115 protein-coding genes (2 of these 115 cut by a window edge) are annotated in these 109,784 nt (G+C 67.4%); 44 read left to right on the forward strand and 71 right to left on the reverse strand.

Annotation, left to right across the window (positions count from 1 at the left end; all coding sequences use genetic code 11):
- Positions 1-956, reverse strand: the start of a protein-coding gene (locus tag QP552_RS04780; RefSeq protein WP_286075148.1) for a VapE domain-containing protein. The gene continues 1,381 nt to the left of window position 1, outside the view; 956 of the gene's 2,337 nt are visible here — the first part of the coding sequence; it begins with the start codon at positions 954-956; the stop codon falls past the left edge of the window.
- Between the two features lie 487 nt (positions 957-1,443).
- On the opposite strand from QP552_RS04780, the gene QP552_RS04785 reads away from it, so the two are divergent.
- The 6 genes from QP552_RS04785 (at position 1,444) to QP552_RS04810 (ending at position 7,772) form a co-directional block, all read left to right on the forward strand.
- The gene (locus tag QP552_RS04785; RefSeq protein WP_024956100.1) at positions 1,444-1,668 is read left to right on the forward strand and encodes a hypothetical protein; all 225 of its coding nucleotides are present in this window, start codon (positions 1,444-1,446) and stop codon (positions 1,666-1,668) included.
- 11 nt (positions 1,669-1,679) lie between these two features.
- Positions 1,680-1,934, forward strand: coding sequence for a hypothetical protein (locus QP552_RS04790; RefSeq protein WP_005408345.1), 255 nt, complete (start codon positions 1,680-1,682; stop codon positions 1,932-1,934).
- 211 nt (positions 1,935-2,145) lie between these two features.
- Positions 2,146-2,532, forward strand: a complete 387-nt coding sequence (locus tag QP552_RS04795; protein WP_111111546.1) for a DUF2946 family protein — start codon at positions 2,146-2,148, stop codon at positions 2,530-2,532.
- A gap of 129 nt (positions 2,533-2,661) precedes the next feature.
- Positions 2,662-4,800, forward strand: coding sequence for a TonB-dependent receptor (locus QP552_RS04800; protein ID WP_286075149.1), 2,139 nt, complete (start codon positions 2,662-2,664; stop codon positions 4,798-4,800).
- A gap of 11 nt (positions 4,801-4,811) precedes the next feature.
- The gene (locus QP552_RS04805; RefSeq protein ID WP_286075150.1) at positions 4,812-6,317 is read left to right on the forward strand and encodes a PepSY-associated TM helix domain-containing protein; all 1,506 of its coding nucleotides are present in this window, start codon (positions 4,812-4,814) and stop codon (positions 6,315-6,317) included.
- A 219-nt stretch (positions 6,318-6,536) separates the two neighbouring features.
- The gene (locus QP552_RS04810; RefSeq protein ID WP_258393953.1) at positions 6,537-7,772 is read left to right on the forward strand and encodes a ricin-type beta-trefoil lectin domain protein; all 1,236 of its coding nucleotides are present in this window, start codon (positions 6,537-6,539) and stop codon (positions 7,770-7,772) included.
- Positions 7,773-7,838: 66 nt separating this feature from the next.
- Here the strand turns inward: QP552_RS04810 and QP552_RS04815 are convergent, their stop codons facing one another.
- Positions 7,839-8,972 (reverse strand): MFS transporter, encoded by a 1,134-nt coding sequence (locus QP552_RS04815; protein WP_286075152.1) that lies wholly within the window; start codon positions 8,970-8,972, stop codon positions 7,839-7,841.
- Between the two features lie 11 nt (positions 8,973-8,983).
- The gene (locus QP552_RS04820; protein ID WP_286075153.1) at positions 8,984-9,760 is read right to left on the reverse strand and encodes a DeoR/GlpR family DNA-binding transcription regulator; all 777 of its coding nucleotides are present in this window, start codon (positions 9,758-9,760) and stop codon (positions 8,984-8,986) included.
- Between the two features lie 159 nt (positions 9,761-9,919).
- On the opposite strand from QP552_RS04820, the gene smqnr reads away from it, so the two are divergent.
- Positions 9,920-10,567, forward strand: coding sequence for a SmQnr family pentapeptide repeat protein (smqnr, locus tag QP552_RS04825; protein WP_286075154.1), 648 nt, complete (start codon positions 9,920-9,922; stop codon positions 10,565-10,567).
- 3 nt (positions 10,568-10,570) lie between these two features.
- On the opposite strand, the gene QP552_RS04830 is transcribed toward smqnr, so the two are convergent.
- Positions 10,571-11,245, reverse strand: coding sequence for a methyltransferase domain-containing protein (locus QP552_RS04830; RefSeq protein ID WP_286075155.1), 675 nt, complete (start codon positions 11,243-11,245; stop codon positions 10,571-10,573).
- A gap of 115 nt (positions 11,246-11,360) precedes the next feature.
- On the opposite strand from QP552_RS04830, the gene QP552_RS04835 reads away from it, so the two are divergent.
- Positions 11,361-11,852: a hypothetical protein gene (locus QP552_RS04835; RefSeq protein ID WP_286075156.1), complete on the forward strand. Its 492-nt coding sequence runs from the start codon at positions 11,361-11,363 to the stop codon at positions 11,850-11,852.
- Between the two features lie 3 nt (positions 11,853-11,855).
- Here QP552_RS04835 and QP552_RS04840 read toward each other — a convergent pair whose 3' ends face one another.
- A complete protein-coding gene (locus tag QP552_RS04840) occupies positions 11,856-12,554 on the reverse strand; it encodes a glutathione S-transferase family protein (protein WP_106549848.1) in 699 nt (232 codons plus the stop codon).
- 115 nt (positions 12,555-12,669) lie between these two features.
- Here QP552_RS04840 and QP552_RS04845 point away from each other — a divergent pair, with 115 nt between their 5' ends.
- A complete protein-coding gene (locus QP552_RS04845; RefSeq protein WP_286075157.1) occupies positions 12,670-13,614 on the forward strand; it encodes a LysR substrate-binding domain-containing protein in 945 nt (314 codons plus the stop codon).
- On the opposite strand, the gene QP552_RS04850 is transcribed toward QP552_RS04845, so the two are convergent.
- Complete coding sequence (locus QP552_RS04850) at positions 13,553-14,932, reverse strand: PLP-dependent aminotransferase family protein (RefSeq protein WP_106549850.1); 1,380 nt, start codon at positions 14,930-14,932, stop codon at positions 13,553-13,555. The two genes, QP552_RS04845 and QP552_RS04850, sit on opposite strands and share 62 nt — an antisense overlap.
- A gap of 132 nt (positions 14,933-15,064) precedes the next feature.
- On the opposite strand from QP552_RS04850, the gene QP552_RS04855 reads away from it, so the two are divergent.
- From QP552_RS04855 to QP552_RS04865, 3 genes are all read left to right on the forward strand, one after another.
- A complete protein-coding gene (locus QP552_RS04855) occupies positions 15,065-15,928 on the forward strand; it encodes a DMT family transporter (protein WP_100447882.1) in 864 nt (287 codons plus the stop codon).
- Between the two features lie 156 nt (positions 15,929-16,084).
- On the forward strand, positions 16,085-16,966 hold the full coding sequence (locus tag QP552_RS04860; RefSeq protein WP_286075159.1) for an SDR family oxidoreductase: 882 nt from the start codon (positions 16,085-16,087) through the stop codon (positions 16,964-16,966).
- A 38-nt stretch (positions 16,967-17,004) separates the two neighbouring features.
- Positions 17,005-17,883, forward strand: coding sequence for a LysR substrate-binding domain-containing protein (locus tag QP552_RS04865; RefSeq protein ID WP_286075161.1), 879 nt, complete (start codon positions 17,005-17,007; stop codon positions 17,881-17,883).
- 13 nt (positions 17,884-17,896) lie between these two features.
- Here the strand turns inward: QP552_RS04865 and QP552_RS04870 are convergent, their stop codons facing one another.
- On the reverse strand, positions 17,897-18,796 hold the full coding sequence (locus QP552_RS04870) for a LysR substrate-binding domain-containing protein (RefSeq protein ID WP_286075162.1): 900 nt from the start codon (positions 18,794-18,796) through the stop codon (positions 17,897-17,899).
- Positions 18,797-18,902: 106 nt separating this feature from the next.
- On the opposite strand from QP552_RS04870, the gene QP552_RS04875 reads away from it, so the two are divergent.
- Positions 18,903-20,420, forward strand: a complete 1,518-nt coding sequence (locus tag QP552_RS04875) for an MFS transporter (protein ID WP_286075164.1) — start codon at positions 18,903-18,905, stop codon at positions 20,418-20,420.
- Here QP552_RS04875 and QP552_RS04880 read toward each other — a convergent pair.
- The 3 genes from QP552_RS04880 to QP552_RS04890 form a co-directional block, all read right to left on the reverse strand.
- Positions 20,404-22,497: a TonB-dependent siderophore receptor gene (locus QP552_RS04880; protein ID WP_286075166.1), complete on the reverse strand. Its 2,094-nt coding sequence runs from the start codon at positions 22,495-22,497 to the stop codon at positions 20,404-20,406. The genes QP552_RS04875 and QP552_RS04880 overlap by 17 nt on opposite strands.
- A 98-nt stretch (positions 22,498-22,595) precedes the next feature.
- Positions 22,596-23,972: an ATP-binding protein gene (locus QP552_RS04885; protein WP_286075906.1), complete on the reverse strand. Its 1,377-nt coding sequence runs from the start codon at positions 23,970-23,972 to the stop codon at positions 22,596-22,598.
- Positions 23,959-24,642 (reverse strand): response regulator transcription factor, encoded by a 684-nt coding sequence (locus QP552_RS04890; RefSeq protein WP_286075167.1) that lies wholly within the window; start codon positions 24,640-24,642, stop codon positions 23,959-23,961. The genes QP552_RS04885 and QP552_RS04890 overlap by 14 nt, the downstream gene beginning before the upstream one ends.
- 156 nt (positions 24,643-24,798) lie before the next feature.
- Here QP552_RS04890 and QP552_RS04895 point away from each other — a divergent pair, with 156 nt between their 5' ends.
- Positions 24,799-25,986, forward strand: coding sequence for an efflux RND transporter periplasmic adaptor subunit (locus tag QP552_RS04895; RefSeq protein WP_286075169.1), 1,188 nt, complete (start codon positions 24,799-24,801; stop codon positions 25,984-25,986).
- Positions 25,987-25,990: 4 nt separating this feature from the next.
- The gene (locus QP552_RS04900; RefSeq protein WP_286075170.1) at positions 25,991-29,092 is read left to right on the forward strand and encodes an efflux RND transporter permease subunit; all 3,102 of its coding nucleotides are present in this window, start codon (positions 25,991-25,993) and stop codon (positions 29,090-29,092) included.
- Between the two features lie 267 nt (positions 29,093-29,359).
- Here QP552_RS04900 and QP552_RS04905 read toward each other — a convergent pair whose 3' ends face one another.
- A complete protein-coding gene (locus QP552_RS04905) occupies positions 29,360-29,764 on the reverse strand; it encodes a GFA family protein (protein WP_286075171.1) in 405 nt (134 codons plus the stop codon).
- 172 nt (positions 29,765-29,936) lie between these two features.
- Here QP552_RS04905 and QP552_RS04910 point away from each other — a divergent pair, with 172 nt between their 5' ends.
- Complete coding sequence (locus tag QP552_RS04910; protein ID WP_286075908.1) at positions 29,937-30,911, forward strand: DUF4105 domain-containing protein; 975 nt, start codon at positions 29,937-29,939, stop codon at positions 30,909-30,911.
- Positions 30,911-32,935, forward strand: coding sequence for an alpha/beta hydrolase (locus QP552_RS04915; RefSeq protein ID WP_286075172.1), 2,025 nt, complete (start codon positions 30,911-30,913; stop codon positions 32,933-32,935). Before QP552_RS04910 ends, QP552_RS04915 begins: the two co-directional genes overlap by 1 nt.
- 46 nt (positions 32,936-32,981) lie before the next feature.
- On the opposite strand, the gene QP552_RS04920 is transcribed toward QP552_RS04915, so the two are convergent.
- Positions 32,982-34,403 (reverse strand): MFS transporter, encoded by a 1,422-nt coding sequence (locus QP552_RS04920; RefSeq protein WP_286075173.1) that lies wholly within the window; start codon positions 34,401-34,403, stop codon positions 32,982-32,984.
- Between the two features lie 29 nt (positions 34,404-34,432).
- On the opposite strand from QP552_RS04920, the gene soxR reads away from it, so the two are divergent.
- Positions 34,433-34,867 carry a redox-sensitive transcriptional activator SoxR gene (gene soxR / locus QP552_RS04925; protein ID WP_106549861.1) on the forward strand — a complete coding sequence of 145 codons (435 nt, stop codon included), beginning with the start codon at positions 34,433-34,435 and terminating at the stop codon, positions 34,865-34,867.
- A gap of 84 nt (positions 34,868-34,951) precedes the next feature.
- Here the strand turns inward: soxR and QP552_RS04930 are convergent, their stop codons facing one another.
- Positions 34,952-35,554: a short chain dehydrogenase gene (locus QP552_RS04930; protein ID WP_106549862.1), complete on the reverse strand. Its 603-nt coding sequence runs from the start codon at positions 35,552-35,554 to the stop codon at positions 34,952-34,954.
- Positions 35,555-35,650: 96 nt separating this feature from the next.
- Here QP552_RS04930 and QP552_RS04935 point away from each other — a divergent pair, with 96 nt between their 5' ends.
- Positions 35,651-36,526, forward strand: a complete 876-nt coding sequence (locus tag QP552_RS04935) for a LysR family transcriptional regulator (protein ID WP_286075175.1) — start codon at positions 35,651-35,653, stop codon at positions 36,524-36,526.
- 48 nt (positions 36,527-36,574) lie between these two features.
- On the opposite strand, the gene proC is transcribed toward QP552_RS04935, so the two are convergent.
- Together proC and QP552_RS04945 are read right to left on the reverse strand one after the other, a co-directional pair.
- Positions 36,575-37,396 (reverse strand): pyrroline-5-carboxylate reductase, encoded by an 822-nt coding sequence (proC, locus tag QP552_RS04940; protein WP_111111566.1) that lies wholly within the window; start codon positions 37,394-37,396, stop codon positions 36,575-36,577.
- Positions 37,397-37,414: 18 nt separating this feature from the next.
- Complete coding sequence (locus QP552_RS04945; protein WP_111111567.1) at positions 37,415-38,092, reverse strand: YggS family pyridoxal phosphate-dependent enzyme; 678 nt, start codon at positions 38,090-38,092, stop codon at positions 37,415-37,417.
- 87 nt (positions 38,093-38,179) lie between these two features.
- On the opposite strand from QP552_RS04945, the gene QP552_RS04950 reads away from it, so the two are divergent.
- The 3 genes from QP552_RS04950 (at position 38,180) to QP552_RS04960 (ending at position 41,829) form a co-directional block, all read left to right on the forward strand.
- Positions 38,180-39,217 (forward strand): type IV pilus twitching motility protein PilT, encoded by a 1,038-nt coding sequence (locus tag QP552_RS04950; protein ID WP_004147099.1) that lies wholly within the window; start codon positions 38,180-38,182, stop codon positions 39,215-39,217.
- A 144-nt stretch (positions 39,218-39,361) separates the two neighbouring features.
- Positions 39,362-40,456 (forward strand): PilT/PilU family type 4a pilus ATPase, encoded by a 1,095-nt coding sequence (locus QP552_RS04955; RefSeq protein ID WP_043033789.1) that lies wholly within the window; start codon positions 39,362-39,364, stop codon positions 40,454-40,456.
- A gap of 389 nt (positions 40,457-40,845) precedes the next feature.
- Positions 40,846-41,829, forward strand: coding sequence for an aldo/keto reductase (locus tag QP552_RS04960; RefSeq protein ID WP_111111568.1), 984 nt, complete (start codon positions 40,846-40,848; stop codon positions 41,827-41,829).
- 71 nt (positions 41,830-41,900) lie between these two features.
- On the opposite strand, the gene QP552_RS04965 is transcribed toward QP552_RS04960, so the two are convergent.
- A complete protein-coding gene (locus tag QP552_RS04965) occupies positions 41,901-42,800 on the reverse strand; it encodes a LysR family transcriptional regulator (protein ID WP_111111569.1) in 900 nt (299 codons plus the stop codon).
- 302 nt (positions 42,801-43,102) lie between these two features.
- On the opposite strand from QP552_RS04965, the gene QP552_RS04970 reads away from it, so the two are divergent.
- Together QP552_RS04970 and QP552_RS04975 are read left to right on the forward strand one after the other, a co-directional pair.
- Positions 43,103-43,315: a DUF4287 domain-containing protein gene (locus QP552_RS04970; RefSeq protein ID WP_286075178.1), complete on the forward strand. Its 213-nt coding sequence runs from the start codon at positions 43,103-43,105 to the stop codon at positions 43,313-43,315.
- Positions 43,316-43,426: 111 nt separating this feature from the next.
- On the forward strand, positions 43,427-44,134 hold the full coding sequence (locus QP552_RS04975; RefSeq protein ID WP_099553961.1) for a YitT family protein: 708 nt from the start codon (positions 43,427-43,429) through the stop codon (positions 44,132-44,134).
- Positions 44,135-44,210: 76 nt separating this feature from the next.
- Here QP552_RS04975 and QP552_RS04980 read toward each other — a convergent pair whose 3' ends face one another.
- Positions 44,211-44,756 (reverse strand): DNA-3-methyladenine glycosylase I, encoded by a 546-nt coding sequence (locus QP552_RS04980; RefSeq protein ID WP_286075180.1) that lies wholly within the window; start codon positions 44,754-44,756, stop codon positions 44,211-44,213.
- A gap of 88 nt (positions 44,757-44,844) precedes the next feature.
- Between QP552_RS04980 and QP552_RS04985 the strand changes: the two genes are divergently transcribed.
- The 3 genes from QP552_RS04985 to QP552_RS04995 are packed head-to-tail and all read left to right on the forward strand — an operon-like array spanning position 44,845 to position 46,865.
- Positions 44,845-45,411, forward strand: coding sequence for a YqgE/AlgH family protein (locus QP552_RS04985; RefSeq protein WP_005408377.1), 567 nt, complete (start codon positions 44,845-44,847; stop codon positions 45,409-45,411).
- A 19-nt stretch (positions 45,412-45,430) separates the two neighbouring features.
- A complete protein-coding gene (ruvX, locus tag QP552_RS04990) occupies positions 45,431-45,898 on the forward strand; it encodes a Holliday junction resolvase RuvX (protein WP_180851461.1) in 468 nt (155 codons plus the stop codon).
- Positions 45,899-45,914: 16 nt separating this feature from the next.
- The gene (locus QP552_RS04995) at positions 45,915-46,865 is read left to right on the forward strand and encodes an aspartate carbamoyltransferase catalytic subunit (RefSeq protein WP_014036233.1); all 951 of its coding nucleotides are present in this window, start codon (positions 45,915-45,917) and stop codon (positions 46,863-46,865) included.
- A 69-nt stretch (positions 46,866-46,934) separates the two neighbouring features.
- Here QP552_RS04995 and QP552_RS05000 read toward each other — a convergent pair whose 3' ends face one another.
- From QP552_RS05000 to QP552_RS05080, 17 genes are all read right to left on the reverse strand, one after another.
- On the reverse strand, positions 46,935-47,426 hold the full coding sequence (locus QP552_RS05000; RefSeq protein ID WP_111111574.1) for a transposase: 492 nt from the start codon (positions 47,424-47,426) through the stop codon (positions 46,935-46,937).
- A 137-nt stretch (positions 47,427-47,563) separates the two neighbouring features.
- A complete protein-coding gene (locus QP552_RS05005; RefSeq protein WP_111111575.1) occupies positions 47,564-48,379 on the reverse strand; it encodes a prolyl oligopeptidase family serine peptidase in 816 nt (271 codons plus the stop codon).
- Positions 48,380-48,449: 70 nt separating this feature from the next.
- Positions 48,450-48,716: a hypothetical protein gene (locus QP552_RS05010; protein WP_106551301.1), complete on the reverse strand. Its 267-nt coding sequence runs from the start codon at positions 48,714-48,716 to the stop codon at positions 48,450-48,452.
- A 61-nt stretch (positions 48,717-48,777) separates the two neighbouring features.
- The gene (gene mgtE / locus QP552_RS05015; protein WP_005408383.1) at positions 48,778-50,139 is read right to left on the reverse strand and encodes a magnesium transporter; all 1,362 of its coding nucleotides are present in this window, start codon (positions 50,137-50,139) and stop codon (positions 48,778-48,780) included.
- Between the two features lie 217 nt (positions 50,140-50,356).
- Entirely contained in the window at positions 50,357-52,126 is a 1,770-nt protein-coding gene (gene ptsP, locus QP552_RS05020; RefSeq protein ID WP_286075181.1) for a phosphoenolpyruvate--protein phosphotransferase, read from the reverse strand.
- Positions 52,127-52,128: 2 nt separating this feature from the next.
- A complete protein-coding gene (locus QP552_RS05025) occupies positions 52,129-52,398 on the reverse strand; it encodes an HPr family phosphocarrier protein (protein WP_111111577.1) in 270 nt (89 codons plus the stop codon).
- Complete coding sequence (locus QP552_RS05030) at positions 52,391-52,783, reverse strand: hypothetical protein (RefSeq protein ID WP_005408386.1); 393 nt, start codon at positions 52,781-52,783, stop codon at positions 52,391-52,393. The genes QP552_RS05025 and QP552_RS05030 overlap by 8 nt, the downstream gene beginning before the upstream one ends.
- Before the next feature lie 410 nt (positions 52,784-53,193).
- Complete coding sequence (gene rapZ / locus QP552_RS05035) at positions 53,194-54,078, reverse strand: RNase adapter RapZ (RefSeq protein WP_286075182.1); 885 nt, start codon at positions 54,076-54,078, stop codon at positions 53,194-53,196.
- 26 nt (positions 54,079-54,104) lie between these two features.
- The gene (gene hprK, locus QP552_RS05040) at positions 54,105-55,055 is read right to left on the reverse strand and encodes an HPr(Ser) kinase/phosphatase (protein WP_099553978.1); all 951 of its coding nucleotides are present in this window, start codon (positions 55,053-55,055) and stop codon (positions 54,105-54,107) included.
- Complete coding sequence (locus tag QP552_RS05045; protein ID WP_106551096.1) at positions 55,052-55,504, reverse strand: PTS sugar transporter subunit IIA; 453 nt, start codon at positions 55,502-55,504, stop codon at positions 55,052-55,054. The genes hprK and QP552_RS05045 overlap by 4 nt, the downstream gene beginning before the upstream one ends.
- Positions 55,505-55,525: 21 nt before the next feature.
- Complete coding sequence (gene raiA / locus QP552_RS05050) at positions 55,526-55,843, reverse strand: ribosome-associated translation inhibitor RaiA (protein WP_005415556.1); 318 nt, start codon at positions 55,841-55,843, stop codon at positions 55,526-55,528.
- Positions 55,844-55,901: 58 nt separating this feature from the next.
- The gene (locus QP552_RS05055; protein ID WP_106551095.1) at positions 55,902-57,323 is read right to left on the reverse strand and encodes an RNA polymerase factor sigma-54; all 1,422 of its coding nucleotides are present in this window, start codon (positions 57,321-57,323) and stop codon (positions 55,902-55,904) included.
- Between the two features lie 40 nt (positions 57,324-57,363).
- Entirely contained in the window at positions 57,364-58,083 is a 720-nt protein-coding gene (gene lptB / locus QP552_RS05060) for an LPS export ABC transporter ATP-binding protein (protein ID WP_005408391.1), read from the reverse strand.
- On the reverse strand, positions 58,083-58,634 hold the full coding sequence (gene lptA, locus QP552_RS05065) for a lipopolysaccharide transport periplasmic protein LptA (protein ID WP_111111580.1): 552 nt from the start codon (positions 58,632-58,634) through the stop codon (positions 58,083-58,085). Before lptA ends, lptB begins: the two co-directional genes overlap by 1 nt.
- 103 nt (positions 58,635-58,737) lie before the next feature.
- A complete protein-coding gene (gene lptC / locus QP552_RS05070; RefSeq protein WP_106551094.1) occupies positions 58,738-59,313 on the reverse strand; it encodes an LPS export ABC transporter periplasmic protein LptC in 576 nt (191 codons plus the stop codon).
- Positions 59,310-59,858: an HAD hydrolase family protein gene (locus QP552_RS05075; RefSeq protein ID WP_286075184.1), complete on the reverse strand. Its 549-nt coding sequence runs from the start codon at positions 59,856-59,858 to the stop codon at positions 59,310-59,312. Before QP552_RS05075 ends, lptC begins: the two co-directional genes overlap by 4 nt.
- Before the next feature lie 66 nt (positions 59,859-59,924).
- Positions 59,925-60,926 (reverse strand): KpsF/GutQ family sugar-phosphate isomerase, encoded by a 1,002-nt coding sequence (locus tag QP552_RS05080; protein WP_106551092.1) that lies wholly within the window; start codon positions 60,924-60,926, stop codon positions 59,925-59,927.
- A gap of 54 nt (positions 60,927-60,980) precedes the next feature.
- Between QP552_RS05080 and QP552_RS05085 the strand changes: the two genes are divergently transcribed.
- The 3 genes from QP552_RS05085 to QP552_RS05095 are packed head-to-tail and all read left to right on the forward strand — an operon-like array spanning position 60,981 to position 62,818.
- Entirely contained in the window at positions 60,981-61,211 is a 231-nt protein-coding gene (locus QP552_RS05085) for a BolA family protein (RefSeq protein ID WP_005408396.1), read from the forward strand.
- Positions 61,212-61,232: 21 nt separating this feature from the next.
- Positions 61,233-62,504, forward strand: coding sequence for a UDP-N-acetylglucosamine 1-carboxyvinyltransferase (murA, locus tag QP552_RS05090; protein WP_111112960.1), 1,272 nt, complete (start codon positions 61,233-61,235; stop codon positions 62,502-62,504).
- Entirely contained in the window at positions 62,501-62,818 is a 318-nt protein-coding gene (locus QP552_RS05095; protein WP_049427475.1) for a hypothetical protein, read from the forward strand. The genes murA and QP552_RS05095 overlap by 4 nt, the downstream gene beginning before the upstream one ends.
- A gap of 107 nt (positions 62,819-62,925) precedes the next feature.
- Here QP552_RS05095 and QP552_RS05100 read toward each other — a convergent pair whose 3' ends face one another.
- The 7 genes from QP552_RS05100 to purM all read right to left on the reverse strand — a co-directional run bounded on the left by QP552_RS05100 (position 62,926) and on the right by purM (position 67,853).
- Complete coding sequence (locus tag QP552_RS05100) at positions 62,926-63,609, reverse strand: DUF3108 domain-containing protein (RefSeq protein ID WP_106551090.1); 684 nt, start codon at positions 63,607-63,609, stop codon at positions 62,926-62,928.
- Between the two features lie 2 nt (positions 63,610-63,611).
- Entirely contained in the window at positions 63,612-64,439 is an 828-nt protein-coding gene (locus tag QP552_RS05105; protein WP_106551089.1) for a DUF3108 domain-containing protein, read from the reverse strand.
- Positions 64,440-64,506: 67 nt separating this feature from the next.
- Complete coding sequence (gene purN / locus QP552_RS05110) at positions 64,507-65,166, reverse strand: phosphoribosylglycinamide formyltransferase (protein ID WP_106551088.1); 660 nt, start codon at positions 65,164-65,166, stop codon at positions 64,507-64,509.
- Positions 65,163-65,825 (reverse strand): DUF2238 domain-containing protein, encoded by a 663-nt coding sequence (locus QP552_RS05115; protein ID WP_286075187.1) that lies wholly within the window; start codon positions 65,823-65,825, stop codon positions 65,163-65,165. Before QP552_RS05115 ends, purN begins: the two co-directional genes overlap by 4 nt.
- 40 nt (positions 65,826-65,865) lie before the next feature.
- Positions 65,866-66,288 (reverse strand): hypothetical protein, encoded by a 423-nt coding sequence (locus tag QP552_RS05120; RefSeq protein WP_111112957.1) that lies wholly within the window; start codon positions 66,286-66,288, stop codon positions 65,866-65,868.
- Positions 66,285-66,773: a hypothetical protein gene (locus tag QP552_RS05125; protein ID WP_106551085.1), complete on the reverse strand. Its 489-nt coding sequence runs from the start codon at positions 66,771-66,773 to the stop codon at positions 66,285-66,287. Before QP552_RS05125 ends, QP552_RS05120 begins: the two co-directional genes overlap by 4 nt.
- A 21-nt stretch (positions 66,774-66,794) precedes the next feature.
- Positions 66,795-67,853 (reverse strand): phosphoribosylformylglycinamidine cyclo-ligase, encoded by a 1,059-nt coding sequence (gene purM, locus QP552_RS05130; protein WP_049427462.1) that lies wholly within the window; start codon positions 67,851-67,853, stop codon positions 66,795-66,797.
- A 99-nt stretch (positions 67,854-67,952) separates the two neighbouring features.
- Here purM and QP552_RS05135 point away from each other — a divergent pair, with 99 nt between their 5' ends.
- The 3 genes from QP552_RS05135 to hda are packed head-to-tail and all read left to right on the forward strand — an operon-like array spanning position 67,953 to position 70,965.
- Entirely contained in the window at positions 67,953-69,092 is a 1,140-nt protein-coding gene (locus tag QP552_RS05135) for a DUF2066 domain-containing protein (protein ID WP_286075189.1), read from the forward strand.
- Complete coding sequence (locus tag QP552_RS05140) at positions 69,089-70,258, forward strand: AI-2E family transporter (RefSeq protein WP_286075190.1); 1,170 nt, start codon at positions 69,089-69,091, stop codon at positions 70,256-70,258. Before QP552_RS05135 ends, QP552_RS05140 begins: the two co-directional genes overlap by 4 nt.
- Complete coding sequence (gene hda, locus QP552_RS05145) at positions 70,258-70,965, forward strand: DnaA regulatory inactivator Hda (RefSeq protein WP_099553089.1); 708 nt, start codon at positions 70,258-70,260, stop codon at positions 70,963-70,965. The genes QP552_RS05140 and hda overlap by 1 nt, the downstream gene beginning before the upstream one ends.
- A 456-nt stretch (positions 70,966-71,421) precedes the next feature.
- Here the strand turns inward: hda and murU are convergent, their stop codons facing one another.
- The 4 genes from murU to QP552_RS05165 form a co-directional block, all read right to left on the reverse strand.
- On the reverse strand, positions 71,422-72,132 hold the full coding sequence (murU, locus tag QP552_RS05150) for an N-acetylmuramate alpha-1-phosphate uridylyltransferase MurU (protein ID WP_106549240.1): 711 nt from the start codon (positions 72,130-72,132) through the stop codon (positions 71,422-71,424).
- Entirely contained in the window at positions 72,129-73,154 is a 1,026-nt protein-coding gene (locus tag QP552_RS05155) for a phosphotransferase (RefSeq protein ID WP_111112794.1), read from the reverse strand. Before QP552_RS05155 ends, murU begins: the two co-directional genes overlap by 4 nt.
- Before the next feature lie 64 nt (positions 73,155-73,218).
- Complete coding sequence (locus tag QP552_RS05160) at positions 73,219-73,488, reverse strand: GlsB/YeaQ/YmgE family stress response membrane protein (protein ID WP_005415577.1); 270 nt, start codon at positions 73,486-73,488, stop codon at positions 73,219-73,221.
- A 69-nt stretch (positions 73,489-73,557) separates the two neighbouring features.
- Complete coding sequence (locus QP552_RS05165; RefSeq protein ID WP_099553086.1) at positions 73,558-75,051, reverse strand: M20 family metallopeptidase; 1,494 nt, start codon at positions 75,049-75,051, stop codon at positions 73,558-73,560.
- 239 nt (positions 75,052-75,290) lie between these two features.
- On the opposite strand from QP552_RS05165, the gene QP552_RS05170 reads away from it, so the two are divergent.
- From QP552_RS05170 to QP552_RS05185, 4 genes are all read left to right on the forward strand, one after another.
- On the forward strand, positions 75,291-75,578 hold the full coding sequence (locus tag QP552_RS05170) for a helix-hairpin-helix domain-containing protein (protein ID WP_258012983.1): 288 nt from the start codon (positions 75,291-75,293) through the stop codon (positions 75,576-75,578).
- A 352-nt stretch (positions 75,579-75,930) separates the two neighbouring features.
- Positions 75,931-77,013, forward strand: coding sequence for a L,D-transpeptidase (locus tag QP552_RS05175; protein WP_111112793.1), 1,083 nt, complete (start codon positions 75,931-75,933; stop codon positions 77,011-77,013).
- Between the two features lie 16 nt (positions 77,014-77,029).
- Positions 77,030-77,755, forward strand: coding sequence for a murein L,D-transpeptidase catalytic domain family protein (locus QP552_RS05180; RefSeq protein WP_004147404.1), 726 nt, complete (start codon positions 77,030-77,032; stop codon positions 77,753-77,755).
- 34 nt (positions 77,756-77,789) lie between these two features.
- The gene (locus tag QP552_RS05185) at positions 77,790-78,395 is read left to right on the forward strand and encodes a HutD family protein (RefSeq protein ID WP_286075191.1); all 606 of its coding nucleotides are present in this window, start codon (positions 77,790-77,792) and stop codon (positions 78,393-78,395) included.
- 115 nt (positions 78,396-78,510) lie between these two features.
- Here QP552_RS05185 and QP552_RS05190 read toward each other — a convergent pair whose 3' ends face one another.
- From QP552_RS05190 to QP552_RS05210, 5 genes are all read right to left on the reverse strand, one after another.
- Positions 78,511-80,115: a sulfite reductase subunit alpha gene (locus QP552_RS05190; RefSeq protein WP_286075193.1), complete on the reverse strand. Its 1,605-nt coding sequence runs from the start codon at positions 80,113-80,115 to the stop codon at positions 78,511-78,513.
- Positions 80,112-81,083: an FAD:protein FMN transferase gene (locus QP552_RS05195; protein ID WP_286075195.1), complete on the reverse strand. Its 972-nt coding sequence runs from the start codon at positions 81,081-81,083 to the stop codon at positions 80,112-80,114. Before QP552_RS05195 ends, QP552_RS05190 begins: the two co-directional genes overlap by 4 nt.
- A gap of 52 nt (positions 81,084-81,135) precedes the next feature.
- The gene (locus QP552_RS05200; protein WP_286075197.1) at positions 81,136-81,939 is read right to left on the reverse strand and encodes a DUF4198 domain-containing protein; all 804 of its coding nucleotides are present in this window, start codon (positions 81,937-81,939) and stop codon (positions 81,136-81,138) included.
- A 121-nt stretch (positions 81,940-82,060) separates the two neighbouring features.
- Entirely contained in the window at positions 82,061-82,579 is a 519-nt protein-coding gene (locus QP552_RS05205) for a DUF2271 domain-containing protein (protein ID WP_099590125.1), read from the reverse strand.
- A 26-nt stretch (positions 82,580-82,605) separates the two neighbouring features.
- A complete protein-coding gene (locus QP552_RS05210) occupies positions 82,606-83,244 on the reverse strand; it encodes a PepSY-associated TM helix domain-containing protein (protein ID WP_286075199.1) in 639 nt (212 codons plus the stop codon).
- Between the two features lie 182 nt (positions 83,245-83,426).
- Here QP552_RS05210 and QP552_RS05215 point away from each other — a divergent pair, with 182 nt between their 5' ends.
- A complete protein-coding gene (locus tag QP552_RS05215) occupies positions 83,427-83,576 on the forward strand; it encodes a hypothetical protein (RefSeq protein WP_286075201.1) in 150 nt (49 codons plus the stop codon).
- Here the strand turns inward: QP552_RS05215 and QP552_RS05220 are convergent.
- The 14 genes from QP552_RS05220 to QP552_RS05285 form a co-directional block, all read right to left on the reverse strand.
- Positions 83,546-85,966, reverse strand: a complete 2,421-nt coding sequence (locus QP552_RS05220) for a TonB-dependent receptor (protein ID WP_286075203.1) — start codon at positions 85,964-85,966, stop codon at positions 83,546-83,548. The two genes, QP552_RS05215 and QP552_RS05220, sit on opposite strands and share 31 nt — an antisense overlap.
- 145 nt (positions 85,967-86,111) lie before the next feature.
- Positions 86,112-86,513: a hypothetical protein gene (locus QP552_RS05225; RefSeq protein ID WP_111112786.1), complete on the reverse strand. Its 402-nt coding sequence runs from the start codon at positions 86,511-86,513 to the stop codon at positions 86,112-86,114.
- A gap of 165 nt (positions 86,514-86,678) precedes the next feature.
- Complete coding sequence (locus QP552_RS05230) at positions 86,679-87,356, reverse strand: Fe2+-dependent dioxygenase (RefSeq protein WP_286075204.1); 678 nt, start codon at positions 87,354-87,356, stop codon at positions 86,679-86,681.
- Between the two features lie 10 nt (positions 87,357-87,366).
- Entirely contained in the window at positions 87,367-88,086 is a 720-nt protein-coding gene (locus QP552_RS05235) for a tetratricopeptide repeat protein (RefSeq protein ID WP_111112784.1), read from the reverse strand.
- Between the two features lie 68 nt (positions 88,087-88,154).
- A complete protein-coding gene (locus QP552_RS05240) occupies positions 88,155-90,443 on the reverse strand; it encodes a TonB-dependent siderophore receptor (protein WP_286075205.1) in 2,289 nt (762 codons plus the stop codon).
- Between the two features lie 147 nt (positions 90,444-90,590).
- The gene (locus QP552_RS05245) at positions 90,591-90,995 is read right to left on the reverse strand and encodes a hypothetical protein (RefSeq protein ID WP_111112782.1); all 405 of its coding nucleotides are present in this window, start codon (positions 90,993-90,995) and stop codon (positions 90,591-90,593) included.
- A 177-nt stretch (positions 90,996-91,172) separates the two neighbouring features.
- The gene (locus QP552_RS05250) at positions 91,173-91,505 is read right to left on the reverse strand and encodes a non-heme iron oxygenase ferredoxin subunit (RefSeq protein WP_012479365.1); all 333 of its coding nucleotides are present in this window, start codon (positions 91,503-91,505) and stop codon (positions 91,173-91,175) included.
- The gene (locus tag QP552_RS05255; protein ID WP_111112781.1) at positions 91,502-92,041 is read right to left on the reverse strand and encodes a GNAT family N-acetyltransferase; all 540 of its coding nucleotides are present in this window, start codon (positions 92,039-92,041) and stop codon (positions 91,502-91,504) included. The genes QP552_RS05250 and QP552_RS05255 overlap by 4 nt, the downstream gene beginning before the upstream one ends.
- Positions 92,042-92,143: 102 nt before the next feature.
- A complete protein-coding gene (locus QP552_RS05260; RefSeq protein WP_106549258.1) occupies positions 92,144-93,400 on the reverse strand; it encodes a cysteine desulfurase in 1,257 nt (418 codons plus the stop codon).
- Complete coding sequence (sufD, locus tag QP552_RS05265) at positions 93,397-94,659, reverse strand: Fe-S cluster assembly protein SufD (RefSeq protein ID WP_106549259.1); 1,263 nt, start codon at positions 94,657-94,659, stop codon at positions 93,397-93,399. The genes QP552_RS05260 and sufD overlap by 4 nt, the downstream gene beginning before the upstream one ends.
- Positions 94,659-95,423: a Fe-S cluster assembly ATPase SufC gene (gene sufC / locus QP552_RS05270; RefSeq protein ID WP_106549315.1), complete on the reverse strand. Its 765-nt coding sequence runs from the start codon at positions 95,421-95,423 to the stop codon at positions 94,659-94,661. The genes sufD and sufC overlap by 1 nt, the downstream gene beginning before the upstream one ends.
- A 2-nt stretch (positions 95,424-95,425) precedes the next feature.
- The gene (locus tag QP552_RS05275) at positions 95,426-95,830 is read right to left on the reverse strand and encodes a hypothetical protein (RefSeq protein WP_106549260.1); all 405 of its coding nucleotides are present in this window, start codon (positions 95,828-95,830) and stop codon (positions 95,426-95,428) included.
- Positions 95,827-97,302, reverse strand: coding sequence for a Fe-S cluster assembly protein SufB (sufB, locus tag QP552_RS05280; protein ID WP_106549261.1), 1,476 nt, complete (start codon positions 97,300-97,302; stop codon positions 95,827-95,829). Before sufB ends, QP552_RS05275 begins: the two co-directional genes overlap by 4 nt.
- 17 nt (positions 97,303-97,319) lie before the next feature.
- Positions 97,320-97,775, reverse strand: coding sequence for an SUF system Fe-S cluster assembly regulator (locus QP552_RS05285; protein ID WP_005408436.1), 456 nt, complete (start codon positions 97,773-97,775; stop codon positions 97,320-97,322).
- 208 nt (positions 97,776-97,983) lie between these two features.
- On the opposite strand from QP552_RS05285, the gene QP552_RS05290 reads away from it, so the two are divergent.
- The gene (locus QP552_RS05290) at positions 97,984-98,451 is read left to right on the forward strand and encodes an SET domain-containing protein-lysine N-methyltransferase (protein WP_010483549.1); all 468 of its coding nucleotides are present in this window, start codon (positions 97,984-97,986) and stop codon (positions 98,449-98,451) included.
- Positions 98,452-98,531: 80 nt separating this feature from the next.
- Here the strand turns inward: QP552_RS05290 and QP552_RS05295 are convergent, their stop codons facing one another.
- The 4 genes from QP552_RS05295 to QP552_RS05310 form a co-directional block, all read right to left on the reverse strand.
- Positions 98,532-99,128, reverse strand: a complete 597-nt coding sequence (locus tag QP552_RS05295; protein WP_005408439.1) for a DUF1439 domain-containing protein — start codon at positions 99,126-99,128, stop codon at positions 98,532-98,534.
- An 82-nt stretch (positions 99,129-99,210) separates the two neighbouring features.
- Entirely contained in the window at positions 99,211-99,741 is a 531-nt protein-coding gene (locus QP552_RS05300) for a hypothetical protein (protein WP_286075210.1), read from the reverse strand.
- Between the two features lie 51 nt (positions 99,742-99,792).
- Entirely contained in the window at positions 99,793-100,101 is a 309-nt protein-coding gene (locus QP552_RS05305; protein ID WP_286075212.1) for a DUF3861 family protein, read from the reverse strand.
- A 254-nt stretch (positions 100,102-100,355) separates the two neighbouring features.
- A complete protein-coding gene (locus QP552_RS05310) occupies positions 100,356-100,754 on the reverse strand; it encodes an HU family DNA-binding protein (RefSeq protein ID WP_010483539.1) in 399 nt (132 codons plus the stop codon).
- Positions 100,755-101,125: 371 nt separating this feature from the next.
- On the opposite strand from QP552_RS05310, the gene QP552_RS05315 reads away from it, so the two are divergent.
- Positions 101,126-101,557: an OsmC family protein gene (locus QP552_RS05315; protein WP_106549265.1), complete on the forward strand. Its 432-nt coding sequence runs from the start codon at positions 101,126-101,128 to the stop codon at positions 101,555-101,557.
- 80 nt (positions 101,558-101,637) lie between these two features.
- Here the strand turns inward: QP552_RS05315 and QP552_RS05320 are convergent, their stop codons facing one another.
- Positions 101,638-102,516, reverse strand: a complete 879-nt coding sequence (locus QP552_RS05320) for a PhzF family phenazine biosynthesis protein (protein WP_111112778.1) — start codon at positions 102,514-102,516, stop codon at positions 101,638-101,640.
- Positions 102,517-102,607: 91 nt separating this feature from the next.
- Complete coding sequence (locus tag QP552_RS05325) at positions 102,608-103,480, reverse strand: PhzF family phenazine biosynthesis protein (protein ID WP_286075213.1); 873 nt, start codon at positions 103,478-103,480, stop codon at positions 102,608-102,610.
- 75 nt (positions 103,481-103,555) lie between these two features.
- On the opposite strand from QP552_RS05325, the gene QP552_RS05330 reads away from it, so the two are divergent.
- The 4 genes from QP552_RS05330 (at position 103,556) to QP552_RS05345 (ending at position 109,621) form a co-directional block, all read left to right on the forward strand.
- Positions 103,556-106,150 (forward strand): bifunctional aspartate kinase/diaminopimelate decarboxylase, encoded by a 2,595-nt coding sequence (locus tag QP552_RS05330; RefSeq protein ID WP_286075215.1) that lies wholly within the window; start codon positions 103,556-103,558, stop codon positions 106,148-106,150.
- A gap of 76 nt (positions 106,151-106,226) precedes the next feature.
- Entirely contained in the window at positions 106,227-107,579 is a 1,353-nt protein-coding gene (murL, locus tag QP552_RS05335; RefSeq protein ID WP_111112775.1) for a UDP-N-acetyl-alpha-D-muramoyl-L-alanyl-L-glutamate epimerase, read from the forward strand.
- Positions 107,560-108,969: a UDP-N-acetylmuramoyl-L-alanine--D-glutamate ligase gene (gene murD, locus QP552_RS05340; RefSeq protein WP_286075217.1), complete on the forward strand. Its 1,410-nt coding sequence runs from the start codon at positions 107,560-107,562 to the stop codon at positions 108,967-108,969. The genes murL and murD overlap by 20 nt, the downstream gene beginning before the upstream one ends.
- 118 nt (positions 108,970-109,087) lie before the next feature.
- Positions 109,088-109,621: a hypothetical protein gene (locus QP552_RS05345; protein WP_286075218.1), complete on the forward strand. Its 534-nt coding sequence runs from the start codon at positions 109,088-109,090 to the stop codon at positions 109,619-109,621.
- A gap of 99 nt (positions 109,622-109,720) precedes the next feature.
- Here QP552_RS05345 and QP552_RS05350 read toward each other — a convergent pair whose 3' ends face one another.
- On the reverse strand, positions 109,721-109,784 hold the 3' end of the coding sequence (locus tag QP552_RS05350; RefSeq protein ID WP_106549272.1) for an SMI1/KNR4 family protein. It continues 530 nt past the right edge of the window; 64 of the gene's 594 nt are visible here — the last part of the coding sequence; the start codon falls outside the window, past its right edge; the stop codon is at positions 109,721-109,723.

The raw sequence follows: 109,784 nt of genomic DNA on the forward strand, positions 1-109,784 counted from the left end.
AAGTCGGTAGGACGGTCATCGTCGCCATGCAGCGCGGCGAACTCGGGCCAGGCCACGCGGGCATCGATGTCCGCGGCAGCCTGCGCGGCCAGGGTGACGCCCGGGTTGTCCAGCGGCTGCCGCGTCCATTGATCGTTGTCGGCACACAGCACGAACGATGCGTCGGGCATGGCGCCGCGCCAGGCCCGCGCGACCGCGCCAAGGTTGCCTGCATCCCAGGCCACCACCACGCACCAGCCCGTGGCCTGGTGGATGGATGCGGCGGTGGCATAGCCCTCTGCAATGGCGATCGGTTGGCCAGGGGCCGGCTTGCCGATGACATGGAAGCAGCCCTGCTTGCGGCCACCGGAAAGGAAGTCCTTGTCGCGGCCAAGTGCTGGATCCACGCGGGGAAAGATCGCCTGCAACGAGACGATACGGCCCGCGCTGTTCATCACCGGCACCAGCAGGACATTGTCGATATGGCGGAAGACCAGGCCATCGCTGTTGCGCACCGGCCACGGCGCCACGCGCAGGCCATGTGCGTGGATGCCCTTGCGTACCAGATAGGGGTGCTGGACGTCGGCGGGAATGGCACGGTTCCACAGCACGTTGGCGGCCTTGGCGGCGGCGTCCTCGCGCTCGCGCTGATGCCGTTCGCGCTCGCTGCGGGCCGCTTCCTGGCGTTGCCGGATGGCGCGCTGCTCGGCGGCGCTCAACGCGGTCGGCGATTTCGCGCACCAGGCATGGCGGGTGCCGGTCCGCCAGCTGCCGAACTCGCCGGCCGGCACATGGTCTCCAAACAACACGGCCCACCCGTTGCGCGTGCCACGACGGTCGCCTTCCACATGGAAGCGCACCAGGGTGCCATCGGCGTTGAGCGCGTCGCGGCCGCGCGCGTCCGGCACGATGCCGTGCGCGTGCATGGCCTGCAGGAACGCCGGAACGATGTCCTGCGTGGGATGCGGTGTGTGCATTCGACGGGGCCCCTGGGAACGTGGATCGGTCCACGGCGGCCGATGGCGGCCAACGTGCTGTGCAGTGTCTGGCGTGCGCAGGTCACGCAATGGCCGACCGACGCAGTGTGGTCAGGATGTGATGGGAGGTGGTTGCACGGTCATGGTGTCGGAATGGGTCTCCATTTGCAACACCTTCCAGCACCTTGCATCCCTGATCGCGATCGGGCCGTCAAGCACTCGTTGGATCTGCGATGGCGTTCGCAGATCGATGTGATCACACCGATGCGTCGCAGTTGGCGAGAACCGGTTTTCGGATGATGCGATCGCCGTCAGCGACGGCCCTTCGTTTCTCTCCACCGCGCCTTCGGGCGCCCGTGCACAAGGAGCCTGCATGTTTGAAATCCACTGCAACCACGAACGCCGATCCGCCGCGGAATCCGCGTCGTTGACGGTCGTTGCGACGTTCTCAATCGGTGCGACCACCCCTCGATAAAATACAACCCGCATGACGGACACCATCGACGAAGCGCAGGAAATGGAAGCGCGCCACCTGCAACGCGCCCTGGCCCAGCACGCAACGCGGGCCAGCAACGTTGCCCCTCTCACTCCCATGGGGGAATGCCAGAACCCGGACTGCAGCGAAGACTTCGACAACGATCCGGCAAGGCTGTTCTGTGGGCCTGCCTGTGCCGAGCGTTTCGAAGCCATCCATCAACACCGCAACGCATAGGAACAGGGGACATGTCTCTGAACAGCAACGACGCTGGCTTCACCGAACGCATCGCCGGTTTATCGGCCGAGCTCGCCGTGCTGGTGAGCCTGGTGGAGAACCACATCCATCTGCAGCTGGCTGATCTGGCCGACTCGGGTGATGTGGATGCACAGGAGCGATTCGCGGTAGCCGATCCGGAGCGCTGGTTGGAGAACGCCCGCAACAGCCTGCAGGCGGGTGTCATGTTCCTGGAGCGCGCGGTGCAGCAGCCGGCGCGGTTCTAGTCATCCGGTGCGGGGACGGAAGGGGCCGGCCAGGCTGCCTTCCGTCCCCCTCGGGCAGTGGACGATCTCCTGCGCTGGAGGCTGCGTCATAACGTCGCACTGGGGGCAGGGCAACCCTGAACGTGGTCCAAGGTTGGTCGCAGGCCCGTAGAATGGCCGGGTGCGTCGTTCTGTCCTCCACCGCCGGTTCCAGGCCCTGGCATGGCTAGCCATGCTGCTGGTGCTGCTTGCCCCGCTGGTGAGCCGCTGGCTGGCGCATGGTCACGTTGCAGCGGCTGTGCCGATGGCGGCGATGGATCATTCCCAGCATGCGCAGCATGCGATGGAGGGCCATCACGGGCACCACGCGATGGCGATGCAGCAGGGCGAGGTCGCGAAGAAGCCGCCCGCCGATCCACACGCTGAGCATGAGATGGGCGTGGACTGCGACTACTGCCTGATCGCCGCGCGGCTGATCACCCTGCTGGTGGCGGCATTGCTGCTGCTGGCACCGGTGGCATCGATATGCCATGCGTTGCGGGGTGCAGTGCAGGCGTTGCCGCAGCGGGTCAGCGGCACATTGGGAGCGCGCGGGCCACCGGCCTTCATGGCTGCCTGAGCCACACGCGCAGTGCATTGACCGTCCTTCCATGAGGTTGCCGGCTACGGCCGGCGCCCGCACGCGCGTGTCTGTCCCTTTCTGATTGCTGCCCCGCCACTGCGGGGTGGCCTTGCATGCCGTGAACAAATGAAAACGAACCCCAACTCCGCGCGCCTGCGCCGGGCGACGCTGCCTGTGACGTGCGCGTTGCTCCTGCACAGCGCCTCCGTACTTGCCGCCGATGCGGCACCACCGACCACGCTGGATACCGTACGCGTGATCGACACCCGCAGCGGCGAGCTGTCATCCACCGCCAGCGCAGGCTCTGCGTTGGGCCTGAACGTGCTGCAGACACCGGCCAGCCTGACGGTGATTTCGCGCGAGCAGCTGGAACAGCGCGGCGACACCAACCTCAACGATGCGATCAGCCGCGCCGGTGCGATCAGTGCGATGCCGCACCCGGGCAACGGCCTGAGTGCGCTGTCCAGCCGTGGCTTCACCGACGGCGCTTCGGTGATGCGCCTGTACGACGGACTGCGCCAGTACGGCGGCGTGGGCATCACGTTCCCGTTCGATACCTGGTCCATCGAGCGCATCGAAGTGCTGCGCGGTCCGGCCTCGGTCATCCATGGCGATGGTGCCATCGGCGGGGTCATCAACATCGTGCCGAAGAAGCCGACGCGCGGTGCCATCGAGAACGAGATCAGCGTGACCGTGGGCAGCGAGGACACCGCACGCCTGGGCTTCGGCAGTGGCGGCGCGCTGACGCCAGAGCTGGCCTACCGCGTGGACGTGAGCGGCAACTACAGCGGTGGCTGGGTTGATCGCGGGCGCAGCAGTGATGCCACCTTCTCCGGCGCACTGCTGTGGCAGCCGCGTACGGACCTGAAGCTGACCCTGACCCATGCGCAGGGCCACCAGAAGCCGATGCGCTACTTCGGTACGCCGCTGGTGGATGGCCGACAGTTGGACGCACTGCGCCACCGCAACTACAACGTGGAAGACAGCGACATCCGCTATCGCGACCGCTGGACGCAACTCGATGCGCTGTGGACACCGAACGCGAACGTGGAATGGCGCACGCGCGTCTACCAGATCGACAGCCAGCGCGACTGGCGCAATGCCGAGGCCTATGTCTACAACCCACGAACCGGGATGATCGACCGTTCGGGCAATACCCAGATCACCCACAACCAGGACCAGACCGGGCTGACCTCGACGCTGCGCGTGCGGGGCAGTGTGGGTGGCCTGCAGAACAATTTTGCCGTGGGCCTGGACGCCAACCGTGCGCACTTCAAGCACACCAACAATACCTACGCCGGCAGCTCCGGCCCGGTCGATCCGTTCCATCCGGTGCCGGGGCAGTTCGCCAGCGATGCGCCGAACCTGCCGCGCTATCGCAATGGTGCCGAGCAGTACGCGCTGTTCGTGGAAGACCACCTGACGTTGAGCGAGCGTTGGTCGTTGCTGGGTGGGCTGCGCCATGACCGTGCGCGCATCGACCGCACCGATCTGATCAGCGGCCAGAGAGCATTCTCGAAGACCTACAGCAGCACCGGCTGGCGTGCAGGCACCGTATTCGCGCTGCAGCCGACGCTGAGCCTCTACGCGCAGTACTCACAGGCGGCGGACCCGGTCAGCGGCCTGCTGATGATCAGCCCGGCCAACGGTGCCTTCGACCTGGCCAAGGGACGGCAGGTCGAGGTGGGCCTGAAGCAGGCGTTCGACGGTGGCGAGTGGACCCTGGCGGCCTATCGCATCCGCAAGACCGGCTTGCTCAGCCGCGACCCGCTGGTGCCGGATCGCCGGGTACAGGTGGGCGCGCAGACCTCGCGCGGCATCGAGGCATCGTTGAACTGGAGCTTCGCGCCGCGGTGGGCGCTCGATGCCAATGCCACGGTGCTGAAGGCAACGTTCGATGACTTCCTGGAAACCACCGGTTCGCCGCCGGTGCTGGTCTCGCGCGATGGCAATGTGCCGCCGAACGTGGCCGAGCGCCTGGCCAATGTGTGGGTGAGCTGGCAGTTCCTGCCCGACTGGAGCGCGGCCGCAGGCGTGCGTTACGTCGGCAAGCGCTACGCCGACAATGCCAACACCCTGGAGCTGCCCGGCTACAGCACCACCGACCTGGCGCTGACCTGGCAGGCGTCACCGCGCACGCGGTTGTCGGCGCGCCTGTTCAATGTGTTCGACAAGGCGTACTACGCCACGGCGTACTACACCAGTACCCAATGGTTGCTGGGACCGGATCGGCGCGTCGAGTTCACCGTCGACCATCGGTTCTGAGGGCACTGGCCATGTCGTTGCGATCCACTGCCAAGCGCTGGACCTATCTGGTGCACCGCTGGCTGGGCATCGGCGGATGCCTGTTGATGCTGCTGTGGTTCGTCAGCGGCATGGTGATGCTGTTCATCGGCTACCCGAAGTTGACGCCCGGCGAGCGGCTGGCAGCGTTGCCGGTGCTGGGTGACGCTGGGGATTGGCGAGGACTGTCGGCGCTGCCAGCTGCTGTACAGGCCGAACCGGAAGCCGTGGCCCTGACCACGGTGGGCGGTGAAGCGGCGTATGTAGTGCGCGCCGGCAGCAACGTCGGGGCGTGGTCGGTACAGACCGGCCAGGCGCTGCTGCCGGTTTCCACCCAGCGCGCCGAAGCGTCGGCCGCGCAGTTCGCCGGTGGGCAGGCCTTCGTTGGGGCGATGCGCGTGGATGAGGACCGCTGGACCCATTCGCGCGCGCTGGATGCGCATCGGCCGCTGTACCGGGTCGAGGTAGGGGGCGCGCAGCCGGGGGATGTGTATGTGTCCTCGCACACCGGCGAAGTGGTGCTGGACGCGCCGCGCGTGCAGCAGCGCTGGAATTACGTGGGTGCGTGGCTGCACTGGCTGTACTTCCTGCGCATGCAGTCGGTCGATCCGGTGTGGACGTGGTTGGTGATCGTGCTCTCAGCGTTGTGCACGGTGGCGGCAATCAGCGGCATCGTGGTGGGTGTGTGGCGCTGGCGCTTCCGTGGGCACTACCGCACTGGCGCGAAGACGCCGTATGTCGAGCCGTGGATGCGTTGGCACCACCTGATCGGGTTGGTGGCAGCGGCATTCGTGTTCACCTGGATCTTCAGCGGCCTGATGTCGATGAATCCATTGGGCGTCTTCAGCAGCACGCGCGAGGCGATCGACAGCGTGCGCTATCGTGGCGGCTCGGCAGCCGTGGATGGAATGCTGGGTGAACCTGCAGCACTGCTGGCGGCGGCGGGTGCCCGGCACTTCAGGCCGGTGGAGATCCAGTGGCGGCGCATCGGCGGCGAGCTGTTCGCAGTGTTGCTGGATGGACGGGGCGATACCCGCATCGTGTCCAGTGAAGATGGAGAGCTGCAGGTCTTGCGGCAACTGCCTGTGGACTGGCTGCAGCAGAGGGCGCGCGCCATGTCCGATGCGCCGATGCAGGCGTTCGCGGTCCAGCATGCAGCAGATGCGTACTTCTACCCGCGTGCACCGGAAGCCATGAATGGTGCAGCCGTACGCCGCTTCCCGGTGGCGGTGGCGGACTTCGGTGATGCCGAGGCGACGCGTGTCTATCTCGACCTGGCCACCGGCGATCCGCTGCTGACGATGGGACATCGCGAGCGTGTCGGGCGCTGGCTGTTCTACTTCCTGCACAGCTGGGACCTGCCGGCGATGCTGCGCTTTGACAGCACCCGGTTGGCTGTTCTGCTGCTGTTGAGCGTTGCGGGTACGGCGTTGTGCGCGACGGCCGTGGTGATTGGCTACCGCCGGTTGCGGATGAAGTTGCGGCCAAGGCGGCGGTAGCTGCCTGCCACAAGCGCGTAGGCTGTGAGACTATCGGGAGTTCCTGGCCAAGAAGGCCGCGGCGTGCAGTCGATGTTGCTGTCGATGGCCAGGGGGAGTGCAGGGACGCCATGTTTGCAGCGTTTCAAAGGTCGTCCCTGGATAGGATTTCCACACAGCGTAAATGGAGCAAGGATGAACTACGTTTCAATGGGTGTTCTCGCAATTGGAATTGCAGCGGTGTCCGCAGGTGCAAAGGCCGATTCCCTCCCGCGCCTGTACAACTTCCCGACCACCACCACGGCTTACGTATCCAACGCGCTGCCGGCGCCCGGGCAGGTGATCCAGCTTTCCGCACAGGTCGATTCCCAGGCCTTGGGGCTCTACCACATTCCCGGAAATGACCAGATCGGTGGTTTCGTTGAATTCAAGGTCAACGGCCAGCCGGTGGGCAAGGTCCAGGTCAATACCTCCAACACTCCCTTTCTAGGTACGGTTTCTGATCTGAACAAGGGGTGCTGGGCTGCTCTCCGTGATGTCCGGATCTGCACGCACCAATTCGCCTATGGCCGTCAGGCCAAGGTTGCGATCAACTACACCGTGCCCGCCGGTTTCACCACCGCGTCGATCACCGCGGCCTTCAGCGGCGATGGCCAGTTCTCGCAGGGCTCGGTGTCGGCGCCGATCAACCTGCGCAACATTCCGACCTTTGGTGAGATCCGCGGCGCGGGCAACAAGTGCCTCGATGCCGAGGGTGCCAACACCGGTCCGGGTACCGCCATCCAGGTGTGGGATTGCACACCAGGTACCCCGCAGCAGCTGTGGACGGTGAAGCCCAACACTTCGACCATCACCGGCGTGCCCAGCAACCGCGTGCTCGATATCGTGGGTTACGGCACCGGCAATGGAAGCCGCATCCAGCTGTATGACGCGCACGGTGACTGGAACCAGTCGTGGAAGTTCACCAATACCTCCATCGTTGGCGTGGCCAACAAGGTGCTTGACGCGACCGGCGCCTCCAGCGCCAACGGCACCAAGATCCAGCTTTACAGCAACGCGCAGACCGCCAACCAGAAGTGGGAGTTCAACCCCGCCAACGGCTCGATCGTCGGTGTCGGCGGCAAGTGCCTGGATGTGGAAGGCGCCAACACGGCAGATGGCACCCGCGTACAGCTGTGGGATTGCACCGGTGTGCCGCAGCAGCGCTTCGAACTGGGTTCGGATGGGGCGATCCGTGGGCTGGGCGGGAAGTGCCTGGAGGCGGCCGATGGCGCAAGCCATGACGGCAATGCGATCCGCATGTGGTCCTGCAACGGCGGTGCGCACCAGTCGTGGCGCCTGGTCGGCGAGATCCGCAATCCGCAGACCAACATGTGCCTGGATGATCCTGGCCTGGGCAACACCAATGGCTCCAAGGTGCACATGTGGATGTGCCATGGGGGCGACAACCAGCGCTGGCAGTTCTCCTCCTACTGAGGAGAGCCAGGGCTGATGTCATGCTCTGGAACCGCGTGCCTTCGGGCGCGCGGTTCCGTACAGGCGTCACACCCGCAGCCAACGGGTGGACACCGCCACCAGCAGCAAGGCCATGGCCACGCCGATGAACGCAGCGATCAGTCCGAAGTGGTTGGCGGCGAAACCGATCAGTGCCGGACCGGCGAGGATGCCGGCAAAACCCAGCGTGGAGACGGCCGTGATCGCCAGCGCGCCGGACATGCGGTTCTGATGGCCGGCCAGCGAGAACAGCGCCGGTGCGATGTTGGCGCAGCCGAGGCCGACCAGCACGTATCCTGCCAACGACATCTGCCACGGCGTGACCAGAGTCAGCACCAGCACGCCGCTGGCAGCGAGCAGAGCACCCAACACGATCGCGCGCTGGCGTCCCATGCGTGAGACCAGTGCATCGCCGAACAGACGGGCGACGGTCATGGTCAGGGTGAACGTCACATAGCCGATGCCTGCCAGGCTGGCATCGACGCGACGTACATCGGTGAGGAACACCGCGCTCCAGTCCAGCATCGCGCCTTCACCCAGGAAGGCGACGAAGGCCAGTACGCCAATGAACAGCACGATGCCATGCGGCATGGCCAGCACCGGGGTGTCATGGGGCATGCGCTCGCTGTGCCAGTACGACGCTGACAGCAACATCACCAGCAGCATGGCGGCAACGCCGATCAGTACCGATGCCAGCGGTGGCAGCCGCGCGGACATCAGCACGGTCATTGTGGCCGCGCCGAGGAAGCCGCCGATGCTGAAGAAGGCGTGGAAGCCGGACATCATCACGCGACGCGCCTCGCGCTCGACGATCACCGCCTGTACGTTCATCGTGCAGTCCATCGCACCCACGGCGGCACCAAACACGAACAACACCAGGCCCAGCGCCCACGCCGAGCTGGCCAATGCCAGGCCGGGAACGGTCAGGCAGATCAGCAGGCTGCTGGCCACCATCACCCGGCGGCAGCCCAGGCGTGCGGCCAGCACGCCGGACAAGGGCATTGCCAGCAGCGAACCCGCTCCGAGGCAGAGCAGCACCAGGCCCAATGTTGCGTCGTTGATGTCGGTGCGTGCCTTGGCGAACGGCACCAGCGTGGCCCACAGCGCGGTGGCGAAGCCGGGAATGAAGAATGCAGCGCGGGTCGCGTGCTGTTCGGCGCGCGCGCGGTTGGCGAGGGACATTGGAGATGCGCTCAGGGCGGAGTGGGGTGTACCGCGATGCCGGCGGCGTGGAAACGCGCGGCCAGCGCGGGCGGTGCCGATGTGGTGAGCACCAGATCGTCGATCTCGTCCAGGCTGGCGATCTGCCAGTGGCCGCGGGCACCGAGCTTCTCCGTGGTGGCGGCGACGATGATGCGGCTGCTGCAGGCCACCATCGCGCGTTTGAGCGTGGCTTCCTCGGCATCCATCGCCCACACGCCGGTGTCGCCGTCCACCGCGCACGGGCCGGGCAGGTACACGTCGGCACGCAGGCGCTGGACCTGGGCCAATGCCTCGGCGCCGACTGCACCGCCACCGCTGGCCAGGCGGCCGCCGATCAGCTGCACGGAGGTGCCTTCATGCAGGCTGGCGGCGGTGGCGATCTGCGGGGCATTGGTGATCACCGTCAGCCCGAGGGCGGCGGGCAGCTGCTGGGCAATGGCCAGATTGGTCGAGCCTGCATCAAGCAGCACCACCTGGCCGGGCTGCAGCAGTGCGCAGACGCGGGCGGCCAGTTCGGCCTTGTCGCCGCGGTCGCGGCTCAGGCGCTCGCGCAGTGGGCGTTCCTTCGGTGGCGGCAATACGGCGCCGCCGTAGACGCGCTGGCACAGGCCCTGGGCGGCGAGTTCGCGCAGGTCGCGGCGGATCGAATCTTCGGAGACGGCATAGCGGCGCGCCAGTTCGGCGGCCACCACGCGGCCCTGCTGGCGCAGTTCCTCGAGGATCTGCCGGGTGCGCTGGGCGGGGAGGGGGCTGGGATCGGAGCTCATGATGCAAGTCTGCACGTTCATGCATAAACGTGCAACAACGTGCATTTCGTGCGAATGGGCGCGAGGCGGCGACGGGCCTGCCGGCGATCTGAGGCCGCGGGCCTTTGGATCGCCTGCAAAGCCCGGCATCATGACGGGGCCCCTGGCATGGAATTCCCGATGTCCCCCACCGTTCACCGCAAACTGCGCATCGGCGCGGACCAGTACACCGGCCAGAAAGTGGTCGACCAGCAGTTCCACGAATGCGATTTTTCCGGCGCCGACCTGACCGGTACCGAGTTCATCAACTGCAGCTTCTATGACGCCAACACCCGCGCGGGCTGCCGCTTCAATGGCGCCACGCTGAAGGAGGCCAGCTTCCGCAGCTGCGACATCAGCATGTGCCACTTCAGCTTCATCAAGGCGCTGGGCCTGGAGATCAGCGAGTGCCGCGCGCAGGGCGCTGATTTCAGCAACGCCAGCTTCATGAACCAGATCACCACGCGCAGCTGGTTCTGCAGTGCCTTCATCAAGAAGTCGAACCTGCGCTACGCCAATTTTTCGCGGGTGACGCTGGAAAAGTGCGAGCTGTGGGAGAACCGCTGGGACGGTGCGAATGTGAGTGGCGCCAGCTTCGCTGGCTCGGACCTGTCCGGTGGCCAGTTCGAAGGCATCGACTGGAACAGCGCCAACTTCACCGACTGTGACCTGACCCGTTCCGAGCTGGGCGAGCTGGACCTGCGCAGCACCAACCTGCGCGGGGCCACGCTGGATGTGCAGCAGGTGGCGCTGTTGATGCAGCGCATCGGCATCACGGTGGTGCCGTAGGCATCACTCGGCGTAGGCGACCCAGCCCTTGAAGCTGAAGCCTGCGTAGAACAGCTCCACGCCGTCGAAACCTGCCTCCTGCAGCAGGGCGACCTCCTGCTCGGGGGCCAGCAGCGGCAGCCGTTCGGCAATCGCCTCGATCGCGCGTTGTGTGTCGGCGCGGGCAACGCCGGAGGCTTCGGCAAACGCGGCATAGCGTTGCAGCCAGCGCAGCTTGCCGGCCGCGTCCTGCGGCACGCTGTGGTGGGCCACCACCAGTGGCGCTCCCGGATGCAGGCGCCTGTGCAGCTCGCGCAGTGTGTGCAGGCGCTGCGTGGTATCAAGGAAGTGCAGGGTCAACAGGCAGCTGGCACCGTCGAAGCGCACGTCCGGAGCGTCGTCGATGTAGCCTTCCAGCAGCTCCACGCGCGACATCAGCGGGCCCAGTGTCTGCTCGGCCAGGGCGAGCATCGGCGCGGCCGGGTCTACCCCCAGCAGCTGCCAGCCCGGTTGTGCTTCGGCAAAGGCCTTCAGTTCCAGCCCGCCGCCGGCACCCAGCACCAGTACGCGGCCGTGTGCGGGAACCCGTTCGGCCAGCAGCAGGCGGCTCATCTGCTGCAGGGCGACAAAGCCCGGCACCTGGCGCAGTGGACCTTCGGCGTAGCGGGCCACCGCCTGCGGATCGGAGAACGAAGACATGCGCGGATTCCTGTTGCGGGGGACATACCACTGTAGCGCGGCGTGCAAGTGGCATTGCATGCTGGTGCTGCTTTGCCTAAGGTGCGCGCCTGCCTGGAGTTGAAGGTCACTGCAAATGGATCACTGCCCACCACCGATGCCGTCGGCCGAGGCCTTTGAGCTGGCGCTGTCGTTGCTTGGCCAGGACGGCATATCGCTGGAGCAGGCCGAGCAGGCAATGCTCGAGGCGGGCGTGGAGTACGGGCCGATGCGCCGGCTGCTGGTCTGGTTGCCCGAGGCGTTCGGCCTGGCCCTGGTCGGGCACATGGAGGGCGTGGCGCTCCCCAGGACCTTCGCCGCGCGTGATGCTGATGCGCAGGAGCACACGTTTGCATTCGACTGCGAACCTCTATTCGCATCGGCCGTTCGCCGCGCGCTGCAGGTCTACCACGAAGGGCCGCGCGCGCAGTTCAAGGCGGTGGCCCAGCGCAGTTCCACCATGGACGCAGTCAACACTGCATTGTTCGCCGAGGTTGATCTGCGCGGCGCAACGTTGTCCGGTCCGCAGTTGCTGGATATTCCTGCAGAAACCTACCTGCGTGGCACGGATACCACGCAGGTGGGCTAGTCCTTACGCAGCAGCCGCTTCCAGCACATCCTCCAGCCGCACTTCGCCGAGGAAGCCACCGCTGCTGGCGACCGCCCGCTGTGCTTCGATGGCATGCGCGAACTGCACGCCCGCATCGTCCTGCAGGCGTTCGAACAGCTGCTGCAGCTTCGGGAACGCGCGGCGATCGACGACCTGGTGGTAGTCATTCCAGCGGGCGATGCCGGCGAAGTAGGCATCGGCGAAGCTGCGCTGCTCGCCCAGCAGCCACGGACCGTTGCCGATCATCTGCTCAAGCGACTGATGCACGTGGCGTACCTTGTCGGTGCCGTAGCGGCGCAGCGCCTCTCCGTCGGCACCTTCGGCGTGTTCCAGCGCGTGCCAGAGCGGGGCATAGGCACCGAAGAGGCTGGTATTGAGGTAGGCCAGCCGCTGGTTGAGGCGGTCGAAGCCGGGCGTGCCCTGTGCGAAGCCCCAGCCCTGGGCGATGCCGCGCGCGGCCAGGTGGTTGAGGATGGCCAGGCTCTCGCTGATCAGCTCACCGTCGGCGGTGCGCAGGGTGGGCGTTTCTCCCAGCGGATTGAGGCGGCGATAGTCTTCGCCCTGCACCTGGCCGGGCATGTCGATGCGGCACAGCTGGTAAGGCTGGCGCAGCCACTCGAGGGCAACGATGGAGCCGAACGAGCAGCCCGAAGGTACGCCGTAGAAGAGGATCGGGGTCATGGCAGGTTTCCGGTTGAAGCCGCAGAGCGGCGGGTAGGGAAAGGGTGCCTGCATGGACATTGCGGCAGAAGCCAGTCGAATGGCATCCTGAAGTCCACATTTGTGGACGTTGCGCATGCTCAACCTCAACGACCTGGCCCTGTTCGTGACCGCGGTGGAGCAGGGAGGCTTCGCCGCCGGCGGCCGTCATCTGGGCCTGCCGCGCTCCACCCTGAGCAAGCGCGTGGCACTGCTTGAGGATCAGCTGCAGGTTCGCCTGCTGCAGCGCAGTTCGCGCCGTTTTGCCTTGACCGAGATCGGCCAGGAATTCTTTGAACGTGCCCGCGCGGCGCTGTCGGAAGTGGAAGCGGCCGAAACCATCGTCCGTGGCCGCCAGGCCGAGCCCAGCGGCACCGTGCGCATCAGCGCGTCGATTCCGGTGGTGCAGGGCCCGCTTGCCGCCTGCCTGCCTGCGCTGGCACGGCGCTATCCGCGCCTGCGCATCGAAGTGGAGGCCAGCGATCGCTTCATCGACCTGGCACAGGAGGGCATCGACATCGCCGTCCGCAGCCACTTCGGTCCGCTGCCTGATTCCGGCTTGGTGCAACGCTCGCTGGGCAGCGAGCGCATCGTGCTGGTAGCGTCGCCTGCCTATCTGGCCTCGGCGCCGGCATTGGATACCCCCGAGCAACTACGCATGCACGCCGGCCTGCTGACCGCACGCCACGCAACACGCTGGACGCTGCATGATGCTGGCGCCCGCACTGTGCTGGTGGAGCCGCAGGTGGCGATGGTCGGCAACGAATCGCAGCTGCTGATCGCGGCGGCTGAAGCAGGACTTGGGATTACCGTGCTGCCCTGCAGCCTGTGTGCGCCGGCCATCGCTGCTGGTCGCCTGCAGCAGGTGCTGCCGGCGTGGCATGCCGGTGAGGTCACGACCACTGTGCTGCTGCCGCATCGTCGTGGGCAGCTGCCCGGCGTTCGGGTGGTGGTGGACGCGCTGGTGGCGCATTACGCGCTTATTGCAGCGCCCGTGCCAGCACCTGCCAGATCCGTGGGTCCTGGCACTGCGAGACGTTGAAGCGCACATAGTCGGCCGCGCGCTGCGATTGGCTGAAGGCGTTGCCCGGGGCCAGCACGATGCCTTCGCGCAGGCACTGCCGTGCCAGCGCAGCGGCATCGCGGCCATCGGGTAGCTGGCACCAGAGGAACAGGCCGGCTTCCGGTTGCAGCCACGGGGTGATGCCCAGCGTGTGCAGTTTCCGCAGTGTGTTCCGGCGAGCATCGGCCAGGCGCGAGCGTACCGATTGCATGTGGCGGCGATAGCCGCTGTCGGTCAGCGCGATGTGCATCAACTGCATCGCCAGATGGCCGCCGCCGAAGCTGGTGGCCAGCTTCAGGTCGGTCAGCGCTTCAATCCAGTCGTGGCGGGCGGCGATGTAGCCGCAACGCGACGCCGCCGACAGCGTCTTGGAGAAGCTGCCGACGTGGATCACCCGCGAAAGCCCGTCCAGCGCAGCAAGGCGCGGTGCCGGCTGCAGTTCGAAGTCGGCGAAGATGTCGTCCTCGACAATGATCAGTTCGCTGCGTTCGGCCAGCCCCAGCAGGCGGTGCGCGGTGCTGGCCGAGAGCACCGCGCCGGTCGGGTTGTGCAGGCCGGAATTGGTGATGTACAGCCGCGGCGAATGTGCCTGCAACGCCTGCGCGAATGCTTCAAGATCCGGGCCGGTGTGCGTGTAGGGCACACCCACCGCCTGCACCTGGTGCGCCTTAAGCAGGGCGTGGTAATTGAAGTAGCTCGGGTCGTCGACCAGCACGCAGTCGCCGGGCTTGAGCAGGAAACGGCAGATCAGGTCGACCGCGTGCGTACCGGATTCGGTCAGCAGGATCTGCTCCATCGGTGCGTCGATGCCCAGCGCAGCTGCACGTCGCTGCAGCAGATGGCGCAACGGTGGAAGGCCGAGCGGGCCGGCGTAGTCGACCAGGTGGGGAGCATCGCCGCGCGCCAGCCGACGCAGGCCTCGGCGCATGCCGTCGTGGTACAGCCAGTCGCTGGGCATCCAGCCGCAGCCCGGCTTGAGGTGCGCGGGCGGCGTTTCCAGCGATTGCCGCGACACCCAGAGCGGGTCCACCGCGCGGTCCAGGCGTGGTTCCATCTCGGCCAGGGCAAGCGGTGCGGCCGGTCCACTGACATAGAAGCCGGAACCGGCACGCGCGCTGATCAGCCCTTCAGCGGCAAGGCGCTCGTAGGCCTCGACCACGGTGGAGACCGACACGCCCATCGCCGCCGCCTGCGCGCGTACCGAGGGCAGGCGCGAACCGGCGCCATCCACCCGCGTGCCGATGCGGGTGCGGACGGCCTGGATGACCGATTCGATACGGGTAAGCGGGCGCGTCACGATGAAAGTGTGCTGGAAGTGTGGGCAGTACAGTTATTTGAAACTGTACTGGATTGTAGCTGGGGAGCGCGGGCCGCAGGTGCTTCCATGGAGATCCCGCCGGGCACCGCCCGGCACCCCAGGAGTACAGGCGTGGAACGGTCGGCGAGTGGTTGGATCAATGGCTTCATCGGTGTGGTGATCTTTGCGGGCTCGTTGCCGGCCACCCGCCTGGCCGTGCTGCAGCTGGACGCCGGGTTCGTCACCGCCGCACGCGCCACCATCGCCGCCATACTCGGCCTCGGCCTGTTGCTGCTGTTGCGCCAACCCTTTCCGCGACGCAGCGACCTGCCCGGGTTGGCGGTGGTCAGCCTTGGCGTGGTGGTCGGCTTCCCGCTGCTGACCGCGCTTGCCCTGCGCCACGCCTCATCAGCGCACACCATCGTGTTCCTCGGCCTGTTGCCGCTGAGTACTGCGGTGTTCGGCGTACTGCGCGGTGGCGATCGGCCGCGCCCGGCGTTCTGGCTGTTCTCGCTGCTGGGCAGTGCCTGCGTGGTCGGCTATGCCGCGCGCAACGGCATTGAGGCCTCGCTGCAGGCCGACCTGCTGATGCTGGCGGCGATCGTGGTGTGTGGACTGGGCTACGCGGAAGGCGGTCGGCTCGCCCGCCATCTCGGCGGCTGGCAGGTGATCAGCTGGGCGCTGCTGCTGGCACTGCCGGTGATGCTGCCGCTGACGGTGCTGATGCGCCCGCCCTCGTTCGTCGAAGTGGGGGCATCCGCGTGGTGGGCGCTGGGCTACGTGGCGGTGTTCAGCATGCTGCTCGGGTTCCTGTTCTGGTATCGCGGGCTGGCCCAGGGCGGTATCGCCGCGGTTGGCCAGCTGCAGCTGCTGCAACCGTTCTTCGGCCTGGCCCTGGCTGCGCTGCTGCTGCATGAAGCGGTCAGCCTCAGCATGGTGCTGGTGACCGTGGTCGCGGTGATCTGCGTCGCCGGCGCGCGCCGTTTCAGCCGCTGAAAAAAGGGGACGGAGGGGATTAAGTCGCAACTGACCTCGCTGTGCCTGAAACGACTTAATCCCCTCCGTCCCCTTTTTCGACGATAGCGTGCGCGTATCGTGGTGTGCGGCCAATGGTATTGGCCCTGTCGGTGGCGTGTGGCTGAAGCTGTGCGCATGAAGCCGATTTCCCGGATTTCCTTTGAGGGCCAGGTCGGTCTGGTAACCGGTGCTGCTGGTGGACTGGGCCTGGCCTACAGCCGTCTGCTGGCCCAACGTGGTGCGCACGTCGTGATGCATGACGTCGGTGCCGGCACCGATGGCCGAGGCGCCGATCCGCAGCGCATCCTTCGCAGCGTGGAAGTGCTGCAGGGGCAGGGTCTGCCGGTGCAGGCCGCAAGCGGTCCCATCGATCATCGCGCGGGTTGCCACGCGCTGGTGCAGGATCTGTTGCAGCAGCATGGGCGCATCGACTTCCTGATCCACAACGCTGGCTGGGTCGGGTACCAGCTGCTGGAAGCGATCGAGGACGAGGCGCTGGAGCAGATGCTGTGCCTGGCGGCGAAGACGCCGCTGTGGCTGGCGCAGGCGGCGTGGCCGGCGATGCGCGAAGCCGGTGGTGGACGCATCGTCATCACTACGTCGGATCGCGCGCTGTATCCGCAGTACGTACAGCGCGGGTTGTCTGCCTACGCGATGGGAAAGCTGGCGGCGCTCGGTCTGGTCAATGTGCTGGCGCTGGAAGGTGCCGAGCATGGCATCGTGGTCAATGCGGTTTCACCCGTGGCCAAGACGCGCATGTGGGGCGTCGAAGGCGAGCCGGACGAACTGCATCCGGACGCGGTCGCGCATGGTGTGGCCTACCTCGCATCGCAGCGTTGCCTGCAGGGTGGGTGGGTGCTGCGCGCAAGCAATGGCCAGTTCCACGCGTTGCGCGTGCAGGACGCCGAACATGTGGCCTATCCGCGGGATCTGCGTGCGGTCAGTGCAGACAGCATCGAGTCGGTGGCATTGCAGTGGCCGGCCATCGCCCGCGCCAGCGTGGACGTGCGCAGCTGAGGGCGTACCCTAGGCAGGTTTCCACTGCCTGCTCCCAGATGATCGATCTGCGCCTGCTTCGCCAGTTCGTGGCTGTGGCCGAAGAACTGCATTTCCACCGCGCCGCGGCCCGCCTGCACATGTCGCAGCCACCGTTGACGGCCGCAATACGCCGGCTGGAAGACGCGCTTGGAAGTGAACTGATCGTGCGTGGCAATCGCACGCTGGGTCTGACCGTGGCCGGGCAGACGTTGCTGGTGGAGGCGCGTGCAACGCTGCAGCAGGCTGAGCAGGCACTGCTGCGCACGCGTGAGGCGGCGAGCGGACAGTCTGGCCGCCTGCACGTTGGCTATGTGGGCAGCGCGCTGTATGGCCGCCTGCCAGGCCTGATCCGCCGCTTCCGCCAGCAGTACCCGCAGGTGCAGCTGCATCTGCAGGAAGCGACGTCGCACCAGCAGCAGCTGTGGCTGCGCGAGAAGCGCATCGACGTCGGCGTGCTGATTCCTCCCATCCCCTCCACCGAACTGCGGTTGCACGACTTCGATCACGATCGCCTTGCGATTGCGCTGCCACGTGCACATGCATTGGCCCATGCGCCGGAGGTCAGTGTGGCGATGCTGGCTGACGAACCGTTCGTGTCGTGGCCGGCGGGCGAGGGCATCGGCTTCCATGCGCAGGTGCTGGGCCTGTGCACGGCAGCGGGATTCACCCCGCAGGTGGTACAGGAAGCGCAGGGCATGCACGCGGTGTTGTCACTGGTGGCGGTAGACGCCGGCGTGGCGATCGTGCCTGCCAGCATGGCCAGCTTTCGTCCGCAGGAGATCGTCTACCGCGTGCTGGATGGCGATGCAGCGCGTTTCGCCCTCCAGTTCTGCACGCGCCCGGAACAGGCGTTGCCGGTGGTGCGCAATTTCCTGATGGCTGCGACCACTGGCTGATCCTGCGGATTGGTTATGCGTGGCCGTTGCGGAACAGATGCGCAGCGGCATAGTCGATGAACACCCGCAGCCGTGCGCTGGGGTGGCGCCCACCGGGCCATAGCAGCGAGAACTGCCCCTTGTGCGTGGGCAGCGCTGGCAGCACCTGTTGCAGGCGGCCGTCGGCCAGTGCGTCGGCCGCCAGGAAGTCGGGCATCCAGGCCAGGCCCATGCAGCCGATGGCGGCGGCCAGCAGCGCTTCCATGTTGTTGCAGGTCATCGCCGTCGGAAGGCGCGCGCCGGCATCGCCTTCCACCCCCGGCAGCTGCCAGGGGTGCAGCTTCCCGGTAGTCGGGTAGCGGAAGCGCAGAGCCGCATGCATGCGCAGATCGCTCACGTCGCCGGGAATGCCGTGCGCCTGCAGATAGCCAGGTGCCGCGCAGAGCATGAAACGAAAGCCACCCAGGCGCCGTGCGGTCAGGCTGGAATCGGCCAGTTCGCCGCTGCGTATCACCGCGTCCAGGCCTTCGCTGACCACATCGACGATGCGGTCGTTGAAATCCAGTTCCAGCTGTACCTGCGGGTAGCGCTGCTGGAAGCCGGGCAGCACCGGCAGCAGGAACCGGTAGCCGATGGTGGGTAGGCCGATGCGCAGCAGGCCGCTGGGTGCGTGCTGGCGTTGCGCCAGGTCCGCCTGTGCCTCGGAAAGCTCGTCCAGTGCGCGGCGGCAGCGTTGCAGCAGCAGTTCGCCTTCGTCGGTGAGGTGCACGCGGCGGGTGGTGCGATGGAACAGCCGCGTGCCCAGGTCCTGTTCGAGGCGTGCGATGCGCTTGCCGACCGCCGAAGCCGACAGGCCGAGCACACGGGCGGCGCCGACGATGCTGCCGGCCTCGGCGGTTCGGACGAAGGCGAGCAGGGCGGAGATGGAGTCCATGCGGGCATGATTGCGGAACATCTGGCCGCAATCAACGTCCATCCAGCCTGTTTTTCAGCAATAGCGGCCTGCCCATCATCAATGCCCCTGATGGAAGGAGGCCCGCATGGCCCCGGTTTCGATGCTCCCTGAATCTGATCGCACGCAGCAGCGGTGGGCGCTGCTGGCAGTCTGCCTGGCCGCGCTGGCGCTGCCGCTTTCGTTCTCGGCCGGCGCCGTCGCGGTGCCGGTGCTGGCTCGTTCTGCGGGGGCCTCGCCCACCGCGCTGGCCTGGGTGACCAATGCCTTCATGCTGACCTTCGGCAGCCTGCTGCTTGCTGCCGGTGGCCTGGCCGACCGCTATGGCCGTCGGCGGATGTTCCTGCTGGGCACGGTCGGTTTCACCGCCGCTACGACCGCTGTATGCCTGGCCCCGACGCTGCTGTGGCTGGATCTGGCGCGCGGCCTGCAGGGCATTGCCGCCGCCGCAGCACTGGCCTCGGGCACGGCGGCGCTGGCGCAGGGCTGGCAGGGGCCAGCGCGTGGCCGCGTCTTCGCCCTGCTGGGCACGACGTTCGGTGCGGGGCTGGCGCTTGGGCCGTTGCTTGCGGGCCTGCTGCTGCAGGCACTGGGATGGCGCAGTGTGTTCGCAGCTGGTGGTGTACTGACGTTGGCGGCCTTTGCACTGGGCGCGCGTGTGTTGACTGAGAGCCATGGAGAGCGCGGCCGGTTGGATATCGGCGGCATGCTGGGCTTCAGCCTGATGCTGGCGGCGTTGACGCTGGCCCTGCTGTGGTTGGGCGAATTCGGCGTGCACGCCGTGCGCGTGCACCTGGCATTGCTCGCCACGCTGTTGCTCGGCGCAGCGTTCGTCTGCATCGAACGGATGCACCCATTCCCGTTGCTGGACCTTTCGCTGTTCTCGCAACCGGCGTTCCTGGGCGTCCAGCTGCTACCGGTGGCGACCTGCCTCGGCTACGTGGTGCTGCTGGTGGTGCTGCCGCTTCAACTCCTGGGTGTGCATGGGCAGAGCGCCATGTGGGTTGGCCTGCAGATGCTGGCCCTGTCTGCGCCGATGCTGGTGCTGCCGCTGCTGGCCGCGCGCTGGGCGGAACGGATCGGCAGCGCACGGCTGTGCACGCTTGGCCTGCTGGTGTGCGCGTGCGGCCTGTATCTGCTGTCGCGGCATGCCGCCCATCCATCGCCTTCGCAGTGGATGCCATGGCTGGTGCTGATCGGCGCGGGGACGGCGTTGCCGTGGGGGCTGATGGATGGGTTGTCGGTGAGCGTGGTGCCGGTGCAGCGCGCCGGCATGGCTGCAGGCATCTTCGGCACCGTGCGGGTGGCTGGCGAAGGCATTGCACTGGCGGCCGTGACAGCAGTGCTGTCGCTGCTTGTCAGCGGGCATCTACAGGGAACGTCGCCTGCATTGCTGGCGCGTGCCGGCGCCTATCTGGCAACCGGGGCGCATGCCCAGGCAGCGGCACTGCTGCCGTCGATGAGCAGCGGGCAGCTGCAGCACGCCAGTGCCGAGGCGCTGGCGGTGCTGCTGCGTCTGCTGGCACTGCTGACCACCGCATGCGCGGTGCTGTTGCACCTGCTGCTGCGGCGGCCGGCAATGGCCGTGCTCAGAACCGATAGCTGATGGTGCCGGTGACCACGCGCGGGTAGCCGGCGAAGCAGTCGCCAAACGTACGGCACGGGGCGTAGTAGCGCTTGTCGGTGAGGTTGGTGATGTTCAATGCCATCGTCCAGTCGGTCACCTGCACTTCCACCAGTGCATCGGCCAGCGTGTAGCTGGGCGTGACGATGCGTCCGCCATTGCCCAGCGATACGGTGTTGCCGACGTGGCGCACGCCCAGGCCCAGGCGCAGGCGTGCGGCATCGTCCAGCTGGAAGCCCTTGGACACCCAGGCCGAGGCCAGGTCCTGCGGGGTGTCATTGAGGCGCTGGCCCACTTCCAGCGCGAAGTTGCTGCGGCTGACTTCAGCCTCGTTGCGGGCCACCGCGGCGGTGATGGTGAGGTCGTTGGCGAACTGGAACTGGCCTTCCAGCTCGATGCCCTTGGAGCGGATCTGGCCGGTCTGCACCACGTTCAGCACGTTGTCCGGATCGTTGGTCTGGCGGTTGGTTTCGGTGATGCGGTACGCCGCCATCGTCAGCAGCAGATTGCGCGCCGGTTGCCACTTGATGCCGGCCTCGGCCTGGCGGCCGCGCATCGGCTTGAAGGCCTGGCCGAACAGGTCCTGGCCGGCCACCGGCAGGAACGATTCGCTGTAGCTCAGGTAGGGCGACACGCCCGCGCCCAGTTCACCGATCAGGCCGGCGCGGTAGGTCGTCGCGTTGTCGGTCTGGCTGGGCTGGCCTTCGGTCTTCGAGCGCGCATGGTCGCGGCGCGCGCCCAGCACCAGCGATACGCGGTCGGCCCAGCGGATCTGGTCCTGCACGTACACGCCCAGCTGGGTGGAGGTCTGGTCGGGCTGCCGCTCCCAGCCGCGTACCGTGGGTGCTACCGACACCGGGGCGTAGATATCGATGGGCGTGCCGGTGGCATCCAGCCGCTGCAGCTGTTCCTTGTACTGGCTGTAGTCCACGCCGGCCAGCAGCAGATGCTGGAAGGCACCGGTGGCGAAGTCGAACTGCAGCGCGTTGTCGGCGCTGAGGATCTGCAGGTCCGGGCGGGTGCCGTAGGCGGTGCGGTTGACCACGCGGCGCGCAGCGTCGATGAACGGATCGGCCGGATTGCTGTAGCTGTCCACGTACATCTGCTGCAGCGTCGTCCTGCCGTCGATGTAGCGTACGGCCGAGCGCAGGCTGAGCACATCGTTGAAGCGGTGGTCGAACAGTGCGGTCAGGCTGTAGACGCGCGAGTCGATGCGGTTGAAGTCGGGGTCACCGATGAAGGTGGAAGGATCCAGGCGGCGCCCGGGCGGTGCCAGCAGGGTCGCGGCCAGCGGCAGGAACTGCTGGCTGGAGCCGGTCCTGTCGTGCTGGTAACTGGCCAGCAGGGTGAGCGTGCTGCGTTCGCCGCGCCAGCTGACCGAGGGCGCCAGATAGACGCGGTCGTCCTTCAGTACATCGGTCTGCATGTTCGATTCACGCAGCAGCCCGACGAAGCGGCCGGCAAGCGTACCGGCATCGTTCAGCGCGCCGCTGAAGTCCCCCTGCAGCTGCCTGCGGTCGAAACTGCCGAGCTGCACGCCGACCTCGCCAGCGAGGGCGCCGAAGGTCGGGCGCTTGCTCATCGCATTGATGATGCCGCCGGTGGCGCCGGCACCGTACAGCACCGAGGACGGTCCGCGCAGCACTTCCACCCGCTCCAGGCCATAGATTTCCGGGCGGGCGAGGGGGCTGAAACCGTAGCTGCGGCGCAGGCCATCCTGGTACTGCACCGGGTCCAGGCCGCGCACCGAGGTGGCATCGTTGCGGGTATCCAGGCCCCAGGCATCGGCGGTGACGCCGGCGCTGTAGCGCAGCACTTCCTGCAGGTTGTGCGCGCCGCGATCGGTGAACAGCTGCTGGGTGACCACGCTGATCGCCTGTGGCGTCTCGGTCAGGGCGGTATCGGTCTTGGTGGCGGTGCTGGCGCGCTCGGCCACCACGGTCACTTTGTCCAATGTGCGTGCCGCCGGGCCGTCCTGGGCGTGGGCGATGGCGGAGGCCAGCAGGGTGGGCAGGGCGAGCGCGTACAGCATCGGGCGGTGCGGCGACAGGGCGGGCATCGTCAGGAATCCGGGAAGGCGGTGACGGCGGATTATCCGGATGCCCGTCCGCAAATACAAATGATTCCCAAATGCGATTGACTCACCCGGGCCCGGTATCAGGGCAGCCCGTTCGAGGCGCCGCGGATGCTCAGCCAGGCGCCGCCGCCTGGGGCGCTGCCCGCGCGCAGCCGGAAGCCGTGCAGGCCGGCGATGGCGGCCACGATCGACAGTCCCAGCCCGAACCCCGGTCCCTGGCCGGCGCTGCTGCCGCCGCGGAAGAAGCGCTGGTAGATCAGCGTGCGGTCCTGTGGCGGGATGCCGGGTCCATTGTCGATCACATCGATCCTCGGGGCGCCGTGATCGTCGACCGCACGCAGCAGGATGCGGCCGTGTGCAGGGGTGAACTGCAGGGCGTTGGACAGCAGGTTCGCCACCGCTTCGAACAACAGTTCACGGTCGCCGCGCAGCGGGCCGGCCTGTGGATCCACCTGCAGCTCCAGCAACTGCTGCTTCTCTTCGGCCAATGGCAGGTAGAACTGGTGCAGTTCCTGCAGCAGCTCGGCAAGGTCGACCTCGTCGAACGCCGAGCGCCGCTGGTGGCTTTCCAGTTCGGATACCCGCAGCAGCGCGGTGAAACGCGCCATCAGCATGTCCGTTTCAGCCAATGCCTTGTCCAGCGGGTCGGCATGGGGGTCCTGTTCGTCCAGGCCGACGCGCATGCGGTACAGATGTGCCCGCAGGCGGGTGAGCGGGGTGCGCAGATCATGGGCGATGCTGTCGCACACGCCTTTGACCTCGGTCATCAGCTGCTCGATGCGTTCGAGCATGGCATTGACGATGCTCGACAGCCGATCGATCTCGTCGCGACGGTTGGATACCGGCAGGCGCTGACCGAGGTCACCGGCCACGATGCGGTTGGTGGCGGCTTCGATCTGCTGGATCCGCTTCAGCGGGCGCCGGCGCAGCAGATGCCAGCCCACCAGGCCGGGAATGACGGTCAGCGATACGCCCCACAACAGCGCATCGAGGATGATGCTGTTGACGGCAGTGAGCTTGCCGTTCTGGCGGACGAACACCAGCGTCCGCCCATCCCGGGTCGCCATGCCCAGCGCGTTGCCGCCGCTGTCGTGCCTGTCACCGGCCAGCGTCCATCCCTGCACCGGATGCGAGCGGCCATCCAGCGGCAGCCCCTCGGGAATGGCGATCAGCGTGCCGCCCACCGGTGAGCCGCGGCGGTCGAACAACCCGTAGGTGTACACCTGGTGCAGGTCGAAGCGCTGGCTGTCGCGCAATGCCTCATCCAGTGCCTGGCCGTCGAATGCCATGAACAGATGGGCGCGCTGCTGCAGGCCGGATTCGGTCAGGTCATTGAGGTAGTCCGAGATGCGCCAGTACATCACCCCCAGCAGCAGGCTCGACCAGGCGACGAACAGGATGCAGTACAACCCGAGCAGGCGGCTGCTGGACGAGCGCCACTGGTCAGGGTTGCGCATCGAAGACATAGCCGGTTCCACGCACGGTGGTGATGGGTTGCGGGCGGCCGGGCTGCTCGATGCGTCTGCGGACACGGCCAATGTGGACGTCGATCAGGTTGGTGCCGGGGTCGAAGTGATAGCCCCAGACTTCCTGGAACAACATGCTGCGGGTGACCACCTGGCCGGCATTGCGGACCAGGAATTCGAGCAGCTTGAACTCCGTCGGCAGCAGGCTGATCTCCTGCCCGCCACGCCGGGCCGAACGGGTCATCAGATCCAGTTCGAGGTCGCCGGCGCGCAGGACATTGTCGGCAGGGCCGGCCTGGCTCTGGCGACGGATCAATACCTCCACGCGGGCGGCCATCTCATCCGAGGCGAACGGCTTGGTCAGGTAATCATCACCGCCTGCACGCAGGCCACGCACGCGCTCGTCCACGTCCGACAGCGCGCTGATCATCAGTACGGGCGTGACGATACCTTCGCGCCGCAGGGCAGTGACCAGCGCCAGGCCATCGATGCCGGGCAGCATGCGGTCCAGGGTGATCACCGCGTAGTCGCCCCCCCGCGCCAATGCCAGGCCGGCAGTGCCATCAACGGCAACGTCGACCTCGAAGCCATGGCTGCGCAGTTCGGTTGCGATTTCCTCCGCAGTGACAAGGTCGTCCTCGATGATGAGTACGCGCGGCATGGGCCATTGTGCAGGTTGGATGGCTGCCATCCTCGCAACCGCACGCGGTGACTGCAAATGAAAAATGTTTCATGCGCGATTCGCCGGAATCCGCGCACGGGTCTTCTATATTCGGCGCCGAGCGTCTCCCCCCGGCGCACGGAATCCCGGCCACCGATGAACCTCCTGCACACCCTGTCGCCACGCCACGCCCGGCCACTGAGGATGCGCCGGCCGGCGCTGCTTGCATTCGTTCTGCTCAGCCTGCTGTCGGCCTGCGGCAAGGATGCGCCCAAGCCGGCCGGCAGGCTTCACGAGGTGGAAGTGCTGACCCTGCAGGAGAAACCGTTGGCGATGGAACAGGAGCTGCCTGGGCGGACCATCGCATCGCAGGAGTCGGATGTGCGCCCGCAGGTGGATGGCGTGCTGGTGAAACGCCTGTTCGAAGAGGGCGAATCCGTGCATGCCGGGCAGCCCTTGTTCCAGATCGAGCCGGCCCTGTACCAGGCGGCAGTGAACCAGGCGCAAGCCAACCTGAAGACCGCCGAAGCAGCGGCAGTGACCGCACGCCTGCGCGCGCAGCGGATGCAGGCGCTGGGCGGCGAGCAGCTGGCCGCGCGCCAGGACGTGGATGACGCCATCGCCAGCGGGCAGCAGGCCGCAGCCGCGGTACAGGCGGCACAGGCGAGCCTGGATACCGCGCGCACGCGGCTTGGTTTCGCCACGGTGACCGCGCCGATCGCCGGTCGCATCGGCCGCGCGCTGTTCACACCGGGTGCGCTGGTCACCTCGGGCCAGGCCAACCCGCTGGCGCGGATCCAGCAGGTCGACCCGATGAACGTGGACATCACCCAGTCCAGCAACGAGTACCTGGCCCTGCGCCGCGCGATCGCCGATGGAGGCGTACAGGCCACGACCGCTGCGGTGCGGCTGCGGCTGTCCGATGGCAGTGAATATCCGTTGCCCGGCACCCTGGAATTTGCCGATATCGATGTGCAGCAGGAAACCGGCAGCATCACCCTGCGTGCACGTTTTCCCAATCCCGCCGGGCAGCTGCTGCCGGGAATGTATGTGCGGGCGCAGGTGGGGCAGGGCACGCAGCAGCAGGCCCTGCTGGTGCCGCAGTCTGCGGTGGACCGCAGCCCGAAGGGCGAGGCGCAGGTGTGGGTGGTGGATGAGGGGGGCAAGGCGAAGCTGCGCCTGTTCCGTACCGCGCGGGCGATTGGCGACCAGTGGCTGGTGCTGGATGGCATTGCTGCAGGTGAACGGGTGGTCGTGGCCGGCGCACAGGGGCTCTCCGATGGCATGGCGGTGCAGGTGAAGCCCGCGGCGGCAGTCACGCCGGCAGCCGCCGGGAAGGACTGAGCCCATGCTGCCGCGCTTCTTCATCCACCGCCCGGTATTCGCCTGGGTGCTGGCGATCTGCATCATGGCCTTCGGCGCGATCGCCGTCAGCCAGCTGCCGGTCGAACAGTACCCGGACATCGCACCGCCGCAGGTCAACATCACCGCCAACTACACCGGTGCCTCGGCGCAGACGGTGGAAGACAGCGTCACCCAGGTGATCGAGCAGCAGATCAAGGGCATCGATCACCTGCTGTACTTCTCCTCCACCAGTTCGTCATCGGGGCAGGCGCGGATCACGGTCACGTTCGACCAGAGCGCCAATCCGGATATCGCCCAGGTCCAGGTGCAGAACAGCGTCAACCAGGCCATCAACCGGCTGCCGCAGGAAGTGCAGCAGCAGGGCGTGACCGTGGCGAAGTCGCAGGGCGACTCGCTGATGGTGGTATCGCTGTATGACACCAGCCGGCGCATGGAACGGGTGGACGTTTCCGACTTCCTGGTCAGCAACGTGCAGGATCCGATCAGCCGCATTCCGGGTGTGGGCGAGATCAATGTGTTCGGCTCGGCGTACGCGATGCGCGTGTGGCTGGACCCGCACAAGCTGCGCGCCTACGACCTGATGCCGGCCGACGTGCGCACGGCCATCCAGGCCCAGAACACCCAGGTTACCGCCGGTGAGCTGGGGGCGTTGCCATCCAGCGCAACGCAGAGCCTGAATGCCACCGTCACTGCCCAGTCGCGCCTGCAGACGCCCGAACAGTTCCGCGCGATCATCCTGCGCACGCTTCCCAGCGGCGCTGCAGTGCACCTTGGCGACGTGGCACGGGTGGAGATCGGTGCCGAGAACTACCAGACCAGCAGCTATCTCAATGGCTATCCGGCGGCGGGTTTCTCGGTCACGCTGGCCTCCGGGGCCAACGCGCTGGCCACCGCGGACGCGGTCCGCGAGGAGATCGAACGCCTGCGGCCAACGTTCCCGCCCGGGCTGCAGGTCGCCTATCCCCGCGACAGCACACCGTTCGTGCGGGTCTCGATCGAGGGTGTCATCCATACCCTCATCGAAGCCATCGTGCTGGTGGTCGTGGTGATGTTCCTGTTCCTGCAGAACCTGCGTGCCACGTTGATCCCCGCGATCACGGTGCCGGTGGTGCTGCTGGGCACGTTCGGGGTGCTGGCGGTCGCCGGATTCACCATCAACACGCTCACCTTGTTTGCGATGGTGCTGGCGATCGGCCTGCTGGTCGACGACGCGATCGTGGTGGTGGAGAACGTGGAACGCATCATCCACGACGAGCACCTGCCGCCACGCGAGGCCACCGAAAAATCGATGGGCGAGATCACCGGCGCGCTGATCGGCATCACCGTGGTGCTGGGCGCGGTGTTCCTGCCGATGGCCCTGTTCGGTGGTTCCACCGGCATCATCTACCGCCAGTTCTCGATCACCATTGCATCTGCGATGGCGCTGTCGGCGCTGGTCGCGCTGACGCTGACCCCGGCGCTGTGCGCGACCCTGCTCAAGCCATCTTCGGCGCAGAAACCGCAGGGCCGCTTCTTCAGGGCGTTCAACCGCGGTGTCGAGCGCAGCCAGTTGGCCTACCAGGGAAAGCTCGGTGGCGTGGTCGCCCGGCCGCGGCGCTGGATGGCGTTCTACCTGCTGCTGGTGGTCGCCATGATTGCGCTGTACGCGCGCATGCCCACCGGCTTCCTGCCGGTGGAAGACCAGGGCCAGGTGACCTTCCAGTTCTCCACGCCGGAGGGCACGCCGATGGCGCGTACCGAAGCGCTGGGCGAGCAGATCAGCCGCTACTTCATGGAGCACGAGAAGCAGAACCTGGACGTGGTGTTCGTGGTGGTCGGCCGCAACAATGCCGGCACCGGCCAGAACGCCGGACAGGGCTTCCTCGCACTGAAACCCTGGGATGAGCGTACCGGCGACAACACCGCTGCGGCGATCATCACGCGTGCCAATGCCTACTTCCGCGGGTTGCCCGATGCCAGGGTCAATGTGCTGGCGCCGCCGGCGGTGCGTGGACTGGGCCAGTCCAGTGGCTTCGAACTGTGGATGCAGGACACCAGCGCCGCCGGGCGCGTGGCCCTGCAGGCGGCGCAGGAACAGGTGGTGCGTGCGGCCGGCGAAGACGATGGGCTCACCTCGGTGCGCCTGAACGGCCTGGGCGACAAGGCCGAGCTGCGGCTGGACATCGACCATGCGCAGGCCAGTGCGCTGGGGCTGTCCCAGGCTGACATCAATTCCACCCTGTCCGCGGCCTGGGGCGGCAGTTACATCAACGATTTCCTCGATCGTGGCCGGGTCAAGCGTGTGTACATGCAGGGCGACCAGCCCTACCGCAGCGTGCCCGACGACATCGGCCAGTGGTACGTGCGCGGTGGCAACGGCCAGATGGCGTCGTTCGCCAGCTTCGCCAGCAGCCACTGGGCGCGCGGGCCGCAGCTGCAGCAGCGCTTCAACGGTCTGCCGGCGATGCAGATCCAGGGCAGTGCCGCCGAAGGACGCAGCTCGGGCGAGGCGATGCAGCGCATGCAGGCGCTGGTTGCGGACCAGCCGGGATTCGACCTGCAGTGGAGCGGCCTCTCCTACCAGGAGCGGCTGGCCAGCAACCAGACGCTGTGGCTGTACCTGGCCTCGATTGCCTTCATCTTCCTGTGCCTGGCTGCGCTCTATGAAAGCTGGACGGTGCCGGTGGCCGTGGTACTGGTGATTCCACTGGGGGTCATCGGCACGGTGCTGGCGACCACCGCGGCGGGCTTCGTCAACGACATCTACTTCCAGGTCGGCCTGCTCACGACCATCGGCCTGTCGGCGAAGAATGCGATCCTGATCGTGGAGTTCGCCGAGGCCCGCTATCGCGCGGGCAGTTCAGCGGTGGAGGCTGCGCTGCAGGGCGCACGCCTGCGCCTGCGGCCGATCGTGATGACGTCGCTGGCCTTCGTGGCCGGCGTGATTCCGTTGGCGCTGGCGACCGGCGCGGGTGCAGTCAGTCGACGTGAAATCGGCATGAGCGTGATCGGCGGCATGCTGTCCGGCACGCTGCTGGCGGTGGTGCTGGTGCCGCTGTTCTTCGTGCTGGTCCGCAGCCTTGGCCGATCCCGGCCGCAGGACTGAGGGGGCCACCTGTCATCCGACTGCCGCAGCACCATCACCCGTTCTTTGCCGATGCAGGGCTAGCGTTGGTCGTCCCCGTCCCCCACGGAGACCCGCCATGTGGCTGCTCGACCATCTCTGGCCTGGCCGCAGACCCTCACCTCCCCCGGTCGCGGCCGAGCCGCAGGCCGTGCCCCGTCGCCCCTGGCTGAAACGCCCGGTGCGGGCCGGGCGCAGCGGCATGGCGCCCTGGCAGAAGGTCACCGCACCGCCGCGGCGCACACGCCACTAGGCGGTGCGGTCGGCGGGGTGGTTGACCCCGTCGTTGACCGGAATCATGCCCAGTGCGAACGGGTCGATGCCCTCCAGGCAGGCCACGTTGTAGCCGTACTGGTCCGGGTTGGAGCGACGCCGGTGGTGGGTGTAGATGCCGCACACGCCGCAGAAGTAGTGCTCGGCCACATGCGTGTTGAACTGGTACAGCCGCAGGTGGTCCTGCCCGCGCACCACCTGCAGGCCTGCGCGGGTGACGCTGGCGGCGATGGCGCCACGTCGGCAGCACATCGAGCAGTCACAGCGGCGCGGGTCGACGATGCCATCAGGCAGGTCCAGCAGCAGTTCGACCGTACCGCAGTGGCAGGTGGCGCGGTGCCGGGGTTGGACCGGAACGCCGGCCACGGACGTGATACCCATCGTTTCTCCTGTGTGGTGGAAGGCGGCCGCAGGGGCCGCTGCCGACCCTGCGCCGGCCTGCCTGAACGGGCCGTAGATGCCACGCTGATCCGGCTTGTGGCTAACTATGCGGCTTCAAGACCGCGACAGGATGCCAGTGAACGCCGCAGGACGTTGGATGACAGGAAGTGCCATGGCGCTGGCGGCGCTGTGGGTGACCGGGCTGCTGGCGTACCAGTTGCCGGGGCCGGGCTGGTTGGCCACCGGCGTGGCCGTGCTGTGGCTGCTGGTTGCCCTGTGGGCGTCGTGGCGGATCGCGCGTGGCCGTGGGTCACGCAGGTTGGGCCTGATGTTCGGCGCATCGCTGGCGCTGGCCGTGCTGTGGTGGCTGCTGCTGACCCCGCGCCAGGACCGCGTATGGGCCGACGACGTCGCGCAGCGGCTGCACGTGGTGTCCTTCGATGGCCGCCACGTGGTGTTCGACAACGTGCGTGATTTCACCTGGCGCACCGAGACCGACTACGACGCACACTGGGTGCGCCGCGGGTACGACCTCGACCAGCTGCGCTCGGCCGACCTGGTGCTGTCGTACTGGATGGGCCCGGCCATCGCCCACACCCTGATCTCGTTCGGCTTCGAGGATGGCCGCCACGTGGTGTTCTCTCTGGAGATCCGCAAGGAACGCGGTGAATCGTTCTCGGCGCTGGGCGGCTTCTTCCGCAAGTTCGAGATGACCCTGGTGGCGTCGGAGGAGACCGACATCATCCGCACCCGCACCAATGCGCGTGGTGAGGATGTCTACCTGTACCGGCTGCATGGCATGGACCGCACGCAGCTGAAGGAACTGTTCGCGGCCTACATCGAACAGGCGCGCGACCTGGATGCGAAGCCGGGCTTCTACAATACGCTGACCAGCAACTGCACCACGATCGTCTTCGACCTGGCCCGCCACATCGCACCGCGCCTGCCGCTGGATTACCGCCTGCTGCTGTCCGGTTACCTGGCCGAGTACGCGCAGGAGGTCGGCGCGCTCACTCCTCGCGTGCCGTACGCCGAGCTGCACGACAAGGGCCGCATCACCCAGCGCGCGCTGGACCTGGGCGATGGCCCGCACTTCTCCACCGTGATCCGCCAGGGCGTGCCCGGCACCGAGCAGGACCCGCAGTAATGACCCGATTCTTCCCATCCCGCTGGCAGCGCCTGCTGCCGGTGTTGTTCGCTGCCTTCCTGCTGCTGGGCAGCAGCGGTTGCGCGATGGTCACCGTCAAGCAGGTCAAGTCCAGCGATTCGCTGGTCAACAAGCGTGCCGACGTGCTCAACACCGGCAAGCTCAGCCCGGCCGCGCGCGAGACGCTCAGCGCGGCAGGCCTGGATGAGTCGCAGTGCGAGAAGGACTTCCTGGTCTGTCGCAGCACCCTGCTGATGACCGACGATCTCAATGTCGAGCAGCGGTTGTCGGCGCTGTCCGAACTGTGGGTGAAGGCGGCGCTGGCGCTGACCCCGAAGAAGACCGCTGCCGGTGATCCGCCGATGAGCGATGCGGCGCTGGATGCCTGGCTGGAAGCGGCGCGCTATGCCTACGCCTACCTGTTCTACAGCGGCCGGTCTCCGTCTGATCGTGCTTTCGAGGACCGGCAGACGCAGGTACGCGACTACTACAACTACGCGGCCGAGAAGGCGGCAGTGGTGCTGTTCGTGCGCGCGCGTGCCTCTGCATTGGCCGGCGAGGACTATACGAAGCCGATTTCGGTCGGCAGCTGGTCGCTGGCCTCCAACTACCAGCAGCTGAACCTGAAGAGCATTCCCGCGCAGCTGGTGCCGGCTGGCACGGTCAGCTTCGTCGGCCTGCGCAGCACCTATCGCCGCGATGGCTTCGGTGCCGAGCTGGTGATGGTGATGGACCCGCCGAAGCTGGTCGCGCCGGTGATCGCACCCGATGGCCCCAAGGCCGAGGCGCCGCAGGAGGATGAGGACGACGCACGCCGTGGCCGCCGCCATCGCCATGACGACTCGGTGCCTGAGTTCAGCGAGATGTCCTCGATCAACGTCACTGCGCTGCTGCGCTTCGAGGGCAGCAGCCTGGAAGACGTGATGCGCACGCGCCGGGTCGAGCTGGACGCCTATTCGCCGGAAGCCACCGAGCGCATCACCCTGCACGGCGAACAGGTGCCGCTGGCCGGCAACTTCACGGCGGCCTACGGCCTGTGGCTGGCGCAGAGCGGTTTCGCCCGGCAATCTCTGCGCACGCTGTTCGGCATGAGCGAGGGCATCGGCGAACCGCACATCTACCTGATGCAGCCGTGGGACCCGAACCGCCGCATCATCTTCATGCTGCATGGCCTGGCCAGCAGCCCGGAAGCCTGGGTGAACCTGGCCAACGAGATCATGGGCGACCCCGAGCTGCGCCAGCAGTTCCAGGTCTGGCAGGTCTATTACCCGACCAATGCACCGATCGCTCTGAACCGCTACGAGATCGCCAACGCGTTCAACGATACGCTCAAGCACTTCGATCCCAATGGCAGTACGCGTGCATCGAAGGACATGGTCTACATCGGGCACAGCATGGGCGGCGTGCTGGCGCGCCTGCTGGTCAGCGACTCGGGCGACGTGCTGTGGAATGACCTGCTGGCCAACTACGACCTGAAGGGCGAACGCCTGAAGCGGGTGCAGAACAAGCTGGGTCCGCTGCTGCATTTCAAGGCGCAACCGAACGTGGAGCGCGCGATCTTCATCGCCGCGCCACACCAGGGCACCGACATCGCCGGCAACAAGGTCGGTCGCCTGATCGGTCGCCTGGTGCGCCTGCCGCTGACCATCCTCGGCAAGTTCGAGGACGTGTTCCTGGCGCTGGCGCAGGCCGAACAGCAGGTCGATGGCACCGCCAAGCCGAAGATCCCCAACAGCATCGACAACCTCAAGGCCAGCGATCCGTTCGTGAAGGCCGCCGCGCAGTTGCCGATCGAGGCCGGCCTGAAGTACCACTCGATCATCGCCCAGCGCAAGCCGGAACTGCCGGTGGAGAAATCCGATGACGGGCTGGTGCCGTACTGGAGCGCGCACCTGCCGGGCGCGCTGTCGGAGAAGGTGATCATCTCCGGCCACAGCGTGCAGGAGACCCCGCAGGCGGTGCTGGAAGTGCGGCGCATCCTGCATCGGGACATCGATGATGTGGGAGCCGACAGGACACCCTGACCGCTGCCTTCGCCGGGCGTGGCCCGGCGGATTCCGCCCGGTGGCGTTACACCCGTCGCGCGATCACCGTGGCCAACACCGCAAGGCCGAAGGTGATGGCCAGGCACAGCAGGTAGCCGGTGTGCGGGGCGCTTTCCACGAACATTGCGAACAATGCACCGGAGACCGCCAGCGCGGTGGTCACCGACAGGGCCTCGCTCAGCTGCAGTGCCGAGGTGTTGGCACCCTGCTCCTGCGGCGCCGACAACGACAGCGTCAGCACCGACAGGCTTGCGTAGATCATGCCCATGCCGAAGCCGGTCACGGCCCAGCCGAGCAGCGACACCGGCAGTGGCACCACGTTGAACAGCACTGCCAGCGTGGCGGCGATGCCGACCGTCATCATCGTCGTGCCGGCGCGCAGCAGCTGCTGGCGTGACCAGCCACGCTGCTGGTGGCCCTGCAGCCACGAGCCGGCGAACCAGCCCAGCGCACCGAGACTGAGTACGGCACCGGCCCAGCTGGGTGAAAGGCCACGTTCGCGCTGCAGCAGCAGCGGCAGGTAGGCCTCGCAGGCGAAGAAGGCGGCAGCCGCGATGCCACGCAGCGCGATCACGCTGGGCAGGCCACGGCGCAGGATCAGTGTTCCGGACGGAAGCAGTCGATGTACGCAGAACAGCAGCGCCAGCAGCGCCACGCCGATGCAGAGCAGGGCAGGCAAGCCCTGTTGCTGACCGCCGAAGTACAGCAGCAACGCGGCCAGCGAGGCACCACTGGCCCAGCGCACCACCTTGCCGCGTCCATCGTCGGCGGTGCTGGCGGGACTGGACTGCATGCGTGCCAGCGCGGGGCGCAGCAGCAGGGCCGCCGGAACCGCCAGCAATGGCACCGCCAGGAACACCCAGCGCCAGCCCAGGTGCTGCACGATCAGGCCGCTCAACGCCGGGCCGACCATCGATGGCACCACCCAACCGGCCGAGAAGGCGGCGAATACCTTCGGCCGCAGGTGCTCCGGGTAGCTGCGGCCGACCATCACGTACAGCGAGACCGAGATCGCGCCCGCACCCAGGCCCTGCAGCAGGCGTCCTGCCACCAGCATGCCCATGCGCATGGCAAAGCCGGCCAGCAGCAGGCCCAGCACGAAGCAGGCCAACCCGTACCAGAGCGGTCGTGCCGGCCCGTGGCGGTCGGCCCAGCGCCCGGCCAGGGTCATGCCGATCACGCTGGTGGCCAGGGTACCGCCGAAGGCCAGTGCGTACAGGCGCAGGCCGTCCAGTGCCACGGCCACGGTCGGCATGGCGGCCGCCACCGCCAAGGCCTCGAAGGCGTGCAGCGCGACCAGCGCGACCATGCCGATGGTGGTGGCGCGGTAGCGCGCGGACAGGATCGAAGTGTCGGCCGTTGAACTGGCGTTGGCGGGGGAGAGCGTGGGGGTCATACGGGTCAGATGCGGGCCGCGCTTGTCAACAGGCGGCGAAGATAGCAGCATGACACCTCAACTGCAGTTGAGGTCAAGCAATGGTGTCCCAGGAACTGAGCGTTGGCGAAGTCTCCCAGCGCAGTGGCGTGGCGGTTTCGGCGCTGCACTTCTACGAGCGCAAGGGGCTGATCAGCAGCCTGCGCACTTCGGGCAACCAGCGCCGCTACAGCCGCGACGTGCTGCGCCGGCTGGCGGTGATCCGCGTAGCGCAGCGCGTGGGCATGCCATTGGAAGCGGTCGGCCGAGCCTTCGAGAGCCTGCCCGACGGCCGCGCACCGACCAAGGCGGATTGGGCCAAGTTGTCCGCGCGCTGGCGCACCGAGCTGGAGGAGCGCATCCACATGCTGCAGCTGCTGCGCGATGAGCTGACCGGCTGTATCGGCTGCGGCTGCCTGTCGCTGCAGCGCTGCCGCCTGGCCAATCCCGAAGACATCCTGGGCGAACGCGGCGACGGCCCGATGCGCTGGGAGTGACCGGGAAAAAGGGGACGCGCTTCCGGTAGCGCCGGGCCATGCCCGGCGGACGAAAACGACTTAATCCCCTCCGTCCCCTTTTTCTTACCAGACCGTGATCGTCTCGCCGCTCTGGATGCCTTCCACCGCGCGCTGGTAGCCCAGCGCCGCGCGCTGCGCGCTCACGGCTTCGAAGCCCGGGAAGTAGGGGCCGTAGGCCGCCATCGATTCGATCAGCACGTTCGGGCTGACTACATTGATGCGCAGGCCACGGGGCAACAGCTCCAGCGCCGCCGCACGCACGAAGCCTTCCAGTGCGGTGTTCACTGCGGTGGCGTTGACGCCGTCGCGGATCGGCTGCGCGCTGATGATGCCGCTGGTCAGGGTGATCGAACCGCCTGCATTGAGGTGATGCTGCGCGGCCAGCGCCAACCGCACCTGCCCCAGCAGCTTGTCCTGCAGGCCGAGGTTGAACTGTGCCGGCGTCATCGCCTGCAGCGGACCGAAGTGCACCGAGCCGGTGGTGGAAATCACTGCATCGACCGGGCCGGTGCGTGCGAACAGCTCGGCAACGCTGGCGTCGTCGGTCAGGTCCACGCGCAGCTCACCGCTGCGGCGGCCGGCGGCCAGGATCTCGTGCTGCTGACCGAGCTGGCGAGCAACTGCCTGGCCAAGGGTGCCGCTGGCACCGACGAGGAGGATCTTCATGGTCGTTCCTTGCGAGGAGATGGTCGCAGTCTGCGCCCTTACAAAGGGGTTGGGTAAGGGGCGTATGATTCGCTGATTCCTAACTCTGGATTAGTAATGGATACGTTGCGCTGCATGCAGGCCTTCGTCGCCGTGGCCGAGCGCGGGAGCTTTGCAGGGGCTGCCGAACAGCTGCAGGTGTCGGCGGTGATGGTCGGCAAGTACATCCAGCAGCTGGAGGCGCATCTGGGCACGGCCTTGCTGCAGCGGAACACCCGCCGCCAACGCCTGACCGAAGCTGGCGAGGCCTACCTGGCCGGTTGCCGGCAGGTGCTGGAGCAGGTGCAGCAGGCCGAGGCGGATGTGGCCGGCCTGCAGATACAGCCGCGTGGCCTGCTACGGGTCAGCGCGCCAACCACCTGGGGTTCCTGCGTGCTGGCTCCGCAGCTGGCCACGCTGTTGCGCGCGCAGCCGCAGTTGAACATCGAGCTGGACCTGAGCAACCGCCGCGTGGACCTGATCGAGGAGGGTTTCGACGTGGCGATCCGGGTGGGTCCGCTGCCGTCGCAGGAAGTGGTGGCGCGGCCGCTGCCGCCGTACGCGATGAGCCTGTGCGCGGCGCCCGCGTACCTGCGCCGGCGCGGCACGCCGCGCACACCCGCCGATCTGGAAGGGCATGACTGCCTGAGTCATCTGGCCTGGCGAGGTGGTCACGGCTGGCAGTTGGCCAACGGTGAACAGGTGGACTGGGAAGCGCGCCTGACCTGCAATGATGGTTTCGCGTTGCGCGAAGCTGCGGTGGCCGGAGCAGGGTTGGTGCTGCAACCGACCGCGTTGCTGGCGGGCGAGATCGCGGCCGGGCGCCTGAAGCCGCTGCTGCGCGACTACCTGCCCGAACCGCGGCCGATGCACCTGATCTACCTGCCTGATCGACGGCCGCGCCCGCGGTTGCAGTGCTTCGTCGATTTCGTCATGACCACTTTGGGGCGGTAGATGGGGTCAGATCCCTTTGCCTCCGCAAAGGGATCTGACCCCTGGGGATCAATCGTTCGCCGCAGACAATTCCTGTCCACGCACCTGCGCGGCGCGCAGCGCGGTGTCCACCAGCGCCTCGAAACCACCGGCCTGGAAGCTCTCGATCGCGGCCTGGGTGGTTCCGTTCGGTGAGGTCACGCGGCGGCGCAGTTCTGCCGGACTTTCACCGGCCTCATCCAGCATGCGCGAGGCACCCAGCAGAGTCTGCACCACCAGCGTGCGCGCGGCGTCGGGCGGCAGGCCCTGGGCGATACCTGCAGTTTCCATCGCTTCGGCCAGCAGGAACACGTAGGCCGGTCCGCTGCCGGAGACGGCGGTGACCGAATCCATCAGTGCTTCGCTGTCGATCCACACGGTGCGGCCTGCGCTGGCCAACACCTTCTCGGCCTGTGCGTGCTGCTGCGCATCCACCGAAGGCGTTGCGAACAGGCCGGTCACACCGGCGCCGAGCAGGGCAGGGGTGTTGGGCATCGCGCGCACCACCGGCAGGTTGCCGCCCAGCCAGCGTTCCAGTTGCGTGCTGGTGATGCCCGCGGCAATCGATACCACCAGCGGCTGGTTCGCCTGTGCCAGCGCCTGCAGCGACTGACAGACCTCGCGCAGTACCTGCGGCTTCACCGCCAGCAGCCAGGTGCTGCCCTGCGCAGCGGCATCAACCGCGTTGTCATGCACCTGCACGCCGAAGTCGGCGGCCAATGCCTGGCGCAGTTCGGCCACCGGTTCGGCGACGTGGATGTGCGCGGCGGGTGTGCCCTGGCGGATCAGGCCGGCGATCAGGCTGCGCGCCATGTTGCCGCCGCCGATGAAGGTGATGGAATCAGCTGCCATGGAAATCTCCTCGGAAAATCAGGCTGGGCGCGGGCGTGCGCCGAACAGTGCGGTACCGATGCGCACCAGGGTGGCCCCCTCGGCGATGGCTTCAGCGTAGTCGCCGCTCATGCCCATCGACAGGGTGTCCACCTGCGGGTGCTGGGCCGCCAGTGACTGGAAAAGTGTGCGCATGCGCACGAACGCATCGCGGCGACGCTCGGCCTCGGGCCACGGCGCGGGAATCGCCATCAGGCCACGCAGGCGCAGGTGGGGTTCGGCGGCAATCGCGCTGGCCAGTGCCTGCACCTGTTCCGGCGCACAGCCGTGCTTGCTTGATTCGTCGTCGATGTTGACCTGGATCAGAACGTTCAGCGGGCCACGCGCGGCCGGACGATGACGCGCCAGCGCGGTCACCAGCTTGGGCCGGTCCACGCTCTGCACCCAGTCGAAATGGCTGGCCACGGCCTCGGCCTTGTTCGACTGCAGGTGGCCGATCAGGTGCCATTCCAGCGCCAGGTGCTGCAGCGCCTGCATCTTGGCCAGCGCTTCCTGCACGTAGTTCTCGCCGAAGGCGTGCTGGCCCTGCGCGGCCAGCGCGGCCACGGCCTCGGCCGGCTGGGTCTTGGACACCGCCAGCAGGCGTGGGTCGGGCCTGCCAGCGGCCTCGGCGGCGGCATGCAGGTTGCTCAGGATCTGGGGCAGGGGAGTGGCCACGTAACGCGTTCCGTTGAATCAGGAGGCTATACTGCCGCCCGGGGAAAGATCCTTCCAGTCGAAGCCGTTATTGGGGAGTAGCCGCTCATGGATATCGCCGAACTGCTGGCGTTTTCCGTAAAGAACAAAGCGTCCGACCTGCACCTGTCCGCAGGCCTGCCGCCGATGATCCGCGTGGACGGCGACGTTCGCCGGATCAACATTCCAGCCCTGGACCACAAGCAGGTCCATGCGCTGGTGTACGACATCATGTCCGACAAGCAGCGCCGCGATTACGAGGAATTCCTCGAAGTGGACTTCTCCTTCGAGATTCCGTCGCTGGCGCGCTTCCGAGTGAACGCCTTCAACCAGAACCGCGGCGCCGGTGCGGTGTTCCGTACCATTCCGTCCGAGGTGCTCACCCTCGAGGACCTGGCCTGCCCGCCGCTGTTCCGCGAGGTGATCCAGCAGCCGCAGGGCCTGATCCTGGTGACCGGGCCGACCGGCTCGGGCAAGTCGACCACGCTGGCGGCGATGATCGACTACATCAACAAGAACGAATACGGCCACATCCTCACCGTCGAGGATCCGATCGAATTCGTGCACACCTCGCAGAAGTGCCTGATCAACCAGCGCGAAGTGCACCGCGACACGCACGGCTTCAATGAAGCGCTGCGTTCTGCGCTGCGTGAGGACCCGGACATCATCCTGGTCGGCGAACTTCGTGACCTGGAAACCATCCGCCTGGCACTGACCGCCGCGGAAACCGGCCACCTGGTGTTCGGCACCCTGCACACCAGCTCGGCGGCGAAGACCATCGACCGCATCATCGACGTGTTCCCCGCCGGCGAAAAGCCGATGGTGCGCTCGATGCTGTCCGAGTCGCTGCGTGCGGTGATCTCTCAGGCGCTGCTGAAGAAGGTCGGCGGCGGCCGTACCGCAGCGTGGGAAATCATGGTCGGCACCCCGGCCATCCGAAACCTGATCCGCGAGGACAAGGTGGCGCAGATGTATTCGGCCATCCAGACCGGCCAGCAGTACGGCATGATGACCCTGGACCAGCACCTGCAGGACCTGGTCAAGCGCAGCCTGATCACCCGCAACCAGGCCCGCGAGTACGCCAAGGACAAGCGCCTGTTCGAGTAAGGCGGGGCAGCGACGGGCGGCGCGCAATGGCGCGGCCGCTCCGTGTTGTTTCCTCCACCGACCGTTACCTGGTAAACCGCTTTCCGGGAGCCCGCCGTGAACACCACCGCGACCACCATTGATTTCACTTCATTCCTCAAGCTGATGGCGCACCAGCGCGCCTCGGACCTGTTCATCACCGCCGGCATGCCGCCGGCGATGAAGGTCAACGGCAAGATCTCGCCAATCACGCAGACCCCGCTGACGCCCCAGCAGAGCCGCGACCTGGTCCTCAACGTGATGACCCCGGCGCAGCGCGAGGAATTCGAGAAGACCCACGAGTGCAACTTCGCCATCGGCCTGTCCGGTGTCGGCCGCTTCCGTGTCAGCTGCTTCTACCAGCGCAACCAGGTCGGCATGGTGCTGCGTCGCATCGAGACGCGCATTCCGACCGTGGAAGAACTGAGCCTGCCGCCGATCATCAAGACGCTGGCAATGACCAAGCGCGGCATCATCCTGTTTGTCGGCGCCACCGGTACCGGTAAATCGACCTCGCTGGCGGCGATGATCGGCTACCGCAACCAGAACTCGACCGGCCACATCATCACCATCGAAGATCCGATCGAGTTCGTGCACAAGCACGAAGGCTGCATCATCACCCAGCGTGAGGTCGGCATCGATACCGACAGCTGGGAAGCCGCGCTGAAGAACACCCTGCGCCAGGCGCCGGACGTGATCATGATTGGTGAGGTGCGTACGCGCGAAGGCATGGACCACGCCATCGCGTTCGCCGAGACCGGTCACCTGGTGCTGTGCACCCTGCATGCCAACAACGCCAACCAGGCGATGGACCGCATCGTCAACTTCTTCCCGGAAGATCGCCGCAACCAGCTGCTGATGGACCTGTCGCTGAACCTCAAGGGCGTGGTCGCGCAGCAGCTGGTGCCGTCGCCCGATGGCCGTTCGCGCAAGGTCGCCATGGAGATCCTGCTCGGCACGCCGCTGGTGCAGGACTACATCCGCGACGGCGAGATCCACAAGCTGAAGGAAGTGATGAAGGACTCGGTCCAGCTGGGCATGAAGACCTTCGACCAGAGCCTGTTCGAACTGTACCAGGCCGGCGAGATCAGCTATGAAGACGCGCTGCGCTACGCCGATTCGCAGAACGAAGTGCGCCTGCGCATCAAGCTCAGCCAGGGCGGCGACGCACGCACCCTGTCGCAGGGGTTGGATGGCGTGGAGATCTCCGAGATCCGGTGATCCGCCGACCTGTAGAGTCGACTGTCAGTCGACTATCGCGCGCAGCGCGGGATTCTCCTGGCTGTTGGTGGAGCAGTCGACTGTCAGTCGACTATCGCGCGCAGCGCGGGATTTTGCTGGCTGTTGGTGGAGCAGTCGACTGACAGTCGACTCTACACGCGTGGGGCTCGGAGATCCGGTGACCTGCTGATCTGTAGAGTCGACTGTCAGTCGACTATCGCGCGCAGCGCGGGATTTTCGCGGCCGGTGGAAGAGCAGTCGACTGACAGTCGACTCTACAGGGCGCGCGGGCGATTGATGAATTCCAGTCATGACCGACTGCCATCCAGTCGGTTCAATCCATTGCCATTGCAGGCGTATCGTCAGTGCTCCCCCTCTGGAGCATGACGATGCAGACACGTGAACTTGGCCGCAGTGGCCTGAAGGTTTCCGCCCTGGGCCTGGGCTGCATGGGCTTGAGCCACGGCTACGGCCAGCCGGTCGAGCGCAGCCAGGGCATCGCCCTGCTGCACGCCGCCGTCGAACGCGGCGTGACCTTCTTCGACACCGCCGAAGTGTATGGCCCGTACACCAATGAAGACCTGCTCGGCGAGGCGCTGGCGCCGTACCGCGACAAACTGGTGATCGCCACCAAGTTCGGCTTCAAGGACGCGCGCGTTGATACCGGCCTGGACAGCCGCCCGCAGAACATCCGCGCGGTGGCCGAGGCCAGCCTCAAGCGCCTGCGCACCGATCATATCGACCTGTTCTACCAGCACCGTGTCGACCCGAACGTGCCGATCGAGGATGTGGCCGGCACCGTGCGCGACCTGATCGCCGAGGGCAAGGTCGGCCACTTCGGCCTGTCCGAGGCCAGCGCCGCTACCGTACGCCGCGCGCATGCAGTGCAGCCGGTTACCGCCGTGCAGAGCGAGTACTCGCTGTGGTGGCGCGAACCGGAGCGCGAGCTGCTGCCGACGCTGCAGGAACTGGGGATCGGCTTCGTGCCGTTCAGCCCGCTCGGCCGTGGTTTCCTGACCGGCGCGATCAACGCCGACACCACCTTCGACGCCAACGATTTCCGCAACACCGTGCCGCGTTTCGAAGTGGAAGCGCGTCGCGCCAACCAGGCGCTTGTGGACCGCATCAGCACGATTGCCGCTGCACGCGGTGCGACCCCGGCACAGGTGGCACTGGCCTGGCTGCTGGCACAGGCGCCGTGGATCGTGCCGATTCCGGGCACCACCAAAATCCATCGCCTGGAAGAGAACCTGGGCGCGGCCGAGCTGCAGCTGGCGCCGGAGGAACTGCAGCGCATCGCGCAGGCGCTGGATGAGGTGTCGATCGTCGGCGAGCGCTACAACGCACAGCGTGCGGCGCAGGCGAAGGGCTGATCACCGCGCCATCCTGCCTCGGGTGGGTGCAGAGTGTGGTGGGTGCGGACCGTTGGTCCGCACTCCCCAGCTCAGTCCTTCATCGGCCCACGCAGCGCGGCCAGCACCGTGCGCATCGCCACCGTTACATGCCGGCGCGACGGGTAGTACGCGTAATAGCCATCAAAGTGCGGGCACCAGTCGTCCAGCACCGACTGCAGTCGCCCATCCTCCAGCATCGGCTGCACCTGGTCTTCCGGCAGCCACGCCAGCCCGCTGCCCGCCAGCGCGGCGGCGCGGGTCATGCCCATGCTGTTGAAGATCCACTGACCGCTCACCCGCACGCTCAGTTCGTTGCCGTCCTGGCCGAAATCCCACGGCATCAGCCCGCCATGGGTGGGCAGGCGCAGGGTCACGCAGTTGTGCGCGGCCAGGTCGTCCGGGTGCCGAGGCACCACGTGCTGGCGGAAGTAAGTGGGGGCGCCGACCACGCGCATGCGCAGCGGCGGGCTGACCGGCACGGCGACCATGTCGCGGGCCAGCCGCTCCCCCAGGCGGATGCCGATGTCGTAGCGCTCGGCGACGATGTCGGCCAGCCCGTAGTCGGCGGTCAGCTCCACCTTGAGGTCCGGATACTGCTGCAGCAGCGGCGCCAGCCGTGGCCAGGCGATGTATTCGGCGGCATGGCCGGTGGCATTGATGCGGATGGTTCCAGCCGGGCGCTCGCGGTATTCGGCCAGCGCGGCCAGCCCATCCTCGATCTCGGCCAGGCGAGGGGCGAGCGTTTCCAGCAGGTGGGCGCCGGCTTCGGTGGTGGACACGCTGCGCGTGGTGCGGGTCAGCAGGCGCACGCCAAGGCGCTGCTCCAGGCCGCGCATGGCATGGCTGAGCGCAGACTGGGAGACACCCAACTGGGCGGCGGCCTTGGTGAAGCTGCCCGCGCGGGCGACGTGGACGAAGGCCTGCAGGTCGTTGAGGTTTTCACGTGGCATGCGGGAATGATACGGCCGGGCTGCGCCCGGCACCCGCCGAATCAACGTCAACGGCAACGTCAAAAGCTGGCTTCCTGTGGGAGGCGGGGTGGCTCAGGTTGCGGGGGCGTGAGCGCCATGGATGGCGCGACCGAGGCTACATGGACGTACTTGCGCCGTCCCCCGCAACCTGAGCCACCCCGCCTTCGACAGTTTCCCGCGAGCTGTTGGAACGGCTCCGACCCCATTCTGTGTAGACGTGTGGGGATGTCGATTTCAGGGACTGTGGTTCGTCGAATGAATGACTTCAACGTGAGCTGCACATGAGCACTGATACCAAGCCGAAAGGCCCGGCCTCGTACTTCCCCTCCATCGAGAAGACCTACGGCCAACCGGTGGCGCACTGGTTCGGCCTGCTGTCGAAGAAGAAGGGGCTCAAGCACATGGAACTGGTCAGCTTCCTGAAGAGCGAGCACGAGCTGGGCCATGGCCACGCCAATGCGCTGGTGGCGCACCACCTGGCCGGCAAGGGGTGACCGGCGGCAGGCGGAGGGCAGGGTGGGACGCATTCAGCTGAACGATTTCATCTGCAACTGTCATGCGGATCGTGTCTAATAGCGCTCCCCACCTGCTGTTCCCCCACCTGTATGTCCCTTCCCTCCCATGGCCCGGCGCCGTGCGACGACGCTGACGGCCACCTGGTCACCGCCGGTCCGCTGACCCCGCCGCCCGACAGCGCTGGTACCACCGCCGACGAAAAAGCGCTGCGCCACTCGATCGCCGAGGATGTGCAGGGCATGGTGCTGGCCACGATGGTGGCCTCGCTGGGCCTGGCCATCTTCGCCAAGAGCGGGCTGATGATCGGCGGCATGGCCGGCATGGCCTTCCTGCTGCATTACGCGCTGGACTGGAACTTCGGCGTGGTGTTCGTGCTGGTCAACCTGCCGTTCTACTGGGTGGCGCTGCGGCGCATGGGCTGGGAATTCACCCTGAAGACCTTTGCCGCGGTCACCGCCTGTGGCGTGCTGACCGACCTGTTGCCACGCTGGATCGACTTCTCGCACATCCATCCGCTGTATTCGGCGATCGTCGGTGGCGCGTTGTCCGGCCTGGGCATCCTGTTCTTCATCCGCCACCGTGCCAGCCTTGGTGGCATCGGCATCCTGGCGGTGTACCTGCAGCGCACCCGCGGCTGGAGCGCGGGCAAGGTGCAGATGTCCTACGACGCCTGCCTGATGGTGGCCGCGTTCTTCGTGCTGTCGCCGTCGAAGGTGCTGTACTCGGCCATCGGCGCGGTGGTGCTCAGCCTGGTGCTGATGTTCAACCACCGCCCGGGCCGTTACATGGGGGTGTGATCGCGTTCGCCGGGCATGTCCCGGCGCTACCGGAACCACCACGTGGCAGCGCCGGGCCATGCCCGGCGGATTTGCATCAGCGGCCAGCCACCTGCACCCATGGCGGGGCCAGCGTCAGCAGCCGCGCATGCACCGGGCAGTCCGCAGCATGCGCCCCCGGCAGGTAGCCCAGGCTCATCAGGAACTCGCCGGTGATCTCGCCGCCGGTGAAGCGGAACGTCTTCTTGAACAGCTTCACCCAGTCGGCCTTGCTGCGCGGGTGGTGCGCATCCAGCCACGCCGCGAAGCTGCCATGGCTGGCACGCAGCTGCTGGATCACCTGCGCGTTGTGGATCGCCGCCAGCACCTTCAGCCGGTTGCGGATGATGCCGGCGTCCGACAGCAGGCGTTCAATGTCCTGCTCGGCGTAGGCTGCCACGCGGTCCACATCGAAACCGTCATAGGCTGCGCGGAAGCCCTCGCGCTTCTTCAGGATCGTTTCCCAGCTCAGGCCGGCCTGGTTGATTTCCAGCACCAGCCGTTCGAACAGTTCGCGCTCGTCACGCTGCGGGAAGCCGTATTCGTTGGCGTGGTAGTAGTCGTGCACCGGATGGCCCGGAGCGATAAGGCAGTAACCGGACACGTCGAACTCCTGCACGGTGGGACGTCATTATGCGCGCCGTGACCGCCGGGTGGAGGCGCCCGGCGCGCCCAGCCGCTAGAATGGGGCCATGCCTGTAACGCCGACCTCCCTTGCCGATCACCTGCTCGTCGCGCTGCCGTCGCTGCTCGACGCGACCTTTGCCCGCAGCGTCGCGCTGATCTGCCAGCACGACGAGAACGGGGCGATGGGTGTGCTGGTCAACCAGCCGTCCGAGTACACGCTGGGTGAAGTGCTTGCGCAGATGGACATCACCACCGGTGATGGCGACCTGCAGGCGCGCATGGTGCTCAACGGCGGCCCGGTGCATCCCGAGCGCGGCTTCGTCATCCATGACGACGCGCGGGCGTGGGATTCCAGCCTGACCGTGGGCGATGGCCTGTACCTGACCACCTCGCGCGACATCCTCGAAGCGATGGCGCGCGGCGAAGGCCCGGCCAACGCCGTGGTTACCCTCGGCTGTGCCGGCTGGGGCGCAGGGCAGCTGGAAAGCGAGCTGTCCGAGAACAGCTGGCTGACCGTGCCGGCCGACGCCGAGCTGGTGTTCCAGCTGCCACTGGAGCAGCGCTGGCAGGGTGCGGCCTCGCGTATCGGCGTGGACCTGTTCCGGCTGACGGATTACAGCGGCCATGTCTGAGCCGGCCGCGCCCGCACCGATATCTCCTGCCCCGGCGATCCGCCGTGACGGCACCGTTCTGGGTTTCGATGTCGGCTCGCGACGGATCGGCGTGGCCATCGGCAGTGCGTTCGCGGCGCATGCGCGCGCGGTGGCGGTGGTCGATGTGCACGGCAACGGCCCGGACTGGACCGCGATCGAGCGCCTGCTCAAGGAATGGAAGCCCGATGGCCTGGTCGTCGGCGACCCGCTGACCCTGGACGGCCAGGACCAGCCCAACCGCAAGCGCGCGCAGGGCTTCGCCCGCCAGCTGCGGGAACGCTTCAAGCTGCCCGTGGTGATGATCGACGAGCGTTCCAGCTCGGTCGAGGCCGCCCGCCGCTTCGCCGTCGAGCGCGCCGAAGGGCGCAAGCGCCGCCGAGATGCGGCCGCCCTCGATGCCGTGGCCGCGGCGGTGATCATCGACCGCTGGCTGTCGTCGCCGGACGACGCCACCCCCATCCCCTGACTGCCCGACTCCCGCCATGACTGCCCAGCAAATCGATGCCTCCGGACGCCTGCGCCACCTGCTGACCCTGGAGGGCCTGCCGCGCGAAACCCTGTTGCAGCTGCTCGACCGGGCAGGGCAGATCCGCGATGCCGCGGTCGGTCGCGTCGGCAACAAGCGTCATGTACTGGCCGGTTCGGCGGTGTGCACGCTGTTCTTCGAACCGTCCACGCGCACCCGCAGCTCGTTCCAGCTGGCCGCGCAGCGCCTGGGCGCCGACGTGCTGAACTTCGATGCCTCGACCTCGTCCACGCGCAAGGGTGAAACCGCCTGCGACACGCTGCGCAACCTGGAAGCGATGGGCGTGCGTGGCTTCGTGGTGCGCCACCCCGATGACGGTGCCGTGGCCGCACTGGCCGAAGCGGCGGGCGAGGGCACTGCGCTGATCAACGCCGGTGACGGCCGCAGTTCGCACCCGACCCAGGGCCTGCTGGACATGCTGACCCTGCGCCAGGCCAAGGGCCCGGATTTCTCGAAGCTGAAGGTGGTGATCGTCGGCGACGTGAAGCACTCGCGCGTGGCCCGCACCGATCTGCATGCGCTGCGCACGCTGGGCGTGGGCGAAATCCGCGTGTGCGGTCCGCAGTCGCTGCTGCCGGACGACGAGACCTTGAAGGGCTGCGTGGTCGGCGATGATTTCGATGCGATGCTGGAAGGCGTCGACGCGCTGATGATGCTGCGCCTGCAGCGCGAGCGCATGGAAGAAGGCCTGGTGCCGTCGCTGGAGCAGTACCACGCGCAGTACGGCCTGACCAATGAGCGCTTGGCACGCGCCGGCAAGGATGCGGCGGTGCTGCACCCGGGCCCGATCAACCGCGGCGTGGAAGTGACCGACGAGGTGGCCGACGGCCCGCAGTCGTGGGTACTGCGCCAGGTCGCCAACGGCGTCGCCGTGCGCATGGCCGTGCTGGAAACCCTGCTGGGCTGATGCCCCGCTTGGTAGGTGTCAACCTTGGTTGACACCCACTGCTTTGGTAGATGCCAACCTTGGTTGGCACTATCCGATGGTGCTCATGTCATCTGGCCGATCACACGAGGCCCCGAGCTCCCATTCGCACCATGCATGGGGATATTGCCCCAGCCGCGTCGTCAGCCCGGCCCTGATCGGATTTCCCATCAGGTACATCGCATGCCGGTGCAACGATTCGTCAGAGCGGATCGCATGGTCGTGATAGCACGCCTGCCAGAAGCGCCCGATCCGCCCCAGCAAGCGATTTACCTGCTGGGCTGTGCGCGACTTGAAGCGCTTCATGACGGTTTCCAGCGTCCCCGCGCGCAGTTCGACTAGCCAGTGGATGTGGTCGGGCATGACCACGTAGGCAATCGAGCGGGTGAAGCCTTCCTGATCCAGTCGCTGGAATTCGCGCATTGCCAAGGCGGCCGCTGCGGCGTTGGTGAAGAGCGGTGCGCGGTCATGGACGACGGTGGTGAGGATATAGCTGAGGCCGATGCTGGAGCGACGACCGAGCAGGAGACGTATGTTCTGCATGGAGCAAGCATGGACGGGCGTGCTTCCAGTGAACATCGGGGAATGGATTGGTTTCAGGTAGGCCAGTGCCAACCAAGGTTGGCAACTACCAGAGCAGTCAATGCCAACCAAGGTTGGCAGCTACCAGGGGCTGTGGCTCAGCGCTTCTGCTTGAACAGCCAATCCCACATCGCCGGGTCTGCGTAGGTGGCGTCCCAGGCGTTGTGGTTGCCGTCGGGGTACTCGGTATAGCGCACGTCGCGCGCATTGGTGGCCAGGAAGGCGCTGTGCAGCCGGCGGTCGTCGTCCGGCGGCACCACATCGTCCAGTGCGCCGTGGAAGATCCAGATCGGTGTGTGCCGCAGGCGTTGCGCGATCACCGCATACGGATCTGACTCCTGCGCGACCTGCTCGACGAACAGGGTCGGTCGCTTCGCGCGCGGTGCGAACACGGCACCGCATACCGGTACGATCGCGGCAAAACGATGCGGGTCGTCCAGGCCGATGTTCCAGCTGCCATAACCGCCCATCGACATGCCGGTCAGGTACTGCCGTGCCGGGTCGGCGCCGAATTCGTCGACGATCGCGTCCAGTGCGGCCAGCGCCATGCGGTTGTTGCGGCCGCTCCATTCGGAATGGCGCGGTGCCTGCGGAAACACCACCAGGGCCGGGAAGTCCGGGTGCTCGCGCAGATAGGGGCCCAGTCCCGAGTAGGTCTGCTTGACGCCATCGGCGCCGCGCTCGCCCGAGCCGTGCAGGAACAGGATGACCGGAGGCCCGCCCTGCGTGGCTGCGCTGCCCGGGGCGGAGGCGCGGACGCCGGCAGGAATGAAGACCTGGTAGTAGGCGGTTTCGCCATCCACCTTCACCGCGCGGCCCTCGAAATGCCCGCGCGCGCTGTCCGGCACCGAGGCGCAACCGGAAATCATCAGTACGGCCAGCAGCGGTAGCCAGCGCGACATCGAACGGACCATGGGACTTCCCGAGGCGGTAGGGTCAGCTGCATCGTAGTCCGCCGCCGTCAACGCGGCATCATGCGCCGCGTCACTCCGGCCGTGGGAAGCTGGCGATGATCTCCAGCTGCTCCCGTGCTTCGGCATTGCCTTCGGCGGCGGCGGCCTGCACCTGCGCCAAATCCGGGTGCAGCACTACCAGCAACGGGTTCTCGCAGACCGGGCAGTCGTACTCGGTGGCGTCTTCGTCCAGTTCCATTTCCATGGCGCGCGAGCTGCCCTTCCATTCGCAGGCCGGGCAGGTGTGCTGCTGGTCGCGCCAGCCGGGCTGGAAGTAGTTTTCGATTGTTGTTGCCATGGGATGTTCCAGTGGGAATGGGGCAGAGCCCCGCGCAGCGGGGATCCGACCCTTGGGGCGGTCAGTGCAGCAGCACCAGGGTGGCCAGGCCGAGGAAGGTGAAGAAGCCCATCGAGTCGGTCACGGCGGTCAGGAAGATGCCGCTGGCCAGCGCCGGGTCGAAGCCGAAGCGCTTCAGGGTCAGTGGCACCAGCACGCCGGCCAGTGCGGCGAACAGCAGGTTGCAGGTCAGCGCGATGGCAATGACTGCCGACAACCCGGGCGAGTGGAACCAGGCCAGCACGATCAGGCCCAGCACCGAACCCAGCATCACGCCGTTCAGCAGCGCGACCCGGACTTCCTTCCACAGCAGGGTGCGGGCGTTGGATGCGCCCACCTGGCCCAGCGCCAGGCCGCGCACCATCAGTGCCAGCACCTGGGTACCGGCGTTGCCGCCGAGGCCGGCGACGATCGGCATCAGCACCGCCAGCGCCACCAGTTTGTCGATGGTGCCTTCGAAATGGCCGACCACGCTGGAGGCCAGGAAGGCCGTGCACAGGTTCACCGACAGCCACATCAGGCGGCGGCGCATTGCGCGCCAGACCGGGCTGAACAGATCCTCGTCCTCGTCCAGGCCGGCGGCGCCCAGCGCCTGGTGCTCGGCCTGGCCGCGGATGATGTCGACCACGTCATCGATGGTGATGCGGCCGATCAGGATGTTGTTGTCGTCCACCACCGGCGCGGAGATCCAGTCATGGTCGGAGAACTGGCGGGCGACTTCCTGGTCGCTCTCGCCGACGTCGATGGCTGGCTGCTCGTCGTCGATCAGGCGGTTGATCGGGGTGGTGTCCTCGTGGGTCACCAGTGCCGCCAGCGACACGCGGCCGAGGTACTGGTGGCGGCGGCTGACCACGAACAGATGGTCGGTGTGGTCGGGCAGTTCACCGCGCAGGCGCAGGTAACGCAGCACGACGTCGACATTGACGTCGGCGCGCACGGTCACCACGTCCGGGTTCATCAGGCGGCCGGCACTGTCCTCGGGATAGGACAGCACCTGTTCCAGGCGCTCGCGGTTCTCGCGGTCCATCGACTTGAGGACTTCGTCGATGACCGTGTCCGGCAGGTCTTCGACCAGGTCGGCCAGATCGTCGATGTCCAGGTCTTCGACCGCGGCGATGATCTCGTCCGGGTCCATGTCCGCGAGCAGGCTTTCGCGCACGTCGTCGCCGACGTGGACCAGTACCTCGCCGTCATCTTCCGGATCGACCAGGCCCCACACCACCTCGCGCTTGCCCGGCGGCAGCGACTCGAGCAGGTTGCCGATCTCGGCCGGGGCCAGGGTGTTGACCAGGCGACGCACCGGGCCCAGCCGGCCGCTGTCCAGTGCATCGGACAGCATCCGCAGTTGGCGCGCAGTCTTGTCGTGGCGTACAGCTTCAGCCATCGCAGCTCCCGCGGGGATAAGAAAAGCCGCGATCCCGGCAAGGATGCGGCAACAGGGGTGTTCAGCGCGTCATTATCGCAAGGGGATGTTTCAACGCATACCCCGCTGGCCTACGGCCACCGGGGGCCACATGTTCCGCCTGGCATGGCCCGGCGCTACCAAGGGTGGCGCGCGGCGGTAGCGCCGGGCCATGCCCGGCGAGCGCGTAGCGCGGAAATCAGGACGCGTCCGCCACCAACGCCAGCCAGCGCTCGATACCGCGGCGGTCACGCATGCCCAGCAGCTTCGGTGCGCGGGCGCGCAGCGCACCGAGGTCGGCTTCGCGGATTGCGCGGCGTACCTCCAGCAACGTGCCGGGATGCAGGCTGAATTCGGTCAGGCCCAGTGCCAGCAGCAGCGGGGTCATCCGCGCATCGCCGGCCATCTCGCCACAGACCGCTACCGGGATGCGGTGGCGCGCGCCGGTCTCGATCACCATCTGCAGCAGCCGCAGTACCGCCGGGTGCAACGGCGAATACAGCTCGCCCAGTGCTTCATTGTTGCGGTCGGCCGCCAGCAGGTACTGCACCAGGTCATTGGTGCCGATCGACAGGAAATCGACCAGGTCGATGAAGCTTTCCAGGGCCAGCGCAGCCGCAGGAACTTCGATCATCGCGCCCAGTGGCACGTGGTCGGACACCATGTGGCCTTCGCCGCGCAGCTGCTCGGTCAGCTTGAGCATGCGCCGGCGCACTGCCAGCAGTTCCTCACGGGTGCTGACCATGGGCACCAGCACCCGCAGCTTGCCGTAGGCCGAGGCGCGCAGGATCGCGCGCAGCTGGGTGTCGGCCACCTTCGGCCGTGCCAGCGACAGGCGTACGCCGCGCAGGCCGAGCGCTGGGTTTTCTTCGTTGCTCAGGGTCAGGCCGGTGCGATCAGCCTTGTCCGCACCCAGGTCGAGGGTGCGGATGGTCACCGGTCGTCCGCTCATGCCCAGGGCGGCATCGCGGTAGGTCTGGAACTGTTCTTCTTCGTCCGGCAGCTCGTTGCGCTGCAGGAACAGGAATTCGGTGCGGTACAGGCCGAGGCCGTGGGCGCCCAGCGCATGTGCCTGGGTTACGTCCTCCAGCGATTCGGCATTGGCCAGCAGAGCGATGTCGACCTGGTCGCGGGTGCGGCTGGGCTTGCTGCGCAGGCGGCCAAGCTCGCGCTGTTCGCGTGCATGTTCCTTCAGTCGCGCGCGGTAGTCGCGCAGATTGTCGGCCTGCGGATTGGCGGTGATGCTGCCGTCGGCGCCATCGATGATCAGCACGTCGCCATCGGCGATGCGGCTGAGCAGCTGCGGCACGTTGACGATCAAGGGCAGGTGCAGGCTGCGCGCAAGGATCGCGCTGTGCGAGAGCGCGCTGCCGGCAGCGGTGACGATGCCGACCACACCCTGTGCCTGCAGCTGTGCCAGTTCGGAGGGCGCGATGTTGTCGCAGACCAGGATCTCGCCGGCCAGGCCTTTCACCGCCGGCGGGCGTTCGGGCTGCAGGAAGGCATGGATGCGGCCGATCACATGGTCGAGGTCGTCCATGCGGCTCTTCAGGTAGGCATCGTCCATCCCGTCGAAGACCTTGGCCAGGCGGTCGCGCTGCAGGCGCAATGCATAGCCGGCGCTGTACGGTCCGCTGCGAATCAGTTCGTCCAGGCCATACAGCAGCTCGGGATCGTCCAGCAGCAGCGCATGCAGGTCGAGGAACTCACCCACTTCCTGGTTCAGCGCTCCATGCAGGCGCTGGCGCAGTTCGTGCATCTCCGTGCGTGCGGCATCCACCGCGCGATGCAGGCGGGCCAGCTCGGCCTCGACCTGGTTGGCCGCAACGCGCTGCTCGGCCACTTCCAATGCATGCGGGAGTCGCACGCGGGCGCGGCCCATTGCCGTGCCGCGGGCGGCACCATGGCCGGCCAGCAGCAGTACCGGCCGTTGGCCGGAAGGGGGCTGGCCGGCGCGTGCGCGTGGCACGCTCAGCTGTCCTCGTCGAAACGGCGTTCGAACAGGCCGACCACCGCCTCCATCGCAGCAGCTTCGTCCTCGCCGCTGATGCGCACGGTGACCGGGGTGCCCTGGCCGGCGGCCAGCAGCATCACGCCCATGATGCTCTTGGCGTTGATCTCACGGCCCTTGGCGGCCATGGTCACGTTGCAGCGGAACGGCGCCAGGGTCTGCACCAGCTTGGCGGTGGCCCGGGCGTGCAGGCCCAGGCGGTTGCTCACGGTGAGTTCTCGTTCAAGCATCGTCGACTATCGCTCCATTACGGGTACCCGCCGCGGCTGTGGCGGGCAGTTGATCCAGTCCCTGTTCCGGATAATTCATCACCCGCAGCAACATCGGCAGGCTCAGCGCCGACACCCGGCGAACCGGGGTCCCCAGCCGGGCCAGCTGCCCGGCAAGGTTGGCGGGGCTGGCGCCGTACAGGTCGGTCAGGATCAGCACGCCGTCACCCCCATCGACCCGCCGCAGGGCGGCCGAGGCGAGCGGGAGCAGGGCGTCCAGGTCTGCGTCGAACGGTACTTCGAAAGCTTCGGTTTTCAGCGGCAATTGCCGCAGGAGCCGGGTCGCCACGTCAAGCAGGGCGGTCCCGACCCCGGGATGTGTTACGAGGAGAATGCCACAGGTCATTACTGCACGTTAACAGGTCAAGGTGAATCGGCGATAGCAGCAGGAGAGGGGCACTGTGTCCCGTATTCAGTGTTGCTCGCGCGGGAACCCTTTTTCGTTGGAAAAGGGCTCCGACTCCATCCTTTTTTCGATGCTGACAGCGATTCATCCACGCATGGCGTGGATCTACCGTGTCGACCAAGGTCGACACCTACGAACAGCAGCAGAAACCTGTCAGAGGTGGGGCGGTGTGGGAATGCAGGACCGTTGGCGCCATGGATGGCGCCATCGAGCCCCCAGGGACGGGTTCACGGCGTGTCCTGCATACCCACACTGCCCCGCCATCCCACGGAAAACCCGCTCTTGCTGTTGCTTCAGTCGAGCGTGGCTCGACTCTACAGCGGGTGCCGGGCGCAGCCCGGCCGACCCCCTCAATCCTGTTCGCGGTGGTACGTCGCCACGTCTTCCCAGCCCATCTCGCGGGCGTGGCGTGCCATGCGCTCGGCCAGGAACACCGAGCGGTGCTTGCCACCGGTGCAGCCGAACGCCACGGTCACGTAGCTGCGGGTGCCATCCCCCAGCTTCGGCAGCCAGGTATCGAGAAAGTCTGTCAACTGGGCCAGGTAGCGCTGCACATCCGGCTGCGCTTCCAGGTAATCGCGCACGCCGGGTTCGCGACCGCTCAGCGCCCGCAGTTCCGGGTCCCAGTGCGGATTGGGCAGCACGCGGGCGTCGAACACGAAGTCCGCTTCGGCCGGCACACCGCGCTTGTAGGCGAACGATTCGAACAGCAGCGACAGGCCGGTGGCATGGTCCATCGTGAACTCGGTGATGATCCGGCGCCGCAGCTGGTGCACGTTGAGGCTGCTGGTGTCGATCACCGCATCGGCCTCGCGGCGCAGTGGTGCGGTCAACTCGCGTTCGCGGGCGATGGCTTCGGGCAGGGACAGCCCCAGTTGGCTCAACGGATGGCGGCGGCGGGTGTCGGCGTAGCGCTTGAGCAGCGTCTCGTCGCTGGCTTCGAAGAACAGCACCTTCACGTCCACGCCGGCGTCGGCGGCCAGCTGCCGCCAGTCGCCCAGCTGGCTCAGGTCGGCCTGCCCACGCACGTCGATGCCTACGGCCAGCCGGCGCGGTGCACTGCCGCCACGATTGGCCAGCAGGCTGCGTACGAAGTCCGGCAGCAGGTTGATCGGCAGGTTGTCCGAGCAGTAGTAGTCCTGGTCCTCGAAGGTCTTCAGGGCGACGGATTTACCCGAGCCGGACAGGCCGCTGACGATGATCAGGGTCGGGGCGGAGGGGGTGACGGTGCTCATGGAAAGGCTCTTCGAAGGGCAGGGGGTCAAGGCGTTCGCCGTTCCAGCAGGTTGCTGTGGCGGGCGATGAACATCGCCGCCGGGTCGATGCCCTTGGTCCGCAGGATATGCAGGCGGGTGGCCGCCTCGGTCAGCACGGCCAGGTTGCGGCCGGGCATCACCGGCAGGGTGATCAGCGGCACGTCCAGGTCCAGCACATGGCGGGTGCCCGAATCGCCGGTCAGGCGCTCGTAGCCATGCGGGGTGGGTTCGGTCATCGGCTTGGTCAGGTGAACGATCAGCCGAAGGTACTTGTTCTTCTTTACAGCCGTGTCGCCGAACATCTCGCGCACGTTCAACACGCCCAGGCCGCGCACTTCCAGCAGGTCCTGCAGCAGCTCCGGGCAGGTGCCGTCGAGTACATCGGGTGCGATCTGGGTGAATTCGGGGGCATCGTCTGCCACCAGGCGATGGCCACGGCTGAGCAGTTCCAGCGCCAGCTCGCTCTTGCCCGATCCGGCTTCGCCGGTGATCAGCACGCCGATGGAGTAGATCTCCATGAACACGCCATGCAGGATCACCCGCGGCGCCAGCGTCCGTGCCAGGTGGTAGGACAGGTGGTTGAGCAGTTCGTGGCCGCGCTTGGGCGACAGCCACAACGGGGTGCCGGATTCATCGGCGGCGGCACGCAGGTCTTCCGGGCACGCCTGGTTGCGGGTCAGCACCAGTGCCAGCGGGTGCGACTGCATGATTTTTTCGATCGTTTCCCAGCGCTGGCGGGGTTCAAGTGCGTCCAGCCAGGAGAGTTCCTCGGTGCCCAGGATCTGCACCTTGTTGGGGTAGATCGCATTGAGGTAGCCGGCCAGCGAGGGGCGACGGGAGACCGTATTGCCGGCCTCCAGCTCGCGCTTCTCACCCGACTGGCCCGCGGCCCAGCGCAGCCCCAGCCGCTCGCGTTGCTGTTCGAACAGTTCACGGGCGGTGATGCTGGTATTCATGCGGCACTCGCAGGTGGGGTCATGTCCAGCGCCTCGCGCAGGGCCCGCGCGTCGCCTGCCTGGCGCAGTGCCTGGCGGATATCCGCTGCCGAGAACAGTTCGGCCAGCTCGGACAGCAGCATCAGGTGCTGGTGGGTGTAGTGGGCGGGAACGGCCATCGCGAACACCAGGTCCACCGGCTCGTCGCCACCGAAGTCGACCGGGGTGGCCAGGCGCAGCAGGGCGCCACGGGGGCGGTCCAGGGTCGGCGCGCGGCCGTGGGGAATGGCGATACCGTGGCCGATCGCGGTGCTGCCCAGCGCTTCGCGCTGGCACAGGTTCAGATAGATCTGTTCGGCGTTGGCCTGGCGGCAGGCCAGCAACCCGGCGGCGGCCTGCAGGACGCTGTCACGGTCGGTGGCCGTGCAGAGCTGGGTCTGCACGGCCGCCAGGAGGTCAGTCAGGGGCATGTCTGCGGGGAACAGTGGCGATCAGCCACCATTGTCGCCCACCGGCAGCGGTGCGTGCTGCTGTTTTTTCTCCTTGTGCTTGATCACCAGGCGGTCAAGCTTGTCCGCAAGCAGGTCGATCGCGGCGTACATGGTCTGGCCGCCGGCCTCGGCGTGCAGGGTCTGCCCCGGGATGTTGAGGCTGGCGTCGACGTGGTGCTCGGTCTTCTGCAGCTTGAGGGTCACCCGCGCTTCGCAGTGCTGGTCGAAGTGTTTGCCGATCCGGGCCAGCTTCTCCTCTACATAGGACTGCAGGGCCGGGGTGACTTCGACATCTTTGCCAAACGTTTCGATGCGCATCGGGTTTCTCCTGTGTTCGGATGTGCCAATGAACCTCTCCGCCGGGCGCGGCGGCGCGTCAAGCGATTCTGACCCTTTCGTGCGAGGCGGAAATGTTCATGGCTTCACGATACTTCGCCACGGTGCGTCGCGCTACTGGAATTCCCGACGATTTGAGCAGGTCAGCCAGCTTGGCGTCAGAAAGCGGCTTGCGCGGGTTCTCGTCGTCGATCAGGCGGCGGATCATCGCCTGGATGGCGGTGCTGGATGCTTCGCCGCCGCCCTCGGTATCAATGCCCGAAGCGAAGAAGGCGCGCAGCGGCAGGGTGCCGCGCGGGGTACGCACGTGCTTGCGCGCGATCGCGCGCGACACCGTCGATTCGTGCAGGCCGAGCTCGGCGGCGATCTCGCGCAGGGTCAGCGGACGCAGGGCCTGCTCGCCGAATTCCAGGAAACCGGCCTGCTGCAGGATCAGGCTCCGCACCACCCGCAGCAGGGTCTCGCCACGCTGCTGCAGGCCCTTCAGCAGCCAGCGCGCTTCCTGCAGCTGGGCGCGCAGGTAGCCCGCGTCGGCGTCGCCACAGCGGCGGATCAGCTGTTCGTAGCCACGATGGATCACTACCTTCGGTCCGGCGTGCCCGGCCAGCGCCGCACGCCACACGCCGTTCTGCCGCCACACCACCACGTCCGGCACCACGTAGGTGTCCTGCGACAAGGGGGCGATCTGGGTACCTGGACGCGGGTCCAGCGAGCGCAGCAGGGCGACCGCGGTCTCGACCTCGTCCAGCGGCTGCTTCAGTTCATGGGCGAGCCCGGCGACGCCGCTGCGCGGCAACCGCTCCAGTGGTCCTGCGGCAATCTGTCGCGCCAGCAGCAGGCCCGGCGTTTCGTCGGCCAGCACGTCCAGCTGCAGCTGCAGGCATTCGCCAAGCGTGCGTGCAGCCACACCGACCGGATCGAAACGCTGGATGCGATGCAGCACGGCGAGGATCTCGTCCTCGTCGGCGTGGATCGCCGGCAACAGGGTTTCCGCGATGGTGGCCAGCGGCTCGCGCAGATAACCGTCGTCGTCCAGTGCATCGATCAGTGCCGCGCCGATGCTGCGATCGCTGGCAGAAAGATGCGACAGGTGCAGCTGCCACAGCAGGTGGTCGGCGAGCGTCTCGGTTTCGGCCACGCGTTCGGCGGCGCTGCCGGTATCGTCGTCATCATCAAAGCTGCCACCGCTGCCGGTGGCCGTCCAGTCCAGTTCGGCCGGCGCCCAGTCGTCGCCTTCATCGCTGCGTTCTGCAGGCGCTTCGTTGCCGTTGCCATCGCTGCCTTCGTTGGCGGCGCTGCTGTCGTTGCTGTCGGCCCAGTCCAGCAGTGGGTTGCTCTCCACTGCCTGCGCGATCTCCAGCTCCAGCTCGGTGGTCGACATCTGCAGCAGCTTGATCGCCTGCTGCAACTGGGGCGTGAGCACCAGTTGCTGTCCCAACGATGTCTGCAGCCGAGTCTTCATGCCTGTGCCGAAAGGAAGGAAAGGGACCCGGCGACCGCAGTCACAGCTTGAAGGAATCCCCAAGGTAGACCCGACGCACGTCGGCATTGTCCAGGATCGCCTCCGGCGAACCCTGGGCCAGCACGCTGCCCTCGGCGAGGATATACGCGCGGTCGCAGATACCCAAGGTCTCGCGCACATTGTGGTCGGTGATCAACACGCCGATGCCACGCTGCTTGAGATGGGTGACGATGCGCTGGATTTCGCCGACCGAAATCGGGTCGACACCGGCGAACGGTTCGTCGAGCAGGATCAGGCGCGGCTGCGCGGCCAGCGCGCGGGCGATCTCGCAGCGGCGGCGTTCGCCACCGGACAGGCTGGCGCCGAGCTGGTCGGCGACATGGCCCAGCTGCAGTTCGTCGAGCAGGCCGTTCAATTCGCGCTCGCGGCCGGCCGAGTCCAGGTCCTCGCGCAGTTCCAGCACCAGGCGGATGTTGTCGGCCACGGTCAGCTTGCGGAACACCGAGGGTTCCTGCGGCAGGTAGCCCACACCCTGCTTGGCGCGGGTGTACATCGGGTCACCGGTGATGTCCTTGCCGTCGAGCACGATGCTGCCGGCATCGGCGGCGACCAGGCCGACGATCATGTAGAAACAGGTGGTCTTGCCGGCGCCGTTGGGGCCGAGCAGGCCCACCACTTCACCCGCATCGAGGGTCAGCCCGAAGTCCTTGACCACTTCGCGCTGCTTGTACTTCTTGCGCAGGCCCTTGGCGACGAGCATTACTTTTTGCTCCCGGCCGGCTGTGCCGGCGTGGCGGCCCTGGGCTGTGCCGCCGGTGCCGCCGGGGTCTTGTTCTTCGGCGGGATGACGGTGCGCACGCGGCTGCCGTCACCACCGGAGTTCATCTCGCCGGTGCGGGTGTTGTAGACCATGCGCTGGCCGGCATTGGTGCCGCGCGCGCTGGTGACCTTGTAGTTGCCGGTCAGGGTGATGATCTCGGTCTTGATGTCGTAATCGATGCGATCAGCCAGCGCGTCCATCCAGGTGCCGTCATCAAGCTGCTGCTTCATCTTGGCCTGCTTGCCGGTGAACACCACGCGCACGGCCTCGCCGTCCTTGAGGTAGATCTCGGCCTCGGACGAGCGCAGGTCCAGCGTGCCCTGGGTGATGATCACGCCCTGCGACAGCACGGTCTTGCCGTCGCCGGTGAGCATGCCGGACTGGGCGCCGGAATCGATGTGCATGTCTTCGTTGCGGTCGGTGGACTTGGCGAAGGCGGCGCTGGGGACAAGAAGACCGAGCGCGAGTACGGCGGCAAAGGGAATCTTCATCGGGGTCCGTTCTACCGGTGAGGGCCTCCCGGGCGGGCCGGGGGCGGAGGGTGGGGCTGCCGGCCCTGCGCCTGTCCGGAGACGTCGCGGGCTGGCGGCGGAATCAGCGTTTGGGCGTGTAGCGGCCCTTGGACTGGCTGAGGAAATGATACGTGTTGTTCTTGGAATCCACCTCGAAGCCGACGCCGGACTGTTCCATGCCCGGGCGGGTCATGGTCACCAGGGCATCGGTACGGGCGCGGTTGTCCTTCGGGAACACGTCCAGGTGGTCGGTGCGGAAGGTGGTCGGCACCACGCCCGGGCCCGCCGGACTGTCGCCGGCGACATTGCCGCGCAGCTTCATCTCGTCGCCCTTGGCGCTGAGCCAGCCGGTCTCGGCGCGCAGGGTCCAGTGCTTGCCATCCTTGTCCGGCATCTCGAACAGCGGGGTGGCGATGTTGATGGTCTGGTCGCCGCGCTGGCGTTCCAGCAGCGGTGCGCGCAGGGTGGTCGATTCCTTGCCGTGCTCATCCAGGGCAACGATCTGGAAGTCATGCAGGATGTAATCCACGCCGATTTCCTGGCCACCCGTGGCTGGCCCCTTGTCGCGGTTGCGCAGCGCCGCCCAGCTGCTGAGCAGTGCAGCCAGCAGCAGGCCGATGCCGAGCAGGGTGCGCCAGTTCAAGGTGGGCAGGTTCATGCGCCGAACCTCGCCAGCACCGCATCCACGCGGCCCTGAGCGGCCAGCAGGATGTCGCACAGCTCGCGCGCGGCGCCACGGCCACCCTCGGCGCGGGTCTGCCAGTGCACGCGTTCGGCGATCCACGGATGGGCGTTGGCCGGGGCCACCGCCAGGCCGACCGCACCCAGCGGCGCCAGGTCGGGCAGGTCATCGCCCATGAATGCCACCTGTTCCAGGCCGATGCCGTGCTGCGCACACAGCGCCTGCACGCTGGCCAGCTTGTCGCCCACGGCGATCTGGGTATCGATGCCGAGGTCGGCGCCGCGCTTGAGCGCGGACTGGCTGTTGCGCGCGGTGATCAGCACGGGATGGATGCCGTGCTGCTGCAGCAGTTTCAGGCCCAGGCCGTCCTGCACGAAGTACGCCTTGCTCTCGTTGCCGTCCTTGTCGTAGTACAGCCGACCGTCGGTGAGGGTGCCGTCCACGTCGAAGCAGGCCAGGCGGATCCGGGCCGCGGCGGCATGCAGGTGGGCGGGGAAGGCGGGCAGGGGGGACCAGGGCATCAGGGCGGCAGGCTCGTTGTGGGCGGGTGCGGCGTTACAGACTGAATGGGGTCTATGGACTGTCGGTTAAACCACCCGGGCCCGCAACAGGTCATGAATGTTCAGGGCGCCGACCGCTCGGCCCTGGCCATCAACCACGATCAGGCCATTGATTTTCTGGGTTTCCATCTGCCGGGCGGCCTCTACTGCCAGCTGGTCGGCGCCGATGGTGCGCGGGTTGCGGGTCATTACATCGGCGATCTTCGCGGTTCGCACGTCCAGCGCGCTGTCCAGCGCACGGCGCAGGTCGCCGTCGGTGAACAGGCCGATCAGCACGCCGTCGGCGTCGACCACGGCGGTCATGCCCAGCCGCTTGCGGCTCATCTCCATCAGCGCTTCGCTGAGGCTGGCGTCGGCGCCCACGCTGGGCAGGTCGTCGCCGGTGTGCATGACGTCGGTGATGTGCAGCAGCAGGCGGCGGCCAAGGCTGCCGGCCGGGTGTGAACGGGCGAAGTCATCAGCGGTGAAGCCACGTGCGTCGAGCAGGGCCACGGCCAGTGCATCGCCCATCGCCAGCGAGGCGGTGGTGCTGGAGGTGGGCGCCAGCGCCAGCGGGCAGGCCTCGGCCGGCACGCTCACGTCCAGGTGGATGTCGGCGGCGGTGGCCAGGCTGGACTGCGGTCGGCCGGTCATGGAAATCAGTACGTTGCCCTGGCGCTTGAGCACCGGCAGCAGCATCAGCACTTCGTCCGATTCGCCCGAATAGGACAGGGCCAGCACCACGTCGTCCTCGGTGATCATGCCGAGATCGCCATGGCCGGCTTCGCCGGGGTGCACGTAGAACGCCGGCGTGCCGGTAGAGGCCAGGGTGGCGGCGATCTTGCGGGCGACATGCCCGGACTTGCCCATTCCGGTGGCGACCACCCGGCCACGGCTGGCCAGGATCGCCTGGCAGGCCTGCTGGAAGCCTTCGCCGAGGCGGTCGGCCACGGCATCCAGTGCCTGCCGCTCGATCTCGAACACTCGGCGGCCGCTGGCAACCAGGCCGGCAGGGTCGACGGAACGGGGGGGCAACAGGGATTCGGCCATGCGGACGCCACGCAGCGGAAGTAGAATGGACGCACATTTTATTAGGAAAGCCCGTTGGACGCCGACACCATCCGCAATCTGATCGAAACCGGCCTGCCCGGCGCCCGCGCCGACGTGCAGGGCGACGATGGCGTGCATTTCGAAGCGACCGTGGTCTGCGAGGCCTTCGCCGGCAAGATGCCGCTGGCCCGCCACCGCATGGTGTATGCCACCCTGGGCGACCTGATGGGCGGCGCGATCCACGCGCTGGCGCTGAAAACCGTGACCCCGGCCGAAGCCGGCTGAACCGCAGAAGATCCCGAATACATGGCCAAGATCGTTGTGACCGGCGGCGCTGCGCTGCACGGTGAAGTGAGCATCTCCGGCGCCAAGAACGCCGTCCTCCCCATTCTGTGCGCGACCCTGCTGGCCGATGAGCCGGTGGAGATCACCAACGTGCCGCACCTGCACGACGTGGTCACCACGGTGAAGCTGCTGGGCGAGCTGGGCGCCAAGGTCACCATCGACCAGGGCACGCTGTCGCGCGGCAGCGCGATCGTGGTCGACCCGCGCCCGGTGAACCAGCACGTGGCACCGTACGAGCTGGTCAAGACCATGCGCGCCTCGATCCTGGTGCTGGGCCCGCTGCTGGCCCGTTTCGGCGCGGCCGAAGTGTCGCTGCCGGGCGGCTGCGCGATCGGCTCGCGTCCGGTCGACCAGCACATCAAGGGCCTGCAGGCGCTGGGTGCCGAGATCGTGGTCGAGAACGGCTTCATCAAGGCCACCGCCAAGCGCCTGAAGGGTGGGCACTTCACCTTCGACATGGTCAGTGTCACCGGCACCGAGAACGTGCTGATGGGCGCGGTGCTGGCTGAAGGCACCACCATCCTCGACAACTGCGCGATGGAACCGGAAGTGACCGATCTGGCGCACTGCCTGATCGCACTGGGCGCGAAGATCGAAGGCCTGGGCACCGCCCGCCTGGTGATCGAGGGCGTCGAGCGCCTGTCCGGTGGCCGCCATGAAGTGCTGCCCGACCGCATCGAGACCGGCACCTTCCTGGTCGCCGCGGCGATGACCGGTGGCAAGGTCACCGTCAACCGTGCGCGCCCGAACACCATGGACGCGGTGCTGTCCAAGCTGGTCGAGGCCGGTGCGAAGATCGACACCACCGACGACAGCATCACCCTGGACATGCAGGGCAAGCGGCCGAAGGCGGTCAACCTGACCACCGCGCCGTACCCGGCATTCCCGACCGACATGCAGGCGCAGTTCATGGCACTCAACTGCGTGGCCGACGGCGTGGGCGTGATCAACGAAACGATCTTCGAGAACCGTTTCATGCACGTCAACGAACTGCTGCGCCTGGGTGCGGACATCCAGGTCGAAGGCCATACCGCCATCGTGCGTGGCAGCGAGCACCTGAGTGGCGCACCGGTGATGGCGACCGACCTGCGTGCGTCGGCCTCGCTGATCCTGGCCGGCCTGATGGCCAGCGGCGACACCACCATCGACCGCATCTACCACCTTGATCGTGGCTACGAGAACATCGAAGAGAAGCTGTCTTCGCTCGGCGCCACCATCCGGCGCGTGCCATGATCCTGCGCGGCAAGTTCAGCCCGCGCCGCAAGGCGCTGCTGGCCCTGGTGCTGATCGTGCTGGCGTGGCTGGGCTACGCCTGGTACGCCAACATCGCCATCACCCAGGGCATCGAGCAGAAGGACATGGACTGGAACGGCGACGGCACGGTCACGCGTGACGAGATCATCGAGTCGTTCTATGCGGTTGCGGTGAACGACAGCCAGGACGGCAACCGCCATTGCCGTACGTTTGTCTGGCGCAGCACCGGCGAGCAGATCCGCGTGGACTGCCGCACCGAGTTCACGCCTGCCGCGGCCGACGAAAAGAAGTAAGCAGAACGCCCGCGAAAGCGGGCGTTTTTTTACGGTAGCGCCGGGCCGTGCCCGGCGAGCGCGTAGCGCGGAACGAAAATCCGCCGGGCATGGCCCGGCGCTACCGCTCAGTTCATCGCCTTGATGGTCAGGTCCAGCGCATCGCGGCCGCTCTCACGCTGCAGCATCCGCGCCGGCACCGGGAAGTCCGGCACGATCCAGGCGATCAGCTCCTTGTTGCCATCGGCACGCGACACCTTGGTGGCCTCGTAACTCTTGCCGGCCACGGTGATCGACTCCTTGCCGATCACGCGGTAGGTCATGTTCTTGATCCGGCCCTCGTCCACCATGCGGTAGGTCAGCGGCTTGCCGGCCGCCAGGTCACGGGCAATCGCCAGGTTGATCAGCAGTGCATCCATGTCACCGGCCTTCAGCGCGATCGGTCCGGCGCGGTCCGGCTTGATGTCGCCGGTCCAGGTGGCCTGGTTGCTGCTCCAGTTGTAGGTGGCCTGCACGTTGCGCTTCTTCACCAGCAGGGCCGAACGGTCCTGGCTGCTGAGCGGGCGCAGCTGGCCGCGCACTTCCTCGAACACGGTGCTCTGGCTGAGGTCGGCCAGCTGGTTCTTCACCTGCAGGCTGTAGCGCCACTTGTTGGCGCCTTCGCTGGACAGGGTCATGGTGCCGTTGGCCTGCATGCCCATGTAGCTGGCCAGGTAGTCGGCCTTGAACGGCTCCAGCGCCATGGCCGGCAGGCTGGCTACGGTCAGCGCGGCAGCGGCGATCCAGGTGAGGGGGCGGGTCAGGGTGCTCATGCTCAGACTCCTTGGTATTCGATCAGGCGCAGGTCGACGCGGTCTTCGCCGTCTTCGCGTTGCAGGATGCGCACCGGGGTGGGGACACCGTTGGCGATCCAGAGGATGGTTTCGTTGTTGCCGCCATTGGTCCGGTAGACCCGCAGCGCGTTGTAGGACAGGTCGCCGACCTCGACGTTCTCGGTCTGCGGCGCGGCCTGGTAGTCGTGCTGGCGGACCTTGCCCATGTCCACGTAGCGGTAATGCATTGCGGCGCCGGGGCGCGCATCGCGCATGATCGCCAGGTTGATCAGCAGTGCGCTCTGGTCGCCCGGCTGCAGCGGGATCGGCTGCGCGCGTTCCTTCTTTACGTCACCGGTCCACTGCGCGGTACCGGCCTGCCAGTTGTAGGTGCCCACGGCCTTCTTGCCCAGGAACAGGCCCTTGCGCACCGTGCTCTGGCTGAGCGGTGCGTAGACGCCACTGCGCTCTTCGAACACCGTGCTCTGCTCGATGTTGAGGCCGAGCACGCTGGCAAAGCCGCGGCGGCCGACCACCTGCATGTCCACCCGCCACTGGCTGCCGCCGGTGTGGGTGACCTGCATGCTGGCATCACCCGCTTCCTTGCCCTTGTAGAAGGCCTGGTAGGTGGCGGTGAACGGCTGCAGCGGCGGTGGCTCCCAGGCCAGTGCCGGCAACAGCGGCACGCTGGGCTCGTTCGGTGGCAGCGCAGCGGGTGCGGGTGGCGGTACCGGCGAAGCCGCAGGCGGCTGCGCCTGGCCCCAGCCCACGCCGGGAAGCACGGCAAGCGACAACAGCAGTGAAGTGGACAGCAGCGTCGTGGTCTTCATGGAGGACAGGGACCGCAGGAGGGGGCAGGATGCCAGCCCCGCAGTCAGCGGGGCGTGTGCAAGGGCGTTACCGGTTCAGGTTTCCGGCGGAATCTAGGGCCAAGGGGCTAAACAGGGGGTGACCGTCCAGCCAGGGCTGACCCTCCCGTTCAGCCAGGCGGCCCTCGCACAGCAGCTGCAGCGTGGCGATCAGCAGCGGGTGCTCCACCGCCAGCACCCGCTCGGCCAGGCTGTGCGCGTCGTCGCCCGGCAGCACGGGAACCCGTACCTGCGCCAGCACGGCTCCGGCATCCAGCTCCGGCACCACCAGGTGCACGCTGGCACCGTGCTCGGCATCGCCGGCCTGCAGCGCCCGCGCGTGGGTGTCCAGGCCCTTGTGCAGCGGCAGCAGCGACGGATGGATGTTGACCAGGCGGCCAGCGAAGCGCTGCACGAAGGCCGGACCAAGGATGCGCATGTAGCCTGCACAGACGATCCAGTCCGGCTGTACTGCTGCCAGCGCATCGCCCAGTGCCTGCTCGTAGGCGGCGCGGTCACTGAAGGACTTCGGCGTGTGTGCCCAGCGCAGGCCGGAATCGACGCGCTGCAGTGCTTCTGCAGCGGGGCGGTCGGAGAACACGCCGGCTACCTCGGCCGGCAGGCGGCCGCTGCCGATCGCGTCGAGGATGGCCTGCAGGTTGCTGCCGCGGCCCGAGGCGAGCACGGCAATGCGGGTTGGGGCGGTCATTGCAGGGAACTCCGGCGGATCAATGGCCAGGTCAGCAGGCTGCCGATGGTCGCCATCAGCATGTCGGCATGCGCATCCCACATGTCACCCTGCTGGCCGTTGTAGGCTTCGGCGGCATCCGGCGACAGCGCCAGCGCGATGGCCCATTCGAACCATTCGTAGACCAGGCTGGCGCACATCACCGTCATCACTGCCAGGGTGAAGGCCTGGCCCAGCCGCAGCGCTGGCCACGCATGGCGCGCCAGCTGCAGCAGCGCGGGGGTGAAGCAGACGCCGAACAGGAAGTGGATGAGGCGGTCGAAGTGATTGCGCTGCCAGCCGAATGCCGCGTTGGGCGACCAGCCGGTCAGCGCCTGCGCCCAGGCGTCGTAAGGCACGTTGGAATACAGCCAGCGCGCCGCCACGCAGTGCAGGGCGAGGAAGCCGCAGATGGCGATGAAAGCGCCGTTGCCCAGCCAGCCACCGCGACGGTCGACCCACAGCAGGGCGACCAGCCCGACCACGGTCAGCGTGCTGTGCAGGGCCTGCTCGGTGGGCCACAACGGGTGGATCCAGCTGATCGCGAAGACCGCCAGTACGGCGGCGAAGGCCAGCTTCTTCGGTACCGGGAAGCGGTAGCGGGTGGGTGAGGCGGTCGTTGAGAAGGCTGGCGAGGACATGTCGGATCGATCAGGGAAGGGCGGCTGTCTGCCCACGGGCTCAGGCACTGAGATGGTCGCCGCGGTCGAACAGCGCAGCCATCTCCGGCTTGGACAGGAACACCCAGGCATAAGCGGTCAGGGCCATGCCCAGCGGGCCGGCCAGCACGCCCAGCCAGGCCGCGCGCTGGCACCAGGCCAGGCCGGTGCGCTGTGAAAGCTGGCGGGCAGTGCGCAGCTGCACGAAGCCCAGCACGGTGGCCAGCAGGGCGATCGAGGCATGGATCGAGGCCAGCATCCAGGCATCGTCCAGCCCGCGTGAGTGGGCCACCCATCCACTGAGGCCAAGGAACGCCACTGCGGCGACCCAGTGGAAACCGGCCAGTGCATGGAACAGCACGCTCAGTGTCTGCAGATGGCTGACCAGCTGCAGCTGCGCCAGGGTCTGGTGCGGCAGCGGCGGTGGATTGCCGGAGGCGGTCATGCGGCCGTGGCGGGAGCGTCGAAGGCAGCCTTGACCTGCGGACGCAGCAGGGTGATCAGGCTGAACACCCCCAGCACCGTGCCGACCGGCGTGAACAGGCAGGCCAGGCCAGCCGCGATCAGGCACAGCAGATGGCGGCGGCGGCGGGACAGGCAGCGGCCGGCATAGGCCACGAACGAACCCAGCGCGATGCCACCGAACACGACGACGCAGCCGAGAACAGTGAACACCCAGCCCATCAGGCGCTGTTCCTCCGGCGAGGAGGGCTCGCCGCCGGACTTCATCGGCAGGCTGCCGGTCAACGCAGCGATGCCGATCACGATGTGCAGGATGAAGATCAGCGAGAACAGCACGATCAGGCCACCGACCACGTAGTGTGCGATGGCCAGCATGCGCAGGTGGTCGGCATCCTGCGCGCTGAACGGCGGTACCGTCGCCAGCGGCGGCGGCACGGGGGCGGGCGACAAGGGGGGCGTTGCGTCCATGCGGGCTCCTGGTTGCCGGGCTCAGCCGATGTGGACGCGCTCGGCGCCTTCGGCGGTGACCACCTGGCCGATGGTCCAGTGCTCCAGGCCCTGCGCCTTGACCGCCTCGGACACCGCAGCAACCTGGTCCGGCGCGACGATCAGCACGAAGCCGATGCCGCAGTTGAAGGTGCGCCACATCTCGCTGTCGGCCACCGCGCCTTCCTTCTGCAGCCACTGGAACACCGGCGGCAGGGTCCAGGACGACGCCTGGATGTCCAGGCCGAGGCCGTCGGGCACCACGCGGATGATGTTCTCGGTCAGGCCGCCACCGGTGATGTGGGCCATGCCATGGATGGCCTCGCCGTGCGACTTCAGCAGCGACAGGATCGGCTTGACGTACAGGCGGGTCGGCGCCATCAGCGCATCGACCAGCTTCACGCCGCCTTCCAGCTCCAGATCGGCCGGGCGGCCGGCGCGGTCGTAGATGCGGCGGACCAGCGAGTAGCCGTTGGAGTGCGGGCCGGAGGAGGCGATGCCGATGAGCACGTCGCCGGCGGCCACGCTGGCGCCGTCCTTCAGCTCGCTCTTCTCGACCGCGGCGACCGTGAAGCCGGCCAGGTCGTACTCGCCCGGGGCATACATGTCGGGCATTTCAGCGGTTTCGCCGCCGATCAGCGCGCAGCCGGCCTCGGTGCAGCCGTTGGCGATGCCGCCCACGACCGCCGCCGCGGTGTCGATGTCCAGCTTGCCGGTGGCGAAGTAGTCCAGGAAGAACAGCGGCTCGGCACCCTGCACCAGCACGTCGTTCACGCACATGGCGACCAGGTCGATGCCGATCGTATCGTGGCGGTTCAGCTGGTGGGCCAGCTTCAGCTTGGTGCCCACGCCGTCGGTACCGGACACCAGCACCGGCTCGCGGTACTTGTTGGACAGGTCGAACAGGGCGCCGAAGCCACCCAGGCCGCCCATCACTTCCGGGCGGAAGCTGCGCTTGACCAGGGGCTTGATCCGCTCGACCAGTTCGTTGCCGGCGTCGATGTCGACACCCGCGTCACGGTAGGTGAGGGGGGAGGGGGCGGAAGACGGGGTGTTGGTCACGGGCGTCGGCGCTGGCAGGGGTTGAACGGGCGATTTTAACAGGCCGCATTGGCGCAAAGGCCGTATTCGGGCAACAATTCCCCCGGATACGTCGAGCCAATGGATGTCCTGATGCGCCGCAGCCTGATTCTGACCCTGCTCCTTGCGCTGAGCCTGCCGGTGGCCACGATGGCCCAGAGCGGCCTTCGCACCGAGGGTGATGTCGCCACCGCCAGTGGCGCGTACGAGGCCGAAGTGCCCGTCAACAGCCAAGCCGAGGCCGATCGCAACGGCGCCCTGGCCCGCGCCCTGAGCGTGGTACTGGGCAAGCTGTCCGGCGACCGCAGCGTGACGTCCCGCCCCGGTGTGGTGCAGGCGCTGCGCAACGCCAAGGACTACGTGGCCAGCTACGACTACAAGCAGGACCAGAGCGTAAGCGCCAACGGCGCCCCCAGCTTCCGTACCCTGCTGGTGGCCCGCTTCCGCGAGGACGACGTTGACTCGCTGGTGTCGGCGCTGGGCCTGCCACTGTGGCCGCAGCCGCGACCGAAGCCGGTGCTGTGGCTGGCCGTCGACGATGGCAGCGGCCCGCGCCTGGTCAGCGTGCAGCAGGCCAACGCCGCGCGCCCGCTGCTGAACCGCGCCATCGAGCGTGGCTACAAGCTGGGCCTGCCCAGTGGTGGTGCCGCCGAACAGGCGCTGGCGGGTGCGATCTGGCGCCAGGACAGTGCTGCCGTGGCCCGTGCCTCCTCGCGCTACTCGCCGCCGATGCAGCTGATCGGCAAGCTGTACCGCGCCAATGGCGGCTGGCAGGCGGACTGGGTGTTCGTCGACAACGGCCGCGAACTGAACAAGTGGACCAGCAAGGACGCCAACGCCATGCGTGCGATGGCCGCCGGTGCCGACGGCGCCGCCGATGCGCTGGTCAAGCGCTATGCCAAGGCGGGCGCCGCCGTCGGCCAGGCCGGGACCTACCGCGTGGTGGTCACCGGCATCAACAGTGCCGACGACTACCTGCGCCTGGCTGCCGGCCTGCGCGAGGTGCCGGTGGTGCGCAACGTCACCCCGCTGCACGCTTCAGCCGGCCAGCTTGAACTGAGCCTGGAGATGACCACCGGCCTGGCCGGCTTCAACCGCATGCTGGGCGACAACGGCGTGCTGGTGCCGAGCGCACCGCTGCCGGCCCTGCCCACGCCGATCGACGACACCACCGGTACCCCGGTGGCCGCCCCGGTCAGCAACGAGTACCGCCTGCGATGACCCTGACCCCGGAAGCGGAAATCGCGCAGTTCCTGCGCCGCCTGAAGTACATCCTGTTCGCCGGCCTGATCGGCTGGGTGGTGTGGCTGCTGGCGCCGATCCTGACTCCCTTCGTGCTGGCGCTGGCGCTGGCCTGGCTGGGTGACCCGCTGGTGGACCGCATCGAGGCCACCGGCCGTTCGCGCATGACCGGCGTGGTGCTGGTGTTCGCGGCGATGGTGCTGGTGATCGTGGCGCTGCTGCTGGTGCTGGTGCCGATGATCGAGCGCCAGATCACCACCCTGATCGCGGTCGCGCCGCAGGCACAGGCGTGGCTGATGGAAAAGGGCATTCCCTGGTTCGAGCAGAAGACCGGCCTGGAAGTGATGCAGTGGCTGGACCCGGACCGCCTGATCGAATGGGTGCGCAGCCACTGGCAGCAGGCCGGCGGCTTCGCCACCACGTTCATGGGCTACGTCTCGCGTTCGGGCTTCGCGATGGTGACCTGGGTGGTCAACATCCTGCTGCTGCCGATCCTGGCGTTCTACTTCCTGCGTGACTGGGACAAGCTGGTCGAGCGGGTCGCGTCGGTGATTCCGCGCAACCAGATCGGCACCATCAGCGCGCTGGCGCGTGAATCCAACGAGGTGCTGGGTGCGTTCATCCGCGGCCAGTTCCTGGTGATGCTGGCGCTGGGCGTGATCTATGCCGGTGGCCTGTCGCTGGTTGGCCTGAAGCTGGGCCTGCTGATCGGCCTGATTGCCGGCCTGATCAGCTTCATCCCGTACCTGGGCGCGACCACCGGCATCCTGATGGCGATCGTGGCCGCGCTGGTGCAGGCACAGGGCTTCGACCTGAAGCTGCTGATCCTGGTCGGCGTGGTGTTCACCGTGGGCCAGCTGCTGGAAAGCTACGTACTGACCCCGCGCATCGTCGGCGACAAGATCGGCCTGCACCCGGTGGCGGTGATCTTCGCGGTGATGGCCGGCGGCCAGCTGTTCGGCTTCCTCGGCATGCTGCTGGCGCTGCCGGTGGCGGCGGTGACCAACGTGCTGCTGCGCTACGCGCACCAGCGCTACCGCCAGAGCGAGCTGTACGTGGGCGAGAAGCCGGCGATCGTGCTTGATGGCGTGGTCGATGCCCCCCATATCATCATTCCGAACGACAAGGGCCCCGACCTGAAGTGATGGGTGTGCCGCAACTGCCGCTGGCCCTGCATTACCCGCGGGACCAGCGCCTGGAGACCTTCATCGGTGCGCCGGATGGCGCGCTGGCGCAGCTGCGCGCGATCGCGGTGGGTGCCAGCCACGATTGGGTCTACCTGGAAGGTGCGGCGGGCACGGGCAAGACCCACCAGGCGCTGGCGATGTGTTCCAGCGCCGAGCAGGCCGGACGCCTGCCGACCTATGTGCCGCTGGCCAGTGCGGCCGGCCGCGTGCGTGCGGCGCTGGATGGGCTGGAGGCGCGCGAACTGGTGGCGCTGGACGGCCTGGACGAGGTTGCCGGCAACCGCGAGGACGAGATCGCGCTGTTCGATTTCCACAACCGCGCGCGTGCCGCGGGCGTGACCGTGCTGTACACGGCGCAGAAGGCGCCGGAAGCGCTGGGCCTGGTGCTGCCGGACCTGCGTTCGCGGCTGGGCCAGTGCGTGCGCGTGCTGCTGCAGCCGTTGGATGAGGAAGGGCGGGCAGCGGTGCTGCGCGAGCGCGCGCTGCGGCGTGGGCTGGCGATCGACGAGGCGTCCATCGAGTGGCTGCTGTCGCATACCGGGCGCGAGCTGGGTGGGTTGATCACGCTGCTGGACTGGCTGGACCGCGAGTCGCTGGCGGCGAAGCGGCGGATCACCGTGCCGTTCTTGCGCCAGGTGCTGGAAGAAGGCCGGCCTCGTTACTGAGGGTGGGCTTTGTTTGCAGGGCTGCGCCCTGCACCCGCCGAAGCCGAAGCAACGTCAACGTCCAAAGCTGGCTTCCTGGGGGGAGGCGGGGTGGCTCAGGTTGCGGGGGACGGCGCAAGTACGTCCATGTAGCCTCGATCGCGCCATCCATGGCGCTCACGCCCCCGCAACCTGAGCCACCCCGCCTTCGACAGATTCCCGCGGCTGTTGGTGGGTGTCGACCTTGGTCGACACCAGAGCAAGCGCAGCGAAGCGACCTGCTTTTGCCTTTCCATCTTTCTTCCGTGGCTGGACGCCCACGGAAACTGTCAGAGGCCGGGCGGGTGGGCCATGCAGGGGCGTTGGCGCCATGGATGGCGCCATCGAGCTTACAGGGACGTACTTGCAGCGTCCCCTGCATGGCCCACCCGACCGGCCAAGCGCGGCTTTTGATTTGAGCGACCAGCCACGAGGGGCTCAGCCGTTCGCCGCCAACTCAGCATCCAGCGCGCGCAGGCGATCAACGGTCCCGACGTCGGTCCAGCGCCCGCGATGGTGCTGCCCCGTCATCAATCCCTGCGCCATGAAATGCTTCTGCAGCGGCACCACCGAGAACTTCGGCGGCAGCCGCTCGCTGCCCGGTGCATCGCCGATCACGGCACGCCAGTCGGCCACGATCGAAGGACGGTACACGCCGATGCCGGCGTAGGTGAGGCACGGGCCTTCGCGGTCATGGTGCAGCACGCCCTGCGCGTCCAGCCGGTAGTCCCCGTTGGGATGTTGCGCCGGATTGTCGACCAGCACCAGGTGCGCCTGGCCCTGCGGCTCGCGGGGCAGCGTGGCGAAATCGAAATCGGTCCAGATGTCGCCGTTAACCACCAGGAATGGGGCGTCGCCCAGCACCGGCAGTGCGTTGAGGATGCCGCCGCCGGTTTCCAGCGGGGTCTGCCCTTCGTACATGAAGTGCAGGCGCAGGCCCCACTGGCTGCCATCGCCCAGCGTCGCCGGGAACTGCTCGGCCAGCCATGCGGTGTTGACCACCACCTCGCGCACGCCCAGCGCGGCCAGGCGTTCCAGATGCCACACGATCAGTGGCTTGCCGGCCACTTCCAGCAGCGGCTTGGGCGTATGCAGGGTCAGCGGGCGCATGCGCTCGCCGAGGCCGGCAGCAAAGACCAGTGCTTTCATCGGGCCACGCGCATCGGTGCGGCCAGTTCGGCCAGCGCAGGCTTGATGCGGTCGTCCAGCAGCTGCTGCAGGGGGGCCAGCTCGCGGTAGCGCGGCAGCACTTCATCCAGATAGGTGATGAAGCGCGGTGCGTCGTCCAGGTAATGGCCCTTGTTGTCGCGGTAACGCAGGCGGCAGAACAGGCCGAGGATCTTCACGTGGCGCTGGATGCCCATCCAGTCGGCATCGCGCAGGAAGGTGGCGCGGTCGGGCACCGGCAGGCCGGCACCGCGCGCACGTTCGTGGTACTGCGCCAGCCATTCGTCCACACGCTGCAGTGGCCAGCTCAGGAAGGCGTCCTTGAACAGGCTTACCGCGTCGTAGGCGATCGGGCCGCGCACCAGGTCCTGGAAATCCAGTACCGCTGGGCCGCCGTCGACCGGCATCAGGTTGCGCGGCATGTAGTCGCGGTGGGTCATCAGCTGGGCCTGGCCCAGCGCGTTGTCCATCAGGCGGCGATGCACCAGCTGCAGGCCTTCGATCTCGCCGCAGTCCAGCTCCAGGTTCAAGTGGCGCTGCAGGAACCATTCGTCGAACAGGCCGGCATCACGCTGCAGCAGCGCTTCGCCAAACTGGCCGAAATCAGCGGGCACTGGAATCGCCTGCAGGCGCAGCAGCTGTTCGATCGAACGGTCGAACCATTCATCGGCATTGCGCTCGTCGAGGATCTTCGCCAGGGTCGGGCCGCCTAGGTCTTCCAGCAGCAGGAAGCCGGACTCCAGGTCCTGGGCGAGCAGCATGGGCACGCGCAGGCCGTTGTCGTGCAGCAGGCCGCGCATGCGCAGCCACGGCCGAGGATCTTCCAGCCCCGGCGGGGCATCCATCACGATGTGGCTGCCGCGCGTGCTGGTGGTGCGCCAGTAGCTGCGCATGCCGGCATCAACCGAGGCGCGTTCGACCACTGCATTCGCATCTTCGAGCTGGGTACGGGCCCACTGCAGGCGCTGCGCGCTGCGCTGGGGATCGGAGGCGGGTTCGGTCATGCAGGCATATCCGGGCGCGCCGGGCGCGCCAACGTCGGGAACAGGAAGGGAAGGGGATGCGGGCTCAGCGGCGGCCGCTGAACAGGCGCAGGACGGCCAGCACGGCCACCGCGCCCACCACCGCTCCGAGGAAACCGGCCGGTTCGCCGGGGGCGTACCAGCCCATGTACTGGCCGAACCAACCGGCCAGCAGCGCGCCAAGGATGCCCAGCACGATGGTCAACAGGCAGCCCATGCGGTTGTTGCCGGGCATGAAGAAGCGCCCGAGCAGGCCGACGAAGAAGCCCACCAGCAGGATGTACAGCCAGCTGCTGCTGCCGAACAGACCATTCATGCGCGCGGATTCCGCTTGAGTGTGGACGCAGCCTAGCAAGGCCAGGCTGCGTCCGTCACGGGTGCCGGATCAGCAGCAGCCGTGGTCGCCGTGGCGGGTGCCGCTGTCGGCCGCCACCGGCGAACCGCTGGTCTCGCCGCGCAGGCTGGCGGCGTAGTGCTCGCTGATCACCTTGGATACGCAGGCGGTGACCTTCTTGCCCATCGGGATGTGCAGGAATTCGTTCGGGCCGTGCGCGTTGGAGTGCGGGCCGAGCACGCCGGTGATCATGAACTGGGCGCCCGGGAACTTCTCGCCGAGCATGCCCATGAACGGGATCGAGCCGCCTTCGCCCATGTACATCGCCGGCTTGCCGAAGAAGGCCTGGCTGGCGTCGTCGATGGCCTGGGTCAGCCACGGCGCCATGGCCGGGGCGTTCCAGCCGGTGGACGCCTTTTCCAGATCCAGGGTGACCTGTGCGCCGTTCGGCGGGTCGCGCAGCAGCGCTTCCTTCAGCAGCTCGCCGCAGGTCTTGCCATCGGCGGTCGGCGGCAGGCGCAGCGACAGCTTCACCGAGGTCTGCGGGCGCAGCACGTTGCCGGCCGATTCCAGCGGCGGCATGCCGCCCACGCCGGTGACCGACAGCGCCGGGCGCCAGGTGCGGTTGAGCACCAGCTCGGTCAGGTCCTCGTTCATCGGGCGCAGGCCGTCGACCATCGGGAACTTCTCGAAGATCTCGGTATCGACCACTTCAGCAGCACGCTTGGCCTGTTCCTGGCGTTCGGCCGGAATCTCGACGTTCATGCCGTCGATCAGGATGCGGCCGGTGTCCTGGTCCTCGATGCGCGAAAGGATCTGGCGCAGCAGGCGGAAGCTGGACGGGATCACGCCGGAGGCATCGCCGGAATGCACGCCTTCGTTGAGCACCTTCACGGTGAAATTGCCGCCGGTCAGGCCGCGCAGCGAGGTGGTGCACCACAGCTGGTCGTAGTTGGCGCAGCCCGAATCCAGGCAGACCACCAGCGACGGCTTGCCGATGCGGTCGGCCAGGTGGTCGACGTAGGCCGGCAGGTCGTAGCTGCCTGATTCTTCACAGGCTTCGATCAGCACCACGCAGCGGGCGTGCGGCAGGCCCTGGGCCTGCAGCGCCAGCACCGCGGCCAGCGAGCCGAAGATGGCGTAACCGTCATCGGCGCCGCCGCGGCCGTACAGCTTGTCGCCGCGCAGGACCGGGGTCCACGGGCCGAGGTCGTCGTCCCAGCCGGTCATTTCCGGCTGCTTGTCCAGGTGGCCGTAAAGCAGGATGGTGTCGTCGCCGGTTTCGGCGCCGGTGGCCGGAATTTCCAGGAAGATCAGCGGGGTGCGGCCTTCCAGGCGCACCACTTCGACCTTCAGGCCGGGCAGCTGCTGGGCCTTGGCCCAGTTCTCCATCAGCGTGACCGCCTGTTCCATGTAGCCGTTCTGCACCCAATTGGCGTCGAACATCGGCGACTTGTTGGGAATGCGGATGTAGTCGACCAACTGCGGGACGATCTCGCTGTCCCACTTGTCATTGACGAATTGGCCGAGCTTGGCGCTGTCCATCTGAAACTCCGGTTGCATGGGCTGTGATCGCGCCATTCTACGCCTGTGCCGGGGTAGGGTTTTTCCTACAACACGTCGGGTATTTGGCTGGCTTACGGAAATCCGGGAAACCGATAGGCTGTGCACATGTGGTGACGGACACTGTTCCTACCGACGGGATTGCCGGTCGGGGCGGCCAGAATCACAAGGAGATACACGTCGTGCCTTGGTTTGTCGTGTTGAGGGTGCTGGTACTGGTAATGGGGATCGCTGGGGCGCATGCCGCCGAACCGATCGACATCAACCGCGCCGATGCCCAGGCGCTGCAGCAGGGATTGACGATGGTCGGAGCCGCCAAGGCCGAGGCAATCGTCGAGCACCGGCGCAGACACGGCCCGTTTCATCGCGTCGAGGACCTGACGCAGGTGAAGGGAATAGGGAATGCAATCGTCGAACGGAATCGACAGCGGATCACCGTAGGCAACAGGCTGTTGCCGGCGGATCCGGTACCCGGATCGGTACCGGTGCGAACCGTACCCAGGCGCTGACAGCAGGAATCGTCGGAACCGGCAGGAGGCTGGTTCACCGGACACGGGCAGGACGCCTGTGACCACCGACTGCCGCAGGACGCGGCACCAATCACCAGGATGGTGGCATCACAGACCTGTGGAAGGGGCTGAGATACAAACAGGACAGACGCGGCCGCGTGCAGGATGCAACGCTACCCCCACAGCGCAGGATGCGAGGGGGCGGCAGCAGGCCGACAGGGACGTAACGATTGCCCGGTACGACACATGGCTGTGTCGCCGGGCAGTTTCATTTCCGGCGCCCGGTTTTGCCGCGGCCACCACGGGTCGATGGTGTACGGTGGTTGCTCCGCATGGAAAGGACATCCGCTGGATGTTTCCGCATCGCCCCACGACCCTGATGCTCGCCCTTGCACTGGCCCTGCCGCTGCTGGCCCACGCTGCGCCGCCGCCGTCGGCTGCCAGGCCTGCAGCTGCCGCTGCGGCCACCGCCGAGGTACGCGGGCCGACCGACCTCAAGCCGGGCGAATACCTGTGGCATCCGGAAATCTCGCCGACCGGCCCGATCGTGCTGGTGGTCAGCCTCGATGAGCAGCGCGCCTACGTCTACCGCAACGGCATCGCCATCGGCCTGACCACGATCAGCTCGGGCAAGGCCGGGCACGAGACGCCGACGGGTGTGTTCACCATCCTGCAGAAGGACAAGGACCACAAATCCAACCTCTACAACAGCGCGCCGATGCCCTACATGCAGCGGCTGACCTGGGACGGCATTGCCCTGCATGGCGGCAGCCTGCCCGGGCACCCGGCCTCGCACGGCTGCGTGCGACTGCCACAGGCCTTCGCGCAGAAGCTGTTCAGCGAAACCCAGCGCGGCGATACCGTGGTCGTGGCCGATGCCAAGAGCTCGCCGATGACCCTGGCCTATCCGTCGGTGCTGGCGCCGGTGAACGCGCGCGGGCAGGCGCTGCCGGAAACCGAGGGGGCGGCCACCCAGGCATGGTGGAACGACAGCGCGGCCCCGGCCGGGCAGGTCGGCATCCTGGTCAGCCTGCACGACCAGCGCCTGTACGTGCTGCGCGATGGTGTGATGATCGGCGAGTCGCCGTTGAAGGCCGACGCGCTGCCGGCCTTCCAGGGCACCACCCTGTTCGTGATGGGGCAGGGTTACAGCGACACCCCCAGCCCGCTGGACGCGAACCAGCGCCTGCACCAGTGGACGGCCTACCCGCTGCTGGGCCAGGACCGGGCCCAGGCCACCCCGGACCTGCTGGCCACGCCCTCGCTGCCGATGGCGCTGCCAGCCGATTTCGCCCGCCAGCTGTACCAGGTGCTGGTGCCGGGCACGACCCTGCTGGTGACCTCGCTGCCGGCGGTCCGCCCAAGCCCGGCTGAATCCGGAATGCAGCCGGTCTTGGAATCCGAGCCGCCAGGGTCCACCCTCAAGGGCAACTGACGCCCTCGTTGTGCCCATGACTGCATCCCGCCTGTGCCGGCTGGCCGCGTTCGGCCTGCTGGCGACCTCGGCCAGCGCCCCGGCGCTGGCACAGACGCCCGCCCTCGCCACCTCTGCCGATGATCTCGCTGCCCTGCTGTCGCGCAGTGCGCCCAAGGCCGACCGCCACGTGCTGCAGCTGGCGGCGCATGCCATGCGCTGCGCACTGCAGCGGCCGGAGCTGGGCATCAACGGTGATCGCCTCAGCGTGATCGACTACTCGCGGCCGTCCACCGAGCCGCGGCTGTGGGTGTTCGACCTGGCCCACCAGCGCCTGTTGTTCGAGGAATGGGTGGCGCACGGCCGCAACAGCGGCGAGAACCGCACCGAGCACTTCTCCAACCGCGACGGCAGTTTCATGTCCAGTCTCGGCGCGTTCACCGCGCAGGAAACCTACATGGGCGGCAACGGTTATTCGCTGCGCCTGGCGGGGCTGGAACCGGGCTTCAACGACCGGGCACGGGAACGGGCCATCGTCATCCACGGCGCGCCTTACGTGAACCCGGCAACCGCGCAGCTGCAGGGACGGCTCGGCCGCAGCCTGGGCTGCCCGGCGGTGCGCCTGTCGGTGGCCAAGCCACTCATCGACGCGTTGCGCGGCGGCACGATGGTGTTCGCGTATTACCCCGATCAGGACTGGCTGAAGCACTCGCAGCTGCTGGGCGGGGAGTGTGGTGGCCAGGGCACGCTCGCCACGCGGTGATGCACGACGGCGCGCGGCATGATGCAATGCGCCGATGAACATCGACTCCCTGCTGCACACTCCTAGCCAGGTCATTTCCAGCCTGGACTATCGTCGCGAACGCTGGCGGAATGGACTTGGCTGGACCCGCGAGATCCTGCGCCTGCCCGCGCAGGGCGATGACTGGGCGCTGCGCCTGTCGGTGGCCGAGATCGAGCAGGACGCCGCGTTCTCCGCCTTCCCCGGCGTGGAGCGCGAGCTGGTGCTGCTGCAGGGCAATGGCGTGCGCCTGCGCTTCGACGATGGCCGCGTGGCCGAAGTGTTGCCACCGCATGGGCGGGTGCGCTTTGCGGGTGAGGAAACACTGCACGGTGAACTGGTGGACGGCACCACCCACGACTTCAACCTGATGTGGAAGCGCGAGCTGCTGCAGGCCGAACTGCTGCACCGGCCGCTGGTGGGGTCGATGTTCTTCTTCTGCGAACCGGGCGTGGCCTGGGCGCTGCACCTGTTGGCCGGGCACGCCGAGTTTGGTGCCGACAGTGGATTGCCGGCCATGCAGGCCGGCGATACCGCGTGGTTGGCCGCCGGTGAACGGCAGCGGCATGCGGTGCAGGGCGGCGGCGAGCTGCTGGCGATCCGGGTAACGAGCGCTGGGTAGCGCCGGGCCACGCCCGGCGTCATGGTGCGAACCAAGGTTCGCATCCATCAGAGAGCATTTGTGGTTGGGGGCAGAGCCCTTTCCTGCGGAAAGGGATCCGACCCCGATGGTTCGTTCAATACACATCGCGCCGGTAACGACCGGCCAGCAGCAACGCTTCCTTGCCGTCGATACCCAGCACCTGCTCGATCACCGCATCCACCGCCGGGGCCATGCCCTGCAGGCTGCCGCAGACCAGGATCGTCGCGCCTTCCTCAATCCACTGCTTCAACGTGGCTGCCTCGGCCAGCAGCCGGTCCTGCACGTAGCGGTGCGCACCGCCATCTCGGCTGAACACTGCATCCAGCCGCGCCAGCGAGCCGTCGGCCAGCATCGCCCGTAGTTCTTCACCGAAGTGGAAGTCGTGGGCGGCGGTGCGCTCGCCGAACAGCAACCAGGTGCGGCGCGCGCCACTGCGTGCGCGTTCGTGCAGGTGCGCACGCAGGCCGGCGATGCCGGTGCCGTTGCCGATCAACAGCAGCGGCACATCGGCGGCGACGCCATGGAAGTTGTCGTTGCGGCGCAGCCGCAGCTGCACAGGCTCGCCGATGACCGCGTGGTCGCACAGCCAGCCGCTGCCGATGCCGGGCGTGCCGTCCGCGCGCAGCTGGCGGCGCAGCAGCAGTTCCACCGCGCCATCGGCCATCACCGAGGCGATCGAGTATTCGCGATGCGGCAGCGACTGCAGCGCTGCCAGCAAGGCAGGCAGGTCGCCCGGTGGAACCAGCGAAGGCAGATGCGAGCGCTCAACGCGAGCCAGCAGCGTCTGCCCATCATCCAGCACGGTATCCGCATTGAACCCCTGCGCGTCCAGCCACGCGCGCGCGCTGTCCCGTGCGTGTTGTGGTCCGATCTCGGCAATGTCGCCGGCCTGCCAATGTGCGTTGTTGCCTGCCGGTGGCTGCAGGCGCAGCCAGTACACCGCGCCGCCCGGGCTGCCGGGATTCAGATGTGCGCGCTGCAGCAGCGTCCATGGCTGATACTCAGCCGGGCTCCAGTCGGGCAGCTCGCTGGCGCCGCCGCCGAGCTGGCCCAGCAGCTGCTGCCAGTGACGCAGCGCGGCCGGATCGGCGTTGTCGACTTCGATCGCATCGAACAGCGGATGCGCACCGTGCTGGCGCAGCCACTGGTCGAGCTGATGGCCGAATCCACAGAAGTGTCCGTAACTGCGGTCGCCCAGTGCGAGCACGCCGTACTGCAGGTGCTGCAGCGAGGGCGGCGCGGCCATCACCCCGCGCAGGAAGGGCAGGGCGTGGTCGGGAGGGTCGCCCTCACCGGTGGTGCTGGCGATGAACAATGCACGCTGGCTGTCGGCCAGCAAGGTGGCATCGACCTCATGCAGACCGCGCACGCGCACCGGCACGCCGGCACCACGCAATGCCTCGGCACTGCGTTCGGCCAGTTCGCGGGCGAAGCCGGTCTGGCTGGACCAGACCAGCAGGATCGGCGCGATGTCGCCAGAGGCAGCATCGTCGCGTGGTCGCCCACGCCACCACAGTGCGGCGCAGGCCAGCGCATACAGCGCGGTGGCGATGATGGCGATCTGCGATTGCCGTGCCGGCGGTGCACCCTGCCACCAGGCTTCGCCGAGATGCAGTCGCAGCAGCGCCCAGGCGATCAGCGCCAGCAGGATCAGTACAAGCGCGTTGCCAAGCAGTGCGCGCGACGGCCGTGCGCTCATGCGTCCTGCTCGTCGAGCAGGCGCTGGAAGGCGCTGCTGAGGAATTCGCGGGGGCCTTCGGCAGCCCGTTGCAGGTAACGCACGGCCAGTCCTTCGCGTTCGGCCAGCGCCATGCCCTGTTCGTGGCCGAGCACGGTCAGTGCGGTGGCCCAGGCATCGGCGTGCATGGCGTCGTCGGCGACCACGGTCACGGCGGCGGCGACCTGGCGCACCGGTCTGCCGGTACGCGGGTCGAGGCTGTGGCTGTAGGCCTCGCCATCGGCCTCGTACTGGTGCCAGCGATCACCGGAGGTGGCGACCGCCTTGCCGCGCAGCGCCAGCACCCGCGGTGGAGTTCCGGTGTGCGCGTCTTCTTCCGGCGCCGATTCCACCAGTACGCGCCACGGCTGGCCGTCCGGCTTGCGACCATAGCCAGCAAGTTCGCCACCGACCTCGATCAGTGCCGCAGCGATGCCCTGATCGCGCAGCCATGCGGCGACGTGATCGACGCCGAACCCCTTGGCGATCGCAGAGAGATCCAGCTCCAAACCGCCCGCCTGCAGCAGTGCATCGTCCTGCCAGTGCAGGCGCTGCCAGCCGCAGCGTTCACGCGTGGCTTGCAGCGTGGCGGCATCGGGCTGGCGGCGTTCACCGGCATGGGCGCCGAAGCCCCACAGTGCCACCAACGGGCCAACGGTGGGATCGAATGCGCCATCGCTGGCGGCGGCGATGGCCTGAGCGCAGGCCAGCACCTGGCGCGTCTCGGCCGGCAGCGTGCACCACTGGCCAGCGGCGGCGTGGTTGAAGCGGCTGAGGTCCGAGCCGGCGTCCCACGTGCTCATCTGCGCGACCACATCATCCAGCCGCGCCTGGATGCCGGCGTGCAGCGGGTGCAGGTCGCGCTGGCGCGGCGCGACCAGCGACACGCTCCACGTGGTGCCCATGGTGGTGCCGCCGAGGCGGGCGATGTCGAGCAGGGAATCGGTCATGGTGAGGCGTTGCGGCGGCGATGCCGGGGCGTGCCCGGCATCGCGGTCCCCATTACTGCGGCAGCACTTCCAGCGTGGCGACGTAGCTGAGGCGGCGCTTGGTGGCCTGCTTCACCGATGTCTTGTTGTCCTCGGTGCCGGTTTCCAGCCAGTACATGCCGGCTTCCGGCCAGGTCACCTTGATCTCACCCTTGGCATCGCTGGTCAGTTTCAGTTCGTCCTGCGCGTTGCGGTAACGGGTGGCGCCACGCACGATCTCGAATTCGAGGCCGGCGGTCGGCTTGCCATCGACCAGCACACGGAAGGTGGCTTCCTCGCCGGCGAACAAGTCGTTCGGGTGGCCGACGGCGACCAGCTCGATGCCGTGGTTGGTCGGCTTCAGCGCGGTGTCGTTGGGCGCACCGTTGGTGACGAAGGTTTCCACGCGGCCGACCGACTGGCTCACTTCCAGCTTCTTCGCATCCTTCGGCAGTTCACCGAAGGTGGCAACGCTGCCGCGCCAGCGCTTGCGCTCGCCGTTCTGTTCGTAGGTGGCGAACAGGCCGTCATTGACCGAGGCGATGCGGTAGGTGCCCGCCTGCTTCAGTTCCAGGTCGAACACGCTGCGGTACTTGCCGGTGGAGGCGTTCTGCGGCTGCACGCTGCTGCCGTCCGGCGCGGTGATCACCAGCGATTCCAGGCGCAGCGGCACGTGGTTGAAGTAGAACAGGTCGTTGGAGACCGCACCGTCGACGGTGATCCACGGCGCGTTGCCGGCGATCACGGTCTGCGAGGGCAGCAGCCAGGCCTTGTGGGCCAGGGCGGAGAAGGGAAGGGCAGCGGCCAGAGCGGCGGCGAGGACGAGCGTGCGCTTCATGCGGAAGACTCCAGTTGGAAGGGGTCGGATCCCTTTCCAACGGAAAGGGCTCTGACCCCGGGGATGTGGCGATGGGGTCAGAGCCCTTCCTGTGGAAGGGATCCGACCCCGGCTCAGGCAATTACGGTTTGACGGCGAGGGTGACCTGGCCCAGTTCGGTGGCGCCCTGCGCCTTGCCGTTCTGCGCGGCGGTGGCCGGCCAGGTGAAGGGGATCTTCAGCAGTTCGCGGCCACCGACTTCGCGCACCGCTTCCACCACCAGGGTGTAGTTGCCCGGTGCCAGCTGCTTCAGTGCCGGCTGCTTGTCGTTGAACGACAGCGCGTGCTTGCCGGCCGGGCGGGTCGGACCGGTCACGCCGTCCACCGGCACCTGCAGGGTGCGGCCGCTCTTGCGCCACCACTGGCGCAGGTCGGGCAGCCACTTGGTGCCGTGGCCCTCACTGTTGCTGGTCTGCTGGTACCAGACCGACAGGTTGGCCGCGACCTTCTGGTCGGCGCCTTCCAGCCACACCGCCACATACGGGCGGTGGTATTCGGCCACGTTGAGCTTGGGCACTTCGACGTTGATGTCGAGGGTGGCGGCATAGGCCGGCGAGGTGGCCAGCAGGCCGCTGAGGGCGATGGTCAGGGTGACGCGCATGGGGCGGCTCCGGAAACGAGGGAAAGTCAGTGGATCAGCAGCAGGGCGATCAGCAGCGGGATCATCAGGCCCAGGCCGACCAGCGGCCAGGTCATGCGCCGCTGCCGTGCATGGAGGTGCAGCAGGAACAGGCCGGTGATGCAGAACACCAGGCAGGCCACGGCGAACAGGTCCAGGAACCAGCCCCACGCCGGGCCCGCGTTGCGTCCCTTGTGCAGGTCGTTGAGGTAGGACACCACGCCGCGCGAGGTTGATTCGTACTCCACCGCGCCGGTTTCGCGATCGATGCTCAGCCAGGCGTCGCCGCCGGGGCGTGGCAACGACAAATAGATCTCTTCGGCCGACCACTCGGCGGGGCGACCGCCGATGGCGATGCCCAGCTGTGTATCCAGCCATTGCCGGGCCGGACGCGGGATCGGCGCATTGCCGTCTTCGTGCGTGCCGAGCTGGCTGAGCAGATCGGCCGGCAGTTCCAGGTGCTGGTTCTGCACCTGTGGCTTGGCCTCGATCTTCGCCGCGTGGTTGAGGGTCAGGCCGGTCACCGCGAACAGCAGCATGCCAATCAGGCACACCGCCGAGCTGATCCAGTGCCACTGGTGCAGCGTCCGGAGCCAGAAGCCACGGCTTTGTTGCTGCTGCACGGTGGAAGAGGCAGGACGGCTCACGGCACGGTTCGAGGCGGACGGGGACTGCCCATTACATCATTGATGAGAATAGCTCGCAATTGCGTGTCGTTCTGTATCCCGGAGAGGGATTGCCGGCACTACCGCTACCGCGGGTCGGTAGATCCACGCCACGCGTGGATGAAGCGGTGCCAACCAAGGTTGGCACCCACCAGAGCAGGGCAATGCCGACCAAGGTCGGCACCCACCAGAGCAGGGCGGTGCCGGCCAAGGTCGGCACCCACCAGGGCAAGGAAATGCCAACCAAGGTTGGCACCCACCGAAGCAGGGAGGTGCGCGGCGATCAGAACTTCGCGTTCAACGAAATCCAATAGCTGCGGCGCTGGTCCTTGGTCGCATAGTCGTCCACGCAGTTGAACTCGCTCTGGCTGATCAGCAGGCACGACTGCGAGACGAAGTTCTTGTCGAACAGGTTGTTGACCCGCACATTGACCGTCAGCCACGGCGTCGCCTTCCAGCTGCCACCCAGGTGGAAGATGGTGTAGTCCTCGTAGTAACGGGTCTGACTGACGCCGTTGGCGTCGAGCAGCGTGTCGCGGTAGCGGTCGTAGCGGCCCTCGCCGATCAGCGACAGGCTGATGGCCTCGTTGAGCTGCCAGTTCAGGCTGGCGTTGGCCATGTGCTTGGCCGGGGTGGTGCCGGTGATCGGCAGCCCCTTCTGCGGGCCACTGGTCTGCTCGCTCTTGGTCCAGGTGTAGTTGCCGCGCAGCTGCAGGGTGTCGAGCAGGTCGATGTGGCCGGCCAGTTCCGCGCCGCGGGTTTCGGCCTTGTCGATGTTCACGCTCTGGGTGAAGGTGCTGTAGCCCAGTGCGGCCCAGCCCGGGCCGATGTCCACGCAGTAGCCGCTGCCGGCCGGCGCCACTTCGCAGTTCGGGAAGGTGCCGCCGCTGGCGATCTTGTCCTCGAACTTGTTGATGAAGCCGGTGACGTTGAAGCCCCAGCGCTGGCCTTCGTAGTACGCGGCCAGCTCGTAGTTGGTGCTGGTTTCCGGCTTCAGGTTCGGCGAGCCCACCAGCGGCAATACACCCTGGCCACCAAAGCCGGTGATGCCCGGGAACAGCTGGTCCGGACGCGGGGTCTTGTAGCCGGTGCTGACGCCACCCTTGAAGGTCCAGGCATCGCTGGCGTTCCACACCAGGTAGCCGCGCGGGCTGAGATGGCTGCCGAAGATGTTGTGGTCGTCGTAGCGCAGGCCGAAGGTGGCAGTCAGGGTGTCGGTCAGCGCCCAGTTGTCCTCGGCGAACAGCGCCCACATGCGGTGCTTCTGCTTGGTGTTGCTGCGGTAGCCGGCGCCGTCCATGCCGAACACGCCGTCGATCATGTCGGTGTCGTTGTACTGGCCGCCGACAGTGAGCTTGTGCGCGCCGAAGTCCAGATCCAGCATCGTGTCGAGCACGTAGCCTTCCAGTTCCATGGTGCGCAGCGGACGCGGCAGGAACGCCTGCAGGCGCGCCATTTCGCTGGGATTGAGCGCAGTCAGCGCATTGCCACGGCCGGCCGCGCAGTTGTTGGCCGCCCCGGTGCGGCGACAGACGTCATTCCACAGCGTCTGCAGGTTGGCACGCTCGTCCAGGGTCAACGGCAGCGAGCGGCCGAGGTTGCTGCTCTTGCTGTGGGTCAGCGAGGTCTGCCAGGTGCCGAAGCTGTAGCGGCCCTGGTGGGTCAGCGACAGCTGGTCGCGCTCGTAGCGCTGGTAGGCGGTGTAGCCCACGCGCGGCTGCACCACGCGGCGGGTGACCGTGCCGCTGCCGTTCGGGTTGGGAATGACCGCATTGCCGACGCGCCACAGGCTGGCCAGGCTGTCGAGGGTGCCGGTCTGGCCTTCGCTGTTGTCGTACTTCTGCCGCGACACGTCGTAGTCCAGCCACAGCTCGTGGTCATCGTTGACGCGGAAGTCCAGGCGCACGCCGGTGTTCCAGTTGGTGTTGGCCACCGACTTGCCACCGCCACCGAAGCCGATGCTGCGCTCCCACAGCGTGCCGTCGGGCAGGGTCAGTGCATCCCATTCCGGATTCGATGCCTTGGCATCGTAGTAGCTGCCGCGCACGGCGAGGCTGAGGCGATCCTTCAGCAGCGGGCTGCTGAGGTACAGGTCGGTGGTGCGTGCATCGCCGAACTGGTCGTCCTGCTGCACGGTGAAGCCCTGGGTGAGCGCGCCATGCCAGCTGTCGTGGTTGCGGCGGGTGATGATGTTGATGACGCCGCCCATCGCGTCCGAGCCGTACAGCGTGGACATCGGGCCGCGCACCACTTCGATGCGCTCGATGGCATCCAGCGGCGGCAGGTAGGCGAACTGGCCACCGCCGAAGTTGTTCGGGTACAGCTGGCCGACATTGCTCTGGCGGCGGCCGTCGATCAGCACCAGGGTGTATTCGGAGGGCAGGCCGCGCATCGAGATGGCGGCGCGGCCGTTCTTGTCGGTGGCTTCCAGGCCGACGTCGATGCCTTCGACGTCGCGCAGCGCATCGACCAGGTTGGTATACGGGCGCTTGCTCAGCTCCTCGCGGCTGACTACGCTGATGCTGGCCGGCGCATCGACCACCTTCTGTTCGAAGCCGGAGGCGGTGACCACCACCTTGTCCAGCGTCTGCGGGGCGCCGGCGATCTCTCCATGTGCGAAAGCAGGGGCCGCCATCGCCGCCAGCACGGCGCTGGTCAGCAGGGGGCGGGACAGGGACGAACGGACACGATGGCGCTGGGCCATGGCAGTTACCTCGAAAGATGCAGAGAGGTGCGATGCCGGGCGCGAAGGGCGCGGCACGCACGGGAAGCCCGGTCAGGGACGGCAGGGATGAAGCAGGCAGCGGCGTGCGGGCGCGACCGCGCAGGCGGTCACGTCGGGCCGTGGATCAGGCGAGCGGCGGCGCCTGGCCGCGTTGCTGGCGACGCCCGGGCGCGTCGGCCCAGGGCGTGTCCGGAGCGGCCAGCGGCCAGTCCGGGCGCACGCCGGGCATGGCCGGCGTGGCGGGTACGAGTTCAAGTTCGGTACGCAGCCACTGGCTGGCCAGCAGCAGCGGCGGACGTGCCTTCTCGGCCGCTTTCACCGGGGTGGAGGCACAGCGGCGCAGCTTGGCCGGGGCTTCTTCCTGCAACGGGCCTTCGCCGCCGCGTTCTTCCAGCGGTACCTGCACGGTCGCTGCTGTCGCCGGGTGCGGCAGCAGCGGCAGGGTGCCCAGCAGCAACGCCAGCATCGCCACCCACGCCAGCAGGCTGGCCAGCGCAGGACGCTGGCCGCGCATGGCGGCACCCATCTTGCGATGGATCAGTGGGCGAGGGCGGAACGGGCGCAGCAAGCGAGGATCCCCAGGTGGTTTGCCGGCAGCGGCCAGCATCAACGGGGCGTGATTGTAATGAGAGCCGTTAGCTGTTGCAAATGAGAATGATTGCCAAAATGTCGCAGGCCGGCCAGGCGGGGCTCAGACTTCGCTCCAGCGACGCAGCAGGTTGTGGTACACGCCGGTCAGCTGCAGCACCGCTTCGGCGTCGCCGCCGGTCTGCCGCAGGCGTTCGATCGAGCTGTCCATCTCCCACAGCAGGCGCCGCTGCACATCGTCGCGGATCATGCTCTGCACCCAGAAGAACGAGGCCACGCGCGCGCCGTCGGTGACCGGCCGCACCTGGTGCAGGCTGCTGGACGGGTACACGATCAGGTCGCCGGCGGGCAGCTTCACTTCATGCTCGCCGTAGGTGTCGCTGATGATCAGCTCGCCGCCCTCGTATTCGTCCGGATCGGACAGGAACAGGGTGCAGGAGATGTCCGAGCGCAGCTGCTCGCCGTTGGCCAGGTTCATCACCGCGCCGTCGACATGGAAACCGTAGGTGCCGCCACCGCTGTAGCGGTTGAAGCGTGGTGGCAGGTACTTCAGCGGCAGCGCCGCGCTGAAGAACAGCGGGTGCCGGGCCAGCGCGACGAGGATGATCTCGCCCAGCTCGCGGCGCAGCGGCGAGGCCTCGGGCAGCTGCTGGTTGTGCTTGGCCTGTGCACCCAGATGGCCGACCGTCTCGCGGCCATCGGTCCAGTCGGCGACGTCGAGGCGGCGGCGGAACTCGGCCACCTGCGTGGCGCTGAGGATGTCGGGGATGTGCAGCAGCATGCGGAACTCCTCAGTGGGATGACGGTGCGACCAGGGCGCGCACCTGCGGATGTGGGGACGCCGCCAGCTCCGGCACGATGTGCGCCATGAACGCCGGGCTGCCGTGGGCCAGCGCCAGCCGCAACCAGTGCACGGCCTGGTCGACCTGGCCGGCCTGCAGCAGGATCGATGCGTAGTTGGCCTGGCCGCGGAAATCGCCGGTCTCGGCGGCGCGCCGGTACCAGTCCAGCGCGGCCTGCGGATCGCGCTCGATCTCCAGGCCGTCCTCGAGATGGCGGGCCAGCAGGTTCATCGATTTGGCGTGGCCCATGTGCGCGGCGCGGGTGTACAGCGCCAGCGCCTGCACGCGGTCCTGCGGCACACCGCGGCCGGTGGCCAGCAGGTTGGCCAGGTTGTACAGGCCCCAGTCCAGGCCGGTGTCGGCCGCGCGCCGGTACCAGACTGCGGCCAGCGTCGGGTCGGCGACGGTGCCCTGGCCCAGCTCATGGCAGCGGCCGAGCATGTTCATCGCCATCGGTGCGCCGTTGTTGGCGGCGGTTTCGTACCAGAGCAGCGCGGCAGAGGCATCCTGCGCGGTGCCTTTGCCTTCCATGTGCATCTGCGCGAGCAGCAGTTGTGCGTCGACCTGGCCGGCCTGCGCGGCATCGCGGATGTGCGCGAACGCGGCTGCCGGGTCGTGCTGCAGCAGCTCGGCCAGGGCGTCGCTGTCGATGGGGGTGCGGTTGGCCATGCAGTGAGTATCGCCGGAAACAAAAACGGCGGCAGGAGACCCTGCCGCCGTGGTGGAGCAACGCTGGATCAGAACTTCACGTTCAGCGCCAGGGTGGCCGAGCGACCCGGGGCGATGCTCGCGTAGTGCGAGGCATAGGCCTTGGTGAAGTAGGTCTTGTCGGTCAGGTTCTGCACGTTCAGCTGCAGGCTGATGTTGTCCTGGATCGCGTAGCTGGCCATCGCGTCAAAGCGGGTGTAGCTGGCGATCCACTTGGTATTGGCGACATCACCGTACTGCTTGTCCGAGTAGAACGCACCTGCGCCGATGGTCAGGCCGATCGGGAAGCGGTAGGTGGTCCACAGGTTGGCGCTGTGCTTGGCGGTGTTCGGGAACTCATTGCCGTTGTTCGGCGACGGCACGTAGACGTTGGACGGGCAGGTGCGGCCGGACACGGCGCAGACGAAGCCGTTGTCCTTCAGTTCCGAATCCAGGTAGGTGTAGCCGCCGTACAGGCTCCAGGCGTCGGTCAGCTGGCCGTTGAAGCCCAGCTCGAAGCCGTTGATCTCCTTCTTGCCGGCGTTCTGGCTGGTGCCGTTGTCGATGGTCACGCGTGCGTTGTTCATCACGGTGTGGAAGATCGCGGCGGTCAGGTTCAGGCGGTTGTCGAGCAGGTCCCACTTGGTACCCAGTTCGAGGTTCTTGGTGTCCTGCGGCTTGAGGTCGGCGACGGCGGCGCTCAGGCCGTCCGAACCGTCACCACCGTCCATGCCCGGCGGGGTCGAGGAGGTGCCCCACGACAGATAGATGCTGCCGTTGGCGGCCGGCTTGAACACCACGCCGGCCTGGTAGTTCAGGAAGTCGTTGTCATTGCGCACGCGGGTCGGTGCTGCGCCGGCCACCGGGGTGGTCAGCGTGGTGCTGTAATCGTCGTAACGCAGGCCGACGTTGAAGCTCCACTGCGCGGTGAGCTCGATGGTGTCGAACAGATACGCGGACTTGGTCTTGGTGCGCTGCTCGACGTCCAGCGCCTTGTCGCTGCGGTACACCGAGTGGGTAGCCGCCCACGGATCGTTCGGGTTCGGGTTGGCGAAGCTGGTGCAGTTGTAGCCGGTGGCCGCGCCGGTGGTCGGGCACTTGCTGTTGCCGGTCAGCGGGTTGCTGGTGCCCGGGGCGATCAGGTAGCTGCCGCGGGTCATCTTCTCGTCGCTGTATTCCACGCCGGCGCTGTAGCTGTGCTTGAGCGCGCCGGTCTGGAAGGCGCCGGTCAGGCCCAGCTGGTCGGCGAAGCTCTTGACGTCAACGGCGCGTGTGTTGGTACGGCGCCACAAGGTGCCGTAGTTGTTCGGGTTGCCCTGGCTGTCGTCCGGCTGGGTCCACAGGTAATCGTTGCTGGTGTTGCCCAGGCGCGCGATGTTGCGCAGCTTGTGGCCGCCGAAGTCGTAGCTGGCGTCCAGGGTGCTGATGTCTGCGCGGGTGCGCTGGAAGTCACGATCAACCAGGCCGTAGTAGTTGTTGCGGTCCGGCACCATCGGGCGGCCATCGACCCACTTCGAGGCCGGCGCACCGTTCGGGTTGCCATACGGGAAGCCACCCGCGTCCGGCAGGTCATCGCTCTGCATGTGGTAATGGCTGGCGATCAGCTGCGCCGGGCCGTTCAGGCCGAATGCGATCGACGGCGCGATGCCCCAGCGGCTGACGTTGGCTGCATCACGGCCGGCGATGTCCGACTCGTGCTTCATCAGGTTCAGGCGGGCAGCGATGCCATCGCCCAGCACGTAGTTGGCGTCCACGGTGCCGCGGGCGTAGCTGTCGGTGCCGATGCCCATGCTGGCGCTGGTCTCGTTCTTCAGCTTCGGCGTCTTGCTCACCAGGTTCAGGCTGCCACCACCGGAGTCACGGCCGCCGTAGGCCGAGCTCGGGCCCTTGACCACTTCCACCTGCTCCAGGTCGAAGATTTCGCGGGTCTGCGAACCGACGTCGCGCAGGCCGTCGACGAAGACGTTGCTCTGCGAATCGAAGCCACGGATGAACGGGCGGTCACCGGTCGGGTTGCCGCCTTCGCCGGCACCGAAGGTGATGCCCGGCACCATGCGCAGCGCATCCTGCAGGTTGGTCGCGCCGGTCTCGGCGATCAGCTTCTCAGACACGATCGACACCGACTTCGGCGTGTCCAGCAGTTCGGCGGTGAACTTCGGCGAGGATGGATTGAACCAGCTGCCGCGCACCTGCACCTTGTCCAGGTCGGTGGCCTTGTTGGTGCCGGAGGCGGCGCCGTCGGCGGCCTGTGCGGCCAGCGGTGCGAAGCCGGCGGCCAGGGTGGCCGAGGCGAGCAGGGAAACGCGCGGGGCGTACTTGCGGGTCTTGATGTGGGTCATGGTCTGGGTGGCGGTGGCTTGGATCGGGAAAGGACGCGGGCCGGCACGCGGGCGTGGCGGCTGGCAGGAGACGGGTGTTGTAGAGCCGAGCCGATGCTCGGCTGGCCCGAAACGCAATGAGGCGCACGGCAAAGGCCGCAGGGCGCCTCAGCTGGCGTGCGGTGTGGGCGGTGCGTGGCCGGGGTTCAACCGCAGTGCGGGATCGTGCAGCTGCCAGCGCAGGGCGTCGGAGCGCCACAGCGGGATGTGTGCGACCAGCGCGGCGCGCGGTGACGCCAGGCCGGTGCAGGGTGTACTGCCCTCGCCATCAAGCGGTGGCTCGGGGGCAGGGGCGGCGTGTTGTGGGCATTCGTCGGCCGGCGTTTCCGGCAGCGGCATGGCCTGCAGCAGATCATCCGCATGTGCCTGCCAGCCGTGCGCGGCCGGATCGCTGCCGCGCCCCTCGTGCAGCGCCGACCAGCCCAGCAGCAGCGTCAGCAGCACGGCCACGAGCAGTGGCCACCCCTGGCGGGCGAGCTGGCACAACGTGGCGGTGGGCGCGGGCGAGGCCATGGCGCAGGGGCGGAGTCGTTACGAAGATGTTACGTAGAATAACATCAACGATAATGATTCGCATATACGGGATGTGGCGGGCCGTCGGGGTGGCCCCGAAACGCCCTGGGAAGGCCCTCACGGCGTTTCTGTGGATGCACCCCACGGGAGGATGCCCACAGAGCTACGGGCGCGGCCTCAATCCCGGTCGTCGCGGGTCCAGACCGCGTCGTGCTCCCGCTTCACCGGGAACTTGGGCACCGGGGTATAGGCCGGGGCGCACAGGGCGCGGCCATCGCGCACGTCGAAGCGCGCGCCGTGCAGCACGCACTCCACGCTGCCTTCGGTCGTGTTGAACTCGCCGGAGGACAGCTCGAACTCTTCATGCGTGCACTGGTCTTCCAGTGCGTACAGCTCGCCGTCGAGGTTGAACACCACGATCGGCGTGCCAGTCACTTCGTCGAACACGCTCTTCATTTCACCCGGCAGCAGCTCGTTGCCGGCACAGACAAAGGTCCAGGCCTCGCTCACGCGGCGGCTCCGGCCAGCGGCTTTTCCAGGATCTCGAAGCGCAGGTCGTCGCGCTTGGGGATGCCGAAGCGTTCGTCGCCATACGGGAACGGCTTCTTGATGCCGGTGCGGCTGTAGCCGCGACGTTCGTAGAAGGCGATCAGTTCGTCGCGCACGTCGATCACCGTCATCTGCATCACCGGCACGTTCCATTCGCGCGCGGCGTGTGCTTCGGCGGCATCCATCAGCTGCTTGCCGACGCCACCGCCCTGCTGGGCCGGGTCGACGGAGAACATGCCGAAGTAGCCCTTGCCGTCGACATCGGCGACGTGGGCGCAGGCCACCAGTTGGCCCTCGCGTTCGGCCAGCAGGATGGTGGAGCGCGGGCGGTCGAGGTCGGCCTGGATGCCCTCGGCGTCGATGCGGGCACCGTCCAGCAGGTCGGCTTCGGTGGTCCAGCCGACGCGGCTGGCGTCGCCACGGTAGGCCGAGGTGACCAGGGTGATCAGGGCGGGGATGTCGGCCGACGTGGCGGCACGGAAGGTCAGGGTGCTCATCGGTCCATTCTAGGTGGGCCGTGGGCGGGAGCAAATGGGCGGGGGGCCGTGGGGTCAGATCCCTTTCGCGATGCGAAAGGGATCTGACCCCGGTGTGCCGGGTCAGCCCAACAGCTTGCGTACCTTGGTCAGTGCGGTCATGAAGCGCTCGATCTCGGCGTGGGTGTTGTAGAACGCCAGCGAGGCACGGCAGGTGGCTGCGACGCCGAAATACTGCAGCAGCGGGTGTGCGCAGTGCTGGCCCGATCGCACGGCCACGCCTTCCAGATCAAGCAGCGTGGCCAGGTCGTGGGCATGCGCGCCGTCGATCAGGAACGAGACCACGGCAGCCTTCTCCGGCGCTTCGCCGATGATGCGCAGGCCGTCGACGCGGCGCAGTTCTTCGGTGAAGTGCGCGAGCAGTTCGGCTTCGCGCGCTTCCACGTTGTCCTGCCCCAGCTGCTGCAGGTAGTCGGCGGCCACGCCCAGGCCGATGAAGCCGGCGATGTTCGGCGTGCCGGCTTCGAACTTGTGCGGGGCGTCGTTGAAGACCGTACCGTCGAAGCTGACTTCCTTGATCATCTCGCCACCGCCGAGGAACGGCGGCATCGCGTCCAGGTGCTCGCGGCGCGCCCACAGCGCACCGGTGCCGGTCGGCCCGCACATCTTGTGGCCGGTGATGGCGTAGAAGTCGCAGCCGATCGCGGCGACGTCGACCTTGCGGTGCGGCACCGCCTGCGAGCCATCGACCACGGTGATGATGCCGCGCTTGCGCGCTTCACGGCAGATCTCGCGCACCGGGTTGACCGTGCCCAGCACGTTGGACACATGGGTGACCGCCAGCAGCTTGACCTCGGGGGTCATCGCCGCACGCAGCGCATCCAGGTCGAGCGCGCCATCGGGGGTGATCTCGGCCACGCGGATGGTGGCGCCGGTACGCTGCGCGACCAGCTGCCACGGCACGATGTTGGCGTGGTGCTCCATGCGCGACACCAGGATCACGTCGCCGGCCTTCAACCGCGGCAGTGCCCACGAGTAGGCCACCAGGTTGATGGCGAAGGTGGTGCCACTGCACAGCACCAGGTCGCTGGGGCGCACGTTGAGGAAGCGGGCCAGCTTGTTGCGCGCGCCTTCGTAGGCGTCGGTGGCTTCGCTGCCGAGCGCGTGCACCGCGCGGCTGACGTTTGCGTTGTAGCGGCGGTAGAACTCGTCCACCGCGCCGATCACCTGCACCGGCTTCTGGCCGGTGTTGGCATTGTCGAAATAGACCAGCGGCTTGCCGTGCACTTCGCGCATCAGCAGCGGGAAGTCGAGGCGGACGCGGTCCCAGTCGGGCGCGCCGCTGGGGGTTTCGATCGGGCGCGGGGTGGACAGGTTCATGCCACACCCGCCTCGGCCAGGGCCTTGTCCAAACGGCGTGCCAGCTGCTCGCGCAGGGCTTCCGGCAGGATCTTCAGCGGCTCGTGGCAGAACGCGGCACTGAGCAGTGCCTGCGCCTGTGCCTGCGGCAGGCCGCGCGAGCGCAGGTAGAACAGCGCGTTGGCATCGAGCTGGCCGACGGTCGCGCCGTGCGCGGCCTTCACTTCATCGGCGTCGATCACCAGCGTCGGCTGGGTATCGATCTCGGCGTCGGCCGACAGCAGCAGGTTCTTGTTGGACAGGTTCGCATCGGTGCCGTCGGCGCCTTCGCGGATCTGGATGCCACCATGGAACACCACGCGGCTGCGGTTGGCGGCGACGCCACGCCACAGCAGCTCGCAGCTGGTGTCGCGCGCGATGTGATCGATGCCCAGGCGGGTCTCGACGTGGCGGCGGCCATTGCCGAGCAGCACGCCGTTGGCGGTCAGCTGGGCGTTGTCGCCTTCCAGGCGTACGTTCAGTTCGTGGCGGCTGAGTGCGGCGCCCAGTTCCAGGTCGACGCGGTGGTACTGCGCGTCGCGGGCCAGCACCGCGTCGGTACGCAGGAAGCTGGTCTGGCGCGCGCTGCCGGTCTGCACGCGGGCGTGCTTGAGCACGGCATCGCGGGCGACATGGGCGTGCAGCACGGTGTTGTCCAGGTGGGCCGAATCGCCGACGCTGAAGCGGTGCTCGACCACGCCCAGGCTGGCGCCGGCACGCAGTTCGATCAGGTGGCGGTGGTGCCAGGCCAGATCGGTCTCGCCGGCGACGCTGGCGAATACCAGCTGCAGCGGCGCTTCGACCTGCACGCCTTCGTCCACGCGCAGCACTACGCCTTCATCGGCCAGTGCGGCGTTGAGGCGGGCGAAGATCTCCTCGCTGCGCTCGTAACGGCGGCCAAGGAAACGCACGGCGTCTTCGCCGGATGCCAGTGCGGCCGACAGCGGCTGCAGCTGCACGCCGGCCGGCAGGGCCTGCACATCGCTCAGCGCGGCATCCAGGCGGCCATTGACGAACACCAGGCGCGGTGCCGGGATGTCCTCCAGCAGTGCGGCATCCAGTGCCGGCGGGGCCAGCGGTGCAGCTGCGAACGCACGGCGCTCCAGCTGGCGCAGCGAGGTGTACTTCCAGGCTTCGTTGCGTGCGGCCGGCAGGCCATCGCGCAGGGCCGCGTCGAGCACTTCGCGGCGCGCATCGCTGCCACAGAAGGCCTGGGCCATTGAGTCGAGCAGGGCGCTCATCAGACCGCCGCCTCGCGCACCACGCGATCCTTCAGGAAATCGTAGCCGTGCGCTTCCAGCTCCAGGGCCAGCTCCGGGCCGCCACTCTTGACGATGCGGCCATCGGCCAGCACGTGCACCACGTCCGGCTTGATGTAGTCGAGCAGGCGCTGGTAGTGGGTGATGACCAGGAACGAACGGTCGGCCGCACGCAGTGCGTTGACGCCGTCGGCCACGCTCTTCAGCGCGTCGATGTCCAGGCCCGAATCGGTTTCGTCGAGGATCGCCAGCTTCGGCTCCAGCACGGCCAGCTGGAAGATCTCGTTGCGCTTCTTCTCGCCACCGGAGAAGCCTTCGTTGACGCCACGGTGCAGCAGTTCGTCCTTCAGGTGCAGCACGGCCAGCTTCTGGCGCACCAGCTTCAGGAACTGCATGGAGTCCAGTTCGTCTTCACCGCGTGCCTTGCGCTGGGCATTCAGCGCGGCGCGCAGGAAGTAGGTGTTGTTCACGCCCGGGATTTCCACCGGGTACTGGAACGCCAGGAACAGGCCGGCGGCGGCGCGCGCTTCCGGATCCTGGTCGAGCAGATCGACGCCGTCGAACTGCACGCTGCCTTCGGTCACGTCATAGCCGTCACGGCCGGCCAGGACATTGCCCAGGGTGGACTTGCCGGCGCCGTTGGGGCCCATGATGGCGTGCACCTGGCCGGGCTTCACATCCAGCGACAGGCCCTTGAGGATTTCCTTGTCGCCGATGCGGGCGTGGAGGTTTTCGATCTTCAGCATGGTCATGACTTGGTTGATTTCGGGGCTGCGGGGTCGATGCGGACGATCTGCACCGTGCCGTTGCCGGGCTGCCCAGGTTGAGCGGGGAGGGCGGAGAAGACCACGAGGATCTCTTCACCGGGTTCTTGCAGGCAGGAGACCGGGAGGGAGGCCTGTCGGATGGATTCGGCAGCGGCGCGATCCAGCTCACGGTTGCGCGAACTCAGGAGCGGCCGGATCGCGTCGAAGCTGCCGTCCTGCCGCGTCGTCAGCAGCATGGAAAATTCTTTCGGCGTGGAGATGACCGTGCCGGCGGGCAATTTGACCGGGGTCGCACCCGCCAGGTCTTCGGGGGTGCAGGCCGCGTTTGCCACCGCCCAGGGCGAAAGGCCCAGCAGCAACAGTGCGGGCAAAGACGTACGCATCATCCGACGCTTCCCTCCAGCGAGACTTCCAGCAGCTTCTTGGCTTCCACCGCGAACTCCATCGGCAGTTCGCGGAACACCTGCTTGCAGAAGCCGTCGACGATCATCGACACCGCGTCTTCCTGGCTGATGCCACGGGCGCGGCAGTAGAACAGCTGGTCGTCGGAGATCTTGGAGGTGGTGGCCTCGTGCTCGACGGTGGCGCCGGGGTTCTTCACCTCGATGTAGGGGAAGGTATGGGCACCGCACTGCTTGCCGATCAGCAGCGAATCGCACTGGGTGTAGTTGCGCGCGCCATCGGCGTTGCGGTCCACCTTGACCAGGCCGCGGTAGGTGTTCTGGCCGCGGCCGGCACTGATGCCCTTGCTGACGATCTTGCTCTTGGTGCGCTTGCCGACATGGATCATCTTGGTGCCGGTGTCGGCCTGCTGGCGGTGGTGGGTCAGCGCCACGGAGTGGAACTCGCCCACCGAATCGTCGCCCAGCAGCACGCAGGACGGGTACTTCCAAGTGATGGCCGAGCCGGTCTCGACCTGGGTCCAGGTGACCTTGCTGCGCGCGCCACGGCATTCGGCACGCTTGGTGACGAAGTTGTAGATGCCGCCGACGCCGTTCTCGTCCCCCGGGTACCAGTTCTGCACGGTGGAGTACTTGATCTCCGCGTCTTCCAGCGCCACCAGTTCGACCACGGCGGCGTGCAGCTGGTTCTCGTCGCGCATCGGCGCGGTGCAGCCTTCCAGGTAGGACACGTAGGCCTTGTCCTCGCACACGATCAGGGTGCGCTCGAACTGGCCGGTGTGGCCGGCGTTGATGCGGAAATAGGTGCTCAGCTCCATCGGGCAGCGAACGCCCTTGGGGATGAACACGAAGCTGCCATCGGAGAACACCGCCGAGTTGAGCGCGGCGAAGTAGTTGTCGCCCACCGGCACCACGGTGCCCAGGTACTGGCGGACCAGTTCCGGATGTTCCTTGATGGCCTCGGACATCGAGCAGAAGATGATGCCCTTCTCGGCCAGTTCCTTGCGGAAGGTGGTACCGACGGACACCGAGTCGAACACCGCGTCCACTGCCACGCCGGCCAGCTTGGCACGCTCGTGCAGCGGCACGCCCAGCTTGTCGTAGGTGTCGAGCAGTTCCTTGGGCACGTCATCCAGCGAGGCGTACTTCGGGCCCTTCGGCGCGGAGTAGTAGCTGAGCGCCTGCAGGTCGATCGGCGCGATCTCCAGCTTGGCCCAGTCCGGCATCGGCATGGTCAGGAAGTGGCGGTAGGCGTCCAGGCGCCACTGCGTCATCCACTCCGGCTCTTCCTTCTTGGCCGACAGGGCACGGATGGTGTCCTCGTCCAGGCCCGGCGGCAGGGAGTCCGATTCGATGTCCGTGATGAAGCCGGCCGAATACTTGCGGCCGAGCTGCTCGTGGATCTCGCGGTTGGGGGTGTCGTCGTGGGCGACGTTTTCGATGGTTTCGGTGGCCATGGGGGGCTGCCTACGGATCAGGAGACGACGTCGACAGCGATGGTGCGGCGCTGTTCGTCATCGGCAAGGGGGAGAGGGGGCAGGATCTGCGCCAGGGTGACATCGCGCAGGGCCTCGGAGACCACGTCGTTGATCAGCCGCCAGCTGCTGCGCGCGCCGCACTTGGGCGCCATGCCGCACTGGTGGTGGTCGTGGCTGCATTCGGTCAGGGCCAGCGGCCCTTCCATCGCTTCGACCACTTCGAACAGCGAGATCTCGATGGCCGGGCGGGTCAGGCGGTAGCCGCCACGGACACCGCGCAGGCCTTCGACCAGGCCGGCCTGGGCCAGCGGCTTGAGCACCTTGCTGACGGTGGGCGGCTCCAGTCCGGTGAATTCGGCCAGCTCGGTGGCACTGAGCACCTCGCCCGGACGGGCGGCAAGCACGGTCAGTACCACGGTGGCGTAATCGGTGAGCTTGGTGACACGCAACATGGGAATGCGAGCGGTTCTTAAAGCGGACTGAAATTGTACGCTTTTATTCGCCGGCATCCAACCCGGGCATTCAGCCGGCGCTGGGACGGACCGGGACGACGCACCAGGGCCACTGCCGGGGCGCAATGCTGCGCCAACGGGGTGATTTTCGCAATCACCCGGAATGGGCGAGAATCAACGTTCCTTTCGCTGCAGACCTCCCTTGCCGATGCCCAAGAAGATCCAAGCCCGCAAGTCCGCCATCCATGGCAACGGTGTGTTTTCCGTGGCCCCGATCAAGCAGGGCGAGCGCGTGATCCAGTACAAGGGCCTGCTGCGCAGCCACGGCGACGTCGATGCCGATGACAGCGGCGACGTTGAAAGTGGCCATACCTTCCTGTTCACCCTCAACGACGACTGGGTGATCGATGCCAACTACAAGGGCAATGACGCGCGCTGGATCAACCACAGCTGCGATCCGAACTGCGAGGCGGTGATCGAGGAAGACGAGGACGGTGACAGCCGTGGCGACAAGGTGTTCATCGAAGCGCTGCGTGACATCAAGGCCGGTGAGGAACTGACCTACAACTACGGCATCACCCTGGCCGAGCGCCACACCGCCAAGCTGAAGAAGATCTGGGAGTGCCGCTGCGGCTCACCCAAGTGCACCGGCACGATGCTGCAGCCCAAGCGCTGACCCGGTAGCGCCGGGCCATGCCCGGCGAGCGCGAAGCGCGGTCGGAACCAGAAGACGCCGGGCACGCCCCGGCGCTACCGTTACTTGCCCAGCACGCCTGCCGGCACCAGGTTGCCCAGGTTCTGGTTGAAGGTGACCACCAGCTTGCCGTTCTTCACCTGCGCCGACTGCACCTGCAGAGCGCCGAGTACCCCGGCCACGGCCGGATCCAGCTTGTAGATCGGCTCACGCTGGGCGTAGTCGCTCAGCCAGGCGTTGAGCAGGCCGCGGGTACGCGAGTCGAGACGACCGCCCTGGTTGGCGGGGGTGAAGTCATCCACGCTGGGCTGCTGCAGGTGGAAACCCTGGGTCTGTGCGTCGTAGCGCAGGCCGCTGCTGAGCTTCACCGTACCCAGTTTGGCCGGATTGCCACCGGCGGTGGCCAGTGCGACGTCCATGCCCAGGTTCAACCGTTCGCCGGCCGGAAGGCTCAGCTGCGGATGGCTCATGGTCAGGGCGATCAGGCCCCCCAGGGCGTCCTGGGTGCGCGGGAAGCTGCCATCGAGGTACTGCTGCACGTCGCTGGCACCGACCGACAGTTCGCGGCCGGAAATGGAAGGGGCGGCCTGGGCACCGATCGCGGCTGCGATCAGTACGGTGGAGGCGGCGAGGCGGGTCATCAGGGAACGCAGGCGCATGGCGGTGACCGCTGGATAGGGAATGGATGGAGGAAAGAGTAGCCGGGGCGGCTGAATCGTGCGTGCATGCCGCTGCAACGGTTCAGTCCAGCGTTGGCCGCAGTTGCGCCGACTGGATCTGCCAGGCGCGGCCATCGGGGCTGGGCTGCACGCGGTACCAGCCGCCGAAGCGGAAGGTGCCTTGTGCGGTGGTCGCACGGAGCCGCACCGGCACCTCCAGCAACCGGGATGGCTGCCGGTCGTCGCGTGCCAGCGGGGTTCCGCTGTCCAGGCGCAGCGTGCGCAGGCCCTGCAACTGGCGTATCGCAGCGTCATCTGCGCGGTGCGGATCGGCCGGTGGAATCGCCCATGCCGCGTCGCTGGCGCTGCGGTCGCGGTTGAGCAGCGCGATCACGTAGCGGTTGAGCATCACCGAAGGTGGTTCGGCGTCGGCAGCGACCGCGGCGAACAGCGGATCGATCGTTGCTGACTGCAGGGACGCTGCGTCGGTGCCTGCAACGGCCTGTGCTCCCGCGCTGGCGGGTGATGGCGCAGGCGCAACGTCCGGTTGTGCAGTGGGTCTGGAACAGCCCAGCAGCACCAGTGGCGCGATCAGGAAAAGAGTCCTGCGCATGCCTCCTCCCCGAGGCGATGTGGAGAAGGCAGTGTATCGACTGCGCCCCGGTCAGCGGGAGGTGGGCAACTGTTCCAGTGCATCCAGCGCCGGCAGCACCTGCCCGGCGATGGCGGCCAACGCGTGTCCATCGGTTTCGGCGTGGCGCTGCACGATGTCGCGCAGCAGCTGGGTGGCAATCACCAGGGTCGCACGTTCATCGCCGCTGAGCCCGGCGGTGCGCGGTGCGGCTTCCAGCAGGCGCATCAGATCGCGGCTGGCGCGATGTTCCAGTTCGATGGTGCAACGCCCGATGCACTGCACCCCGTCCTTTTCGATGGGGGTCACCGAGATCCGGTAGCGGGTGGAGGGGCTGGCCATGAGGGGATGCTCGCCGTAGCTGTGGAGGATGTGCCAACGATAGGCAAGGCCACGGCCGGCGGCGACGGCCGGCGCTGCACGCAGTGTTCCACCCGGTACGTTCCGGCACCGCCGCAGGCGGGGCCCAGCCAATGGCGACGGGCCTGTACGGGCATTCCCGGGGATGCGGCAACGCTGTGTTGCGGGCCGTGGTTGGGACAAAAAAAACGGGACGGCCAGAGCCGTCCCGTCGGAATCCACGTTGGGGCGCGCGCTTACAGCGCGGCGTCCTTCAGCTTCTTCAGCGGACGCACCTTCAGCTTGGTGGTAGCCGGCTTGGCGGCGAACCACTGTTCTTCCTTGGTGAACGGGTTGATGCCCTTGCGCTTCGGCTTGGCCGGCACATTGACGGTGGTGATCTTCAGCAGGCCCGGCAGGGTGAAGGAGCCAGCGCCCTTCTTGTGCACCGAGGATGCGACGGCGCTTTCCAGCGAGGCCAGCACAGCGCGGACGTCCTTGGCGATGACGCCGGAGGCTTCAGCGATGTGTGCAACCAGGCCGGACTTGGTCAGCACTTCCTTGATCGGCTTCGGAGCGGCCGGCTTTGCGGCTGCCTTCGTCGCGACTTTCTTCACTGCCTTCTTCGGGGCAGCCTTCTTAGCGGTCTTTGCCATGGTTTCCTGTTCCGTGAACGGTTGGTTGTTTGGTCGGCGCCGAACCCCGTCGGCAAGCGCAATGTAGGGCAACTCTCGGGCGCCGCCAATAGCCCGAAGCGCGGAAAGTGCATGTTTTTTCATATCCAGGCCGATTCAGTACATGGCCGGCGATGGGGGGCGGGGGTGTCGGGACGCGGCTGGCCGCCAGCGCCCGGTCATCGGCGGAATGCGCGAAACCACTGAAAACAAGGGGGAAATGCGTTTCCGGCTGGCGAGGAAGTGTCCATCTGCCGGGCGCCGGAGCGACGGGGCGCGTGCGGCGGAGCGACGCAGGGCTAACGCGCCACGTGCGAGGGTGACTGTTCATCACCGTCACGCAGGAGCAGCACATGGGAATCTCGCGACACGCCACCGCGCACTGGGAAGGCGACCTGAAGTCGGGCAAGGGGCAGTTGAGCACGCCGCAGAGTGGGTTGCTGGACAAGACCCGCTACGGCTTCAACAGCCGCTTCGGCGACGAGAAGGGCACCAATCCGGAAGAACTGATCGCTGCCGCGCATGCCGGCTGCTTCACCATGGCGTTGTCGGCCAAGCTGGGCGAAGCCGGTTTCACCCCGACCTCGCTGGATACCGAAGCCAAGGTCGATCTGTCGCTGGAAGGCGGCCCGCAGCTGTCGCAGATCCGGCTGAAAGTGAAGGCCGTTGTGCCGGGCATCGACGCGGCGAAATTCCGCGCGATTGCCGATGACGCCAAGCAGAACTGCCCGGTGTCCAAGGCGCTGAGTGCGGTGCCGATCAGCCTGGAAGCCGAGCTGGTCTGATAGGCGGTAGCGCCGGGCCATGCCCGGCGAACGCAGCGGGAAGGCGCCGGGCATGGCCCGGCGCTACCGCATACGGGCAATCACCAATCGATGGTGCCGGTGATGACGGTCTGCACCTGCCCCCCGGACCATACCTCGCCGTCCTCATCGACCAACAGGGTCAGTCGCGCATCGTGGCCGACTTCGCGGCCCTGGCTGATTTCGAACGGCGCACGGCCCCGCGGCAGGGCCCCGCGCAGGTCCAGCCACGCGGCCAATACGGCGTTGGCGGCACCCGAAGCGGCGTCTTCGAAGCGGCGACCGTTTCCGACGAAGGCACGTACCGCCAGATCGAAACCTTCGCTGCCATCGCTGAACGCGTAGGCGAACACGCCCATGCTGTCGGTGGATTCGGCGAGTGCGGCGACCGCATCCCAGTCCGGTTGCAGCGCACGCAACGCGGCTTCATCGGCCACCTGCACCACCCACCAGCTGCGACCACCCTGCATGCGTGCCGGCGGCAGTGAGCCCAGAGGCCAGTCCTTCAGCGCGGCCTGCAGGCGCGGATCGGTGGCCTCGGCGGTTTCGGCCAGTTGCGCGCGCGGGGTGCGGATGGCGATGCGCTGCTGCGCGCCTTCGCCACTGACACGCAGCGGAAGGGCACCGGCAATGCCGTCCTGCAGCAGCACACCGTCGACCGGTGCGGCCAGGCCCGCCTGCAGCACCGCATGCGCGGTACCGACGCTGGGGTGGCCTGCGAACGGGACTTCCTTCTGCGGGCTGAACATGCGCAATCGATAGCTGGCGCCGGGCACCTGCGGCGGGAACACGAAGGTGGTCTCGGGCAGGCGCGTCCAGCGCGCGATGGCCTGCATGCCGGCGTCGTCCAGGCCTTCTGCGTCGAGCACAACGGCCAGTGGATTGCCGGCGCCGGCGCGCGGGGAGAACACATCCAGCTGCAGGAAACGGCGGGTGGTCATAGGGGGCGAACTCCGTAAAACGAGAGGGGATACGGTAGCGCCGGGCCATGCCCGGCGTCCGTGTGCTGCGTTCGCCGGGCGTGGACCGGCGCTACCAATGGATGCTGCCGTCGATCACGCACTGCACCTGGCCGCCAATCCATACCGTGCCCTGCGCATCGACCTGGACCTGCACGCGACCGTCGCGGCCGACTTCGCGGCCCTGGCTGGCCACGTAGCGGTCCTCGCGGCCGGGCAGGGCATTGCGCTGCCGCAGCCAGGCGCCGATCAGCGCATTGGCGCTGCCGGTCACCGGGTCCTCGGGCACGCTGGGGGCATCAGCAGGGCAGAACGCGCGCACCACGCGGGTGTGGTCGGTGCCGGCTTCGTCGGCGAACACCGCCACGCCAGTGGCATCGGTCGCCCGACTCCAGCCGGCCAGCGCGGCCATGTCCGGCACCAGGCTGCGCACGGCGGCGGCATCGCGAAGCGGCAGCAGCCACCAGCGTGCGCCGTTGTCCCACAGCTCCGGCACATGGCCGTCGGCAGCCAGCGCCAGCAGCCCCGCGGGTGCCGCGTCGGCTGCCGTTGCCAGCTGCCGGGCCGGAGGGCTGGCCAGCTGTATCTCCAGTGCTTCGGCCGGGCCGCTCACCTGTACCGGCAACAATCCCGCCGCGCACTGCTGGACCAGCGCGCCGTCGCGCGGCTGGGCCAGGCCGCAGGTCACCGCTACCCACGCCGCGCCGACGCTGGGATGGCCGGCGAACGCCAGTTCCCGGGTCGGGGTGAAGATGCGGATGTGGTAGTCGGCGCCGGGCGCGTTGGGGCGCAGGAAGAACACCGTCTCGGACAGGTTCAGCCAGGCGGACAGGGCCTGCATCTGGCTGCCGGAGAGCCCATCGGCGTCCAGGATGGCGCCCAGCGGATTGCCGGTGCCGGGGCGGGGGGCAAAGACATCTAGCTGCAGGTAACGAAGGACGGCCATCTACGGGGATATTGCGCTTAGAATCAAAGGTTCCGCCCCCGAGGGCGGCTTCCCCACATTCTACATAGCCAATCCATGTCAGCTTCCCCCCTTGTCGATCGTTGGATCGTACTGAAGTTCGGCGGCACCTCGGTGTCGCGTCGTCATCGCTGGGACACGATCGGGAAGCTGGCGAAAAAACGTGCGGAAGAGACCGGCTCGCGCGTGCTGGTGGTGGTTTCGGCGCTTTCCGGGGTCACCAACGAACTGACCGCGATCGCCGATGGCGCGCCGGACAGCCGTGATCGCGTGGCCGCGCTGGTCGAGCGCCACGAGGGCTTCCTGGTTGAACTGGGCCTGGGCCGCGAGGTGCTGGCCGAACGTCTGGCGGCGCTGCAGGGCCTGTTGGACGACGCGCGCGCCGCGACCCGTCCGCTGGACTGGCAGGCCGAAGTGCTGGGCCAGGGCGAGCTGCTGTCCTCCACCCTGGGTGCGGCCTACCTGCGCGCGTCAGGCTTGGACATGGGCTGGATGGATGCCCGCCAGTGGCTGGATGCCATGCCGCCGCAGCCGAACCAGAGCGACTGGTCGCAGCGCCTGTCGGTGAACTGCCAGTGGCGCGCCGACGCGGAGTGGATGCAGCGCTTCCGCGCGCAGCCGACCCGCCTGCTGATCACCCAGGGCTTCATCTCGCGGCATGCCGATGGCGGCACCGCCATCCTCGGCCGCGGCGGCTCGGATACCTCGGCGGCGTACTTCGGCGCATTGCTGGGGGCCAGCCGCGTGGAGATCTGGACCGACGTGCCGGGCATGTTCAGCGCCAACCCGAAGGATGTGCCGGACGCGCGCCTGCTGACCCGTCTGGACTATTACGAAGCACAGGAAATCGCCACCACCGGCGCCAAGGTGCTGCACCCGCGCTCGATCAAGCCGTGCCGTGATGCCGGCGTGCCGATGGCCATTCTCGATACCGAGCGCCCGGAACTGCCGGGTACCAGCATCGATGGCAGTGCCGCGCCGGTACCGGGGGTGAAGGCGATCAGCCGCCGCAACGGCATCGTGCTGGTGTCGATGGAAGGCATCGGCATGTGGCAGCAGGTCGGCTTCCTGGCCGATGTGTTCAACCTGTTCAAGAAGCACGGCCTGTCGGTGGACCTGATCGGTTCGGCCGAGACCAACGTCACCGTGTCGCTGGACCCGTCCGAGAACCTGGTCAACACCGATGTGCTGGCCGCGCTGTCGGCGGACCTGTCGCAGATCTGCAAGGTGAAGGTGATCGTGCCGTGCGCGGCGATCACCCTGGTCGGTCGTGGCATGCGCTCGCTGCTGCACAAGCTGTCGGACGTATGGGCCACGTTCGGCCGCGAGCGCGTGCACATGATCTCGCAGTCGTCCAACGACCTGAACCTGACCTTCGTCATCGACGAAGCCGATGCTGACGGCCTGCTGCCGATCCTGCACGCCGAGCTGATCGACAGCGGTGCGATGCCGGTGGAGGAGACCGAGGTGTTCGGCCCGCGCTGGCGCGAGATCGCCGGCACCGTGCGCCCGCGTGGCACGCCGTGGTGGCGTGGCCAGCGCGCACACCTGCTGCAGCTGGCCGATGCCGGAACGCCGCGCTACGTCTATCACTTGACGACCGTGCGCGCCCGCGCCCGCGCGCTGGCCGCGATCAAGCCGATCGACCAGCGCTACTACGCGATCAAGGCCAACAGCCACCCGGCCATCCTGCAGCTGTTGGAAGCCGAGGGCTTCGGCCTGGAGTGCGTGTCGCACGGAGAACTGAAGCACGTGTTCCAGCATCTGCCGGAACTGTCGCCCAAGCGCGTGCTGTTCACTCCCAGCTTCTGCCCGCGCAGCGAGTATGAAGCCGCATTCGCGATGGGCGTGACCGTCACCGTCGACAACGTGGAAGCGCTGCAGCGCTGGCCGGACCTGTTCCGCAACCGCGAACTGTGGCTGCGCGTCGACCTGGGCCGTGGCGAAGGCCACCATGCCAAGGTGCGTACCGGCGGCAAGGATTCCAAGTTCGGCCTGCCGATCGCCCGCGTCGACGAGTTCGTGCGCGCGGCCACCGATCTGGGCAGCCGCGTGGTCGGCCTGCACGCGCACCTTGGCAGCGGCGTGGAGACTGCCCAGCACTGGCGCCTGATGTGCGATGAGCTGGCCGGTTTCGCCCGCCGCATCGGCAGCGTGCAGACCATCGACATCGGCGGCGGCCTGCCGATTCCGTATTCCGCCGAGGACGAGCCATTCGACCTGGATGCGTGGGCCGAGGGCCTGGCCGAGGTCAAGGCGCTGCATCCGGCATTCCGCCTGGCGATCGAGCCGGGCCGCTACCTGGTGGCCGAATCCGGCGTGCTGCTGACCCACGCCACCCAGGTGGTGGAAAAGGACGGCGTGCGCCGCGTCGGCCTGGACGCTGGCATGAATGCACTGATGCGCCCGGCGCTGTACGACGCCTGGCACGACATCGAGAACCTCAGCCGCCAGGGCGGATACGCCGAAGCGGCATTCGATGTGGTCGGCCCGATTTGCGAATCCAGCGATGTGTTCGGCAAGCGGCGCAAGCTGCCGGTGTCGACCGCGCCGGACGATGTGATGCTGATCGCCGATGCCGGTGCCTATGGCTATTCGATGGCCAACACCTACAACCAGCGGTTGCTGCCGCGCGAAGACGTGATCGAGTGATCGCCACCCGCGCCCTGCACCCGCCCACCGACACGCCCCGCGCCCTTGCGCGGGTCCGTGCTTGACCGGATACACCATGACTGCTTTCGACAAACACCAGGTTTCCCGCTTCCGCTTCGTCCGCTGCGAATTCGCTGCGGAGACCGGCGTGGCCAAGCTGGTCTACGCCTTCGATGACGGCCCGGAGATGGTGGAAACCATCACCGTGCCCGGCGCCCCGTTCGTGCTGGACGAGGCGCGCGCCGCCGCCGTGCAGCGCGCGCTGCAGCTGCTGCACCTGATTGCCGGTGTCAGCTACTACAAGGCCGGCGTGCCGGAGACGGTCAGCATCGACAGCTACGCCATCGATGCTGATACCGCGGCGCTGGTGGAGACGGTCTACCTCAACGGCCTGGGCGAATTCGCCTACCGCAACGGCCTGAACCTGCGCGGGCGTTTCCGCCTGCCGGTGCAGGGCGAGGCGGTGCAGGCACCGACGCTGGGCCTGCAGGCGCATGCGCTGGTGGCCATCGGTGGCGGCAAGGATTCACTGGTCAGCATCGAAGCACTGCGCCGTGCCGGCGTGGACGAAACGGTGACCTGGATCGGTGGTTCGCAGCTGATCCGCGCCTGTGCCGAGCGTACCGGCCTGCCGACGCTGAACCTGGGCCGCGCGCTGGCGCCGGAACTGTTCGAGCTCAACCGCCAGGGCGCGTGGAACGGGCATATCCCGGTCACCGCGGTGAACTCGGCGATCATGGTGCTGGCTGCACTGCTGCAGGGCGTGGACCAGGTGGTGTTCTCCAACGAACGTTCGGCCAGCTACGGCAGCCAGATTCCCGGCACCGGTGAAGTGAACCACCAGTGGTCCAAGGGCTGGGCGTTCGAGCAGGCGTTCGGCAGCCATGTGCAGAAGCACGTCGCGGCGGACCTGCACTACTACTCGCTGCTGCGCCCGATGTCCGAGCTGGCGGTGGCCCGCCAGTTCGCCAAGACCGATTTCTACGACGCGCACTTCTCCAGCTGCAACCGCAACTTCCACATCCTCGGCGAGCGCCCGGTGAACCGCTGGTGTGGCGTCTGCCCGAAGTGCCATTTCGTGTTCCTGGCGCTGGCTCCGTTCATGCCCAAGACGCGCCTGGTGCGCATCTTCGGCCGCAACCTGCTGGACGATGCCGAACAGGCCGGTGGCTTCGATGCACTGCTGGAGTTCCAGGACCACAAGCCGTTCGAGTGCGTCGGCGAAGGCCGCGAATCGCGTGCGGCGATGGCGACCCTGGCGCAGCGCCCGGAATGGAAGGAAGACGTGCTGGTGAAGCGCTTCTGCAATGAGATCCAGCCACAGCTGGATGCCGCCGAACTGGAACTGGCGCCGCTGCTGCAGTTGCAGGGCGAACACCGGGTTCCGGCTGCGCTGTGGGAACGGGTGCGTGAAGATTTCGAAGCTTGAGGGAAAGCGCGTTGCGCTGTGGGGCTGGGGCCGCGAGGGTCGCGCCGCGTTTGCGGTACTGCGCGCGCGCCTGCCGACGCTTGGCCTGAGCCTGTTCTGCCTCGCAGCTGAAGCCGAAGCCGCGCGTGCGGAAACGCAGGGCGCGCTGCAGGTGCTTGGCGAACCCTCGGCCGAAGCGCTGGCGGCGTTCGATGTGGTGATCAAATCGCCCGGCATCAGCCCTTACCAGCCGATCGCGCTGGCGGCGGCAGAGCAGGGCACCATGTTCATCGGCGGCACCGCGCTGTGGTTTGCCGAACACGCCGGCGGCGATGGCATCGTGCACGACACCGTGTGCGTGACCGGCACCAAGGGCAAGAGCACCACCACCGCGCTGGTCGCGCACTTGCTGCGTGCGGCCGGTCATCGCACCGGCCTGGTCGGCAACATCGGCCTGCCGCTGCTGGAAGTGCTGGACCCGCAGCCGGCGCCGGACTACTGGGCGGTGGAGCTGTCCAGCTACCAGACCGGCGAAGTGGCGCGCAGTGGCGCCCACCCGCAGGTGGCTGTGGTGCTGAACCTGTTCCCGGAACACCTGGACTGGCACGGCAGCGAACAGCGTTACATCGAGGACAAGCTGCGGCTGGTGACCGAAGCTGCGCCGCGCATCGCCGTGCTCAATGCCGCCGACCCGCACGTGGCCGCGCTGTCGTTGCCCGGCAGTGAGGTGGTCTGGTTCAACCAGCCTCAAGGCTGGCACATGCGTGGTGACATCGTGCATCGCGGCGAGCAGGTGGTGTTTGATACCCGCAACACGCCGCTGCCCGGCCGCCACAACCGCGGCAACCTGTGCGCGGTGCTGGCCGCGCTGGAAGCACTGGGCCTGGATGCAGTGACACTGGCACCGGCGGTGCAGGACTTCCGTCCGTTGCCGAACCGCCTGCAGCGCATTGGCGTGGCCGATGGCCTGACCTACGTCAACGATTCGATCAGCACCACGCCGCATGCCAGCCTGGCCGCGCTGGAGTGCTTTGCCGGCCAGCGCATCGCGCTGCTGGTGGGCGGGCATGATCGTGGCCTGGACTGGACCGATTTCATGCAGCACATGGCGCACGACGTGCCGCCGGTGGAGATCGTGACCATGGGCAGCAACGGCCCGCGCATCCACGCGATGCTGCAGCCATTGGCCGATGCCGGCCGCTTCGGCCTGCACGCGGCGGGCGATCTGCCCGAGGCGATGGCGCTGGCCCGCAACGCGCTGGGAGTGCAGGGTGGGGTGGTGCTGCTGTCGCCGGGGGCGCCGAGCTTTGGCGCTTATCGCGATTACGTGGCCCGTGGCCGCCATTTCGCCGAACTGGCCGGGTTCGATCCGGACAGCATCAGCGCTATCCCAGGCTTGGGGATCGCCTGAGGAGGCGGAACCCTTTCCGCAGGAAAGGGCTCTGACCCCGGATTGATCCTCCGCGCCCCATCCACGCAAGGCGTGGATCTACCATGGGTGCATTCCCCTGGCGGATCCGGACACCCGCATGTGCACGTTCGTCACCCTGTTCCTGCCTACGTCGTTTTCGCATGTAGAAGCCGCCGCGATCATGCAGCGTAGCGGCCGGCGCCTGTTCGTCCAGGATTCGCCAAGTCTACAGGCGGCGGTCGGTCCCGGCTGGCAACCCTGGCTGAGCGCGGGCCACTGCGATTGCGGTACGGCCCTGGCATCGGCGCATGTGGCGGCGGCATGGAACGCCGACGCCGAACGCTGGCGGAAGAAGGGCTGGAGCAAGGCCAAGATCGCGCGTGCTCTGGCCGAGCAGTTGGCGCGACATGAGCAGGAGCAGCAGGTTCGCCGGGATGAAGCTCTGAGGGATGCCGGCCAGTGGCTGCAGCGCATCGATGCACTGTTGCAGGCCGGTGCCGCGCGGATCGGCCTGCTGGTGCGTGACTACGACGGTGCGGTGAGTACCCGGCAGCCGAAGCCGCCAGAGCGTGGCTGGTCGCGGGCGTCGCTGGAGGCAGCGGATCTGCTGGCCTTCGCGCCGGGGACGTTGCACTGGATCGAGCGTGGGTGAACCAGCGGGGTCAGATCCCTTTCCGCAGGAAAGGGATCTGACCCCCATCCACGCATGGCGTGGATCTACTGTAGAGCCGAGCCCATGCTCGGCTGGATTTCAGTCGTCCTGATCGATGAACGCGTAATCGCCATCCATCAGCTGCTGCAGATACGCATCGAAG

It is taken from the genome of Stenotrophomonas sp. 59 (assembly GCF_030291095.1).
GTDB lineage: Bacteria > Pseudomonadota > Gammaproteobacteria > Xanthomonadales > Xanthomonadaceae > Stenotrophomonas > Stenotrophomonas maltophilia_Q.

Coding starts and splice junctions, on each gene's coding strand:
- QP552_RS04785 (WP_024956100.1), top strand. CDS start 1,444: ATGACGGACACCATCGACGAAGCGCAGGAAATGGAAGCGCGCCACCTG.
- QP552_RS04790 (WP_005408345.1), top strand. CDS start 1,680: ATGTCTCTGAACAGCAACGACGCTGGCTTCACCGAACGCATCGCCGGT.
- QP552_RS04795 (WP_111111546.1), top strand. CDS start 2,146: ATGCTGCTGGTGCTGCTTGCCCCGCTGGTGAGCCGCTGGCTGGCGCAT.
- QP552_RS04800 (WP_286075149.1), top strand. CDS start 2,662: ATGAAAACGAACCCCAACTCCGCGCGCCTGCGCCGGGCGACGCTGCCT.
- QP552_RS04805 (WP_286075150.1), top strand. CDS start 4,812: ATGTCGTTGCGATCCACTGCCAAGCGCTGGACCTATCTGGTGCACCGC.
- QP552_RS04815 (WP_286075152.1), bottom strand. CDS start 8,972: ATGTCCCTCGCCAACCGCGCGCGCGCCGAACAGCACGCGACCCGCGCT.
- QP552_RS04820 (WP_286075153.1), bottom strand. CDS start 9,760: ATGAGCTCCGATCCCAGCCCCCTCCCCGCCCAGCGCACCCGGCAGATC.
- smqnr (WP_286075154.1), top strand. CDS start 9,920: ATGTCCCCCACCGTTCACCGCAAACTGCGCATCGGCGCGGACCAGTAC.
- QP552_RS04830 (WP_286075155.1), bottom strand. CDS start 11,245: ATGTCTTCGTTCTCCGATCCGCAGGCGGTGGCCCGCTACGCCGAAGGT.
- QP552_RS04835 (WP_286075156.1), top strand. CDS start 11,361: ATGGATCACTGCCCACCACCGATGCCGTCGGCCGAGGCCTTTGAGCTG.
- QP552_RS04840 (WP_106549848.1), bottom strand. CDS start 12,554: ATGACCCCGATCCTCTTCTACGGCGTACCTTCGGGCTGCTCGTTCGGC.
- QP552_RS04845 (WP_286075157.1), top strand. CDS start 12,670: ATGCTCAACCTCAACGACCTGGCCCTGTTCGTGACCGCGGTGGAGCAG.
- QP552_RS04860 (WP_286075159.1), top strand. CDS start 16,085: ATGAAGCCGATTTCCCGGATTTCCTTTGAGGGCCAGGTCGGTCTGGTA.
- QP552_RS04865 (WP_286075161.1), top strand. CDS start 17,005: ATGATCGATCTGCGCCTGCTTCGCCAGTTCGTGGCTGTGGCCGAAGAA.
- QP552_RS04870 (WP_286075162.1), bottom strand. CDS start 18,796: ATGGACTCCATCTCCGCCCTGCTCGCCTTCGTCCGAACCGCCGAGGCC.
- QP552_RS04875 (WP_286075164.1), top strand. CDS start 18,903: ATGGCCCCGGTTTCGATGCTCCCTGAATCTGATCGCACGCAGCAGCGG.
- QP552_RS04880 (WP_286075166.1), bottom strand. CDS start 22,497: ATGCCCGCCCTGTCGCCGCACCGCCCGATGCTGTACGCGCTCGCCCTG.
- QP552_RS04885 (WP_286075906.1), bottom strand. CDS start 23,972: ATGCGCAACCCTGACCAGTGGCGCTCGTCCAGCAGCCGCCTGCTCGGG.
- QP552_RS04890 (WP_286075167.1), bottom strand. CDS start 24,642: ATGCCGCGCGTACTCATCATCGAGGACGACCTTGTCACTGCGGAGGAA.
- QP552_RS04895 (WP_286075169.1), top strand. CDS start 24,799: ATGAACCTCCTGCACACCCTGTCGCCACGCCACGCCCGGCCACTGAGG.
- QP552_RS04900 (WP_286075170.1), top strand. CDS start 25,991: ATGCTGCCGCGCTTCTTCATCCACCGCCCGGTATTCGCCTGGGTGCTG.
- QP552_RS04905 (WP_286075171.1), bottom strand. CDS start 29,764: ATGGGTATCACGTCCGTGGCCGGCGTTCCGGTCCAACCCCGGCACCGC.
- QP552_RS04910 (WP_286075908.1), top strand. CDS start 29,937: ATGGCGCTGGCGGCGCTGTGGGTGACCGGGCTGCTGGCGTACCAGTTG.
- QP552_RS04915 (WP_286075172.1), top strand. CDS start 30,911: ATGACCCGATTCTTCCCATCCCGCTGGCAGCGCCTGCTGCCGGTGTTG.
- QP552_RS04920 (WP_286075173.1), bottom strand. CDS start 34,403: ATGCTGCTATCTTCGCCGCCTGTTGACAAGCGCGGCCCGCATCTGACC.
- soxR (WP_106549861.1), top strand. CDS start 34,433: ATGGTGTCCCAGGAACTGAGCGTTGGCGAAGTCTCCCAGCGCAGTGGC.
- QP552_RS04930 (WP_106549862.1), bottom strand. CDS start 35,554: ATGAAGATCCTCCTCGTCGGTGCCAGCGGCACCCTTGGCCAGGCAGTT.
- QP552_RS04935 (WP_286075175.1), top strand. CDS start 35,651: ATGGATACGTTGCGCTGCATGCAGGCCTTCGTCGCCGTGGCCGAGCGC.
- proC (WP_111111566.1), bottom strand. CDS start 37,396: ATGGCAGCTGATTCCATCACCTTCATCGGCGGCGGCAACATGGCGCGC.
- QP552_RS04950 (WP_004147099.1), top strand. CDS start 38,180: ATGGATATCGCCGAACTGCTGGCGTTTTCCGTAAAGAACAAAGCGTCC.
- QP552_RS04955 (WP_043033789.1), top strand. CDS start 39,362: ATGGCGCACCAGCGCGCCTCGGACCTGTTCATCACCGCCGGCATGCCG.
- QP552_RS04960 (WP_111111568.1), top strand. CDS start 40,846: ATGCAGACACGTGAACTTGGCCGCAGTGGCCTGAAGGTTTCCGCCCTG.
- QP552_RS04965 (WP_111111569.1), bottom strand. CDS start 42,800: ATGCCACGTGAAAACCTCAACGACCTGCAGGCCTTCGTCCACGTCGCC.
- QP552_RS04970 (WP_286075178.1), top strand. CDS start 43,103: ATGAGCACTGATACCAAGCCGAAAGGCCCGGCCTCGTACTTCCCCTCC.
- QP552_RS04975 (WP_099553961.1), top strand. CDS start 43,427: ATGTCCCTTCCCTCCCATGGCCCGGCGCCGTGCGACGACGCTGACGGC.
- QP552_RS04985 (WP_005408377.1), top strand. CDS start 44,845: ATGCCTGTAACGCCGACCTCCCTTGCCGATCACCTGCTCGTCGCGCTG.
- QP552_RS04995 (WP_014036233.1), top strand. CDS start 45,915: ATGACTGCCCAGCAAATCGATGCCTCCGGACGCCTGCGCCACCTGCTG.
- QP552_RS05000 (WP_111111574.1), bottom strand. CDS start 47,426: ATGCAGAACATACGTCTCCTGCTCGGTCGTCGCTCCAGCATCGGCCTC.
- QP552_RS05005 (WP_111111575.1), bottom strand. CDS start 48,379: ATGGTCCGTTCGATGTCGCGCTGGCTACCGCTGCTGGCCGTACTGATG.
- QP552_RS05010 (WP_106551301.1), bottom strand. CDS start 48,716: ATGGCAACAACAATCGAAAACTACTTCCAGCCCGGCTGGCGCGACCAG.
- mgtE (WP_005408383.1), bottom strand. CDS start 50,139: ATGGCTGAAGCTGTACGCCACGACAAGACTGCGCGCCAACTGCGGATG.
- QP552_RS05025 (WP_111111577.1), bottom strand. CDS start 52,398: ATGCTTGAACGAGAACTCACCGTGAGCAACCGCCTGGGCCTGCACGCC.
- QP552_RS05030 (WP_005408386.1), bottom strand. CDS start 52,783: ATGACCTGTGGCATTCTCCTCGTAACACATCCCGGGGTCGGGACCGCC.
- rapZ (WP_286075182.1), bottom strand. CDS start 54,078: ATGAGCACCGTCACCCCCTCCGCCCCGACCCTGATCATCGTCAGCGGC.
- hprK (WP_099553978.1), bottom strand. CDS start 55,055: ATGAATACCAGCATCACCGCCCGTGAACTGTTCGAACAGCAACGCGAG.
- QP552_RS05045 (WP_106551096.1), bottom strand. CDS start 55,504: ATGCCCCTGACTGACCTCCTGGCGGCCGTGCAGACCCAGCTCTGCACG.
- raiA (WP_005415556.1), bottom strand. CDS start 55,843: ATGCGCATCGAAACGTTTGGCAAAGATGTCGAAGTCACCCCGGCCCTG.
- QP552_RS05055 (WP_106551095.1), bottom strand. CDS start 57,323: ATGAAGACTCGGCTGCAGACATCGTTGGGACAGCAACTGGTGCTCACG.
- lptB (WP_005408391.1), bottom strand. CDS start 58,083: ATGCTCGTCGCCAAGGGCCTGCGCAAGAAGTACAAGCAGCGCGAAGTG.
- lptA (WP_111111580.1), bottom strand. CDS start 58,634: ATGAAGATTCCCTTTGCCGCCGTACTCGCGCTCGGTCTTCTTGTCCCC.
- lptC (WP_106551094.1), bottom strand. CDS start 59,313: ATGAACCTGCCCACCTTGAACTGGCGCACCCTGCTCGGCATCGGCCTG.
- QP552_RS05075 (WP_286075184.1), bottom strand. CDS start 59,858: ATGCCCTGGTCCCCCCTGCCCGCCTTCCCCGCCCACCTGCATGCCGCC.
- QP552_RS05080 (WP_106551092.1), bottom strand. CDS start 60,926: ATGGCCGAATCCCTGTTGCCCCCCCGTTCCGTCGACCCTGCCGGCCTG.
- murA (WP_111112960.1), top strand. CDS start 61,233: ATGGCCAAGATCGTTGTGACCGGCGGCGCTGCGCTGCACGGTGAAGTG.
- QP552_RS05095 (WP_049427475.1), top strand. CDS start 62,501: ATGATCCTGCGCGGCAAGTTCAGCCCGCGCCGCAAGGCGCTGCTGGCC.
- QP552_RS05100 (WP_106551090.1), bottom strand. CDS start 63,609: ATGAGCACCCTGACCCGCCCCCTCACCTGGATCGCCGCTGCCGCGCTG.
- QP552_RS05105 (WP_106551089.1), bottom strand. CDS start 64,439: ATGAAGACCACGACGCTGCTGTCCACTTCACTGCTGTTGTCGCTTGCC.
- purN (WP_106551088.1), bottom strand. CDS start 65,166: ATGACCGCCCCAACCCGCATTGCCGTGCTCGCCTCGGGCCGCGGCAGC.
- QP552_RS05115 (WP_286075187.1), bottom strand. CDS start 65,825: ATGTCCTCGCCAGCCTTCTCAACGACCGCCTCACCCACCCGCTACCGC.
- QP552_RS05120 (WP_111112957.1), bottom strand. CDS start 66,288: ATGACCGCCTCCGGCAATCCACCGCCGCTGCCGCACCAGACCCTGGCG.
- QP552_RS05125 (WP_106551085.1), bottom strand. CDS start 66,773: ATGGACGCAACGCCCCCCTTGTCGCCCGCCCCCGTGCCGCCGCCGCTG.
- QP552_RS05135 (WP_286075189.1), top strand. CDS start 67,953: ATGGATGTCCTGATGCGCCGCAGCCTGATTCTGACCCTGCTCCTTGCG.
- QP552_RS05140 (WP_286075190.1), top strand. CDS start 69,089: ATGACCCTGACCCCGGAAGCGGAAATCGCGCAGTTCCTGCGCCGCCTG.
- hda (WP_099553089.1), top strand. CDS start 70,258: ATGGGTGTGCCGCAACTGCCGCTGGCCCTGCATTACCCGCGGGACCAG.
- murU (WP_106549240.1), bottom strand. CDS start 72,132: ATGAAAGCACTGGTCTTTGCTGCCGGCCTCGGCGAGCGCATGCGCCCG.
- QP552_RS05155 (WP_111112794.1), bottom strand. CDS start 73,154: ATGACCGAACCCGCCTCCGATCCCCAGCGCAGCGCGCAGCGCCTGCAG.
- QP552_RS05160 (WP_005415577.1), bottom strand. CDS start 73,488: ATGAATGGTCTGTTCGGCAGCAGCAGCTGGCTGTACATCCTGCTGGTG.
- QP552_RS05165 (WP_099553086.1), bottom strand. CDS start 75,051: ATGGACAGCGCCAAGCTCGGCCAATTCGTCAATGACAAGTGGGACAGC.
- QP552_RS05170 (WP_258012983.1), top strand. CDS start 75,291: ATGGGGATCGCTGGGGCGCATGCCGCCGAACCGATCGACATCAACCGC.
- QP552_RS05175 (WP_111112793.1), top strand. CDS start 75,931: ATGTTTCCGCATCGCCCCACGACCCTGATGCTCGCCCTTGCACTGGCC.
- QP552_RS05180 (WP_004147404.1), top strand. CDS start 77,030: ATGACTGCATCCCGCCTGTGCCGGCTGGCCGCGTTCGGCCTGCTGGCG.
- QP552_RS05185 (WP_286075191.1), top strand. CDS start 77,790: ATGAACATCGACTCCCTGCTGCACACTCCTAGCCAGGTCATTTCCAGC.
- QP552_RS05190 (WP_286075193.1), bottom strand. CDS start 80,115: ATGAGCGCACGGCCGTCGCGCGCACTGCTTGGCAACGCGCTTGTACTG.
- QP552_RS05195 (WP_286075195.1), bottom strand. CDS start 81,083: ATGACCGATTCCCTGCTCGACATCGCCCGCCTCGGCGGCACCACCATG.
- QP552_RS05200 (WP_286075197.1), bottom strand. CDS start 81,939: ATGAAGCGCACGCTCGTCCTCGCCGCCGCTCTGGCCGCTGCCCTTCCC.
- QP552_RS05205 (WP_099590125.1), bottom strand. CDS start 82,579: ATGCGCGTCACCCTGACCATCGCCCTCAGCGGCCTGCTGGCCACCTCG.
- QP552_RS05215 (WP_286075201.1), top strand. CDS start 83,427: ATGCCGACCAAGGTCGGCACCCACCAGAGCAGGGCGGTGCCGGCCAAG.
- QP552_RS05220 (WP_286075203.1), bottom strand. CDS start 85,966: ATGGCCCAGCGCCATCGTGTCCGTTCGTCCCTGTCCCGCCCCCTGCTG.
- QP552_RS05225 (WP_111112786.1), bottom strand. CDS start 86,513: ATGGGTGCCGCCATGCGCGGCCAGCGTCCTGCGCTGGCCAGCCTGCTG.
- QP552_RS05230 (WP_286075204.1), bottom strand. CDS start 87,356: ATGCTGCTGCACATCCCCGACATCCTCAGCGCCACGCAGGTGGCCGAG.
- QP552_RS05235 (WP_111112784.1), bottom strand. CDS start 88,086: ATGGCCAACCGCACCCCCATCGACAGCGACGCCCTGGCCGAGCTGCTG.
- QP552_RS05240 (WP_286075205.1), bottom strand. CDS start 90,443: ATGACCCACATCAAGACCCGCAAGTACGCCCCGCGCGTTTCCCTGCTC.
- QP552_RS05245 (WP_111112782.1), bottom strand. CDS start 90,995: ATGGCCTCGCCCGCGCCCACCGCCACGTTGTGCCAGCTCGCCCGCCAG.
- QP552_RS05255 (WP_111112781.1), bottom strand. CDS start 92,041: ATGAGCACCCTGACCTTCCGTGCCGCCACGTCGGCCGACATCCCCGCC.
- QP552_RS05260 (WP_106549258.1), bottom strand. CDS start 93,400: ATGAACCTGTCCACCCCGCGCCCGATCGAAACCCCCAGCGGCGCGCCC.
- sufD (WP_106549259.1), bottom strand. CDS start 94,659: ATGAGCGCCCTGCTCGACTCAATGGCCCAGGCCTTCTGTGGCAGCGAT.
- sufC (WP_106549315.1), bottom strand. CDS start 95,423: ATGCTGAAGATCGAAAACCTCCACGCCCGCATCGGCGACAAGGAAATC.
- QP552_RS05275 (WP_106549260.1), bottom strand. CDS start 95,830: ATGATGCGTACGTCTTTGCCCGCACTGTTGCTGCTGGGCCTTTCGCCC.
- sufB (WP_106549261.1), bottom strand. CDS start 97,302: ATGGCCACCGAAACCATCGAAAACGTCGCCCACGACGACACCCCCAAC.
- QP552_RS05285 (WP_005408436.1), bottom strand. CDS start 97,775: ATGTTGCGTGTCACCAAGCTCACCGATTACGCCACCGTGGTACTGACC.
- QP552_RS05290 (WP_010483549.1), top strand. CDS start 97,984: ATGCCCAAGAAGATCCAAGCCCGCAAGTCCGCCATCCATGGCAACGGT.
- QP552_RS05295 (WP_005408439.1), bottom strand. CDS start 99,128: ATGCGCCTGCGTTCCCTGATGACCCGCCTCGCCGCCTCCACCGTACTG.
- QP552_RS05300 (WP_286075210.1), bottom strand. CDS start 99,741: ATGCGCAGGACTCTTTTCCTGATCGCGCCACTGGTGCTGCTGGGCTGT.
- QP552_RS05305 (WP_286075212.1), bottom strand. CDS start 100,101: ATGGCCAGCCCCTCCACCCGCTACCGGATCTCGGTGACCCCCATCGAA.
- QP552_RS05310 (WP_010483539.1), bottom strand. CDS start 100,754: ATGGCAAAGACCGCTAAGAAGGCTGCCCCGAAGAAGGCAGTGAAGAAA.
- QP552_RS05315 (WP_106549265.1), top strand. CDS start 101,126: ATGGGAATCTCGCGACACGCCACCGCGCACTGGGAAGGCGACCTGAAG.
- QP552_RS05320 (WP_111112778.1), bottom strand. CDS start 102,516: ATGACCACCCGCCGTTTCCTGCAGCTGGATGTGTTCTCCCCGCGCGCC.
- QP552_RS05325 (WP_286075213.1), bottom strand. CDS start 103,480: ATGGCCGTCCTTCGTTACCTGCAGCTAGATGTCTTTGCCCCCCGCCCC.
- QP552_RS05330 (WP_286075215.1), top strand. CDS start 103,556: ATGTCAGCTTCCCCCCTTGTCGATCGTTGGATCGTACTGAAGTTCGGC.
- murL (WP_111112775.1), top strand. CDS start 106,227: ATGACTGCTTTCGACAAACACCAGGTTTCCCGCTTCCGCTTCGTCCGC.
- QP552_RS05345 (WP_286075218.1), top strand. CDS start 109,088: ATGTGCACGTTCGTCACCCTGTTCCTGCCTACGTCGTTTTCGCATGTA.